We start from the raw sequence: 112958 nt of genomic DNA on the forward strand, positions 1-112958 counted from the left end.
CCGGTCGTGGTGCGAGGCAGCGAGGAGCTGCTGCGCATCGTGCCGAACGAGCTGCGCGAGGCGTCGTACGCGCTCGGCGTGCCGAAGTGGCTCACGATCATGAAGGTCGTGCTGCCCACCGCGATCGCCGGCATCACCACCAGCGTGATGCTCGCGATCTCGCGCGTCATCGGCGAGACCGCGCCGCTGCTGCTCACGGTGGGCATCGTGCCGAACCTGAACGTGAACATGTTCGACGGGCAGATGGCCACGCTCCCCGTGTTCGCCTACATGCAGGCGAAGTACCCCGGCATCCCGCCCGAGGCGTTCTTCGATCGCGCATGGGCGGCCGCGCTCACCCTGATCGTGATCGTCATGGTGCTCAACCTCGGCGCACGCGTGATCGCCAAGGTCTTCGCGCCGAAGATGACCGGCCGCTGACACCCCACCCGAACGTCCGGGCCCTCCCGAGCGCCCCGCACTTCCGAACTTCCCGACTTCCGACTTCCCGACTGAAAGAGACCCAGGTGTCCAAGAGCATCGAAGTCAACGACCTCAACGTCTATTACGGCGACTTCCTCGCCGTCGAGGGCGTGTCCATCGACATCCAGCCCCGCACCGTCACGGCCTTCATCGGCCCCTCCGGCTGCGGCAAGTCGACCTTCCTGCGCACCCTCAACCGCATGCACGAGGTCATCCCCGGCGCGCGGGTGGAGGGCGAGGTGCTGCTCGACGGGCAGAACCTGTACGGCTCGGGCGTCGACCCCGTGCTCGTGCGCCGCCAGGTGGGCATGGTGTTCCAGCGGCCGAACCCGTTCCCCACGATGTCGATCCGCGAGAACGTGCTGGCGGGCGTGACCCTCAACAACAAGCGCATCTCGAAGAGCGACGCCGACGATCTCGTCGAGAAGTCGCTGCGCGGCGCCAACCTGTGGAACGAGGTCAAGGACCGCCTCGACCGGCCCGGGTCCGGCCTGTCCGGCGGTCAGCAGCAGCGTCTGTGCATCGCGCGCACGATCGCGGTGTCGCCCGAGGTCATCCTGATGGACGAGCCGTGCTCGGCCCTCGACCCCATCTCGACCTTCGCGATCGAGGAGCTGATCGCCGAGCTGAAGAACGACTACACGGTCGTGATCGTGACGCACAACATGCAGCAGGCGTCGCGCGTGAGCGACAAGACCGCGTTCTTCAACATCGCGGGCACCGGCAAGCCGGGCAAGCTCATCGAGTACGACGAGACGACCAAGATCTTCACCACCCCCTCGGTGCAGGCCACCGAGGACTACGTCTCGGGCCGGTTCGGCTGATCGCGGCCGATCGGGAACGGCTCCGCCCTCGGGCGGGGCCGTTCCGCTTCTCCGGCCCATTCCCGGCGCCGGTCTGCGGCAGGATGTTCGCATGAGCGCCGTTCTCGTGTCCGCCGACCGCGCGATCGACGCGGACGGAGCGGATGGACCGGCCTGGGCCGTCGTCGACGGCGGCCGGATCGCGCAGCGAGGCGCGGGTGCACCGCCCCGCGAGCCGGATCGCCGCGTCGACGCACTGGTGCCCGGCTTCGTGGACGCCCACGTGCACGGAGCCCGCGGCGTCGACTTCGCGACGGTGGGCGCCGATCCGGCCGAGGCGATCGCGTGGCACGCCTCCCGCGGGTCGACCTCGCTGATCGCCTCCCTCGCCACCGGCTCGCTCGACGCCACGCGGACCCGGCTCGCCGAACTGGCGCCGCTCGTCCGCGACGGCGCATTGGCCGGCCTGCACCTGGAGGGGCCCTTCCTGAGCGCCGGACGGCGCGGCGCCCACAACCCCGAGCTGCTGCGCGCGCCCGAACCCGCGGCGATCGACGCGCTGCTGGAGGCGGGGCGCGGTGCCATCCGGATGATCACGCTGGCACCCGAGCTGCCGGGCGCCCTCGAGGCCGTGCCGCGGCTCGTGGCCGCCGGCGTGAGCGTCGCGATCGGTCACACGGAGGCCGATGCCGACACGGTGACGCGTGCCGTCGACCTCGGCGCGTCGATCGTGACCCACCTGTTCAACGGGATGCCGCCGCTGCACCATCGCTCCCCCGGGCCCGTGGGCGTCGGGCTGTCGGATGGACGGCTCACGGTGGAGCTGATCGGCGACGGCGACCATCTCGACGACCGGGTGCTCGACCTCGCTCTGCGCGACTGCGCGGGCCGCGCGATGCTCGTCTCCGACGCGATGTCCGCCGCCGGGCTCGGCGACGGCGACTACACGCTGGCGGGATCACGGGTCATCGTGCGCGAGGGCGTCGCGACGCTCGCGGGAACGCCCTCGCTCGCGGGCAGCACATCGTCGGTCTCCGACGCGGTCGAACGGCTGCTGGCGCGCGGTGCGGACCTCGCGACGATCGTCGAGCTGACCGCCGGCGTTCCCGCCCGCGCGCTCGGCCTGCCGCGCCCGCTTCTGGTGCCGGGCCGCCCGGTCGTCGCGATCGATGGCGGGCGGATCATCCGGCTCTGAGGCCGCGTGACCGCCATCCGGCACGGCTCGCTCGCCACCGCACGCCACGCCACGCCACGGCACTGCGCTCCGCGCTTCCTGCGTCCTGCCGGCGCCGGTCAGTCGCGCGGGCTGAGCAGATAGGCGTTCATCGCCGCCGTGAGCTCGCGGTCGACCGGCAGCGCGCGGCCGTCGAGATGCGTCACCGGGGCGGCGAGGCGCACGCTCGAGACCAGCCACATGCCATCCGCATCGGCGAGCGCCGCCGCCGGCACGTGCTCGTAGCCCGTGGAATGCCCGTTGTCCTCGAGCCAGTCGAACACGCTCAGCTGCGTCGTGCCGTGCAGGATGCCGCCGGTCGGCTCAGGCGTGACGAACGTGTCGCCGTGACGCAGGATGACCGACGCGGTGGGCGCCTCGAGCACGTAGCCGTCGCTCGTCAGGAAGATCGCGTCGTCGGCGTCACGCCGGTGCGCCTCGCGCAGGGCGGCCATGTTGACTGCATAGGACAGGGTCTTCGCACCCAGCAGCAGCCACGGCGCCCGCGCGCCCGCTGCGCTGTCGAGGCCGCGATCGAGCGTCACGACCCGGATGCCGTGGGTGCGGGCCGCCGTCATGTCGGCCGCGGGCGATGCGGTGACCCAGGCCGTGGGGCCCTCGAGGCCGGTCGCCATCCGCTCCACGCCTCTGCTCAGGATCAGCTTGATGGCGCTCTCGCCCTCGGGGCATTCCGCCGCCGCGCGCTCCACGGCGGCGCGCCACTGCCCCAGGTGCGGCGCCGGAAGGTCGCACAGCCGGGCGGAGTGCGCCAGGCGCTCCAAGTGCGCCTGCACCTCCTGCGGATGGCCGTCGACCACGCCGATGGTCTCGAAGATGCCGTCGCCGCGCTGTGTGCTGAGCTCGCCCACACTCAGGGCGGGCGCATCCGGGTCGATCACGGTCAGCGTGTCGGCGAAGTCCGTGCGGGGGTCGTCGGCGGCAAGGGGGGCGACGATGAGGGCGAAGCGCCAGGTCATGCCACGAGCCTATGGCCGCCGGGCACAGAAGTGCCGGACCGCAGAAACGCCTCTCGGCGCGAGGCCGCTCAAAGCGGCGAAAGTTGGAGCCCGGGGTTTGCTGCGGCCCGGCTACTCCAGTGTAACCAAGGGTCCGGCCCGGGCATTCCCGGGTGCCCGATCTCCACCGGATGCCCAGGTCGCCGGGCCGCCCGCCCCTCCCATCCGGCCGGTTCTCGCGCCGGCTCAGGTCAGGGCGTCGCGGCGCCAGAGCTTCGCCGCCGCGGTGAGGTCGCCGGCGTAGGTCGACAGGCGCAGCGCGCGAGTGGTGAGCTCGGTGGAGCGGCCCGGCTCGGTGCGCTCGTAGTCGTCGGCGAGGTGCGTCGCACCGGATGCCTGCACGCGGCAGAACGCGGCGGCCCGGTCGAGGGCGACCGCGAAATCGCCCTGGAACGCGCCCCGCAGGATGGTGTCGATCAGCGCGACCAGCTCATCCGGCCCGGCGGGCATCGGGGCGCCGGCGACGAGGGCGTCCGAGGAGCGCAGCTCGACCCGGCCGCGGTCGTAGAGCAGCGCCGCCGTGCGAGGGTCGTCGTGGATCGACAGCTGCATGAGGTACAGCCGCCACAGCGCGCCGGGCAGGGTCTTGGCGGGCGACCGCGACCACAGCTCGGCGATGTCGTCGATGCCGTGGTGCGACGTGAAGGCGATGAGGCGGTCGACGACGCCCGGGTCGTCGGCATGCCGCACGCGCGAGAGCAGGGCCGCCGCGGTCGAGTGCGCCGTGCGCGACACCTCCGCGGGATCCTCGGCGGCGAAGAGCCGGTCGAAGGTCTCCGACGGACGCCGCACGGGCTTGTGGAAGTCGTCGGTCATCGATCCAGGATCGCACGCGGCAACGAGGCCGGGGCCCGGTGCGACGCACGGCCCCGGCGGGGGCACGTAAAGTGGACGCGGGCCTATAGCTCAGTTGGCAGAGCATCGGACTTTTAATCCGCGGGTCGTGGGTTCGAGCCCCACTGGGCCCACTCCCTCTCCGCCTCGAGGCGGTCTCGGTCGCGACTCAGCCGGGACGGCCGGACGCCACCCGGGCCAGCGCTGCCTCGAGGTAGCGCGCGAACACGGCCGGATTCTCGGCGTGCGGGAAGTGGCCGAGCTCGCGCATCTCCTCGAATGACGCGTTCGGGATGGCCTCGGCGAGCTCGCGGGACGCCGCCGGCGGAACGGTCGTGTCGTAGCTGCCGCTCAGCACCGCGACATGCGGACTCGACGGGGTGAGTCCGCCGGCCACCTCGGCGAAGTCCCACTGCAGATAGGAGTCGATGTCAGCCCCGTAGAGCCCGAACCCGCCCGACGAGTAGCCCCACCACACCCGCTTGCGGAACTCCGCAGGCGACGCGGGGTTCATGAGCCCGTACGTCCATTCCGGCACGAACAGCGACGGGTTCACGTCGGTGGCGCGCAGCGCGGGGTCGGCGCGATTGCGCACCCCGCGCCCCGCCTGGCACGCGACGCCGCCCGCGAAGCGATCGGGATGCGACGCGATGGCGTGCACGACCGCGGCCCCCGCCATCGATGCGCCGACCAGGATCGGCTGGGTCAGCTCGAGCGCGTCGGCGATAGCCACGATGAAGTCGGTGTACGACGCGGGCGTGAGCGTCCATCCGCCGACAGGCACATCGAAGGCCGGGCTGGACCGGCCGTGCCACGGGAGGTCGACCGTGACGAGCCGCCACCGGTCGAGCAGGTCGGTCTCGGTCATCACGCCGTGCCACTGCGTCGTGTCACTGCCCGCGGTGGCGAGCGCGAGCAGCACGGGGCCTGACCCGGCGCTCTCGACGTAGACGTCCGCGGTTCCCAGCGCCGACGAGACGCGCCGGTACTCGCCGCGGGCGTCCAGCGGTCGCGACGGGGCGAACCGCTCGCATCGACCGCCGCGGGCGGCGTCCAGAACCGCCCGCACGACGTGCAGATGGCGGATGTATGCGTCCTGGTCGCCGTGCAGCACGACCCGAGCGGTGCGCACCAGGTGCACGATGCTCTGCTCGCCCGCGACGGGCTCGGAGGCGAGCAGGCCCTCCCAGACCGCATCCGCCGCACGGAGGACGAACCGGGGCTCTCCCCCGACGGCCATCGCGCCGTCCTCGACCCGCATCCGGAACGACCATGAGTCGCCTGCGAGCTCGAATGCGATCGTCGCCCCGCGGACCAGCGCGGCCACCTCCGGAGCCCCCAGCGCCGCACGGATCCGCTCGTTCATCGCCGCTCGCCGATCGTGGCGGCCAGGCCGCCCAGCGCGCCTTCGAGCGCCGTGTGCCGGCCCAGCTCGCCCGAGTCGTGACCGCTGACGATGTGCACGACCGGCGCCGCGCGCAGCCGCTCGAGCACCTCGAACGAGCGCGGCAGGTCGGCCATGGACTGGAAGAGCATGTCGCGTTCCATCTCCTCGTGGAAGTGCACGGCGTCGCTCGCGAGGAGCACCGTGCCCTCCGTCGTCTCGACGGTCACGATCGCCTGCCCGGGCGTGTGCCCTCCGACGGCGGCGACGAGCACGCCCGGCGCGACCTCCACCTCGGCGTCGAAGACGCGCAGGCGCCCCTCCCGCTGCGCTTCCTCGAGTGCGCGCATCGCTCCCCGATCGCCGAAGTGCGCGAACAGGACCCGGCGTGCCATCTCGCCCGTCCAGAACTCGAACTCTTCTCGGGCGATGAACACGGGCGACCGGCGGAACGCCTCGATGTTGCCGATGTGGTCGTAGTGCGCGTGCGTGACGACCACGGGATGGCCGGCCTCCGGGTCGATGCCGAGCTCTCGCAGCGCGTCGATCGGATCGATCAGCACCTCCCGCCCGCGCCTGACCCCTTCCTCTCGCGAGTAGCCGGTGTCGACGATCACGACCTCGTCGCCACGGCGCAGAACCCAGAGGTAGTAGTCGAGGCGATGGGGGCCGTCCGGCTCGCCGTAGAACGCGTAGTTCATGTAGGCGTCGGAGCGGGTCGTCGAGCGGGTGCCGTGCTTGACGATCACCACCTGCCAGGAGTCCAGAGACGGCGACAGCGGCATGCTTTCCTCTCGTGTCCTCAGCACTGCCCGGGCTTTACGCGCCCGAGCCGCCTTCGTGCACGGCGACCGACGGCTCGATGCCCTCGGCACCGACCACCTCGCGCCACGCCTCGAAGCCCGTTTGGAAGGCGACGATCCCGGCCTCGGGCAGCGCGATCTCGATCGCCTCGAGGATCTCCGTGGGGCTCAGTCCCAGGTCGAGGGCGACGCGGATGTGGGACTGGATGTGTCCCTTCGACGCCCGCATCACGGTGAGCGAGACGATGAAGATGAGCTCCTTCGTCTTGCGGTCGAGGGTCCGCTGGTCGAGGTAGGCGGCCGAGACCACGTGGTTGGCGGCCTGCAGCACCGGGAAGTCGTGCTTGGCCATCACCTTGTGGTAATCGAGCACGTACCCGCGCTTGGCAGCCATGTCGTCGATGTAGGCCTGGGGGTCCTGGGAATCGGTCATGCGCTGATCTCCTTCTCGTTGTCGCTGGTCGGTCGGTCGCTGGTCGGTCGGTCGCTGGTCGGTCGGTCGCCGAGCCCGTAGAGGCGCCCGATCTCGGTGTGGTCGGGCACGTCGCCGAGGCTCGTGCGCCCCGTGCGCAGCCGCTCGAACGCGGCACGGACGACCGGGGTCTCGAGGCCCTCGCTCAGCCCCATCGCGATGGTCATGTCCTTGAGCATCAGGTCATAGGCGAAGCCGCTGTCGAAGGTCCCGGTGAGGATGTACCGGGGGAACTTGAGCTCGGTCGCCTGGCTCCGGCCCGTGGCGGCGTTGAGCACATCGGTCATCACCGCCGGATCGATGCCGAAGCGCGCCGCCATGCTCAGCGCCTCGCTCGCCACAGCGATGTTGCTGGCGCTCACCAGGTTGTTGAGCGCCTTGGCCGCGTCGCCGGCGCCGGCCGGGCCGACGTGCTGGATCGACGATCCGAGCACCTCGAGATGCGGCATGGCGCGGGCGACCGCGTCCGCGCCGCCGCCGACCATGATGGCCAGTTCCCCGCTCACGGCCTTCGGCACGCCGCCGGAGACGGGAGCGTCGACGTAGTCGATGGCCCGCTCGGCGGCCTCCGCGGCGAGCGCACGCGTGCTCTCGGGCTCGCTCGAGCCCATGTCGATCACGAGCGCGCCCTCCGGCAGCCGCGCGAACAGCCCGCTCTCGCCACGCAGGATGCTCTCGACATGGCGGCTGGTCGGCAGCATCAGGATCACCGTGTCGACGTCGGGCGCGGCCGCCGCCGGGTCGTCGACGGCGGTCGCCGCCCCGTCGCCCACGACTCGGGCGACCGCCTCGTCGGACAGGTCGAAGACCACGGTCGGGAACGTCCTCGCGTGCAGGACGGCCATCGGGGCTCCCATGTGCCCCAGGCCGATGAACAGGGTCGACATGCGGTTCCTTTCTCTCGGTCGCGAGTCAGTCGAAGACGACGGGTCGCTGCGGGCGGGTGTGCACGCGCAGCTCGAAGACGTCCGGCCGTGCGTAATGACCCACGGTGTCGAAGTCGAGGTGCGATCGGGTCTTCGCACCGGGATCGATCTCGGCGAACAGGATCGTCTCCTCCCCGAAGACGGGGCCGGCCAGGGTCTCGCCGGTCGGGGCGACGATCATGCTGCCTCCCCGCATCACGACGTCGCCCCCGGGCGGCTCCTCGTCGAAGGGGTGGTCCTCGGGGAACGCGTCCTTGGTGATGTACTGGCACGCGGAGAGCACGTGGGTGCGGCCCTCGAGCGCGATGTGGGTCATCGTGGCGGCCCAGCTCGGACGGTCGTCCGCCGTGGGCGCGCAGTAGATCTCGACTCCCTGTGCGTACATGGCCTGCCGCAGCAGGGGCATGTAGTTCTCCCAGCAGATGACCGTCCCCACGCGGCCCACGCCGGTGTCCATGGTGTCGAGCGTCGACCCGTCGCCGAAGCCCCAGATGAGGCGCTCGGCTCCGGTCGGCATGAGCTTGCGGTGGAACCCCGCGACCCCCGCCTCCGGCTCGATCATGACGGCGGTGCAGTACAGCGTGCGCCCGAACCGCTCGATGATGCCCATGACGATCGCGAGCCCTAGGTCGCGCGCGGCTTCGCACAGTCGCGCCATCTGCGGACCGTCGATCGCGACGGCTCCTTCGGCGTACCGCTGGTACTGCTCGCGCCCGGCCTCCGTACGGATCCCCACCGGGGCGCCGAAGGTGCTGCCCTTCGGGTACCCGCCGATGAAGGCCTCGGGAAAGACGGCGAGCGCGGCGCCTCCTGCAGCGGCCTCCTGCATGAGCCGCACCGCCTTCTCGGTGGAGGCGTCCGGGTCGAACGGAATCGACGCCGCCTGGATCACAGCGACCTTGTGCATGTGCTCTCCTGTCCCAGCCGTCGCGCTCAGCCGCGCGAGATGTCGGTGCCCTTGGTCTCCGGCAGCGTCGGCAGCAGGATGACCAGAGCGAGCACGGCGACGGCCATCACGTAGAACGCCGGCGAGATCAGCACACCCGTGCCCGCCACGAGGGCCGCCGCGATGAGGGGCCCGGGGCCGGCCAGCAGCGCGTACGCGACGTTGTATCCGATCGCCGATCCCGTCGCCCGGATGGACGCCGGGAAGACCTCCACCAGCAGCACGTTGTTGACGACGGCCGTGCAGGCGACGAACAGGGCGAACGGAACGAGGGCGGCGCCGGCGATCCACGGGTTCCCGGTGCTCATCAGCCAGAAGGCGGGAACGCTCCACACGATGAGTCCGATCAGGCCCGTGTAGAGCACGGGACGACGGCCCAGGCGGTCGACGGCCATGCCCACGACGGGGTTCAGGGCGACGTAGATGACCAGCACGACGCCGCAGACCACGAGCGCCTCGAGTCGCGGCATGCCCACGGCCCCCGAGAGGAAGTTGTTCACGTACGTGATCAGGTAGTAGAGGCTCACCCCGAAGATGCCCGAGAACGCGAGGGTCATCACGAACGCCTTCACCTTCGCCGCCGTGGGGGTGACCTCGACGGTGTTGTTCGCGCGCTTGCGCTCGAGCTCCTCGAACACGGGGGTGTCGACGAGCTTGCGCCGGATGTAGATGGCGATCACGGCCATGAGCAGCGATGCGATGAAAGGCAGGCGCCAGCCCCACGAGTTCAGTGCGTCCTCCGACAGAACACCCGTGAGAAGGGCCGCGGTGAGCGTGCCCACCAGGAAGGCCAGGCCGGCCGTGCCGGTGACCACGCTGGCGTAGATCGCGCGGCGGTTCTTGGGCGCACTCTCGCCGATGTAGGCGGCGGCGCTGGTCCATTCGCTGCCGGCGAAGCCGCCCTGCAGCAGACGCAGGATGACGACGATGATGGGCGCGGCGATGCCGATGGTCTCGAAGGACGGCGTAAGGCCGATCAGCGCCGTGATGATGCCCATGCCGAGCACGGTGATGATGAGCACCGTGCGGCGGCCCAGACGGTCGCCGATCGGGCCGAGGATCAGCGCGCCGAAGGGGCGCGAGATGAAGCCCACGGCGAACACGGCGAGCGACGACAGCATCTCGGCCGTCTCGTTGCCGGACGGGAAGAACTGCGCGCCGATGATGGCGGCGAAGTAGCCGTAGATGGCGAAGTCGAACCACTCCATGAAGTTGCCGATGCCGACCGCCACCATGCGCTTGGTGCGGTCCTGCGGACTCAGCGAGAGCAGGAGTGAGGTGTCGGATGACGCTCGTGCGTCATGCCGCGAGGTGGTCGTGTCGTCCATGCGTGATCTCCCTTGGTCACAGGTGAGGAAAGCCTCCGGCCACTCTGGGACCTCGTTGATCAGCAGTCAAACCGATGTCTATTATGAGGAGTATCAACAGGATTGCTTTGCACCAGGTCGACCTCAATCTGCTGGTCGTGTTCCAAGCCCTCATGCAGGAGGGCAGCGTGACGCGTGCCGGCTACAAGCTCAACCTGTCCCAGAGTGCGGTGAGCGCCGCACTGGGTCGCCTGCGCAAGCTCTTCGGCGATCCGCTCTTCGAGCGCACCCGCGCGGGCATGACTCCCACCGCCAAGGCGCTTTCGCTGTCGTTGAGCATCGGTCCGAGCCTCAGCACGATCGCCTCCGTCATCCTCGACGACGTCGAGTTCGAGCCGTGGCAGAGCTCCCGGACCTTCCACCTCGCGATGTCTGACGACATCGAGATGCTGTTCGGCCCCTGGGTGGCGCGGCAGAAGGTCGATCACAACTGGGGCGTGAACTTCGCCATTCACCAGACGAATAGTCACCTGTGGCGCGAGACGCTCGACGACCCGATCATCGACCTGGTCCTGACGACGACTCCCGCGCACGCCGCCTCCGACTATCAGTCGGAGCCGATGTTCTCGGGCGACTACCGCTGCGTGTACAACCCGCGGCTGCTAAGCCTCTCCGACCCCCTCACCGAGCGGGAGTACATCGAGACCCGCCACGTCCGCGTCTCCTACGACCTCCAGCGGGGGTGGGTCGACGACGTCCTGGCCGCCATGGGCCACAAGCGCAACACGCTGTGCACCATCAGCCACTTCAGCGGGCTCGGCGCCATCCTGCTCGATCTCCCCGTGATCGCCACCGTGCCCGAGCACGTGGCCATCCGCACGGCGGAGATGCTCGACCTGCGGGCCTCCCCCGTGCCGATCCAGATGCCGCGCTTCCAGATCTCGGCGCTGTGGCGCACCGAGGTCGACGGGCTGATCGAGAACCACTGGATCCGGCGGCTGTGCAGCACCTTCGTGCAGGCGCACGGGCTCTGACCCCGGCGCAGGTCCGTCGCCATGCGCACGTCGCCATCGTGCTGCGGCGATCGTAGAGTCGGAGCATGACCGCTGCGATCGACACCGCCGTCGCCGATGTGCTGGCAGAGCTCGCGTCCCTCGAGGACCCGCGCATGCGCGGGGTCAACGAGCGGCACGGCGACGACCACGGCGTGAACCTCACGCAGCTGCGGCAGGTCGCCAAGCGCCTCAAGACGAACCACGAGCTCGCCCAGCAGCTCTGGGCGACCGACGTCACGCCCGCCAAGCTCGTGGCCGTCCTGATCTCCAAGCCCAAGGCGTACTCCGCCGACGATCTCGACAGGATGCTGCGCGAGGCACGCGTGCCGAAGGTGCGCGACTGGCTCGTGAACTACCTGGCGAAGAAGAGCCCGCACGCCGAGCGGCTGCGCCAGACGTGGATCGCCGACCCGGACGAGCACGTCGCCGCCGCGGGATGGGCGCTGACCGCCGAGGCCGTCGCCAAGCGGCCGGAGCTCGTCGATCTCGACGCCCTGCTCGACACGATCGAGGCGGAGATGAAGCAGGCTCCCGCGCCGACGCAGTGGGAGATGAACACGACGCTCGCCTACATCGGCATCCATCATCCGGATCGCCGCGAGCGGGCGCTCGAGGTCGGCGAGCGCCTCCAGGTGCTCAAGGACTACCCCACGCCGCCGAACTGCACGTCGCCGTACGCCCCCGCCTGGATCGGCGAGATGGTGCGGCGTCAGGGGGCCTGACGCGGATCGCCGCCGGCGACGTGCGCCTCGCCTAGCGCGATGCCGCCGAGCCCGGCCGCAGACTCCGCCATCTCGGCGAGCCACTGCTGGTCGAGCTCGGGCGGATCCGTCTCGTCGAACACGAAGCGCAGCGGCACGGCCTGATTCACCCAGATCGTCGATCGCCCGCCACCCTCGCTGGCCGGGTGCTTCCACGAGACCGCGAAGCTCTCGCCCCGGCGCAGCTTGGACAGCATGACCACCTTGAGATGAGACAGCGCGGCGTCGTCGACCAGGATCGGCGGGGCTGAGCTGTCATAGACCAGCATTCCCATGCCCGGACGGTACAACGGTGCCAGGCCGCGGCGAACCGCCTTGACGCGCACCCGTTCTTGTGCGGTCGCGCGCGCGTTCAGGACGGTGTGAAAGATCTTTCCCGTCCATGTCGATCCTGGCTTCCGCCGTTCGACGCAAGGGTGAAAGGGTCATCCCAGGCCCCCGGATCAAGGAGAGAAAGATGCCCAAGTTCATGCTCATCATGCGCGCCACCGACGACGCCGTCTCGTCGTACGAAGAGATGCCCTTCGAGGAGGTCATCGCGGCGATGGGGCGCTACAACGAGTCGATGATGAAGGCGGGGGTGATGGTCGGCGGCGACGGCCTCGCACCCGAGCCGGGGCTGGTCGTCGACTTCACGGCGACGCCGCCGGTCGTCACCGACGGCCCGTACGGCGAGACCAAGGAGCTGTTCAACGGCTTCTGGATGCTCGAGGTGCCGACGATCGAGGAAGCCGCCGAGTGGGCCAAGCGCGCGCCGCTCGGGCCGGGCAGCAAGCTCGAGGTCCGCCGTGTCACCGGGCCCGAGGACTTCCCCGAGGACAACGAGTGGATCGAGAAGGAAGAGCAGTGGCGCGAGGAGCTCGAGGCCAAGAAGGCCCAGTGAGCGACGGCGCGACCGCCTCGGCGATCCGCGCCGTCGAGGCGGTCTGGCGCATCGAGTCGGCGCGCATCGTCGCGACGCTCACCCGTGTCACGGGCGACTTCTCGCTCGCCGAGGATGTCGCCCAGGAGGCCCTCGCCGAGGCGCTCGCGTCCTGGCCGGCATCCGGCGTGCCCGCGAACCCGGGGGCCTGGCTGGTGGCCGTCGGCAGACGCCGCGCAGTCGATCACTGGCGTCGCGAGGCCCGGCGCGACGCGCGCTACGCCGAGCTCGCCCGGGAGCTCGACGAGACGGAGGGGTCGGCCGGCGCCGGATGGGACCCCGACGCGATCGAGGACGACGTGCTGCGCCTGATCTTCATGGCGTGCCATCCTGTGCTGTCACGCGAGGCGAGCGTCGCGCTCACGCTGCGCGTGGTCGGGGGCCTGACGAGCGACCAGATCGCGCGCGCCTTCCTGGTGCCGGTCGCCACCGTGCAGCAGCGCATCGTCCGGGCCAAGAAGACGCTCGCCGCAGCCTCGGTGCCGTTCGAGCCGCCCCCGTCAGATGAGTATCCCGCCCGTCTCTCGGCCGTGCTCAGCGTGCTGTACCTCGTCTTCAACGAGGGGTATGCGACGAGCGCGGGTCCCGGATGGATGCGTGTCGATCTCACCCGTGAGGCCCTGCGGCTCGCGCGCGTGCTGGCGGGGCTGCTGCCGCGTGAGCCCGAGGTGCACGGGCTGGTCGCCCTCATGGCGCTGACCGCCGCGCGCTTCCCGGCACGCCTGGACGACGACGGGGAGCCGATCCTGCTCGCCGATCAGGATCGCTCGCGGTGGGATCGCGAGCTCATCGCCCTCGGCCGAGACGCCCTCGCGCGCGGCGACGCACGCGGGCGCGGGCGCGGGCCGTACGCGCTGCAGGCCGCGATCGCCGAGTGCCACGACGTGGCGGCGTCAGTCGACCAGACCGATTGGGATCGCATCGTGGTGCTGTACGAGGCACTGGGGCGCATCGCGCCCTCCCCCGTGGTCGAGCTCAACCGCGCCGTCGCGGTGTCGATGGCGGAGGGCCCCGCCACCGCGCTGCGCATCGTGGACGGGCTGGCCGAATCCCTCGCGGGCTACGCGCAGCTGCCGGGCGTGCGCGGCGAGCTGCTCATCCGGCTGGGTCGGCTCGAGGAAGCGCGCGCGGCGCTGGCCGAGGCCGCCCGCCTCACCGCGAGCGACGCGGAGCGGGCGGTCTTCGAGCGCAAGCTGCGCGCGCTCGGGTGAGCGGGTCACCCAGCCGCACCGGCGCTATGCCCTCGCCGGCACCCAGGTCGCCGCGCGCGGTCGGGAGGATCCTCTGCACCTCGACGTGGAGGGCTGCCGTGATGTCGCGGGCATGAGGCGGCGCCCCATCATGCGGCCGGGACGCCGCTCTCGGCGAGCACCGCTCCGGCGTGCGCCAGCTCGGCCAGCGCGGTCTCGCTGGACTCGGGCCCGACGCCCGCCACGAGGTCGGTCAGCACCCGCACGTGCTGGCCGAGCGCGATCGCGTCGAGCGCCGACGCGCGCACGCAGTGATCGGTCGCGATGCCGACGACGTCGACCGTCTCGATGCCTCGTTGCGCCAGCACCGCGGCGACCGTGGAACCGTCATCCGTCACGCCTTGGAACATCGAGTACGCGGGCGTGCCCTGTCCCTTCTTCACGTGGTGCGTCACGGCGCCCGTGTCGAGGGCGGGGTCGTACTCGGCGCCCTCGGTGCCCGCGATGCAGTGCGGCGGCCACGAGTCGACGTAGTCGGGGGTTTCGCCGCGCTCCGCGAGCGCGATGTGCCCGCCGTTGTCGCTCCCGGGGTCGTGCCAGTCGCGAGACGCCACGATCACGGCGTAGTCGCCCGCCCGCTCGGCGAGCAGTCGCGTGATGCCCGCCGCGATCGCGTCGCCTCCCGCCACGCCGAGAGCGCCGCCCTCTGTGAAGTCGTTCTGCACATCCACGATCAGCAGAGCCCTGGTCATGTCTCGAGGGTACGCCGCCGCTCGCGACGCGGGCAGGCGAGCGTCAGAATGAGGCGGGAGGTGCCCGTGACCGACAAGCCCGACGTCAAGACGCAGGATGCGTACCGCGCGAAGCGGGGCGAGCTGCGCATCCTGGAGGTGCCCGACGCCCGCTACCTGATGATCGACGGACAGGGCGACCCCAACACGTCCCCGATGTTCGCCGAGGCCGTCGGCGCGCTGTACCCGCTGGCCTACCGGCTCAAGTTCGCGAGCCGGCGGGTGCTGGGCCGCGACTACGTCGTGCCGCCGCTCGAGGGTCTGTGGTGGGCGGACGATCCCACCGCCTTCACGTCGGCGCGCGACAAGGAGCGCTGGAACTGGACGCTGATGATCCTGGTGCCCGAATGGATCGGCCCGGATCTGTTCGCCGAGACCGCGGCCGCCCTGCCGGATGCACCCGCGCGCGTCGGCGACGTGCGTCTCGAATCGCTCGCCGAGGGCCGCTGCGTGCAGACGCTGCACGTCGGCTCCTTCGACGACGAAGGGCCGACCCTCGCGCGCATGCACGACGAGTTCATCCCCGCGCACGGGCTGCGGATGACCGGGCGCCACCACGAGATCTACCTCAGTGACTTCCGCCGCGTGCCACCCGAGCGCAGGCGCACCATCCTGCGCCAGCCGGTCGCTCCCGGCGAGCCGCCCACCAGCCGCTGATCTCGGCGTCTCAGCCGCCGGCGACCATCGTCACGATCTGGACCGCAAGGGCGAGCACGCCCACCCCGGCGCACGCCAGCGCGACTCCCCCGAGCAGCCGCGGCCACGGCGAACGCTCGTGCAGCCTCACATCGTCGCGGGTGCCGACTCGGTGGAACAGCTCGAGCTCGTCGCCCTGCACCGCGGCGCGCAGCTCGGCCGTGAGGGGCGCCTCGTGCACGCCGTCGTCGCCGAACCACCGCACGACCTGCCCGCCGGCGCCCTCGGAGGCCGGATCGCCGATCACGACCGCACGGATGGGCAGCCACGTGCCGTCCGCGAGCCGCGCGACCAGCGCCGCCCCGCCGAACACGATGGCCGCCCCCAGGCCCACCCAGGTGAGGATCTCCGTGATGGCGCCGACCGCATCGCTCAGGGACACGGGGGACGGCGCGGCGCTCACCCGCTCAGTCTCGCAGGTGCCGGCGCCCCACCAAGAGAGCCTCAGCCCACCGGCGCGGTGAGCGGGTCCACCGAGCGCCGAGTGCGCCCCTCGGCCGACTGCACGGCGAGGCCCTCGCGGGCCCAGTACTCGAAGCCGCCGATCATCTCGCGCACGGGGTAGCCGCGGCGGCTGAGCTCGAGCGCAGCCTTGGTGGCGCCGTTGCACGCCGGCCCCCAGCAGTACACGACGAGGTTCGGCAGCCCATCGAGCTCGGCGTGGCGTTCGGCGATCTCGCCGCCCGGCAGGTGCACCGCCCCGGGCACGTGGCCCTGATCCCACGCCGCCCGGCTGCGCACGTCGACCAGCGTGATCGGGTGGCCGGCGGCACGGGCGGCCGCCACATCCGACGGGTCGGTCTCGTGGCGCAGCTTGCGCGCGAACCACTCGACGGCGGCGGTGTGGGGGTTTGGAGCCTCGGGGGCGGGGGCTTCGGGGGCGGATGCTGCAGGGGCGGAATCGGTCATGAAGCCATTCCGTCACAGGCGGAGGAGATATCCACGGATCAGGATGAATGCGGCCGGATTCCTCCGAATCCGTGCAGATCTCCTTCGCTTCCGCGGGAGCGCGGCGGGGTCCGGCGGGGTGCGGCGGCGCATCCGGCACGCGAAAAGGCCCCCGGAGTGGAGTCCGGGGGCCTTGTCGAGCCACCTGTCAGATTTGAACTGACGACCTGCTCATTACGAGTGAGCTGCTCTACCCCTGAGCTAAGGTGGCGTTCCGCGCCGCTCACGCGGCACGATGAACCATCATACCCGATGCGGGCGCGTGCTCCGAACCGCGACGACCGCCGGGTGGGTCGGCGATCAGGGCGTGCAGGTCAGTCCGTCCTCCGGCACCTCGCCATCGAGGAAGTAGGCATCCACGGCCCCGTCGATGCAGTCGCTCGAGCCGTTGTACGCCGTGTGCCCTTCCCCCTCGAAGGTGATCAGCACGCCGCTCGAGAGCTGATCGGCGAGCGAGACCGCCCACTCATAGGGGGTGGCCGGATCGCCCGTGGTGCCGACCACGACGATCGGCGCGGCGCCCGAGGCGGCGATCTTCTCGCGCACGCCCGTCGGCTCGAACGGCCAGACCTCGCACACGCTCGGACCGTCCCAGTACGGGGCGATGGTGGGCGCCTCACGGCGCAGCAGCTGCTCGGAGGCGTCGAGCTCCTCCTGCGACTCGTCTGTCGGGTAGTCCATGCAGTTGTACGCCTGGAACGCCTCGGTCGAGTTGTCGGTGTACTCGCCGTCCTCGCGGCCGTTGTAGAAGTCCGCGAGCAGGAAGGCCGTGGACGGGTCTCCCTGCAGCGCCTGGGCCAGCGCCTGTGTCAGATACGGCCAGTTCTCCTGCGCGTACAGAGCGGCGATGATGCCCGTCATCAGCGAGTCGGCGCCCAACTGGCGTCCGTCGGGGGCGGGCAGCGGGTCTCGGTCGACCGACGCCAGCAGCGCCGCGAGGTCGCCCATCGCCTGATCCACCGAGCCGCCGAACGGGCAGCCCTCCGTCTCGAGGCACGACTGCATGTAGGTGCGCAGCGCCTTCTCGAAGCCCAGGCCCTGCGTCACGCCGACGTCGGTGCCCGATACCGAGGGGTCGATCGCGCCATCGAGCACGAGCCGGCCCACCCGCTGCGGGAAGAGCTTCGCGTAGGTCGCGCCGAGGAACGTGCCGTACGAGTAGCCGAGGTACGTCAGCTTGTCGTCGCCCAGTACCCCGCGCAGCAGATCCATGTCGCGCGCCGCCTGCTCCGTCGTGATGAAGGGCAGGATGCCGGCACTGTTCGCCTCACAGGCCTCCGCGAACGCGCGGTTCTCGGCGGTGAGCTCCTCTTCCCATTCCGGCGTGCCGCGCTCGTGCTCGGGGAGCCCGTAGAGGTACTCGTCCATCGCGGCCGTGTCGAGGCAGTGCACCGAGCTCGAGCGGCCCACGCCCCGCGGGTCGAAGCCGACGATGTCGTACCGTTCCTGCAGCCGCTCGCTCACCGCGAAGTCCACCGACTGGGCCACGAAATCGAAGCCGCTGCCTCCGGGCCCGCCCGGGTTCAGCAGCAGCGACCCCATCGGCTCGCCGCCCGTCGCCTGCTGGCGCACCACGGCGAGTTCGATCTCGCCCGCATCGGGCTCGTTCCAGTCGAGGGGGGCCGTGACGGTGGCGGTCTCGAGGGCGCCATCCTGCGACCACTGCACATCCTGCTCGTAGAACCGGCTCAGCTCGGCGCCGATGGTGGGGTCGGGCGTGCGCGAGGCGCTCGGACGCTCGGTGGGAGCGGCGGGGATCTGCGAGTACAGGCAGCCCGACAGGGCCGTCGCGGCCACGACCATGAGGGCGACGGGTGCGAGCAGACGACGGATGCGGGTCACGCGTTCTTCTCTCCGGGGGGCTGAGGGGCGACGGCTGAGGAAACCAGGACGCGGCGGATGCGGTCAGGGCTTCCGGCCGCTGACGACGGTCACGAGAAGCGACTCGAGCGCGAGCGTGGGCTGCACGTTCTGCTCGAGCGCCTCGCGCGTCTCGGCGATGTGATCCAGGACGGTGAGGGTGCGGTCGGCCGGCCACTTCGCCGCGAGCTCGCGCAGGTCGTCGATCAGCTCGAGGTTGATCGTGTCGCCCTCGCGGCGGAACTGCAGCATCACCACGTCGCGGAACAGAGACTGCAGATCGGTCAGCACGCGATCGAGACCGTCGCGCAGGCTGCGGGTCGCGCGGCGCTTCTGATCGTCCTCGAGCGCGGTCAGCTGCGAGCGCACCGCGGGCGGGATGCGCGCACCGTCGGCGATGCCGACGGTGCGCAGCAGCGAGGCACGCTCGGCTTCGTCCCGCTCCGCCGTGAGCGCCTTGGCGTCGTCGGTCGCGGCCGCCACGATCTGAGCCGCGACCTCGACCACATCCGAGATGCCGCGCACGCGCAGCACGGCGCGCAGCGTCTCGTCGCGGCGCTCCCGCGACGCCTGGTCGGTGGCGAGGCGCTGGGCCATGCCGATGTGGCGCTGCGCGTGCCGAGCCGCCTGCTCGGCGACCGCCGCGTCGACGCCCGTGCGCGCCACGATGAGCTGCGCCACCTGGTCGACCTCCGGTTCGCGCAGCCGCAGCACGCGCACGCGCGACCGGATGGTCGGCAGCAGGTCGGCATCGCTGGGCGCGCAGAGGATCCACACGGTGCGCTCGGGGGGCTCCTCGAGGGCCTTGAGCAGCACGTTGGACGTGCGCTCGGTCATCCTGTCGGCGTCCTCCATCACCATGACGCGGTAGCGCCCCGCCGACGGCGCGAGGTACGAGCGCGTCGCCATGGCGCGCGCGTCGTCGATCTTGATGATGCTGCCCTCGGTGCGCAGCGCCGTGAGGTCCGGGTGCGTGCGCGCCAGCACCTGGCGCATGGTGTGCTCGTCACCGGCATCCTGCGCGATCAGCGCCGCGGCGAAGGCGAGTGCCAGCGGCGCCCGCCCCGAGCCGGGCGGCCCCGTGATCAACCACGCGTGCGCCAGGGCTGCGGGGTCGGCGGCCGCCGCCCGCAGGGTCTCGACGGCGGCGTCCTGCCCCCACACCTCGCCCCACGGCAACGCAGCGGCGGGGGCGATGGTCATGCGATCCACCCTAGCCCGGCGCGCCGACACGGCTGCGGGGTGCGGTCACAGGCGCGGGGCGACGTGGGCCCGGATGTCCGCCGCCAGATCGTCGACGGGACGCGTGGCGTCGAGCACCAGGAAGCGGTCGGCCTCGGCGGCCGCAAGCGCGAGGAATGCCTCCCGCACCCGCGCGTGGAACTCGTCCTTCTGGGCCTCGAGCCGGTCGAACGGCTTGTCGTCGGCCTCGAGACGCGCGCGGGCCGCCGAGGGATCCAGATCCAGCAGCACCGTGACATCCGGCAGCGCGCCGTCGGTGGCCCACAGCGACAGCTCGCGCACCTCCCGGGCATCCAGCACGCGACCGGCGCCCTGATACGCGACGGACGAGTCGAGATAGCGATCCTGGATGACCACCTCGCCGCGGTCGAGCGCGGGACGCACCAGCGACGCCACGTGATGTGCGCGGTCGGCCGCGAACAGCAGCGCCTCGGCACGCGGGCCGATGTCGCTCGTTCCGTCGGCCGCGCGATGATGCAGCACGAGCTCGCGCAGCGTGCGCCCGACCTCGGTGCCGCCGGGCTCACGCGTGCGCACGACCGTTCGGCCGGTGCTCTCGATCCACTCCTGCAGCAGTCGCGCCTGCGTGGTCTTCCCCGACCCGTCGCCGCCCTCGAACGTGACCCAGAGGCCCGATCCGGTCACTGCTCTCCCGCGGCCTTCGCGGCCCTGTTGGCCGCGCGGGTCGCCGCCGCCTTCTTGGCAGCCTCGGAGCGCGACGCCGAGACGGTCGTGGTCGCCGCCTTGGTCGCCGTCTTCTTCGCAGGCGCCTTCTTGGCGGAGGCGGTCTTGCTGGCGGTCGTCTTGGCCGCGGTCGTCTTGGCCGCGGTCGTCTTGGCCGCGGCGCGGCCGCGCTTCGGGGCGGGACCCTTGGCGCGCTTCTCGGCGAGCATCTCGGCAGCGCGTTCGAACGTGATGTCGTCGATGCTCGTGCCGCGCGGGATCGTGACGTTGGTCTCGCCGTCGGTGACGTACGGTCCGAAGCGGCCGTCGCGGACGCGGATCGGCTTGCCGCTGACGGGGTCGGCGTCGAACTCCTTGAGCGCGCTCGACGCACGACGCGCGCCGTACTTGGGCTGCGCGTAGAGCTCCAGCGCCTGCTCGAGCGTCACGTCGAAGATCTGGCTCTCGCTCTCGAGCGAGCGCGAGTCGGTGCCTTTCTTCAGGTACGGCCCGAAGCGGCCGTTCTGCGCCGTGATCGGCTCGCCCGACTCCGGGTCGGTTCCCACCACCCGGGGCAGGGACAGCAGCTTGAGCGCCGTGTCGAGGTCGATCGTCTCCGGCGACATCGACTTGAACACCGACGCCGTGCGCGGCTTGGGGGCTGCGGCCTTCTTGGCACCCCGCTTCTTCGGCGCCTCCTCCGCCACCTCGCCCGTGGTCGCGTCGACCGCATCCGGATCCACCGGATCCTGCTCCTGCACGTAGGGCCCGAAGCGGCCGTCCTTGACGACGATCAGCTTGCCGTTCTCGGGATTCTCGCCCAGCACGCGGTCGCCGGCGACGGGGGCGTCGATCAGCTCCTGCACCTTCGCGGCGGTGAGCTCGTCCGGCGCGAGATCCTCGGGCACGTTGACGATGCGCGGCTTGGCCTCGGGGGCCTCAGGATCGGCCACCTCGATGTAGGGGCCGTACTTGCCGAAGCGCAGCGTGGCGGTGTCGGTGAGCGGCGTCGCGTTGAGGGCGCGGGCATCGATCTCGCCGAGGTTGTCGACGATGTTGCGCAGGCCCGGATGCTCGCCGGATCCGAAGTAGAACGAGCGCAGCCACTCCACGCGCTTCTGCTCGCCTCGCGCGATCGCGTCGAGGTCGTCCTCGAGCGCCGCGGTGAAGTCGTAGTCGACGAGGGAGCCGAAGTGCTGCTCGAGCAGCCGCACCACGCTGAAGGCCAGCCACGAGGGCACCAGCGCCTGACCGCGCTTGGTCGCGTAGCCGCGGTCGAGGATCACGCCGATGATGCTCGCGAAGGTCGACGGGCGGCCGATGCCCTTCTCCTCGAGCGCCTTGACCAAGCTCGCCTCGGTGTAGCGCGGCGGCGGTGTGGTCGAGTGGCCCTTGGCCTCCGCATCGCGCAGGGCCAGCCGGTCGCCGCTGGCGACCTGCGGCAGCGACTGGTTCTCGACCTCGTCGGCGTCGCGACGGCGCTCGTCGCGCCCCTCCTCGTACGCGTCGAGGAAGCCCTTGAACGTGTAGACCGTGCCGGATGCCGTGAACTCCGCCGTCCTGCCGTCGGCGTGCGCCTCGAGCGTGACGGTCGTGGTCTCGAACTCCGCGTCGGCCATCTGGCTGGCGACCGTGCGCTTCCAGATCAGCTCGTACATCCGCAGCTCGTCGCGGCCCAGCTCGCCCGCGACCTGCTTGGGCGTGCGGAACTGCTCACCCGAGGGGCGGATGGCCTCGTGCGCCTCCTGCGCGTTCTTGCTCTTCGACGCGTAGACCCGCGGCTTGAGCGGCACCGCCTTCTCGCCGTACAGCGCGACGGCCTGCTCGCGCGCCGCCGTGACGGCCTGCGCGCTCAGGTTGGTCGAGTCGGTGCGCATATAGGTGATGTAGCCACGCTCGTAGAGGCTCTGGGCGACCGACATCGTGGTCTTCGCCGACATCGAGAGCTTGCGGCCGGCCTCCTGCTGCAGCGTCGAGGTCGTGAACGGCGCGTAGGGACGGCGCTTGCCGGGCTTGGCCTCGACCTTGGTGACGCGGGCCTCGCCGGAGGCGTCGATCGCGGTGGCCAGCGCCGCAGCGCCCTTCTCGTCGAGCACGACGACGGCGCGCTTGAGCTGACCGCGGTCGTCGAAGTCGCGACCCGTGGCGAGGGGGGCTCCGTCGAGACGCACCAGACGCACCGAGAACCCCTCGGCCTCGCGCGCGGCGGTCGCCTGGATGCTCCAGTAATCGGCCGAGACGAACGCCATGCGCTCGCGCTCCCGGTCGACGATGAGCCGGGTCGCGGCGGACTGCACGCGACCGGCGCTCAGCGCCTGGCCGCTCGCGCCCGTGCCGACCTTGCGCCACAGCACCGGGGAGACATCCCACCCGTACAGGCGGTCCAGGATGCGACGGGTCTCCTGCGCGTCGACGAGCGCGAGGTCGAGCTCGCGCGTGCGGTCGACCGCGGCACGGATCGCGTCCTTGGTGATCTCGTGGAACACCATGCGCTTGACGGGCACCTTCGGCTTGAGCGTCTCGAGCAGGTGCCACGCGATGGCCTCGCCCTCGCGGTCCTCATCGGTCGCGAGCAGGACCTCGGAGGCGTTCTTGAGGGCGCGCTTGAGCTCAGAGACCGTCTTGGTCTTGCGGTCGCTGACGACGTAATAGGGGTCGAAGCCGTTGTCGATGTCGATCGAGTACTTGCCGTACGCGGCGCGATCCTTCTCGGGGATGTCACGCTTGTCGGCGAGGTCGCGGATGTGACCCACCGAGCTCAGCACCTCGTATTCGTCGCCGAGGTACCCCTGGATCGACCTCATCTTCGTCGGGGACTCGACGATGACGAGCTTCTTGCCTGATGACAACGGATGTCCTTTCGTCGTTGCACACATTACATACCGTGCGCTGTGCGCCGTCCCAGGGCACCGGCCGCCGCGCCGCCGGCGCCCCCCCTGCCTCGCTGGGCGGATCACCACGAGACGGGCGGCGGACCCGCTCGGGCGGTCGCCGAGACGGGAAGCCCCGCGTACCTCGCGCCGACCGTGACCGTCGCGACAAGACCGTCGAGCGCGCACAACGTGACGGACGCCCGCTGCGCGCCGGCGACCTCCGTCGCGCGAGCGCACGGTTCGCCCGCCACCGCGCCGCTGGCCGCGTCTGCGGCGGCGAGTGCGGCCGCGTCGGCCACCGCGGCGATGCGCTGGCTCTCGACCGCGGCGCCGCCCGCGGCCGTCAGCCCGAGCGCGAGCACCGCTGCGGCGCCCGCGACTCCCGCGGCGATGATCGAACCCGCCATGCCGTCACCGCCCTCCGCCCAGCGCGCAGGCTTCCGCGCGCAGCGGCACAGCGACCCCCGCGACGCGTGCCTCAGCGCTCGCCACGACGCAGACGAGCTCGCCGCGCCAGGAGACGTCGGACGCGGCGCCCGGCACCTGGGCGACGACGCCGGCCGCCCGCTCCTCCGCCTCGCCCCGCGCGACGATGCGCGCGGCGTCGGCGGCGACATCCTGCAGCCGCACCTGCGTGGACGCCGCGAGCAGGCCGCCCATACCGAGGGCGACGACGATCACGACGGCGGGCAGCGCGACCGCGAGCTCGGCTGCCGCCGAACCCCGCTCATCGTGCTGCCCGCCCTGTGTCAGAGCGCCGCGCAGCTGGGCGACGCGCCGATTCACGCGACCGTCAACGCCCTGCGCACGAGATCGGTGAGGATCTCGCGCACCTCGCCGGAACGCAGGATCGCGACGAGGATGCCGGCGAGCGCCACCGCTCCCATCGTGACGATCGCGTACTCGGCGGTGGAGGCGCCCGCCTCGTCGGCGAGCAGGTCGTCGATCCGGCGAGGTGCCGGGCCGAGAGGCTGTGGATGGGACATGATTCCTTCTTTCTCTGGAGGGTGTTCTGGGATTACCCGGCGAATGCCGGGAGCGGTGTGGCGCTGAGCACGCCGAGCAGCATGGGGGCGACGCCGAGGCACAGGAAGGCCGGCAGCGTGCAGGCGCCGAGCGGCAGCAGGAGCCGGGAGCCGAGGCGGGCGGCCCGCAACCGCCCTTCGGTACGGGCGGCCTGACGCTCCTGGGCGGCGGCCGCCCGCAGCAGCTCCACCCCGGGCACCCCGGCGTCGCGCGAGAGCCTCAGCACCGCGGCGGTGCCGTCGGCGCCGGATCGCGGCCCGCCAGGGGCCTGCGCGACGAGCCGGTCGGCGCGTTCGATCGACGCGCCGCCGCTCAGCGCGATGGCCGTGAGCTCGGCATGCATGCCCGGTGTGCCGGGCGGCGGCTGCGCGGCACGCACGAGACGGCGGGTCCAGACCCGCGCGACGACCAGGAGCGCGAGTCCCGCGACGAGGCAGACGGCGCCGGCGGGAGTGGTGAACAGCATCCCGAGCACGTCGAATCCGAGCGCGGCGCCGATCAGCAGTCCGCCGAGCGGCATCCAGGTCATGAGGCGCGCGGTGCCCGTCGGCTCCGCCAGGGCGATGCGCACGTCATCCTGCGCCTCGCACGCATCGCGCAAGGCCGCCGCCGTCGCCCGCAGGCAGTCGGCCAGCGGCGCGCCGACCGTCGCCGAGATCTCCCACGCAGCCGCGATGTCTCGCCACACCTCGCCACCGGCATCCCGGCCCTCGGCCTCGATCGCCTCGGTCAGTCCCTGGCCGTCCACCACGCGGGCCACGATGCGCTCAGCGGCCGCATCCCCCGCCGCCGCCAGGTGCCGCCACGCCGCTGAAGGCGTGGCGCCGGCCTGCAGCAGCACGGCGAGCTTCAGCACCGTCGCCCCCGCGGCGAGCGCGGCATCCTGCGGGGTCGTCCTCAATCGAGCCACGGTGCGACCTCCTCGATCCGGAGCCGTCCGCCGGCCTCGGTGAACCGACCGACGCTCGCGAGGCGGCGTGTGCCGTCCGGCCGCCGCTCGAGGTGCAGGACGAAGGCGAGCGCACTGCAGACCTGCCGGGCCACGGCGTGGTCGTCCATTCCGGCGAGCGCGCCGAGGGCCTCGAGTCGGGCAGGAACCTCCGCCAGGCCGCTCGCATGGAGCGTTCCCGCGCCGCCGTCGTGCCCCGTGTTGAGGGCCGTGAGCAGCTCGCGCACCTCTTCCCCGCGGCATTCCCCCACGACGATGCGGTCGGGCCGCATCCGCAGCGCCTCGCGCACGAGCTGGGCCAGGCCGACGCCGCCCGCTCCCTCGAGGTTCGGCTGCCGCGCCTCGAGGGAGACGTGGTGCGGGTGCGGGATGCGCAGCTCGGCGACGTCCTCGACGTGACGATGCGCTCGTGCTCGGGGGCGTGCGCCAGCAGCGCGCCCAGCAGCGTCGTCTTCCCGGTGCCGGCCGCTCCGGTGATGAGCAGGTTCTCACGATCGCGCACGATCTGCGCCAGCCATCGACGCACGTCCTCGCCGAACGAGCCGCCGCGGTGCAGCGCGTCGAGGTCGGCACCACGGATGCGAGGGATGCGGATCGACAGCGCCGTGCCGCCCGTCGCGATCGGGGGCAGCACGGCGTGCACGCGGATGCCTCCCGGCAACCGCACGTCGACGCACGGGGTGGCGTCGTCGATGTGCCGCCCGCCACGCGCGATGAGCGCCGTCGCGAGGTCGCGCACCTCACGTTCGGAGGCCCGCCAACCCGGGTCCTGGCGCGGGCCGTCGCCGCGATCCACGAACAGGCCGGCCGCGCCGTTGACGAAGACATCGGTCACCCGCGGGTCGCCCACATAGGGGGCCAGCGCCCCGAGGTCGCCGCCCGCGGGTGCCGGAGCGGGAGCGCGCTCGCGCCCGCCGCCGACCGCGCCACCGACCGCGGCGCGGCCGGTACGGGGCTTCACGACGAAGGGTTCGGCCATGCCATCGACGGTAGGAAGGGCGACCCGCCCTGCGAACGCCGAACGCCGCGGGCGCGAACAACGCCGTCTCATCGAAGGCTGTGGACGATGGGGCGCCGGCGGTGACCGGCCGGCGATGCCGCGCTCGTCAGAGGTCAGCGCAGAGCGGTCGCGATCAGCAGCACCGTCACGGCCGCCCCGCAGCCGTAGTTGATCCACAGGAAGTGCCGCCACCCGCGGTTGGCCCGCGCCGAATCGGCATCCGACACCCGCACGTACGGCGCCGCCATCGCCAGATACGGCACGGCGAGCACGGCCGCCCACGCGGCCGGCGGCCCCGCCGCGGTCATCAGCAGACCCGCCGCGAACCACGCGCCGAGAGCGACGCGCACCGTGGCCGCAGCACCGAGGGCGGTCGCGATGGAGCCGATGCCGGCCGCGCGGTCGGGCACCACATCCTGCACGGCTCCGAAGGCGTGACTCGCCACGCCCCACAGGAAGAACGCGCCGAGCACGACCGCCGCGGGCGCGTCGAGCGCACCCCCCGCCAGCGCGATGCCGTACAGGGCGGGACTCACGAAGTGGGTGCTGGACGTGACCGAATCAAGGAAGGGGATCTCCTTGAAGCGGAACGGGGGCGCCGAGTACGCGACCACGGCGAAGATGCTGACGGCCAGCACCAGCCACGACGCCGGACCGCCGAGCGCCAGCAGCACCGCCACGAACGGCGCGCTGACGGCGGCGGCCGCCACGAGCACCGCACGGTGCCGCGCGGGCGAGATCAGCGCCCCTTCGACCCCGCCCTTGCGTGGGTTCGCGAGATCCGAGGCGTAGTCGAACACGTCGTTCACGCCGTACATCGCGAGGTTGTACGGCACCAGGAAGAACAGCGTCCCGACCACCAGGGCGACGTCGATGTCACGGGCCGTGAGCAGATAGGCCACCGCGAACGGATAAGCGGTGTTTACCCAGCTCAGCGGACGGGACACCGCGAGCAGATCACGGATCATGCCGCCGCTCCAGCAGCATCCACAATGCGGGCAGCAGGATGACGGCCGCAAGCGGGTAGGCGAAGTCCTCGATCGGGGCGCGCCCGATGGCGAGCCCGCTCACGCGGTCATCGGCGTAGGCGAAGAGCCCGGCGGCGATCATCACGTTGTCGAACACTGCCGTCAGCACCAGCAGAACGGCGCCGGCGAGGATCAGCGCCGCCGGCCGCACGCGGCGACGCGACGCCGCGCCCCCGGCGCGCCATCGCGACGCCGCCGCGACCCCGATGGAGATCGCGAGGAACACCGCGCACAGGAGGACGTAGGTCATCGTGCGCCCTCTCTCCGTTCCAGCATCCGCTGCGCACCCGTCACGAGCACCATGGTGAGCTCGGAGAGGAACAGGAGGAAGACCGGCTCCTCGAGGGGCAGCTCCGGAGCGAGCAGGATGCCGGTCATCCACTCCGTCTCGCCGCGGAAGAAGATGCCCAGGCCGACGCCAGCCAGGTCCCAAGCGAGGAAGAAGGCCAGCCCGATCGCCAGCACCGCCGCAGCGCGACGCGGAGCTCGACCGAGGAAGAGCCGAAACCGCATGTCGATCAGCACGACGCATCCCAGCGACGCCACCAGGACCAGGAGGTAGGCCGCACTCACAGCGGTTCCGCCAGCGGCCCGGCGCTGCGATCCCCTCGCAGGCGCTTCACGACGAGTTCGGCACTGATCAGGCACATCGGAAGGCCGATGCCCGGGATGGTGGTCGCACCCGCATGCAGGAGGCCTCGAACGCGCGAGGAGGCATTTGAGGCGCGCAGGAACGCGCTTTGACGGAGGGTGTGCGCGGGTCCCAGGGCGCCACCCTGCCACGCGCCGTATTCCCTCTCGAAGTCGGCCGGCCCGATGCTGCGCCGCACCACGACGCGCTCGTTCAGATCGGGAATGCCCGCCCACTCCCCGATCTGCGCGATCGCCGCGTCGACCGTGCGCTCGACCGCCGGCGCACCGCGGCCGTCCGTGCCGCCGGCGCCGATCGTGGGATCGGCGGGCACCGGTACGAGCACGAAGAGGTTCTCGTGCCCCGGCGGCGCGACGTCGTCGGTCGCGCTGGGACGGCAGACATAGAGCGAAGCGGGGTCGGGGATCCGCTTGTCGGCGCCGTAGATGGCCTCAAACCCCTCCTCCCACCTCTCGGCGAAGAACAGCGTGTGGTGAGCCAGCTCGGGCAGCTCGCCTCGCACCCCCAGCAGCGCGAGCACCGCCCCCGGGCCAGGGTTGCGCCGCGCCCACCAGGAGGCCGGATGACTGCGGTGCTCCGGAGCCAGCAGCGCGTGCTCGGTGGTGTGGAGGTCGGCGGCCGACACCACGACATCGGCCGGGATGTGCTGTACTCCCCCCTCTGCCAGCGCCGCCTCGACGCCGGTCACCCGCCCGCGCTCGACCACGATGCGTCGCACACGGCTGCCGGTGCGAAGCCGCGTGCCCTGCGCCTCGGCGAGGCCGGCGATGGCGTCGATCACCGCGCCGAAGCCTCCGCGCGGGTAGAGCACGCCCTGGCCGAAGTCGAGGTGGCTCATCAGGTGGTACATGCTCGGCGCCGCCGCAGGCGACGTGCCGAGGAACACGGCCGGATAGCCGAGCACCTGCTGCACCCGCGGATCCGAGCTGTGACGCCGGATGAACCGGTCGAGCGGCTCCGCGAGCAGCCGGCCGAGGCGCGGCAGGCGCGGGACCATGTCGCCGCTCATGAGCGGGGCGAGCGAGGCGAAGGTGCTGTAGAGGAAACGCTCCGTGGCAAGCTCGTACGTCTGCCTCGCGGACGCGAGGTAGTCGTCGAGACGCGCCGAGGCCGCGACATCGAGCGCTCGCAGCGCTCCCGCGGCGTCGTCCGCGGGGAGCGTGAACGGCTGCGGGTCCCCTTCGAAGTACACGCGGTATGCGGGATCGAGCCGCACGAGGTCCAGTTGCTCCTGCGAGGACGTTCCGAGCAGGCGGAAGAAGTGGTCGAACACCTCGGGCATCAGGTACCACGACGGTCCCGTGTCGAATGTGAAGCCGTCCGCGTGCCACCGCCCGGCGCGCCCGCCGAGCTCCTCGCGCGCCTCGAGGAGAGTGACCTCCAGCCCCTCTCGCGCCATCAGAGCCGCTGTGGCAAGGCCCGAGATCCCCCCGCCGATCACGATCGCGCGGTCACGGTGGGCGGTCACGGCCGTGCCCGCCCTCGTCCGGCGATCAGGGCGCGCGCCACGATGCGTGCCTTCACCGCCGTGGGCACCGAGACTCGTCGCACCGTCAGGTCGTGTGCCGGCGTCTCCCGCAGCCGCGCGGCGAGCGCCGCGAACAGGTCGGCCGCGGCTGTCGTCGCCCTGCGCGCGTCCGCGGGCAGCCGCGGGATCACGGCGCGCGCCACTCGCAGATCCTCTTCGATGTCCTCGATGATGGCCAGCTTGTCCCCTTCCCCGAGCGCCTGGGGCTCGACACCCGGGAAGTAGGAGCGACCGAGTCGGCCGTGATCGTCGCCCACATCGCGCAGGAAGTTGACCTTCTGGAACGCTGCGCCCAGGCGACGGGCGCCCTCTTCGAGGTCGGCGTCGGCGTCGGTCCCCGGCGCGGCGGTGAGGAAGGCCCGCAGGCACATCGAGCCGACGACCTCCGCCGACCCGTGGATGTAGGCGCGATAGGCCGCCGCATCGAAGGAACCCACGCCGACCGCATCCATGCGCATGGAGGCGAAGAAGGGCCTCACCAGCGCCTCCCCGATGCCGGCCTCGCGTGCCGTGATCGCGAAGGCGTGCACGACGAGATCGGCGCTGAAGCCACGACGCATCGCCGCGAGCGTCTCCGCTTCCAGCTCGTCGAGGATGCGTGCGCGCTGGACGGTGTCGATGCCGGCCTCGGCTGCAGGCCCGTCCACGATCTCGTCCGCGACGCGCACGAGCGCGTAGATGGCGGCGACGTGCGCTCTGACCGGCGGCGAGAGCATCCGGCTCGCGGCCGCGAACGACGTGGAGTACGCGCGGATGACACGCGCCGCGGCCTCGCGTGCCGTGCGCGTGTAGAGCTCGAGCCCGGAGGGAGCGCTCATGCCACCCGCTCCACGCAGGTGTCTGCGAGCACCGCGAGGTGCTCACGCAGCGCGAGCGGCAGCGGCGCGACCTCGATCCGCCGGGAGAGCTGTTCGCGCTGCCGCCGGATCAGCGTCTCCGCCCGGTCGCGCGCCCCCGAGGAGACGAGCGCGTCCCGCAGTCGCGCGGCGCCCTCTCGGTCGAGCGTCTCACTGCCGAACAGATGCCGGACGGCGAGCCACTGCGGGTGGCCCTCCGCCAGAGCGACGAGGAGAGTCCGCTTCCCCTCACGCAGGTCTCCCTCGATCGACTTCCCGGTGTGACGTTCGTCGCCGAAGACGCCGAGCATGTCGTCCCGCAGCTGGTACAGCAGGCCGAGCTGCTCCCCGATGCGCGAGAGCGCGTCCTGTGAGCCCTCGCTCGCTCCCGCGAGCACTGCCCCCGCACGCAGGGGAGCCGCGAACGAGTAGATCGCCGTCTTGTGCCGCATCATCCGGACGATGTCGGCCTCCCGCGCCGGACGCACTCCAAGGCCGAAGCTGATGTCGGCGTGCTCGCCGGCCGCCGTGACGAACAGGCACTCGTCGATGATCGCGTGCAGCGCCGGCCGCGCCGGCGACGCGACGCGCCCCACGAAGGCATAGACCGCGCTGAGCAGCAGGTCGCCCGCGAGCACGCCGGAGGCCCGTCCCCACGCCCTTGCCGACCTCTCGGACAGTCCCCGCTCCCGTCCATGGTCCGTGAACCGACCCGGGAGGTTGGGGCGGCCCCGCCGCATCACATCGCCATCCAGGACGTCGTCATGCACCAGCAGTGCCGTGTGCAGCAGCTCGAATGCCGCCGCCGCGTGCACCTCGGCCGTTCCCTCCACTCCGCCGAGGGCTCCGTGCGCGGCCAGGAGCAGGCGCGGGCGCAGGCGCTTTCCGCCACGCATCGACTCGGCCAGGGCGCTCCACAGGGCCTCGTACGACGGATCGAGACGCGCCGCGCTCGCGATCCGCTCCGCGAAGAACTCCTCGAGCAGAGCATCGCAGTCTGCGACGGCGGCCCGTCCCTCTCCCGTCCTCATCGCGGTCCCGTCGTCATCGCGCTCGCCGCTTCCAGGCCGATGGGCGCACGACGCCGCCGTCCGACATCCGCCGCGCCTGCAGCACGAGCCACGGGCTGAAGGCCCAGGGCGCGCTGTTGAGCGCCTCGGCCAGGCGCTCGGGCTCAACCCAGCGGTGTTCCATCGTCTCGGTCGGATCAGGCTCGGGCTCGTGCCCCGCCTCGGCCATGTAGACGGGGCAGACCTCGTTCTCCACGATCCCCGCCGCGTCCACCGCGCGATATCGAAAGTCCGGCAGCACCGGCTCGATCCGGTCGAGCGACAACCGCAGCTCCTGCCCGGCGCGACGCCGCACCGCTTCCGCGACCGGCTCGGCCGGGGCCGGATGACCGCAGAAGGCGTTCGTCCACGTTCCCGGCCACGCGCGCTTCGTCAGCGACCTCCGGGTGAGCAGGACCCTCCCCGACGTGTCGAGCACATGGCAGGAGAAGGCGAGATGGAGGGGCGTGTCCGCACCGTGGACGGTGGCCTTCTCAGCCGTGCCGCACGCCCTGCCCTGCTGGTCGAGCAGCACGACCTGCTCAGCCTCGTGGATCATTCAGCCCTCCGGCTTACCTCGCTTAGCTAGATACACCGTAACCTAACTACTTGACTGTCGCGGAATTATTGCAGCCGGCTACTCCCTTTCGGCGGTATCGACCCGTCGGGGGCGGCGCGTACATTCACTGAAGGCGCACGCTCGCTATCCCGGTGCGCCAGCACGAGACGATGTCGCAAAGGAGCGCACAACGGTGATGAGCGGAAGCAGCACGAGCAGCCAGATCGACCACCTTCTGAACGAGAACCGGCGCTTCGCCCCCTCTCCCGAGTTCGCGGCGAACGCCGTCGCCGGCGCCGACCTCTACGAGAAGGCGGAGGCCGACCGCGAAGGCTTCTGGGCCGACCAGTCGCGACAGCTGCTGCACTGGCACAAGCCCTTCACGGAGGTGCTCGACTGGTCGAACCCGCCGTTCGCCAAGTGGTTCGCCGACGGCGAGCTCAACGTGGCCTACAACTGCCTCGACCGCCACGTCGAGGCGGGCAACGGCGACCGCGTCGCACTGCTGTGGGAGGGCGAGCCGGGCGACGAGCGCCGCATCACGTACGCCGAGCTGACCGACGAGGTCAAGCGCCTCGCGAACGTGCTCACCGACCTCGGTGTGGCCCAGGGCGACCGGGTCGCCATCTACCTGCCGATGATCCCCGAGGCCGTCGCCTCGATGCTCGCCGTGGCGCGCGTGGGCGCGATCCACTCGGTCATCTTCGGCGGCTTCAGCGCCGACAGCCTGCGCTCGCGCATCGACGACGCCGGCGCGAAGCTCGTGATCACGGCCGACGGCGGCTGGCGCAAGGGGAAGGTCTCGCCCCTCAAGCCGGCCGTCGACCAGGCCCTCGCCGACCGCAACGGCCAGGGCGAGCAGGAGACCGTCGAGCACGTCCTGGTCGTCAAGCGCGGCGACAACGAGGTCGACTGGACCTCCGGGCGCGACCTCTGGTACCACGACGTCGTGCCGCAGGCCTCGGCCGATCACGAGGCGCAGGCATTCGAGGCCGAGAACCCGCTGTTCATCCTGTACACGTCCGGCACGACCGGAAAGCCCAAGGGCATCCTGCACACGTCGGGCGGCTACCTGACGCAGGCCGCGTTCACGCACCGCAACGTGTTCGACCTGCACCCCGAGACCGACGTGTACTGGTGCACGGCCGACATCGGATGGATCACCGGCCACTCGTACGTCGTCTACGGCCCGCTCGCCAACGGCGCGACGCAGGTGCTGTACGATGGCACGCCCGAGCACCCGCAGCCGGGGCGCTGGTGGGACGTGATCGAGAAGTACGGCGTGACGATCTTCTACACCGCTCCCACGGCCATCCGGGGGTTCATGAAGCAGGGACGACAGATCCCGCAGGCGCGCGATCTGTCGTCGCTGCGCGTGCTGGGATCGGTGGGCGAGCCCATCAACCCCGAGGCGTGGATGTGGTACCGCGACGTGATCGGGGCCGACAAGGCGCCCATCGTCGACACGTGGTGGCAGACGGAGACCGGCGCGATCATGGTGTCGGCCCTGCCGGGCGTGACCGAGACCAAGCCCGGGTCGGCGCAGGTCGCGCTGCCGGGCATCTCCATCGGCGTGGTGACCGAGGCCGGCGAGTCCGTCGGCAACGACGCCGGCGGGCTGCTCGTGATCACCGAGCCGTGGCCCAGCATGCTGCGCGGCATCTGGGGCGACCCCGAGCGGTTCAAGGAGACCTACTGGGAGAAGTTCGAGAAGCAGGGCTACTACTTCGCGGGCGACGGCGCACGCCTCGACGAGGACGGCGACATCTGGCTGCTGGGCCGCGTCGACGACGTCATGAACGTGTCGGGCCACCGCCTGTCGACCGCCGAGATCGAGTCGTCGCTCGTCGCTCACGAGGCCACGGCCGAGGCCGCCGTGGTGGGGGCATCGGACGAGACCACCGGTCAGGCGGTCGTGGCGTTCGTCATCCTCAAGGAGAGCTACCTCGCCAAGCACAGCCCCGAAGGCCTCGCCAACCAGCTGCGGGCGTGGGTGAGCGAGCAGATCGGCCCGATCGCCCGCCCCCGCGACGTCTACATCGTGGGAGAGCTGCCCAAGACACGATCGGGCAAGATCATGCGCCGGCTTCTGCGCGACGTCGCCGAAGGCCGCGAGGTGGGCGACACCACGACCCTCGCCGACACCGCGGTGATGAGCGTGATCAGCGCCCAGGTGAAATAGCAGACGACAAGGCCGGAAGACGACCGAGGCGCCGTGCGGAACAGCCGCACGGCGCCTCGGTCATGTCGATCAGGCGACCCCGCCGATCGCGCCACGTGTCGCCCACGCGACGTCGTGTCGGTCAGGCGAAGGTGAACGCGACCTCGACCTCGACGGGCGCGTCGAGCGGCAGCACGGCCACGCCCACGGCCGAGCGCGAGTGCCGGCCATCCTCTCCGAAGATCTCACCCAGCACCTCGCTGGCGCCGTTGATCACGGCGGGCTGGCCGGTGAAGGACGGGTCGGATGCCACGAAGCCCGTCACCTTCAGAACACCCGTCAGCCGGTCCACGCCGCCCACCGCGGCGGCCGCCGCAGCGATCGCGTTCAGCGCGCACGTGCGCGCGAGGCCCGCGGCGTCCTCGGGCGACACCTCGGCGCCGACCTTGCCGGTCGCCGGCAGCGCACCCGCGACCATGGGCAGCTGGCCCGAGGTCTGCACGACCTCGCCATGGGCCTTCGCCGGGATGTAGGCCGCCACCGGCGGCACGACGCTCGGCAGCTCGATGCCGAGCGCGTCCAGCCGCTGCGAGACGCTCACTGCGCACCGCCCTCGAACTGCTTGGCGGCCTCGGCGGCGTGTCCGAGACCCGTGTTGGCGGCGCCGCCGCCCACCGGTCGCTTGAGGTAGGCCACGAGGCCGCCCTCGTTGTTCGGAACGACCTGCACGAGCTCCCACCCCTGCTTGCCCCAATTGTTCAGGATGGCCGCCGTGTTGTGGATCAGCAGCGGCGTGGTGAGGTACTCCCACGTGGTCATGGAGCGGTCCTTCCGGGTCTGGGAGGGGCGCCGGGGCGCCGCGAATCGGGATGGGGCGCCGCCGCGACGCGCCCGGGATCCGGAAAGCGCTCAGGCTGACGCCGTACGATCAGCCTATGCCTCTTGGAAAACGGACGACCAGCGGTGTGCTCGGCGGCCTGCTCGGCCTCGTCGGCCTGAGCGCGGTCGCGGGTGTCCTCGTCACCGCCACGGTCACCCCGGCGATCGCCGTCTCGGGGTACGCGGCGTCCAGCGCCATCACGCTGTTCGACAACCTGCCGAGCTACCTCAAGGTCGACGAGCCGATGCTGCCGACGACCATCTACGCCGACGATCCGCACAGCGACGGCCACATCGAGCTGGCCTCGTTCTACGACCAGAACCGCACCCCCGTCGAGTACGACGAGGTCGCGACCGTCATGTACGACTCGATCCTCTCGAGTGAGGACCCGCGGTACTACGAGCACGGCGGCGTCGACCTGATCGGCACCACCCGCGCCGTGCTGAACAACTTCAGCGGCGGCGACACCCAGGGCGGATCCTCCATCAGCCAGCAGTACGTGAAGAACGTGCTGATCCAGCAGTGCGAGCAGGAGGCTGCGCCGGAGGAGCTGCAGGCGTGCTGGATCGAGGCGACCCAGGCCGAGGGCATCGACGGCTACGAGCGCAAGCTGCAGGAGATGCGGTACGCGATCGCCATCGAGAAGGAGTACTCGAAGAACGACATCCTGCTCGGGTACCTCAACATCGCGAACTTCGGCGGTGTGACGTACGGCATCGAGGCCGCCTCGCAGTATTACTTCGGCGTCTCGGCGAAGGACCTCACCATCGTGCAGGCCGCCACCCTCGCCGGCATCGTGCAGAACCCGAACTACTACCGCATCGATCAGCCCGAGCGCGAGGACAACGGCGAGGCCAACGGCTACGCGGCCGCCAAGGATCGCCGCAACTACGTGCTCACGCGCCTGCACCAGGACGGCAAGATCACCGACGCCGAGTACGAGGAGGCGCACGCCGCTCCCGTCGAGCCGGAGATCCACCCCCGCAAGCAGGGCTGCCGCGAGGCAGGAGGGTCGGCGTACTTCTGCCAGTACGTCAAGACCATCATCGAGAACGACCCCAACTACGGTCCCGAGGCGCTGCGCCGCGGCGGTCTGCACGTCTACACGACGCTCGACCTGAACGTGCAGATGCCGGCCGAGCAGGCCATGCGCGAGATGGCGCCCGCCTATATCGAGGGCATGGACTTCGGCGCGACCGGCGTCTCTCTGCAGCCCGAGACGGGACGCATCCTGTCGATGGTGCAGAACACCGAGTTCAACGAGGCGGCCGAGACGAAGGCCGGCGAGAAGTCCCTGGTCTACGCGGCCGACTACGCGCACGGCCGCTCCTCCGGCTTCCCGCTCGGATCGACGTTCAAGGTATTCACGCTGCTCGACTGGCTCGAGAAGGGCCACTCGATCAACGAGGTGCTCAACGGCGTCAACCGCCAGGCGTTCACCGGCTTCCACTGTGACGGCGCTCCGATCACCCAGACCTCCAAGATCGACAACTTCAACAAGGTCGGCGGGTACACCGGCACCATCGCGCGCTTCACGAAGGACTCCCTCAACTCGGGCTTCCTCGCGATGGGCGCGAAGCTGAACCTGTGCGACATCATGCGCGTCGCCGACAAGCTCAATGTGACGACCGCTGACGGCAAGAAGCTGTCGGACCCCACGAACGGATTCGTGGGTCCCTTCGGCCTGCTGGGCTCGGCCAACATCGCGCCCCTGGCGATGGCGTCGGTCTACGCGACGATCGCCAACAACGGCATCCAGTGCCAGCCGAAGGCGATCGACAAGATCACCAGCACGGACGGCGAGGAGATGCCGGTGCCGGAGACGACGTGCGAGCAGAAGCTCGCACCGGAGGTCGCCGCGACGGCCGCGGCCGCTCTCTCCGGCGTGATGCAGGGTGGCGGCACCGGAGCGAACGCGAACACGTGGGACGGCACGCCGCTGATCGGCAAGACCGGAACCAACGAGCGTGACCAGACCGCGCTCGTCGAGAGCTCGACGAAGGCCACCACCTTCGTCTGGATCGGAAACGCGAACTCGATCGACACCGACAACGACGGCATCGGCGACTACAAGGCCGATCTGTTCACCACGTGGGCGAACGGGCGTCTGATCAAGGACATCCGCTTCCCCCTGGCCAAGGCCATCCAGGCGGCCGCGAATGCCCAGTACCCCGGCGGCCAGTTCCCGCCGCCCGACCCCAACCTGTCGCGCCAGATCCTCGTGGATCTGCCCAACGTGGTGGGCAAGAGCGTCGATGAGGCGAAGAACATCCTGTGGGGCGCGGGATTCGTCCCCGTGGTCGGAGACCCCGTGCCGGGCACTCAGCCCGAAGGCGTGATCGAGTCGCAGAACCCGCCCCCGGGTCGCCTCGCGAGCGGCACGACGGTGACGATCTCGCCGAGCAACGGCAAGGGCAACGAGATCCCCGACGTCAAGGGCGAGTCGGTGTCGGCCGCCATCGCCAAGATCACCGCGGCAGGCTTCAAGGCCCAGCGCGGTTCGTGCGACCAGAAGGAGGGCGGTGGCGCAGGACGCGCGACCGGCACGACCCCCCAGGCCGGCAGCGTGCTGCCCGAGGGCACCGAGGTGCTGGTGAACTACCAGGCACGCAAGTGCCAGGGCGACTGACAGTGGGCTCTCCCGCACGCGGCGTGGCCGCGCTGGGCGCCATCGCGGCGACCGGCGCGGCCGCGGCCGTCTGGGGCGTGGGCATCGAACGCCAGTTGTTCACGGTGCGACGCCACGTGCTGCGGCTGCTCGATCCCGGGTCGGCGCCGGTGCGCATCCTGCACGTCTCGGACATCCACATGGCGCCGTGGCAGCACCGCAAGCAGCGGTGGATCTCGCGGCTGGTCGCGCTGCGCCCCGACCTCGTGATCAGCACGGGCGACAGCCTGGGCCACAGCGACGGCATCGACGCCGTGCGAGACGCGCTGTCGCCGCTGCGGGGCGTGCCCGGCGTGTTCGTGCACGGCTCCAACGACTATTGGGGCCCGGGCCCCCGCAACCCCTTCCGCTACTTCAGCGGCCCGTCCGAGCGCGCACCGAAGGCGGTGCGGCTCGACACCGATTCGCTCGACGCGTTCATGACCGACGAGCTCGGGTGGCGCAGCGTCGACAACGCGGCGACCGCCCTCACCGTGCGCGGCAGTCGCATCCGCCTCTTCGGCGTGGGCGACGCGCACCACGACCTCGACGACATGGATGCCGCGGCCTCCGCGCTCGCGACGCTGCCGGACGGGCCACTCACCCTGGGCGTGGCGCACGCCCCGTACCGCCGCGTGCTCGACGGACTCAGCGAGCTGGGCGCCGACATGCTGTTCGCGGGCCACACGCACGGCGGCCAGGTGCGGGTGCCGTTCTACGGCGCCCTCGTGGCGAACTGCGACATCCCGCTGCGTCAGTCGCGCGGCCTGTCGATGTGGACGCACCGGGGTCGCATCGCCCCGCTGAACGTCAGCGCCGGTCTCGGCCACTCGATCTACGCGCCCGTGCGCTTCGCGTGCCGCCCCGAGGTGTCGCTCATCACGCTGGCGCCGCGCGCCTGATCTACAGCCCGCGCTTCGCTCGGAGATCCCCGCTTCTCCGGAGCCCCCGCCGGATGCGCTCCTGAGTTGGCGGGATCTCCGGCGGTGGCCGCGTCGATCCGGCCCGGTATCGAGGCGCGCATCCGCCCGCCGCGCAGCCCGGATGGCCGCACGCCCGGCAGCAGCAATGACGAAGGGCCCGCCTTCCGGCGGGCCCTTCGTCATGTGGTCGGGGTGACAGGATTTGAACCTGCGGCCTCGTCGTCCCGAACGACGCGCGCTACCAAGCTGCGCCACACCCCGTTTTGCAACCCTGCAAGTCTACCCGATCCTGAGGCGTCCCACGAACCACGCCGGACCCCGCCGGATCGCGGCGCATCGGGACCGGTTCCTCAGGCGGCTCCTCCTCCCACTCGCGGCCGGGAAGGGACATCCGCGCCGTCTAGGGTGGAGGCCATGAGTTCTGCCCCTCGGGTCGTCGCGTTCGACCTGGATGACACCCTCGCCCCCTCGAAGAGCCCCATCGACCCGCGCATCGGAGAGCTGCTGATCTCGCTGGCCGAGCGCGTGGAGGTCGCGATCATCTCGGGCGGACAGATCGCGCAGTTCCGGGCCCAGGTGGTCGAGCGCCTGCCGCACGCGCCCGCCGAGACGCTGGCGCACATCCACCTGCTGCCGACCTGCGGCACCCAGTACTACCGCTTCGACGGCACGCTTCCGTCGGGCTCGGATGGGCTGGTCATGCTCTACGCGCAGGACCTCACGGACGACGAGAAGCAGCGCGCCCTGGCGGCGGTCGAAGAGGAAGCCAAGCGCCTCGGCCTCTGGGAGACGCAGACGTGGGGCGACATCCTCGAGGATCGCGGCTCGCAGATCACCTTCTCGGCCCTCGGCCAGGCGGCGCCGGTCGATGCCAAGAAGGCCTGGGATCCGACGGGCGAGCGCAAGTCGCGACTGCGTGACGCCGTCGCGGCGCGGGTTCCCGACCTCGAGGTGCGCTCGGGCGGGTCCACCTCGGTCGACATCACCCGCAAGGGCATCGACAAGGCGTACGGGATGCGCCGCCTCTCTGAGGAGACGGGCGTCGCGCTGCCGCACATCCTGTTCTACGGCGACCGTCTCGACCCCGACGGCAACGACTACCCGGTGCTCGCGATGGGAGAGGTCGAGTGCGTGTCGGTCGAGGGCTGGGAGGACACCGCCGCGAAGCTCGAGCGGCTCATCCCGACGCTGCCACCGCGCGGCTGACGACCCGGATGCGAAACGGGGCCGCGGATGATCCGGGGCCCCGTTTCGCATGCGAGATCAGTCGGCGACGGCCTGCTCGGCGACCTCCACCGAGCCGGACGTCTTCTCCGCCGCCTCGAGCGGCGTCGTGCCCGGCGTCTCGGCCGTCTGGGCCGCCGCGCTCTTGGCCGCCGCCGCCTTCGCGCGCGGCTTGGCCGGGGCCTTGGGCGCCGTCGCGCGCGGGGTGCGCACCGGGGCGGCCTTGGGCGCCGCCGCCTCGGCCGCCTCGCCGTAGGCCACGTCGACCGGCGCGACGCGCGTGAGCTGCGTGACGTGGCGCGGCTCGAGCTCCTCCAGCGAGCTGACGCCCAGCAGCTTCATGGTGCGCTCGATCTCGCTGCGGAGGATGGCGATGGTGCGGTCGACACCCGCTCGCCCGCCGGCCATCAGGCCGTACAGGTAGGCGCGGCCGATGAGGGTGAACTTGGCGCCGAGGGCGACCGAGGCGACGATGTCGGCGCCGTTCATGATGCCCGTGTCGATCATGACCGTGGCGTCCTTGCCCACCTCGCGCACGACCTTCGGCAGCAGGTGGAACGGGATCGGCGCCCGGTCGAGCTGGCGGCCGCCGTGGTTCGACAGCACGATGCCGTCGACGCCCATGTCGATGAGCTTCACCGCGTCGGGCACGTTCTGCACGCCCTTGATCACGATCTTTCCGGGCCACATCTCGCGGATCGTGGCGAGGTCCTCGTAGCTGATCGTCGGGTCCATGGCCTGGCCGATCAGGTCACCCACGGTGCCGCCGGTCGACTTCAGCGAGGCGAACTCGAGCTTGGGCGTGGTGAGGAAGTCGAACCACCACCACGGCCGCGGCAGCGTGTCCAGCACGGTCTTGACCGTCAGCTGCGGCGGGATGGAGAACCCGTTGCGGTAGTCGCGCATCCGGTTGCCCGCGACGGGGGTGTCGACCGTGAAGTGCAGCGTGTCGAAGCCGGCCGCGGCGGCGCGCTTGACGAGCCCGTACGACACCTCGCGGTCGCGCAGCACGTAGAGCTGGAACCAGTTGCGCCCGCCAGGGTTGGCCTTGACGACGTCCTCGATCGAGGTCGTGCCGAGCGTCGACAGCGTGAACGGGATGCCGGCAGCGCCCGCGGCGCCGGCGCCCGCTGTCTCGCCCTCGGTCTGCATGAGGCGCGTGAAGCCCGTGGGCGCGATGCCGAAGGGCATCGAGCTGGGACCGCCGAGGATCTCGGTCGACGTGTCGACGTCCTCGGCGGGGCGCAGGATGTCGGGGTGGAACTCGATGTCCTCGAACGCCTGACGCGCGCGCAGGATGGACAGCTCACCCTCGGCCGCACCGTCCGTGTAGTCGAACGCCGCGGTGGGCGTGCGCCGCTTGGCGATCGCACGCAGGTCGGCGATCGTGAGCGCGTCCTGCAGGCGACGCTGCTTGCCGTTGAAGGTCGGCTTCTTGAACTGGACGTACTCGAAGATGTCCTTCGGGTTGGGGAGCTGGCGCTTCACCGTGCCCTGCCTTTCGTGTGTTCCGTGTGCGAGTCGGTCAGGCGTCGGCCGCGCTGCGCTCGACGCCCGTGAGGTGCGTGCGGGCGTAGAAGCCCGTGATGTGGGATCGGATCTGCTCGCGCGCGAGCTCGGGCTCCCCCGCCCGCACGGCCGCGATCACGGCGGCGTGCTGGGCGCGCAGGTCGGAGACGAGAGCAGGCCAGTCGGCGGCCACGGCCGCGCCCTGGCGCCCATACGACTCGATCGCGGTGCGGAGACCGGCCATCACGGCCGCCACCACGACGTTTCCCGATGCCTCGGCCAGGGAGAGATGGAACCTGGCGTCGAGGGCCAGGAAGTCGTCGGGCTCCAGGTCGTCGGCGTCCATCGCGGCGAGCAGCCGCTCGGTCTCGGCCAGCTCCGGGCCGACGCCGTCTCGGAACGCCTGCGCGAGCGACTCGACCACCGAGCTCTCGAGGACCGCCCGGGTCGCGACCACGTCGGCGAACGGGAAGCCCTGGCCGGCCAGCTGCAGGCGCAGCAGCGTCGCCATGCCGCCCTGCGGCGCCGCGACGATCATCGCGCCGGCATTCGGGCCCGATCCGGATGCCGTGCGCACGAGCCCCATCGACTCCAGCACCCGCAGCGCCTCGCGGACGCTCGACCGGCCGACCCCGAGCTTGGCGGCGAGGTCGCGTTCGCCGGGCAGGCGGTCGCCCGGCCCCAGAAGCCCCTCGAGCAGGTCGGCCTCGATGCGCTCGAGCACCGAGCGCCACGCGCGCGGCGATTCGCTCTGCGACATCGGGCACCCCTTCGACCTATGGTCTGACCACACTACCTCGTGTGGTCAGACCATAGCAATCCTGCGTCGCCGGAGCCGATGTGCGAGCGCAGCGAGTGTGGAGCGAATCGCCCCGCCGCGCGGAGCTACCCCTCGTAGCCGCCCGGGTTGCCCTGCTGCCAGTGCCAGACGTCGCGCGTCATGTCATCGATCGTCAGGCGCGCCTTCCAGCCCAGCGCGCGCTCGGCCTTCGCGGGGTCGCAGTAGGTGGCCGCGAGGTCGCCGGGACGCCGCGGTGCGATCCGCTTGGGCAGCTCTCGGCCGATCGCCCTCTCGAACGACGCGATCAGCTCCAGCACGCTCACGGGCCGCCCCGTGCCCAGGTTGTACGCCGCGAAGCCGGGCTTCGCCTTCTCGAGCGCCGCCACGTGCCCCTCGGCCAGATCGACCACATGGATGTAGTCGCGCTGACCCGTGCCGTCCGGGGTGTCGTAGTCGTCGCCGAACACGTTGATGGCCTCCAGGCGACCGACCGCCACCCGTGCGACGAACGGCATCAGGTTGTTGGGGATGCCCTGCGGGTCCTCGCCGATCAGGCCCGACGCGTGGGCCCCCACCGGGTTGAAGTACCGCAGCGACGTGATGCTCACGTCCGGGTTCACGGCCTGCACATCCTGCAGCACGACCTCGTTCATCAGCTTCGACTTCGAGTAGGGGTTGGACAAGTCCACGAGGTTGCGCGTGGCCTCCTCGGTGAACGGCAGGTCGGCCGGGTCGGAGTACACCGTGCCCGTGCTCGAGAAGACGAACGACCGGATGCCGTGCGCCAGCCCGACGCGCAGCAGCGCGAACGTCGAGTCGAGGTTGTTGGCGTAGTACTCGAGCGGCTTCTGCATCGACTCGCCCACGGCCTTGTGCGCCGCGAAATGGATGACAGCATCGAACGGCCCGTGCTCGGAGAACGCGCGCTCGACGACCTCGTCGTCGGCGGCATCTCCCACCACGAGCGGCGCGGTGGTTCCCGTGATCTGGGCGATGCGCTGCGCGACCACCGCGCTGGTGTTGTCGAGATTGTCGAGCAGCACCGCCTCGTGCCCCGCCTCGAGAAGGGCGACGGCCGTGTGCGCGCCGATGTAACCGGCACCGCCGGCAAGAAGAACTCGCATGCCTCTCAGCCTATGGCGCCCTCATCCGGCCCAGTGCACACGCACATTGGTGTGCACACGAGGAGGGAGGTCAGCGCGGGGCGAGCACGCCGCCCGACTCCTGGAGGTAGCAGGCGCCGCACAGCGACTCATAGGTGACGAAGTGCTCGTCGCGCACCGCGGCCGTCGCGGCGTCGATCGCCACCTGGTCTCCGTCGAACACGAAGCGCCCTCCGATGACGCGGCCGTTGAACAGCGCCTTGCGCCCGCAGCGGCAGATCGTCTTCAGCTCCTCGAGCGAGTGGGCGATCTCGAGCAGGCGGCGCGAGCCGGGGAAAGCCTCGGTGCGGAAGTCGGTGCGGATGCCGTATGCCATCACCGGAATGCCGTCCTCGACCGCGATGCGGAACAGGTCATCGACCTGCGCGGGCGTCAGGAACTGCGCTTCGTCGATCAGCAGGCACGCGACATCCGCGGCGCGCTCTCCCGGGATGAGCGCATCCGGTTCGGCCCGCACGCGCTCGCGCTCGGCGAGGAAGAGATCGCGGGCGGAGTCATCCGGTCCGATGAGGAAGTCGACCGGGCGGGTGACCCCCAGACGCGACTCGATCTGATCGGCGCCCTTGGTGTCGATCGCGGGCTTCGCGAGCAGCACGCGCTGGCCCCGCTCCTCGTAGTTGTAGGCCGCCTGCAGCAGAGACGTCGACTTGCCCGAGTTCATCGCCCCGTAGCGGAAGTACAGTTTGGCCACGCATCAAGCCTACGGCGCGCGCCGTCGCCCCGCGGCGGCCGTCAGCCCAGGCCCAGCAGCGGGGCGATGAGGCTCCAGGCGCCATAGAGCGCCAGACCGCCTCCGCCGACCGCGGCGGTGGCGACGCCGGTGCGGCGCCAGGCACGCGTCACGGCGCGCGGACGCACCTGGCCCCGCTCGGCGATCCGCAGGGCCGTCGTGCTCGCCGTCTCAGCCGCCGCCGTGCTGGGCAGCTGAGCGGCGACCAGCGGCGATCCGGTCCACTTCTCGACGCTCCACGCCGTGACCTTCGCGGCGCCGTCACGCAGCGGACCCACGATCACGCCCTTCACCGAGCGCCCCCTCAGCAGCGCAGCGCGGTCGACGACCTGGCTGGCCAGGCGGTGCGCGACGCCCATGACCCGCTCGGCATCCGCCAGCCCCGCACGGGCGAGGTCGACCGCGGTGGCGTGCATCCGCCGCTGCGCGCTCGGGCGGAGCATCGGATCGGAGGCGCCCGCGTCGATCCGGTGCATCACGGCCCGCACGTCGTCGAGCATCCGATGCGCCTCCGCGAGGTACCGCGCCGCCTGCGCGTGCGGACCGAGGGCCAGGAACGCGGCCTCCTCGCCGATTCGATCGACGGCCTGGTCGAACTCGAACACGGCACGACGCGCATCGTGGTGGGCACTGTGCCGCTGCGGTGCGCTCATCGATCCGTCCATCCGTGCCCCATGCTGTGCGCGGGAGATGCCCCCACTGCCAGCATACGAGCGCATCCGCGGAGCGTGTCAGGCCCGCTGCACGAGAAGCGGGAAGACGATGTCCCTGTTCAACGGCGCCTCCGCCTCGTCCGGATGCGCCGGATCGACCCAGCGAACATCGTCGATCTCGGCCTGGGCCACCGGATCGACGAACGCGCGCGTCACGAAGACCGTCGCCCGCAGGGCGTGCCCCGCCTCGTTGGCGGCCCGGGAGTCGAATGCGCCGACGAGCTCGAGGTCATCGGGCGTCAGCTCGGCGCCGAGCTCCTCACGCACCTCGCGCACGGCGGTGTCGATCGCGCGCTCGCCCGCCTCGGGCTTGCCACCCGGCAGCATGTAGCGCTGCGTGCCGCGTTTGCGCACGGTCAGCACCCGCCCGTCGCCGCGGACGAACGCGACGGCGGACACCGTGATGACCGGCTCGGACATCGCCGGATCAGGCGTTGATCGCGAGGGCCTCGGCGGTCGTCGTGGTCGACGCCAGCGCCTTGGCCGGTTCGTCGTTGAGGAAATCGCCGAACGTCGGGATGAGCTCGCGCAGCTTCGGCTCCCACTCGCCCATGCGATCGGCGAAGCAGTTCTTGATCACGTTGAGCATGATCGTCGCCGCCGTCGAGGCGCCCGGCGAGGCGCCGAGCAGACCCGCGATCGAGCCGTCGGCCGACGAGACCACCTCGGTGCCGAACTGCAGCTTGCCGCCCTTCATCACCTGGGCGCGCTGACCGGCCTGGATGAGCTCCCAGTCCTCGCCCTGGGCGGTGGGCATGAACTCGCGCAGGCTCTCGATCTTCTTGGCGCGGCTCTTCAGCAGCTCGCCCACGAGGTACTTCACCAGGTCGAGGTTGGTGGCGCCGACCTTGAGCATCGAGAGGAGGTTGTGCGGACGCACCTGCGTGACGATGTCGAGCAGCGATCCGTCCTTCAGGAACTTGGGGCTGAACGTCGCGAACGGGCCGAACATGAGCGATCCCTCGCCGTCGACCATGCGCGCGTCGAGGTGCGGCACCGACATCGGCGGGGCACCCACGGCGGCCTGCGAGTAGACCTTGGCGCGGTGCTGCTCCACGATCTTCGGGTTGGTCGTCTTGAGGAACTGCCCGCCGATCGGGAACACGCCGTAGCCGCGGATCTCGGGGATGCCCGAGCCCTGCAGCAGCTTGATGGCCCAGCCGCCCGCGCCGACGAACACGAAGCGCGCGCGCAGCTCGCCCGGGGTCTTGCCCACGTTGCTGCGGTACTTGACGAGCCAGGTGCCGTCTTTCTGGCGCTTCAGCTTCTTGACCTCGGTGTTGAGGCGGAGGTCGGCGCCGTTCTGGGTGAGGTGGTCGAACAGCTGGTGCGTGAGCGCGCCGAAGTCGACGTCGGTGCCCGACGGCGTGCGTGTGGCGGCGAAGGGCTCGTCGCTCTTGCGACGCTTCTGCATCAGCAGCGGGGCCCACTGGTTGATGACGCGCGAGTCCTCGGAGTACTCGATGCCCGCGAACAGGGGCTGCTGCTTGAGCGTCTCGTAGCGACGGCGCAGGTATGCGACATCCTTCTCGCCACGGACGAACGTCATGTGGGGGGTCGCGTTGATGAACGTCTTCGGCTCGTCGAGCACGCCCTTCGCGACCAGCGACGCCCAGAGCTGGCGGCTCTGCTGGAACTGCTCGTTGATCTGGATGGCCTTGGACGGGTCATCCGCATCGGGCATGTAGTTGAGCTCGCAGAGCGCCGCGTGCCCGGTGCCGGCGTTGTTCCAGGCGTTGGAGCTCTCCTGTGCCACCTCGCCCTGCCGCTCGAAGGCGACGATCTTCCAGTCGGGCTGCAGTTCTTTGAGGAGGGTGCCCAGGGTGGCGCTCATGATTCCGCCACCGATGAGCACGACGTCGACGGTTTCGCTCACCGTCCAAGTCTACGGGCCTCTGCAGGGGCCTTATGACCACTCAGGGCCGCAAGAACCGGGGTTCTTGCGGCCCTGAGAACGAGACGTGCGCGTCAGACCACGGCGCGGGCACCCAGGTCGGCGGCCACCAGCTCGGCGATCTGCACGGCGTTGAGCGCCGCGCCCTTGCGGAGGTTGTCGTTCGAGACGAACAGCGCCAGGCCCTTGCCCTCGGGGGCGGCCAGGTCGGGCCGGATGCGGCCCACGAAGCTCGGGTCCTTGCCGGCGGCCTTGAGCGGGGTGGGGACCTCGTCGAGCGCCACGCCGGGGGCGTCTGCCAGCAGCTCGCGGGCGCGGTCAGGTGTGATGTCGCGCGCGAACTCGACGTTGATCGACAGCGAGTGGCCCGTGAACACGGGCACGCGCACGCACGTGCCCGAGACGCGCAGGTCGGGCAGCTCGAGGATCTTGCGGCTCTCGTTGCGGAGCTTCTTCTCCTCGTCGGTCTCGTTGAGGCCGTCGTCGACGAGGTTGCCCGCGAACGGCAGCACGTCGAACGCGATCGGAGCGACATACTTCTCCGGCGCCGGGAACTCGACAGCGGCTCCGTCGTGCACGAGACCCAGCACGTCATCCTGCTGCAGCACGGCCTCGACCTGGCCGAGCAGCTCGTTGGCGCCCGCCAGGCCAGAGCCCGAGACGGCCTGGTACGTGCTGACGGTGAGGCGCTGCAGGCCGGCCTCGGCGTCGAGCACCTTGAGCACGGGCATAGCCGCCATGGTCGTGCAGTTGGGGTTGGCGATGATGCCCTTCACGGCCTGGGCGATCGCGTGCGGGTTGACCTCGCTGACGACCAGCGGCACCTCGGGATCCATGCGCCACGCGCTCGAGTTGTCGATCACGACCGCGCCGGCCTCGGCGAAGCGGGGCGCGTGCGCGCGGCTGCCGGTGGCGCCGGCCGAGAACAGGGCGATGTCGATGCCCGCGGGGTCGGCGGTCGCGACATCCTCGACGACCACGTCGACGCCCTGGAACTCGATCGTCGTGCCGGCCGAGCGCGCGGTCGCGAACAGACGCAGCTCGCCGATCGGGAACGCGCGCTCCGCGAGGATCTCGCGCATCACGGTGCCGACCTGGCCGGTGGCGCCGACGACGGCGAGGGAGAGTCCTGATTCGGAGATGCGGGTCATGGCGGGTCCTTGCGAAGCTGCGGGTGGGGTTGCCCGATTCTACCGACGGCGAGGATGCCGCCGGGCCGGTGTGACGGCCGATGGCAGGATGCGCGCGGCGTGCGGCCGTTTGAGGCCGCGCGCCGGCCGCATCCCCGGTCAGGAGGCGGGAGCGACGTAGGTCAGGAACGGCGCGCGCTGCGCGATCCTGTCGTAGAGGCGCTGCGCGTCGACATTGGTCTCGGCCGTGATCCAGCGCACCTCGAGCAGCCCCTCGCGGGCGGCGATCTCCTGCAGGTGCGCGATCAGGGTGCGCCCGACGCCCCTGCCCCGCGCGTCATCCGCTGTGAACAGGTCATCGAGGAAGATGGCGCTGCCGCCGCGCGAAGGCCGCGAGAACCGACGCCAGTGCGCGAGCGCGACGAGTCGCTCATCCTGCTCCGCGACGAGCCCCTGCAGCTCGTGCGCGTCATCCAGGAGCCACCCCCAGACGGTGTCGAGCACGGCCTGGTCGGGCTCCAGCTCGTAGAAGTCGCGGTAGCCGCGGAACAGGATGCTCCACCGCTCGCGATCCCGCGCCGTGACCGGCCGGATGACGACAGGCACGCGGTCAGCGACCGGTGCCGGCGTAGACCGTGGCCTCGATCTCGCTGTCGAGGCCGTAGGCGGTGTGCACCGCGCGGGCGGCCTCGTTGACGTCGTCGCCGCGCACGACCACAGAGATGCGGATCTCGCTGGTCGAGATCATCTCGATGTTCACGCCGCTCTTGCTGAGGGCCTCGAACAGGGTCAGCGAGACGCCCGAATGCGTGCGCATGCCGGCGCCGACCACCGACAGCTTGCCGATCTGGTCGTCGTGCACGATGTTCTCGTAGCCGATCGCGTCCTTCTCGGCCGTGAGCACCTTGAGCACCTCGGTGGCCGACTGCTTGGGCAGCGTGAACGAGATGTCGGTGCGGCCCGGCGACGCCGACTGCACGTTCTGCACGATCATGTCGATGTTCGCGCCCGTCTTGGCCACGAGCGTGAAGATCGCGGCGGCGGAACCGGGGACGTCCGGCACGCCGATGACCGTGATCTTCGCCTGGCTCTGGTCGATCGCGACGCCCGTGACGACGGGCTCCTCCATACCGATGACGTCGGCCATCCCTGTCTCCTTGCTCAGTCGGGGGTCGGTCATGCCCTCCCCCAGGACGTAGGTTCCCTCGTTCGCGGTGAACGTGGAGCGCGCGTGGATCAGCACGCCGTGGCGGCGCGCGTACTCGACCGCGCGGATGTACAGCACCTTGGCGCCGTTCGCGGCGAGCTCGAGCATCTCCTCGGCCGAGACGCGGTCGAGCTTGCGAGCCAGCGGCACGACGCGCGGGTCGGCCGTGAAGATGCCGTCGACGTCGCTGTAGATCTCGCACACGTCGGCACCCAGCGCCGCCGCCAGCGCGACCGCCGTCGTGTCGGATCCGCCGCGCCCGAGCGTGGTGATGTCCTTGGTGTCGCGGTTGAAGCCCTGGAAGCCCGCGACGATCACGATCGCGCCGTCGTCGAGCGCCTCGCGCAGGCGCACGGGCGTGACGTCGACGATGCGCGCCGCGCCGTGGTCGGCGGTCGTGATCATTCCCGCCTGGCTGCCGGTGAACGAGCGCGCCTCGTGTCCCATCGAGTGGATCGCCATGGCGAGCAGCGCCATCGAGATGCGCTCGCCGCTCGACAGCAGCATGTCGAGCTCGCGCGGCGCCGGGATCGGCGCGACCTGGCCTGCGAGGTCGAGCAGCTCGTCGGTCGTGTCGCCCATCGCGCTCACGGCCACCACGACGTCGTTCCCGGCGCGGTGCGTGTCGACGATGCGCTTGGCGACGCGCTTGATGCTCTCGGCGTCGGCGACCGACGAGCCGCCGAACTTCTGCACGATCAATGCCACTTGGTGCTCCTGTGGGGGTCAGGACGCCTCGGGTGGGCGGCGTCCTGAGGCCATCTTAGGAGCGGCACGGAGGCCCACCCGACGATGTGACATCCCGCCCAGGACGGCGGGCACGGCCAGGGCGGGATGCCAGGATGCGGCAACCGAGTCTGAGCACAACGGCGGTTCACCGGCTCCGGTGGCGTGACGGACGGATGCCGCGATGACAGTGTCCGCGGCACCGGCTACTGTGTCGGCAACCACCTCACCCGAAGGGACTCGCCATGGGCGCCGCCGAACTCGACTGGGCACTCCCGCTGATGGCCCTCGTGGTCGCGCTCATGGTGGGCGGCGGGCTCATCAGCATGCTGGCGAAGCGAAGGGTCGGCCGCGGGCGTTCGGTCGGTGGCGGATCGACCGTGCGGAGGCCGGACCCCCGGGTGGGCGTGCTCAGCTCGGCGCAGGCACGCGGGGCAGCCGTGGGCTACGGAGTCGGGCTGGGCATGGGCTGCGCTGACGGCGGCGCGGGCTACGACGAGGGCGGCGCCTGGGGCGACGTGAGCGGCGGGGGCTTCTGACCAGCTAACGCACCGCGGAGGCGGGGATCTCGACCGCCGGCGCCGTGGCGCTGGGCTTCTGCCCGCGCGTGAAGACTCCCGCAGCCAGCAGACACCCGACGAGGACGACAGGGAATCCGATCATCAGCCCCGCGGTGAGCGGCTCACCGCGCACGAGCATCCCGAGTGCGATCGCGACCACGGGGTGCAGGTACGTCATGAGGGGCGCCTTCACGGGGCCCACCTCGGCGATCAGCGCGAAGAAGGCGATGAAGGCCACCGCGGTGCACAGCACCGTGAGCAGGATGATGCCGGTCAGGCTGCGCGCGGTGGGCGGCTCGGTCGTGGTCGCGAACCCGATCGGCGTGTAGACGAGTCCGACGGCGCCGAGCGAGAGCGTGATGACGCCGAGCGAGGGCACATCGGGCAGGTGGCGCGCCACGATGAACGGAGCGATCGCGTAGCAGACCGCCACGAGCAGCACCTCGCCGATCGCCACCACGCTGATGTGCCCGTCGAGGGCCCCGCTGCCGAGCGCCACGATCGCGACGCCCCCGAACCCGAGCGCCAGCCCGATCGCGCGCGTGGGCTTGAGGGCCCCGCGATCGCCGCGGGCGACGGCGATCGCCGTGGCGAACAGCGGCACGGTCGCGACGAACAGGCCCGTGAGCCCGGAGGCGAGCGTCTGCTCGGCGTGCGCGAGCAGCACGAAGGGGCCTGCCATCTCGACCGCACCGAACGCGAGGACCCATGGCCACCGTCGCAGCGCGGGACGCAGCGCCCGCTGCTTCAGCGCGAAGGGCAGAAGGAGGATGGCCGCTCCGAGTGTCCGGATGCCGACCACCGCCGCCGGAGAGAACGTCTCGACCGCCTCGGCGATGAACAGATACGGCATGCCCCACACGAGCGCGAGCAGGGCGAACAGGGCCCACCCCTTCGGGGTGAAATGTGGGGACGCGTGCACGATGTCGATCCTGGCACGGGGGTCGGACACGGCGCGGACCGCTGGCAGTCAGAGGACGGAGGATGTCCCGTTCGAGCCGACCGGGCGCGCTCCGGGCGACGCGGAGGCCTGTGCCGGCACCTGCGCGAAGACCACCGGCATCCGGAGATCAGATCTGGCGACGGCCCTCGAAGGCGCGGCCGAGGGTCACCTCGTCCGCATACTCGAGGTCTCCTCCGACGGGGAGGCCGGAGGCGAGGCGCGAGACGGTGATCTGCAGCGAGGTGAGCAGGCGGCTGAGATAGGTGGCGGTGGCCTCGCCCTCCAGATTGGGGTTCGTGGCGAGGATCACCTCCTGCACCGTGCCGTCGGCCAGGCGCGACATGAGCTGCTGGATGCGCAGGTCGTCGGGCCCCACTCCCGCGATCGGGCTGATCGCACCGCCGAGCACGTGGTACAGGCCGCGGAACTCGCGCGTTCGCTCGATCGCGGCGACATCCTTCGCGTCTTCGACCACGCAGATCAGCGCCGGGTTGCGGCGCGGGTCGCGGCAGATGGCGCAGGTGTCCTGCTCCGACACGTTGCCGCAGATCTCACAGAACCGCACACGCTCGCGCACCTCGCGCAGCAGCTCCGACAGGCGCGACACGTCGAACGTGGGGGTCTGCAGGATGTGGAACGCGATGCGCTGGGCCGACTTGGGGCCGATGCCGGGAAGGCGGCCGAGCTCGTCGATCAGCTCCTGGACGATGCCGTCGTACATGGTGTGCTCTCTGCTGGAGATCCGCGGTCAGCGGACGGGGTCACTGGAAGCGCGTCGGAGGCTCGTAGGGCTCCTCATGGAGGAACCTCGCCTCGAGGATCTGCCGCACCACGGCCTCGCCGTAGCGCTGCACGCCGTCGGTCTGGATGACGCGGCGCTGCACGGTCACGTTCGGAGTCTGGATGACCGGGGCGGGGGTCGACGCGGGCGCATCCGACTCTTCGGGCTCGTCGTCGGAGTCGACGGGCACCTCGGTCGGCATGACCTCGCCTTCTCGCTCCAGGGTCGCGACGCGCGCGGCCGCCGGCACGCCGGCCTCCTCCGGGTCGTCATCGACCGCCAGGGCAGGGGCGGGCTCGGAGCTCGGGATGGCCGCGACCGCCCACTCGGTGACCGGGGAGGCGGCGTACGACGACGCGGCGGGCTGAGGTCGCTGAGCAGGCGCGGGGGCCGGTTCGGGGCGCGAGGCGCGCGGCGTCACCGGCTGCGGGCGCGCGGGCGCCGCATACGGGTCCTCGCCGGGATACGGCTCGTACCGCTCCTCCGGCTCGGGAGGCAGATCGTCGTACCGCGGGGAAGGCGCCGGGTCGGGGTCGGCCGACGGCGCCTCGGCCGCGCCACGCTGTGCGCCATCGCCGCCCTGTCGCGCGCCGCCGTCGAGATGCGCGAGGTACTTCACGCGCACCCCCAGCACGGCGAGGATCGCGCTGCGCAGGTCTTCGCTGATGCCGCCCTGCGGTGTGCGGTGCTTGAACTTGCGCAGATCGCCCTCGTTCGGGAAGCCGAGCACGAGCACGTCGTCGGGCTTCACATCGGTGACGCGCGCACCGCTGACCACGAGCCAGCTGGTGCGGCTGATGTCCTGCAGGCGGGCAAGCACCTGCTCCCAGGCCGCCGTGATGCCTTCAAGGGTGAGCGGGCCGGACGGAACGGCGGGCTGCGGCGCCGGTTCAGGCTGCGGCGCGGGTTCGGGTTGCGGCGCGGGTTCGGGTTGCGGCGCCGGCTGCGGCGGCGCGGGGTGCTGTTCGGGCTGCGGCGGCGCGACCGGTGCGGGCTGCGGCGGCGCGGCCGGTGCGGGCGGCGAAGCCGGGGCGCTGCCCGGCGTCACGGTCGCCCATCCGGCCGCCGGCACGTCATCGTGCCCCGCGGGCGCCGAGGGCCGCTCGGAAGCGGCAGGCGCCGGAGCGGGCGCGGCCCCCGAGGGTCGCTCGGAAGCGGCGGCGGGGGGTGCGGCGGGCGCGGGAGCAGCAGTGGCAGGCGCCGCAGCGGGCGCGGGTCGTTGCGCCGAGGGAGCCGCCGGCTGGGCCGGGGCGGCGGCGGGCGGAGCCGAGGGCCCCTGCGCGGCGGGAACCGGAGCGGCGCCGGGGGTGGCCGCCGCCTGCGGCGCGAGCGCACCGGCGAGCACGCGCGCGATCATGAGCTCGAGCTGCAGGCGGGGCGACGTGGCGCCCGTCATGGCGTCGAGCGCGGCGCTGACGATGTCGGCGGTGCGCGACAGACGCTCCGCGCCGAGGCGCTGGGCCTGGCCCGACATCCGCTCGAGCTCGTCGGCGGGGATGCCGCGCAGCACGGCGGACGCACCCGCGCCGGTCGCGGCGATCACGATCAGATCGCGCAGTCGCTCGAGCAGGTCGTCGACGAAGCGGCGTGGATCCTGCCCTGTCTGCACCACACGGTCGACCGAGGCGAAGGCGGCAGCGGCGTCGCCCGAGGCGAACGCGTCGACCACGCCGTCGAGCAGCTCGCCGTGCGTGTAGCCGAGCAGCGCCACGGCGCGCTCATAGCCGACGGACCCGCCCTCCGAACCCGCGATCAGCTGATCGAGGATCGACAGCGTGTCGCGGGGCGATCCACCGCCGGCGCGCACGACCAGCGGCAGCACGCCCTGCTCGACCCGCACGCCCTCCTGGTCGCACAGCGACTGCACATAGTCGAGCATCGCGGCGGGCGGCACCAGCCGGAACGGGTAATGGTGCGTGCGCGACCGGATGGTGCCGATGACCTTGTCGGGCTCGGTCGTGGCGAAGATGAACTTGACGTGCGCCGGCGGCTCCTCGACGAGCTTCAGCAGCGCGTTGAAGCCCTGCGGCGTCACCATGTGCGCCTCGTCGAGGATGAAGATCTTGAACCTGTCGCGTGCGGGCGCGAACACCGCGCGCTCGCGCAGGTCTCGGGCGTCGTCGACGCCGTTGTGGCTGGCCGCGTCGATCTCGACCACGTCGAGCGAGCCGCCGCCCGCGCGCGAGAGCTCGACGCAGCTGTCGCACTTTCCGCACGGGGTGTCGGTGGGGCCCTCGGCGCAGTTGAGGCAGCGCGCCAGGATGCGGGCCGAGGTGGTCTTGCCGCAGCCGCGCGGACCCGAGAACAGGTAGGCGTGTCCGATCCTGTCACCGCGGAGCGCCGTCATCAGCGGCTCGGTGACCTGCGACTGCCCGATCATCTCCCCGAAGGTCTCGGGCCGGTAGCGGCGATACAGGGCGGTGGTCACCCGAACAGCCTACGGTGTGCCACCGACATCGACGCTGGCGGAGCCGGCCCACGGCCGAGTGCACACGCACATTGGTGTGCAGCCGGGGCTACGGGCGGTCGCCCGTGGCGACGGGGCGGTCGGGCAGGTTCGACCACTGGCTCCACGAGCCGGGGTAGAGCGCGCCGTCGACGCCGGCCGCGGCGAGCGCGAGCAGCGTGTGCGCCGCGGTCACGCCCGATCCGCAGTAGACGCCGATGGGAGCCGAGAGGTCGACGCCGAGCTCCTGGAAGCGGGCACGGATGGAGCCGGGCTCGAGGAAGCCGCCGGACGAGTCGATGTTGTCGGTCGTCGGCGCCGAGATCGCGCCGGGGATGTGCCCGGCCTTCGGGTCGATCGGCTCGGTCTCGCCGCGATACCGCTCCCCCGCCCGGGCGTCCAGCAGCGCGCCGATGCGCGGGAACGCCGCGGCCGCGTCGGCCGTGAGCACCGGCAGCGCGCCGTACCGCAGCTCGACGTCGCCCGGCTCGGGGCGCACCTCCCCCGTCTCGAGCGCATGCCCCGCGCGCGTCCATGCCGTCAGGGCGCCGTCGAGCACGCGCACGTCGCGCAGCCCCGCGTAGCGCAGCAGCCACCACGCCCGCGCGGCCGACATGCCGGCGCTGTCGTCGTACACCACCACCGGCTTTCCCGTCGTCACGCCCCACGCCCGCGCGGCGCGCTGCAGCGCCTCGACCGGCGGCAGCGGGTGGCGCCCCTCGGTCGCGGGCTGCGACGGGTCGGCCAGCTCGTGATGCAGGTCGACGAAGACCGCGCCCGGGATGTGCCCCTCCAGGTAGGCGGGGCGTCCGGCATCGGGGTCGGCCAGCGTCCATCGCACGTCGAGCAGGGTGACCTCGTCGAGCCTGCCGGCCAGCTCGCCGACCCGGATGAGCACGTCAGTCATGACCGGCCGCGACGGGGTCGCCGATCACGGGGATCGCCGTGGTCACCGGGATCGACGCCGTGATGGGAGCGGGCACGGTGGGCTCGAGCGACGTGCCGTCGTCGCGTCGCATCTGCGAGAACGCCTGCAGGCTCGGGCGTCCGGGAAGCACGGGCCCCTGGTCGGCCAGCGGCACGACCACCGGGTCATCCGCCGTCGCGATGAACGCCTCGCCCCGCACCTCGAACGGCACCGGATCGCCCGAGCGCACCGTCACGCGCATCTCCTCGCGGCGCAGCACGATGTCGAGCACCGAGCCTCGCCACTGCAGGGTGTAGGCCAGCTCGGGCCAGTCGACCGGCAGGCGCGGGTCGAACGTCAGCTCGCCCAGGTGGTCGCGCATGCCGCCGAAGCCCGACACCAGCGCGGTCCACACACCGCCCGCCGACGCCACGTGCACGCCGTCGGCCGAGTTGCGATGCAGGTCGCCGAGATCGACGAACAGCGCCTCCTCGAAGTACTCGTGCGCCAGATCCTGGTACCCCACCTCTGCGGCCAGGATGGACTGCACCACGGCCGACAGGGTCGAGTCGCCGGTGGTCAGCGGGTCGTAGTAGTCGAAGTCGGCGCGCTTCTCCTCCGGCGTGAAGTGGTTGCCCTGCAGGAACAGCGCGAGCACGACATCCGCCTGCTTCAGCACCTGGAAGCGGTAGATCACCAGCGGGTGGAAGTGCAGCAGCAGCGGACGCTGCTCCTCCGGCGTGTTCTCGAGATCCCACACCTCGCGCTCGAGGAACAGCGAGTCCTGCGGGTGGATGCCGAAGTTCTCGCTGTAGGGGATGTGCATCGCGTCGGCCGCGCGCTCCCACGTCTCGGGCTCGGCCGGGTCGAGGCCGACGCGGTCGGCCATCTGGCGGAAGCCGCTCGGGGTGCGCTCGACCATCTCGCGCACCACGCGCGCCGCGGCGCGCAGGTTGAAGCGCGCCATCACGTTCGTGAACAGGTTGTCGTTGACGACCGTCGTGTACTCGTCAGGCCCCGTGACGCCGTGGATATGGAACGACTCGATGCCCTGGTACGAGCGCCAGAAGCCCAGGGTCGTCCACAGGCGTGCGGTCTCGACCAGCACGTCGGCGCCCTCGCGCGCCATGAAGTCCAGGTCGCCCGTCGCGCGCACGTACTTGACGATGGCGTACGAGACGTCGGCGTTGATGTGGTACTGCGCGGTGCCCGCCGCGTAGTAGGCGGAGGCCTCCTCGCCGTTGATCGTGCGCCACGGGAACAGGGCCCCCGCCTCGTTGAGCTGAGCGGCGCGGCGGCGCGCCGCGGGCAGCATCATGGTGCGCATGCGCATCGCGTTGCGCGCCCACAGCGGGCTCGTGTACGCGAGGAACGGCAGCACGTAGATCTCCGTGTCCCAGAAGTAGTGCCCCGAGTAGCCCGACCCCGTCACGCCCTTCGCGGGCACGCCGAAGCCGTCGGCGCGAGCCGCCGCCTGGGCCAGCTGGAACAGGCACCACCGCGTGGCCTGCTGCAGGCTCTCCTGCCCCGCGATGCGCACGTCGGAGCGCGACCAGAAGTCGTCCATCCAGGCCCGCTGGCGGCGGTGGATCTCGTCGACGCCCGTGATCGCGATGCGGTCGAGCGTACGGCGGCAGCGGTCGACCAGCTCGCGCGGGGGCACCCCGCGGGAGGTGTGGTAGCTGACGACCTTGGTGATCGTCACGGGGACGCCAGCCTTCGCCCGCACGCGGAACACGTGCTTGGCGATGTCGGGCTCGACCAGGTGGCGCACGTCGTAGTCGTTCTCGGTGTCGATCGTGTGGTCGCTGGCGACCGCGATCGTCATGCCCGATTCGGTGACGCGGTACGACAGCGCCGAGCGCAGGTCGTCCTGCCAGTACTCCTGCGGCTGCAGCACGCGCTCGGCGATCTTGTCGGTCTTGCGCGGGTCGAAGGTCTGGCCTCGACCCGCGGCCTTCGCCTGGGCGATCGACGGAGTGCCGCCGTACACGTTCTCGCCGTCCTGCCGGTTGACGATCTGCGAGCTGATCGTCACAGGCGCATCCTGGTCGAGCACCGTGACGGTCATCCGCATCACCGCGAGGTGCCGCTCCTCGAACGACACCATGCGGTCGTCCTCGATCAGCACGTCCTTGCCGGCCGGAGTGCGCCACAGCAGGCGGCGACGGTACACGCCCTCGCGCATGTCGAGCACGCGCTCGTACTCGCGCATCTCGGCGATGTCGAGCGACAGCGGCTCATCGTCGACGTACACCCGCATCACCTTGGCGTCGGGCGCGTTGATGATCGTCTGGCCCACCTCGGCGAAGCCGTACGCCTGCTCGGCGTGACGGATGGGCCACGTCTCGTGGAAGCCGTTGATGAAGGTGCCGTGCTCATGCGCGTGACGGCCCTCCGGGTGGTTGCCCCGCAGCCCCAGGTAGCCGTTGCCCACCGAGAAGATCGTCTCGGTGACACCCGCGTCGTCCCCGGAATAGCGCGTCTCGATCAGACGCCAGGGGTCGACGGGGAAACGTTCGCGGTCGATCATCGAGGAAGCTCTTTCGGGTGCGGTCTCGCTGAGAAGGGGGAGGAAGCCGGCAGGGACGCGCCGGTCGGGTCGTGACAGTCTCCCTGGCTCAACCTGAGGACGGGCTGTCGGGGCCGGATCCGCGCTCGTCGCGTCGACCGGCATCGTGCGCGTCGGCGAACTCGGCGAGGTCGGACACGACGACGTGGGCACCGGCGTCCTGCAGCGCGCGCGACCCTGCGCCGCGGTCGACGCCCACCACCAGCGCGAACCGCCCGGCGGCGGCCGACTGCACGCCCGAGATCGCGTCCTCCACGGCTGCGGCGCGGGAGGGGTCGACGCCCGCCATCCGCGCGGCCTCGAGGAACACGTCCGGCGCGGGCTTCGAGGGCAGGTGCTCCCGCTCGGCCACCATGCCGTCCATGACCACCGGGAAGCGGTCGCGGATGCCCGCCGCGGCCAGGACGTCCTCGGCGTTCTTCGAGCTCGACACCACCGCGGCCGGAACGCCTGCAGCGTCGAGGATGTCGAGCACACGCAGCGTGCCGGGGTACGCCTGGATGCCCTCGTCCGCGAGCACGCGCGAGAACACGACGTTCTTGCGGTTGCCGATGCCGCAGATCGTGTCGTCGTCGGGAGAATCCGAGGGGTCGCCCCAGGGCACCTCGACATCGCGGCTGCGCAGCAGCGCGGCCACGCCGTCGTAGCGCTTCTTGCCGTCGAGGTGATCGAAGTAGTCGCTGTCGGTGTACGGCGGCGTGATGCCCCAGTCGTCGAACAGCTGCTCGAACATCGACCGCCACGCGTGCATGTGCACCTCGGCGGTGGGCGTGATCACCCCGTCGAGATCGAACAGCACGGCGTCGTACTGAGTCAGGTCGGGCAGGCTGCTCATGCTTCCTCCGGCTCCGGCGTGCTCGGGTGAGACGCGACCAGCGTAGCCCGCCATGCCGACGCCGCGCGCGGGGTCGGCATGGCGGTCGGACGCCGGGTCGCGACGCGCCGCGGTCACCGGACGCGTGGTGAAGCCGCCGCTCAGCCCGCGGAGCCGGATGACGCCGCGAGCGTCTGCCGAGCGATCTCGAGCTCCTCGTTCGTGGGCACCACCAGCACCGTGACGGCCGAGTCGTCGGCCGAGATCACCCGCGCACCGCGCTCGCGCGCCCGATTGCGCTCGGGGTCGATCCTGACACCCGCGAAGCCCAGGGTCTCGAGGGCGTCGGCGCGCACCTCCGCGGCGTTCTCGCCGACGCCTGCCGTGAACGAGATCACGTCGACGCCGCCGAGCTGGGCGAGGTACGCGCCCGCGTACGTGCGCAGCCGGTGGATGTACACGTCGTAGGCCAGCTGCGCCGCTTCGTCGCCCTGGGCCCGTCGTGCCGTGACGTCGCGCATGTCGCCGACGCCCGCGAGCCCGAGCAGGCCGCTGCGCTTGTTGAGCAGGCGGTCGAGGTCGTCGATCGACATCGACGCCCGGCGCGCGAGGTGCAGCAGCACGGCCGGATCGAGGTCGCCCGAGCGGGTGCCCATGACGAGCCCCTCGAGCGGCGTCAGCCCCATCGACGTCTCGACCGAGCGGCCGCCGTCGATCGCCGTGACCGACGCGCCGTTGCCGAGGTGGAACACGATCTGCTTGAGCTGCGCGACATCCCGGCCCAGGAACTCGGCGGCCTTCGCGCTGACGTAGCGATGGCTCGTGCCGTGGAACCCGTAGCGCCGGATGCGGTGCCGCTCGGCGAGATCGCGGTCGATCGCGTACGTGTACGCGGCGGGTGGCAGCGTCTGGTGGAAGGCCGTGTCGAACACCGCCACGTGCGGAATGCCGCCGAACGCCCGTCGCGCCGCCCGGATGCCCTGCACGGCGCCGGGGTTGTGCAGGGGCGCGAGCACGGAGAGGTCATCGATGTTGATCTCGACCAGGTCGGTGATCACCGTGGCCTCGAAGAAGCGCGCGCCGCCGTGCACCACGCGGTGGCCGACCGCGACCGGCGGCTGCTCGTCGAGCGATGGGCCGTGCTGCGCGAACGCCTCCAGCATCGCCGCGAAGCCCGCGGTGTGATCCGGGATCGGGCGCTCGACCTGATGGGTCGAGTCGAGCACGGTCGGCGCCGGCCGGCCCGGTTCGGCATGGAAACGCACGGTGTGGGTGGCGATGCCGGTGTCCTCGCCGATGCGCTCGACGAGCCCCGACGCCAGCAGCCGCTCGTGCCGCATGTCCAGCAGCTGGTACTTGAACGACGACGACCCGCTGTTGACGACGAGCACGACGCTCACGACGAGGCTCCCTGCGCCTGGATCGCCGTGATCGCGACCGTGTTGACGATGTCCTGCACCAGGGCGCCGCGCGAGAGGTCGTTGATCGGCTTGTTGAGGCCCTGCAGCACGGGCCCGATGGCCACGGCACCGGCGGAGCGCTGCACGGCCTTGTACGTGTTGTTCCCCGTGTTGAGGTCGGGGAACACGAACACGGTCGCGCGCCCCGCCACGGCCGACTGGGGCAGCTTGGCCTTCGCGACCGCTGCGTCGGCGGCCGCGTCGTACTGGATGGGCCCCTCGATCGGCAGCTCGGGCGCCCGCTCGCGCGCGAGCTGGGTCGCGAGGCGCACCTTGTCGACGTCGGCGCCCGATCCGCTCTCGCCCGTCGAGTACGACAGCATGGCGACCCGGGGCTCGACGCCGAACTGCGCGGCGGTCGCGGCGGACGAGATCGCGATGTCGGCGAGCTGCTCGGACGTGGGATCGGGGATGACGGCGCAGTCGCCGTAGACCAGCACGCGGTCGGCGAGCGCCATCAGGAAGACGCTGGAGACGACCGACACCCCGGGCTTGGTCTTGATGATCTCGAACGCCGGCCGGATCGTGTGCGCGGTGGTGTGGGCGGCACCCGACACCATGCCGTCGGCCAGCCCGAGGTGCACCATCATCGTGCCGAAGTACGACACGTCGGTGACGGTGTCGGCGGCCTTCTCGTACGTCACGCCCTTGTGCGAGCGCAGCCGCGCGTACTCGGTCGCGAAGCGCTCGACCAGCTCGGGATCGAAGGGACTCAGCAGGTGGGCCTGCGACAGGTCGAGGCCCAGCTCGGTGGCGCGCGAGCGCAGCTGGTCCGGATCGCCCAGGATGGTCAGCTCGGCCACGCCGCGCGTGAGCAGCGACGCGGCGGCTTTCAGCACCCGGTCGTCGTCGCCCTCGGGCAGCACGATGTGGCGGCGGTCGGCGCGGGCGCGCTCGAGCAGCCCGTACTCGAACATCAGCGGCGTCACGACCGTCGCGCGGGCGACGCCGAGCACGCGCGTGAGCTCCGCGGTGTCGACGTGCTGCTCGAACAGCGACAGCGCGGTGTCGTAGCGCCGCCCCGATCCGGATGCCCTCCCGCGCGCGCTCATGACGCGCACCGCGGTCTCGTAGGTGCCCAGATCCGTGGTGATGATCGGCAGGGTCGAGCCGAGCCCGTCGATCAGCCGCAGCACGTCATCCGGCACCGGGAACGGGCCGTTCAGCACGACCCCGGCGAGCGACGGGAAGGTGCCCGACTGGTTGGCCAGCAGGGCCGCGACCAGCACCTCGGTGCGGTCGGCGGGGATGACCACCACCGCCCCCTCGGTCAGGCGCGGCAGCACGTTGACCATCGACATGCCGGCGACCACCACGCCGAGCGCCTCGCGCGTCAGCAGCTGCTCGTCTCCCTTCAGCAGCGCGCCGCCGAGCGTGCGCAGGATGTCCTGCATGGACGGCGCCACGAGCATCCGGTCCTCGGGCAGCGCCCATACGGGCGCGTCGGCGCCGACGGCCTGCGCGACCGCCTCGCGGATGTCGCCGAGCCGGTCGGGGTCGGCGCGGTTGACGACGGTGGCCGCGAGCTCGGCGCGGCCGCGCTGCAGCTCGGGAAGGGCGAGATGGGCGAGCTGCGCCATCTCGCCGGGGGTGCGCGCGGTGGTCGTGCCGAGCTGCTCAGCCTGTCCCTGCTGCGCCCGTCCGCCCAGCACCAGCAGCACGGGCGTGCCGAGGTTGGCGGCGATGCGCGCGTTGTAGGCGAGTTCGGCGGGGCTGCCGACGTCCGTGTAGTCGCTGCCCAGCACCACCACGGCGTCGCACTGCGCCTCGACGGCCTTGAAGCGGCCGACGATGGTGGCGAGCGCCGCCTCGGGGTCGGCGCGCACGTCGTCGTACGTGACGCCCACGCACTGGTCGTAGTCGAGGTCCACGCCGTCGTGGCCCAACAGCATCTCGACCACGTAGTCGCGTTCGACGGTCGAGCGGGCGATGGGCCGGAACACCCCCACCTTCGGCGTGACGCGGCTCAGGGCATCGAGCACCCCGAGCGCGATCGTGGACTTGCCGGAGTGCCCCTCCGCCGAGGTGATGTAGATGCTCCTCGCCACAGGCCCACCCTACGTCGGGCGTCCGACGCCGGGCAGGGTTCGATCGCACCGACCCGCGTTACATGCCGAAGGTATATGCTTTAGGTATGCAATCGACGGAGGCTCTCACTGAGATCATCACCGCCGCGTACCGACTCGCCAGAGTCGTGGCGCAGGAAGCCGGCTCGACCACACCGACCGCACAGTGGCGCGCTCTGACGGTTCTCGAGGAGAGCGGGCCGATGCGCGTGGGGGCACTCGCCGCGGCATGCCGCGTGACGCAGCCCGGCATGACCCGCCTGGTCGAGCTGATGGCGGCCGCGGGTCTCGTCGAGAAGCGCCCCGACCCCGCCGACGCCCGCGCGGCGGTCATCCAGATCACCGACTCGGGATCAGCCGCCCGGCGTGCCTGGATCGACACGGTGGGCGAGGTGCTCGCCCCGAAGTTCGCCGGCCTCTCCGATGAGGACTGGGCCGCCATCCGCACCACCGCCGCGCTGCTGAACGCACGCACCGACCTCATGAACGGAGCCGAATGAACGCCCACTCCGGCGGCAGCATCCTGAAGCAGCCCCTTGCCGTCTGGGCGATCGCCTTCGCCTGCGTGGTGTCCTTCATGGGCATCGGCCTGGTGGATCCGATCCTCCCCGCCATCGCCTCGGAGCTGCACGCCACGAGCACCGAGACCTCACTGCTGTTCACGACCTACCTGCTGATCACCGGCGCCGCGATGTTCTTCACGTCGTGGCTGTCGAGCCGGATCGGCGCGAAGAAGACCCTCCTCATCGGCCTCGCGGTGATCGTCGTGTTCGCCACGCTCGCCGGGCTGTCGAGCTCGGTCAGCGGCGTCATCGGATTCCGCGCGGGCTGGGGCCTCGGCAACGCCCTGTTCATCTCGACGGCGCTGGCGACCATCATCGGCGCTTCGAGCGGCGGCGCCGCCGGCGCCATCATCCTGTACGAGGCGGCACTGGGCGTGGGCCTCGCGATCGGCCCCCTCGCCGGCGGCCTGCTCGGCTCGGTCTCCTGGCGTGCGCCCTTCTTCGGCACCGCCGTGCTCATGGCCGTGGGCTTCATCGCGATCGTCACCCTGCTGCGCATCCCCGACGCCGCCCCGCAGCCCACGAAGCTGTCCGCGCCGTTCCGCGCCCTGGGCAACCGGTCGCTGCTCGTGATGGCCTTCACCGCGCTGTTCTACAACATGGGATTCTTCGTGCTGCTGGCATGGACCCCCTTCGCGCTCGTGCCGCTCGGCGTGCACGACGCCATGACCCTCGGATGGATCTTCTTCGGATGGGGCCTCGCGGTCGCCGTCACCTCGGTGTTCGTGGCGCCCATGCTGACGGCCCGGATGCGCCGCACGACCGTGCTGATCGCGGTGCTGCCTGCGCTGGCCGTGGTCGAACTGCTCATGGCGCTGCTGTCGTCCAGCGTGACGGCCCTCATCGTGCTCGTGATCGTCGGCGGCCTGCTGCTCGGGGTCATGAACACCGTGCTGACCGAGGTGTCGATGGACGCGACGGATCTGCCGCGCTCGGTCGCGTCGAGCACGTACTCGGGCGTGCGCTTCCTCGGCGGCGCCGTGGCCCCGCCGCTCGCCTCCTGGCTCGGCGAGACGGTCTTCGATTCGACGGCCGTGCCGTTCCTCGTGGGCGTCGTGGTGCTCGTGATCTCGATGGTCATCGTGGTCGCGGGGCGTCGTCACCTCACGCGCGCCGACGGTGCCGAGGAGACCGATCTGGAGACGGCGGAGGCGATCTCGGTCGGCGACGCCGACTGACAGACACCGCCCGGCGTGCGCCGGGCGCGTGAGGACCGGCCCGACCCGACGGACCGGAGGAGGCCGGATCCGCGACGTTGCGGATCCGGCCTCTCGTGGTCCCGGCCCTTCCCCGCGCCGCATGCACGGTGGGAGGGAAAAAGAAAGACTCTCCGCGTACCCGACAGAGCCCGGTTACCCTTGCTACGTTTCCGTCCTGGGGGAGTTGGCCTGGATGTCGCCACGCGGAGAGCTGCCCCCAGTCTACCCGAAGCGAGGAAGCGCCGTGTCCCAGTCCCTCAGCCCCGAGCGCTTCCAGCAGGCCACGGATGCCATCATCCGGTCGGTGACCTCGGTGATCGACGGCAAGCCGCACGCCGTGCGCAGCGCGCTCGTCGCACTGCTGGCCGAGGGGCACCTGCTGATCGAGGACGTGCCGGGCGTCGGCAAGACGGTCCTCGCCCGGGCGGTCGCGGCGTCGATCCAGGCGCGCGTGCGCCGCATCCAGTTCACGCCCGATCTGCTGCCCAGCGACGTGACGGGCGTGTCGGTGTTCCATCCGGCCACGCGCGAGTTCGAGTTCACGCCCGGCGCGGTGTTCGCCAACATCGTGATCGCTGACGAGATCAACCGGTCCTCGCCCAAGACCCAGTCGGCACTGCTCGAGGCCATGGAGGAGCGGCAGGTGACGGTCGACGGCCGCTCGCACGCGCTGCCGGACCCCTTCCTCGTCGTGGCCACGCAGAATCCCCTGGAGATGGAGGGCACCTACCCCCTGCCCGAGGCGCAGCGCGACCGCTTCATGCTGCGCATCTCGATGGGGTACCCGGATGCCCAGGCCGAGACGCTGATGCTGCGTCAGCGCGACACCGACAACCCGCTCGCGGCACTGCGCCCCGTCGTCACGGTCGACGAGATCGCGGGGCTCATCCAGTTCGCACGGTCGGTGCACGTCGCGCCCGCGATCGAGGAGTACGCCGTGGCTCTCGCGCAGGCCACCCGCACGCACCCGGATCTGCGCCTGGGCGCAAGCCCCCGCGCGACGCTGCAGCTCGTGCGCGCCGCGAAGGTGTGGGCCGCACTCGACGGACGCGGCTTCGTCATCCCCGACGACGTCACCGACCTGCTCGAGCCCGTGTTCGCGCATCGGCTCATCCCGTCCCACTCCGCAACCAGCGCGCACCGCGCGGGCGATCCCGTGCCGCAGATCCTGCAGCGGATCGCGGCCACCGTGCGCGTGCCCCTCGCCGTTCACTGACCCGGGATCCGGCCATGTCGCACGCGTCGCCCTCCGGCCCCCTCGGGGGCGCTCCGCTCACGCTGCGCGGACTGGCGGCGGTCGTACTCGGGGCGGTGCTCGTGTTCGCGGCGGGCGGGCTGGGGCGCATCGAGCTCGCGGTCTTCGGGCTCGCGCTGCTGCTGCTCGCGGCAGGCGGATGGCTCACCCTGCGTCTCGCGGGGCGGGTCACGGATGTCGACCGCTCGCTCTCGACGGATGTCGCGAGCGTCGGCGGCATCTCGCACGTGAGGGCCCGGCTCGTGCTGTCGACGCGGCCCGTGCCCGGCGGCACCTGGACGGACGCGCTGCCGGAGGCGCTGCGGCCGATGGGCACCGACGCCTCTCCCGAAGGCTCGACCGGGGAGCTGCCACCCGGGGGACGCGGCACGCTCGAGGTCTCGTATGCCGTGATGGGCATGGCGCGCGGGCGGCACGCACTGGGGCCGCTGCAGACCGTGGCCATCGACCCGTTCGGACTCGCTCGACGGCGCACCACGGTCGGCGTGCGCACCGCGGTGACCATCGTGCCGGCGGTCACTCCCCTGCCCTCGCTCCCCGGCGCGCCCGGTGCCACCGGGGGGTCGCAGGCGAGCACCGACCGGCACGGCCAGGGAGCCGACAACCTCATCCCACGCCCCTACGCTCCGGGCGACTCCATGCGGCGCATCCACTGGCGCGCATCGGCGCACCACGGCTCCTTCATGGTGCGCGAGGAGGAGCGCGAGACCACGCCGCGCGCGGTCGTGGTGTTCGACCGGAGCCTGCCCCGGTGGACCCCGGAGGCCGCGCGTGGCGAGGACGAGGGGTTCGAGGTCGCGGTCGCGCTGTGCGCGTCGGCGGTGTGGAGCCTGGCGCGGGACGGGTATTCCGTCGACGTCATGGACTCCGACGGCGCACCGATCGCGATCGTCGAGTCTCAGGAAGACATGGCCGAGCTGTTGGTCGCGTTCGCCTCGGTGGGGCCACGCTCCGGCGACACGTTCGATCGTCTGGCCATCGGCATCCGCAACTGGTCGGCGGCCCCGGTCATCCTGGTCGCCGGACGCGTGTCGGGCGAGGACATCGCGACCATCGCCCCGGTGGCGGCGCAGGCGGCCCGTGCCGTGCTGCTGAGCGTCGACCCGCGGGGCGACGCACTCGAGCGCGCCGCCGGCGCCGGGTGGCACGCGGCCCGCCTGGGCATGGACGTGGAGGCCGCATGGATCGCGGCCACACGGCCGGCCGAGGCGCTCGGGGAGGTGGGTTCCCGTGTCGCTCACTGACGCCCGCCGACCAGCCCCGCCCGCCGTCGGCGACGCGCCGCCTCGAACGTCGCGCCCACTGCCTCCCCCGCCGCGGCGCGGGCGTGAGCGACGGCACACGCGAGGCGACCTCGCCCTCACCGCAGGGGCGGCCGTCGCGACGATCGCGGCGATGCTGCCGATCGGGCGGCTCATCCTGCCGTCGTGGCTGTTCGGAGCCGTCGTCACGGTGCTGCTCGTGCTGTTCGCGGGATACGCGCTGCGCCGCCTGGGCGTGCCCGGCGTGCTCGCCGCCATCGCCGAGCTGCTCGTGTGGGCGGTCTGCGCCACGGTCGCGCTCGGCCACGACGACGCGCTGCTGGGTGTCGTGCCGACACCCGCGGTGCTGCGGGATCTGCCCGCGGTGTTCGATGCCGTGCGCGTCGAAGTGGTCGAGGGCGTCGCCCCGATGGCACCCAGCGCGGAGTTCGCGTTCGTGCTGATCGCCGCGGGGGGCCTGCTCGCATTCTGTGTCGGGCATATCGTGCGCGCCACCCGATTGCCGCTGCTGGCCGCGGCGCTGCTCATCACGGTGTTCGTGATCCCGCAGCTCGCGGTGCCGGGCGATGCCGACCTCGTGCCGGCCGCCATCCTGCTGGGCGCCGTGCTGTGGATCGCGCGCACCGAGATCCGATCCCGCCGGCCCGGCATGGAGGCGGGACCGGTCGCGTCGACGTGGGCGGCGGTGCTCGGGGTGGGCTCCGTCGTCGGCGCGCTCGTGCTGGCGCCCCTCGTGCCGCTGTCGGCGCCGGCCGGCGGGGGCGTGGGACGCACCTCGACCATCACCGCCAGCCTCGACCTGGGCGACGACCTGAGGCGCCCGGCCGACGTCGAGGTGCTGCGCCTGCGCACCGACGCCCCGTCTGCGCCGTATCTTCGCGTGGCCACGCTGAGCCGGTTCGACGGTGAGGCGTGGAGTCCCGACAGCACGCCGCGCGGGCCGCTGGAGTTCCGCCCGTTCCCGTCGACCGTGGCCAGCGCCGTGCGCACCACCTCGATCGAGATCACGAGGCTGAGCAGCGAGTACCTCCCACTGCCGTACCCGGCGGTCGAGGTCGACGGCGTGGTCGGCGAATGGGCCGTGAACCCCCTCAACCGCACGGTGCGCAGCGCGACGGCCAGCGCCCTCGGCCAGCGGTACGAGGTGCTGTCGCACGAGCCGCAGCCGACGCTCGAGCGCGCGCGCGCCGCCATGCCGCGCACCCAGGGGGACGGGGACCAGGACTTCGCGCTGTCGAACCCGCCCGATTCCGTCGAGTTCTCGTTCGACGCGATGGCGCTGCCGGACGAGCGCGTGGGTGCGTCCTTCCGCGCGCTCACCCGCGAGGTGATGGGCGACGCCGGCAACGCGTACGACGGGCTCGTGGCGCTGCAGAGCTGGTTCCGCAGCGGCGGTGGCTTCGAGTACTCGCTCGAAGCGCCCGTCGAGGAGGGCTTCGACGGCTCGGGCATGGACGCGATCGAGCGCTTCCTCGTCGAGCGCAGCGGCTACTGCGTGCATTTCGCGTCGACGTTCGCGGTGATGGCGCGCTCGGTGGGCATCCCGGCGCGCGTCGTGGTCGGCTTCCTGCCCGGCGACAGCACCGGCGAGGAGATCGACGGCCAGGAGGTGTACTCGGTGCTCGGCTCGCAGCTGCACGCCTGGCCCGAGGCGTATCTCGAGGGCATCGGCTGGCTGCCTTTCGAGCCCACCGTGGGGCTCGGCACGCCGACCTCGCTGCGATCGCAGGCAACGCCCGGCACGGCGCCCTCACAGCGCCCGGACGACTCCCCCGCACCCGTGCCCAGCGCGAGCGCGTCGCGCCCGGACGACCGCGGCGACATCGACAGCCCTGGTTCGACCGGCTCCCGCTTCGACCTCGCGGGCCTGCTGCGAGGTGTCGGCGTCGCGTTGGGTGTCGTGGTGCTGCTGGCGCTACCCGCGGTGGTCCGCGCGGTGCGCTGGAACGTGCGGCTGGGGCGCGCGCGCCGCGGCGACGCCGCAGCGGCCTGGCGCGAGCTGCAGGATCTCGCGATCGACGCCGGGCTGAGCGTCGACCTCAGCGAGTCGCCGCGGACCTTCGCGGCGCGCCTGGCGAGCACACAGGATGTGCCGTCGTCGGCGCTGTCGCCGCTGGTGGCGGGCATCGAGCGCGCATCGTTCGCGCCGCCCGACCTCACCACGGGGCCCGATCTCTCCCGCGCGCTGACGCAGTCGCGCCTGGCGCTGCTGCCGGCGGGTCGTGAACGCCTGCGGGCGTCGATGCTGCCGCGCTCGCTGTTCGTGCGCCCGCGCGTCCAAGGCCACTGACCACGAGCTGCTGACCACGAGCGTCCCCGAGCCCGGAGACGACGGGGCCCGGAGACGACGAAGCCCCGCACCTCGAGGTGCGGGGCTTCGTGCCCTGATCAGGGCGAGAGCGGAAGCGACAGGATTTGAACCTGCGAGACGAGTTACCCCGCCTACATGGATTCCAGCCATGCTCCTTCGGCCGCTCGGACACGCTTCCAAAGGGCGACTTTATCACGCGCCGCCGGGGCGCTTCCCCGGCGGCGCGTGCTCAGGCGCGAGGCGCGTAGCGCTCGAGGAACTCGTACACCTCGGTCGTGTCGACGCCGGGGAACGAGCCCGTCGGCAGGGTGGCGAGCAGCGTGCGGGGCGTGCTCACGTGAGGCCAGGCGCCGTCGTGCCAGGCGTCCTCCAGTTCGGCCGGGGGCCGCCGGCAGCACGCTTCGACGGAGTGCCGTGACACGCCGCGGTTGGGGGTGTCACGGCCGACGAACCACTTCGTGTCCTCGAACCGCACGCCCACGCTGACCGAATGCGCGCCCTGCGGCGAGTGCTCGACGCGTGCCGTGCACCAGTACGTGCCGTTGCCCGTGTCGGTGTACTGGTAGTACGGGTTGAAGCGATCGTCGGCCGTGAAGACGGCGCGGCTGGTCCAGCGACGGCAGCACATCTGCCCCTCGATGGCCCCGAGCTGATCGGCCGGGAAGTTCACGTCGTCGTTCTCGTAGGCCTTGGTGATCGTGCCCGACTCGTGCACCTTGAGGAAGTGCACCCGGATGCCCAGGTGCCGCGTCGCGAGATTCGTGAACCGATGGGCCGCCGTCTCGTACGAGACGGAGTATGTGTCGCGCAGGTCCTCGATCGAGATGGCCTTGCGCTTCTTGGCGTCCTGCAGCACGTCTACCGCGTGCCGCTCGGGCATCAGCAGGGCGCCGGCGAGGTAGTTCTGCTCGACGCGCTGGCGCAGGAACTCGGCGTAGTCGGTGGGCTCGGCATGGCCCAGCACCCGCGCCGTCAGGGCCTGCAGCACCACGCTGCGCGGGTCGCCGCGGTGGCGATCCGACAGATAGAGCCGGCCGTTCTTGAGGTCGAGCACGCTGCGCGTGGTCTGAGGCAGGTCCGACACGTGATGGATCGTGAAGCCCAGGTGCGACGCGATCTCGCTCGTGGCGCGCTGGGTCAGGGCGCCACCCGGGTGCCCGACCGCGCGCAGTAGGTCGGCCGCCGCCTTCTCGAGCTCCGGGAAGTGGTTGTCCTGCCGCCGCATCAGCCGGCGCAGCTCGACGTTCGCACGCCGGGCCTGCTCGGGCGTCGCCGACCGCTCGTCGTGCAGTCGGTCGATCTCGCCGGCCAAACGCAGGATGGCCCGCAGCGCCTCGTCCGGGGTGGACTTGGGGATGCGGAACGGCGTGATCCCGAGCGCCTGCAGCCGCGCTCCGCGGAGAGCGCGCTCGACGCCGAGCTCGAGCTCGGTCCGCTCGTCCAGGGGTTCCCCCTGCAGCAGAGAGTCGAGCGACGTGCCGAGCGCCTTGGCGATCGTGCGCAGCATCGACAGCCGCGGCTCGCGCCGGCCGTTCTCGATCATCGACAGCTGGCTCGGCGCACGCCCCACCTGCGCCGCGAGCGCGTCGAGCGTCATGCCGCGCTGCACGCGCAGCTGCCGGATGCGCCGCCCGATCGCGAGCGCGTCGGCTTCGTCGACCTCTTCCACGAGTTCCATGCCGCAGATCCTCGCACAGACATCCGCTCTGCAGAAGATCGAGCGAACTTCTGCCCAGAAACCTCGTGGAAAGGCGCCATTGTTCGCTCATCGTGGATGTCACCAGCCGCAGTCCCGGCATCCGGGACCCGATCCGAGGAGCACGACGATGAGCCTTCCTTCGCAGCCCACCCGCCCCGGCGACCAGGTGCAGACCGCCGACGATCTGCGTCTGGAGTGGAGCGCCGACCCGCGCTGGACCGGCGTCACCCGCGACTACACGGCAGAGGACGTCATCCGGCTGCGCGGCACCGTCCGGGAGGAGGCGACGCTCGCGCGTCGCGGAGCGCAGACCCTCTGGGACCGCCTCACCGCCCAGCCCGAAGGACGCGACGGGTACATCCGGGCGCTCGGCGCCCTCACCGGCAACCAGGCCGTGCAGCAGGTGCGCGCCGGGCTGAAGGCGATCTACCTGTCGGGGTGGCAGGTCGCGGCCGACGCGAACCTGTCGGGCCAGACCTACCCCGACCAGTCGCTCTACCCGGCCAACTCGGTTCCCGCTGTCGTGCGACGCATCAACAACGCCCTGCTGCGCCAGGACCAGCTCGAGTCGGCCGAGGGATCGACCACGCGCGACTGGATGGCGCCGATCGTCGCCGACGCGGAGGCCGGCTTCGGCGGGCCTCTCAACGCCTACGAGCTGGCGCACGCGATGATCCAGGCCGGGGCAGCGGGCATCCACTGGGAGGACCAGCTGGCCAGCGAGAAGAAGTGCGGACATCTCGGCGGCAAGGTGCTCGTGCCGACGCAGCAGCACATCCGCACGCTGAACGCCGCGCGCCTGGCGGCCGACGTCGCGGGCGTGCCGACCATCCAGATCGCCCGCACGGATGCTCTCGCCGCCGACCTGCTGACGAGCGACGTCGACGAGCGCGATCGCCCCTTCCTCACAGGCGAGCGCACGAGCGAGGGCTTCTATCGCGTGCGCAATGGCATCGAGCCGGTCATCTCGCGCGGTCTCGCCTACGCGCCGTACGCCGACCTGCTGTGGGTCGAGACCGGCACGCCCGACATCGAGCTGGCCCGCGAGTTCGCCCAGGCGATCCACGCCGAGTTCCCGGGCAAGATGCTCGCATACAACTGCTCGCCCAGCTTCAACTGGCACCGCGCCCTCACGGACACCCAGATCGCCTCGTTCCAGGACGACCTCGCCGAGCTCGGCTACCGGTTCCAGTTCATCACCCTGGCGGGCTTCCACGCCCTGAACCACTCGATGTACCAGCTGGCGCGCGGCTACGCCGCGAGCGGCATGTCGGCCTACGTCGAGTTGCAGGACGCCGAGTTCGCCGCCGAGGCCGATGGCTACACGGCCACCAAGCACCAGCGCGAGGTCGGCACGGGCTACTTCGACCACGTCTCGACCGCGCTGAACCCCTCGAGCGCCACCCTCGCTCTCGTCGGCTCCACCGAGGCCGCGCAGTTCCACTGACCCGGCCCATCAGGCCGCCTTCGCATTCTCGATCCTCTGGAGGACATCATGACCATCACCGACATCGCTCCCCCGCCCCGCGCGATCCGGCAGGAGCCGGTGCACGACCGCATCGTGCCGACCCTCACCGTCGTCGGCCCGCTGCACGAACGCTACGAGGAGATCCTCACGGGCGAGGCGCTCGCCTTCGTCGCGCAGCTGCACGAGCTGTTCGCGGGGGCCCGTTACGACCGCCTCGCCGACCGGATGCGCCACGGCTACGAGATCGGCAACGGCCGCAATCCGCGGTTCCGCGACGACACGGCGCACATCCGCGATGACGACACGTGGCGGGTCGCAGGCGCCGGCCCGGGACTTGAGGACCGCCGCGTGGAGATCACGGGTCCGACCGACCCGCGCATGACGATCAACGCCCTGAATTCGGGCGCCAACGTGTGGCTCGCCGACCAGGAGGACGCCACGAGCCCCACCTGGCGCAATGTGATCGGCGGGCAGCTGTCGCTGTACGACGCCATCCGCGGGCAGCTCGGCTACACGAGCCCCGAGGGCAAGCGCTACGAGGTCACCGCCGAGCGCACGCCGACGATCGTGATGCGCCCGCGCGGCTGGCACATGGAAGAGCACCACATGCACTTCACCGACCGCTACAAGCGCACGATGGCGGCATCAGGCTCGCTCGTCGACTTCGGCCTGTACGCGTTCCACAACGCCACCGCGCTGATCGCGCAGGGTCGCGGGCCGTACTTCTACCTGCCCAAGCTGGAGTCGTCGGAGGAGGCCCGGCTCTGGGATCAGATCTTCTCGTTCACCGAGCACTATCTCGGCCTGCCGCACGGCACGATCCGCGCGACCGTGCTGATCGAGACGCTGCCGGCGGCATTCGAGATGGAGGAGATCCTGTACGAGCTGCGCGACCACTGCGCGGGTCTCAACGCGGGGCGCTGGGACTACATCTTCTCGATCATCAAGACGTACCGCGGCCGTGGTTCGCGGTTCGTGCTGCCCGACCGCAACCAGGTCACGATGACCGTCGACTTCATGCGCTCGTACACCGAGCTGCTGGTCAAGACGTGCCACAGGCGAGGAGCCCACGCGATCGGCGGCATGAGCGCGTTCATCCCGAACCGGCGCGACCCCGAGCAGAACGCCCGGGCGCTCGAGCAGGTCGCCGCCGACAAGCGTCGCGAGGCGGCCGACGGCTTCGACGGCACGTGGGTGGCGCACCCCGACCTCATCCCCGTCGCGCGCGCCGAGTTCGACGCCGCGCTGGGCGACCGCCCGAACCAGCTCGACCGCCAGCGCGACGACGTGCAGGTGTACGAGCGGCACCTGCTGAACCTCTGGATCGGCCGCCCCATCACCGACGCCGGCGTTCACGCCAACGTGTCGGTCGCGGTGCGGTACATCGAGGCGTGGCTGCGCGGCCAGGGCGCCGTGGCGATCGACGGGCTCATGGAGGACGTCGCGACCGCCGAGATCTCTCGCTCGCAGATCTGGCAGTGGATCCGGCAGGACAAGTCCACCGAGGAGGGCACCGAGATCACACGCGAGTACATCTCGGACCTGGTGGATCAGGTGCTCTCCGAGGTCGAGCGCCGCGATGGCGACCGCTTCGACGAGGCCGCCGAGGTGTTCCGCGACGTCGCCCTGAGCGAGGGGTTCCGCCCGTTCCTCACCACCCGCGCGTACGTGGACCACCTGGTCCAGACCGCCTGAACGCTGCGCCCCGCCGAGGGCGTCCCGTCTCACGACGGGACGCCCTCCACGCATGCGAGCGACGTTGACATCCCGGGCGTGTCGCCGCTACGGTGGCAGGTCTGTGCCGTCCGGCACAGAGCCCCGCGCCGCCGGCGCGAGGTGCCAGGCAGGCCGAGAGGACCACTCGTGAGCGTGAGCACGCTGCAGCGCACGGTTCTGGGGAATGAGCCCCAGCGCCGCTACGAGCCATGCCCTCCGGCGCCGGTCGTCTAAGTCAGCCTTCGACTGCTTTCACGCCCCGCACCGCACAGGTCCGGGGCGTCTCCTTTCCACCGACCCGCAGGGTCGACAGGGCAGGCGGCATCCCGGATCCCCGGCCCGCCCTCTCAAATCAAGGAAAGGAACCATGGAGAGGCTCTCGAACCGCCTGCTGTCGTGGGCGTCGATCCTGGACGAGCTCACGCTCGAGCAGGCGCGCGTCTCGTCGCAGATGCCGTTCATCCACCCGCACCTGGCCCTCATGCCCGACGCGCACCTCGGCAAGGGCGCGACGGTCGGATCGGTCATCCCGACGCTCGGGGCGATCATGCCCGCGGCCGTCGGCGTCGACATCGGATGCGGCATGATCGCCGTGCGCACGCAGTTCTCGCGCGATCGGCTCACCGCGCGCAGCCTCGCGCCGCTGCGCGAGCAGATCGAGCGGGCGATCCCGCTGTCCGCCGGTCACGCCAACCGCAAGGTGGTGGCGACCGCCGAGCCGCGTATCGCGGAGCTCGAGCGGATGGCCGAGGAGGCCGCGTTCGACCCGGCCTCGTACGCCCGCAACTGGCGTCTGCAGCTCGGATCGCTCGGATCGGGCAACCATTTCATCGAGGTGTCCGTCGATGAGACGGACGCCGTGTGGATGTTCCTGCACTCGGGATCGCGGGGCGTCGGCAACAGGATCGCCACGCACCACATCGCTGTCGCCCAGCAGATCGCGAAGCAGGAGCGCATCGAGCTTCCCCACCGTGATCTGGCGTACCTCAGCGAGGGCACCGACCAGTTCGACCGCTACATCCGCGAGCTGCGGTGGGCACAGCACTTCGCGCTGCTCAACCGTGAGGAGATGATGGACCGCGTCGCGCGCCAGCTCGGCGAATTCCTCGGCGAGCCGGTGGTCGAGCACGAGCGCATCAACTGCCACCACAACTTCACGGAGAAGGAGACGCACTTCGGCGAGGAGGTGTGGGTGTCGCGCAAGGGAGCGATCCGGGCCGATGCCGGTCGGCCGGGCCTGATCCCGGGCTCGATGGGCACCGCGTCGTACGTGGTCGAGGGCCTCGGCAACCCGCTGTCGCTCAACTCCTCGCCGCACGGCGCGGGACGCGAGTACTCGCGGTCGGCCGCGCGGCGCCTGTTCACGCGCGAGCAGCTGCGCGAGGCCATGGCGGGCATCGAGTACCGCGACACCGACGCGTTCCTCGACGAGATCCCGGCGGCCTACAAGCCGATCGACCGGGTGATGGCGGACGCCGCAGACCTGGTGAGCGTTCGGCACACGCTGCGCCAGCTGGTCAACGTGAAGGGCGACTGATCGGCCCCGCGCTCCGGATGTCCGATGACGGAATGTCCGATGACGGAATGTCCGATGACGGAATGTCCGACGACAGGATGTCCGGAGCGCGGGATCCGGCCCGGTCTACGCCAGCGGCACGACGCGGTCGCGGTCCCAGGGCTCGGCCCACCCGAGCCGGTCGAACAGCGCGTCGAGCAGCATCGCCGTGAACCCCCAGACCAGGTGGTCGCCGACGGTGAAGGCCGGGCCGCGCCACTCGCGCCCGTCGCGATGGATGACCGTCACGCCCCGATGCGCCGGATCGAGCAGGTCGGCGACCGGAGCGCGGAACACGGCGGCGGACTCCCGCTCGTCCACCACACGCACCGGCGACGGGTCGCGCCACCACCCGAGCACCGGCGTCACCAGATGGCTCGAGAACGCGAGCGGCACAGCGGGGAGCGTGCCCAGCACGTCGACGCCCGCCGGGTCGAGCCCCGTCTCCTCGTGGGCCTCGCGCAGCGCTGCGGCGATGGGTCCGTCGTCGCCCGGGTCGACGCGGCCGCCCGGAAACGCCACCTGGCCCGCGTGGTGGCGCAGCGTCGCCGCGCGTGACAGCAGCAGCACGTCGAGGTCGCGCGAGACCGCGGCGTCATGTGCCGCGCGCTCGCTGGGCGTGCCGTCCAGCACGCCGAACAGCATCAGCACGGCGGCCGCCCGGGGCGATGCCGCTCGCGGCATGCCGCTCAGCCACGGCGCGCGGGCCGCGGCGAGCGCCGCCAGCTGCGCGCGTGCGCCGAGCGGGCTCGGATCATCCGGTTCGGTCATCCTGCACCTCCCCCATGACGCTAGCGGCCGACACGCGATCCGGATCGGCGACGCCGCGGGGCGTGCCGGAGCCCCTCACTCGCGCAGGGGCTTCAGGGCGCCGGCCCAGCGCTCGAGCTGTCCGAACATGTCCTGCGCGATCGGCGGGTGGTGATCGCCCGGCGTGAACTCGTGGAAGTCCTTGAAATCGGTGGCGAGCATGAAGTTGACGCTCGTGCGCACGTCGGCGATCTGCAGCTCGGCGCACATCCCGCGCAGGTGCTCGATCGCGCGTGCCGCCCCGATGGAGCCGTAGCCGACGAACGCCGCGGCCTTGTCGTTCCACTCGGCGTAGGCGTAGTCGATCGCGTTCTTCAGGGCCCCGGAGGTGCCGCGGTTGTACTCGGGCGTGACGAACACGAACCCGTCGTAGCGGGCGACCACGGCCGCCCAGTCCTTGGTGTGCTGGTTCTGGTACTGACCCATGGACGGCGGCACGGGCTCGTCCAGCAGCGGCAGGTCGTGCTCGGCCAGGTCGACCAGCTCGTACGTGGCAGCCCGGTCGGCGGCCTGCTCCATCACCCATCGGGCGACGGCCTCGCCGTTGCGGCCGGGCCGAGTGCTGCCGAGGATCACGGCGATGCGCAGATCGGTCATCCTTGCTCCTTCCGTCGGGAGCTTCGAGCCTCGCATCGCACCGCGGGGCGCCGCACCAGGGTTGACAGCGGGCTCTTCGCCCGGCGGGATGACGCCCGTCAGCCGCAGTTGGGGCAGATGCCCGTGAGGGGCATCACCTGGAAGCACGACATGCACACCTGGCCCTCGCGCGGCTCGGACGCACCGCTGCGCGCCGCCGTCGCCCGCGGCGCCGACGTGCGCGAGCCGGACGCGCGGCTGCCGGCAGGGCGCTTGGCGCGGTCGGCGAGCGGGCGCTCACGGGTCTCGTAGTGCGTGATTCCCCACGCACCGCGGAAGCGGCGGCTGGGCCAGCGGGGACGGTCGCCCGCGAGACGCGCGGCGTCGGACTCCGAGCGGAAGCCCGTGGTGTAGCCGTCGTGCACCTCGAGCGCCGGGCCGCCGGCGCTGCGCTCGATCTTGAAGTACGTGCGGAAGCCGATGATGCCCGCGGGGCCCACGTCGGCTGCGATGCGCCGCAGCAGCTCGAGGTTGCCGACGGGCGTGCCGTAGCGCACGAACGCCTCCTCGATCGAGGCGAACGTGACGGCCCGACCCTCCTTGGCGTGGTCGATGGAGCGCTCGGGCGTGGAGGTCATGAATCGATCCTCCCACCTCCGGCCTGAGCGGACGCCCGTGCTGCCGTGCACCGACGACACGTCTTGGGATCGAACGCGGCCTGTGCCTGCCTCAGTCAGCCCCGGTCGGCGCGCCCCCGACCGGCGGAGGCTGGATCGGACCGCGGCTCGCCGCAATGCGAGCCCGCATCAACTCCACGGTCTGCTCGGCTTCCCGCATCAACTCCAGGATCGCCCGATGGTTCTGCCAGTGCTTCTCCCACAGCTCGTCGCCGACGACCTCGGCGAAGTCCACCTTCGTCGGCTCGCCCCAGTTCTCGAATCGGATGAGCCGCTCGATCCGCCCCTCGATATCCGCGACACCCCGGGTGGCGGGTGACAGAGGGGCGGGACCGCGCATCCACGCTTGCCAGGGCTTGTTGCCCTTGCTCTGGTTGCACTTGCCGCAGGCGGGCACGAGGTTGTGGATCTCGGAGATGTAACCCGTCGGCTTCTGCGCGACGACGAGAGGCCGCAGATGGTCCCACTCGGTCGCGCGATCCCCGCAGTACGCGCAGACAACCGCATCGTCCATACCGAGGATCGCGAGCGCCTCATCAATCTCATCCGTCGTGGGTGGGATGACGGGGATGATCCCGTTCACGAAGGAATTGGTGATGCTCGAGGACCTGCCGGTGATCCTGACCGCCTTGGGCATCGAGAATCGCGGAGCTGCGTGCGGGGCCACGAGCGCGACCATAGCGCGCTCCCCCGGCTGGGGCCTCCCCCTCACGCCGAGGCCGCGGCGGTGCTAGCGTTTCGGGCGGCCATCCTGCCCGCGACCCACTGGAGGATCCGTGGCCTCGTACACCGTGAGCCGGTCCGTCGTGATCGACGCTCTGCCCGATCAGGTGTTCCCCTACATCGCGCGGTTCCCGGAGTGGATGAAGTGGTCGCCGTTCGAGGGGGCCGATCCCGCGCTGCGGCGCGTCTACACCGGCGCCGCGGAGGGCACGGGCGCGGTGTACGAGTGGTCGGGCAATGCCAAGGCCGGTGAGGGGTCGATGACCATCACCGACGTGACGTCGTGCCAGGTGCACATCGACACGGAGTTCGTCCGGCCCTTCAAGAACGAGACCCGGCACGTGTTCGCCATCACGCCGCACGGCGGCGCCGCGAGCACCGTCACGTGGACCATGCACGGCGAGCACAAGGGGTTCATGGGGCTCGTGACCCGGCTCATGATGCCCATGGAGAAGTTCATGGGGCCGGAGTTCGAGAAGGGGCTCGAGGCGCTCAAGCGCGTGGTCGAGACCGAGAACGAGGCCGAGACCGGGTCCGCATCCAGCGAGGCCTGAGCACTCTCGAGTCGCTTCGCTCCTTCAGCGCACGAGGGGCGCTCTGCCCGCGCGCCTCACTCAGCCGGCTTGAGGTCCCGCACGGCGGGCCCCTCGAGCACCTCCCCGTCGGGCGCGAAGCGCGAGCCGTGCAGCGGGCAGTCCCACGACTGCTCCGCGCGGTTCCACTCGAGGATGCCGTGCATGTGGGTGCAGATCGCCGACACCCGGCACACCCGGCCGTCGACCTGCGCCTCCGCGACCGGATGCAGGCCGTCGCGCACCACATGCCCGTCGCCCTCGTCGATCGTGCCCGAGCCCACCACCGCGCGAACGATGCCCTGCACCGCCGACGCGGCCACCCCCGCGTTCGTGGTCACGAAGTCGGCGCCGTCGCGCACGTTGAGGTGCGGCGCACGCAGGGCGTCCGCCCAGGGCACCGGCTGGCCGAGCAGATCGCCGCAGATGGTCAGCGCGGCCGCGGCGGCGTTGGTCATGCCCCACTTGTTGAAGCCCGTGGCGACATGGATGCGCTCGTGCGAGCCGGGCATCGCGCCGGCGAACGGCACGCGCGACAGGGTGCGGTAGTCCTGCGCGGCCCACCAGGTCACGCGCTCGGCGCCGGGGAACTTCGCGCGCGTCCACTGGTCGATCTCGCCCAGCAGCCGGTCGGTGTCGCGCTCGCGGCCCACCTCGAAGCCCGAGCCGCCCACCACGAGCAGCTCGCGCCCGTGGGCGTCGCGCGCCGTGCGCAGCGATCGCGCCTCGGGGTCGAGCGACACGTACATCCCGTGCGGGATCTCGCCCGGCACGCGATACGCCCCGACGAGCGACCGGGACGGCTTCAACCGGGCGAAGAACGCCGCCCGGTCGATCACGGGCGATCCGCTCGTCACCACCACCCGGTCGCCCAGGATCGACCCACGCGAGGTCTTCACGACCACGCCGTCGTCCTCCACGTCAGCGCCCAGCACGCGACATCCGGTCACGACCACACCGCCGCGGTCCCGGATGTCGGCCGCGAGCTTCGCGAGCAGCCGCAGCGGATGGATCTGCCACTGGTCGCGCATGCGCAGCGCGCGCGCCACGGGGTAGGGAAGGCCGACGTCCTGCCCCTGCTCGAGCACGTCGACGTCGAGGCCCACCGCCGCGAGCGCCTCGGCCTCCTGCTCCAGGCCCCGCACACCCTGCGGCGTCGTGGCGTACGTGACCGCGGGCCGCTGCTCGAGCGCGTCCGGATCGCCCACGAGCTCCGCGCGCACCCAGTCCTGCCCGGCGTGGTTCGCCGCGACGTACGCTTCGAGCGCCTGTTCGCCCGCGTGCGAGCGGATGCCCGAGAACACCGACCCCTGCAGCAGACTGAGCTTCGCGGTGGTGTTGCCCGTCGCGACGGCTCCGACCTCGCGCGCCTCGAGCACGGCGACCGAGCGGCCGGCGCGCGCCAGCATGGCCGCCGTGGCGAGGCCTGCGAGCCCCGCCCCGACGACCACGATGTCGGCACGCGCGGGAACCGCCTCGTCCACGGGGATCGAGGGGGATGTCGCCTGCCAGACAGAGCGCGGACGCGCGGGAACCTGAGGCGTTGTCGACTCGGTCACGTGTCTCCCTCGCTCGACGACCGGGGTCCCGCGGGCGCTCCCATCCGGCTCATCCGGCGAGAGGCGTGAGCGGGCGCTTGCCGCCCGGCGGGAAGTGCGCGATGGGCTTGGGCTTCGCCGCCCCGCTCGAGGCGGCCGCCGCCCGCAGGCTGGCGGCCATGCTCAACACGCTCTCGATCGTCGTGTGGTGCGTGATGCCGCGGGTCCCGAAGACCCACACGGCCTCGTAGCTCGGCTCTTCGCTCTCGTCCGTCGGCAACTGCTCGACATAGGCGATCACGCTGGCCGCGTCGCACGTCGCCACGCTGCGATCGCACACGCGCCAGGCCCCCTCGGTGAGGGGGACGAGCTCGAGCTGGTGAATGGTATTCATGGTGACTCACCACCTCCGTGGGTCCAGTGTGGCCGCGAGGCGGGCAACACCCCAGGGGGTTGACACCCCGAGAACCCCCAGGTACCGCGTGACGAGCACCCGCTCACTAGGCGTGGGCGTGCGCCGCGTCAACCCCGTTCAGGTGCCGCCTCCATCCGGCGCACGATGGGTGCGAAGTTGATCCCGACACAGGAGGCGGACATGAGCGGCATGTACGAAGACCCCGAGACCCAGGGCACCGATCCCCTCGACGCCGAGCTCGGCGAGGACGGCCAGGGCGACCTCGCACCGGAGGACATGCCGCAGCAGCAGGGTGTCGACGAGGGCGGTTCGGTGCGCCTCGAGGACGAGATGCTCGACGAGGGTCTGGACGATGTCGGCACCACGTCGAGCGATCGCGAGGCCGGGCTCGCGCCCGGACCGGGCGACGTGATCTACGACGGCGACAACGTCGACACCATGCCGCGCCCCGCCGATGACTTCCGTCCCGCGGTCGACCCGGATGACCTCGGCTCTCCCGGCGCGACCGGCGAGAGCTCGCTGGACACCGAGACCACGCCCTCGGGGACGGGACAGGATGGCGGCGGCCTGGAGTCGATGGTGCCGTCGGCCGACGCACGCGCCGAGCAGACGGCGGGCACCTTCGCGAGCACCTCGGACGGGCAGGACACGTCGGGCAGCGACCTCGACGCGGCCGAGCGGGGCAACGCGACGGCGGGTGCGGGAGCCGTGCCCCCGGGCGGCGAGGGGGCCGACTCGGGCCCGGTCGACAACGTGAAGATCGAGGGATCGGGCGAGCCCGGCGTCGAGCGCTCCAGCCAGAACGACATCGCGGGCGTGGGACCGGCATCCGGCTCCGACGCGCAGTCGGGCGGCCAGACGGTCGAGCCGGGCGGCTACGAGCCGTCGCGCAGCAACGCCGCGGCCGAGCCGGGATCCGACCCGCAGGCCGTGAACGACGCGCCCAGCCAGCACGGCAACGACGACCCCAACGTGCCCGGCGTTCCCGATGCGATCGGCCCGGGCGGCAACGGCCTGCAGACCGGCACGCGTCAGGACCTGAACGACACCACCGTCAGTCAGCAGGTGCAGGGCATCATCGTGCAGATGCAGGGCGATCTCGGCACCGACCGCCTCGCCGAGGCGGAGGTGCAGGACGTGCTCGAGCGTCGCCTCACCGACGCGGGCATCAGCGCCGACGTCGAGCAGATCGAGCAGCTGGCGACCCAGATCGTGTCGGGCGGCGGTGCGCCGAACGACGTCGACGAAGCGGAGCCCGGCGCCGACCGCGGCGCGTGAAGCCACCCCGTCCGGCCGGGAGCGCACCGTCCTCGGCCGGACGGGGTCATCTCGTCCGAGCCGCTGAGCGGGGCGGCGAGCGGACGAAAGGCGGCGAGCGGCCCGCCGTAGACTGGAAGGCATGCCCGAAGACGTTCCCGGCGTGCGTGCGCCCCGCCTCTCCGCGCTCGATGTGCTGCGGTTCCTGACCGAGCTGGTCGCGATCGGCAGTCTCGCGCTGTGGGGCTTCCTCGCCTGGCCGCTGCCGTGGAACGTCGTGTTCGGCCTCGGCGCGCCGGCCCTGGCCATCCTGCTCTGGGCGCTGTTCGTCTCGCCCAAGGCGGTCTTCGCGGTGCACCCGTTCGTGCGGGTGATCGTCGAGCTGCTGATCTTCCTGTCGGCCACCCTGGCCTGGTGGGCGCTCGGGCAGCCGTGGATCGGTCTGGCGATCGGCGTGGTCAGCGTCGCCGTGGGCGTCGCGGTCGGCCGCCGCAACCTGGCAGCCTGAGCCGTGTCCGACGTCCTCGACCTGCTGCGCGCCGAGCTCGGCGACCTCGTCGACACGAGTGCCGCGACGCTCGACGCGGCGCGTGCCGACAAGTCGGGCCATCGGGCTTCCGCCCCGCCGCTCGCGGTCGTGCACGCCGAGACGGTCGAGCACGTGCAGGCGACCCTGCGCATCGCGAGCGCCACGGGCACGCCCGTCGTCACGCGCGGCGCCGGTACTGGCCTCGCCGGTGCGGCCAACGCCGGCGGCGGTGAGATCGCGCTGTCGGTGCGCCGGATGACGCGCATCCGCGAGGTCTCGCCCGACGACCTGCTGGCGGTTGTCGAGCCGGGCATCATCAACGCCGAGCTGAACGACCACCTGGCCCGGTACGGCCTGTGGTGGGCACCCGATCCGGCCTCCCGCGCCATCTCGACCGTCGGCGGAAACATCGCCACGGGCGCGGGCGGGCTGCTGTGCGCCAAGTACGGTGTCGTGCGAGACGCGGTGCTGGGCCTGGACGTCGTGCTGGCCGACGGCCGCCTGATCCGCATGGGTCACCGCAGCGTCAAGGGCGTCACGGGCCTCGACCTGACGTCGCTCATGATCGGCTCCGAGGGCACTCTCGGTGTGATCGTCGGCGCGACGCTGAAGCTGCGACGCCTCACCCCGGGCGACGTCTGCACGATCGCGGCCACGTTCCCGACGGTGCGCGACGCGGCGGCGGCTTCCTCGGCCGTCACGGCCGCGGGCATCCAGCCGTCGATCATGGAGCTGATGGATGCGCCGAGCCTGGCCGCCGTCCACGCCCTGCTGACCTTTCCCGCGCCGACGCCGGGCGCCTCGCAGCTCACGATCCAGACCGACGGCCCCGCGGCCATGGCCGAGGCCGACGCGATCGCCGAGGTGCTGCGCTCTGCGGGCGGCACGGTCACGCTCACCTACGACCGCGAGGAGGGCGAGCGGCTGCTGGCCATCAGGCGCGCGATGCACCCCGCCATGGAGTCGCTCGGCAACGCGCTGATCGAGGATGTCGCGGTGCCGCGCTCGCAGATGGCCGCGATGTTCGACGAGATCGCGCGGGTCGAGCGCGAGCACGGCGTCTCGATCCCGACGATCGCGCACGCCGGCGACGGCAACCTGCATCCCAACTTCGTGTTCCAGGGCGACGAGGTGCCGCAGGTGATCTGGGACGCCGCGGACGACATGTTCCGCGCGGCCGTGCGGCTGGGCGGCACCCTCACGGGCGAGCACGGCATCGGCCTGCTCAAGCGCCGGTGGCTGGCCGATGAGCTCGGCGACGACCAGTGGCGGCTGCAGCGCGACATCGCCCGTGTCTTCGATCCGCAGGGTCTCCTCAACCCGGGCAAGGTCTTCGACGACTAGGCGGCCCATCGAAGCCGTCAACCCGACCGGCCTCGCCCCCGAAGCGCTTCCCTACAGCCCCTGCCACTCGGGCTTGTTCGCCCAGGCGTAGCGGTAGTACTCGGCGTATCGCAGGCGCGAGGCGGCGGCTTCGTCGACCACCACGGTCACGCGCGGGTGCAGCTGGATAGCCGAACCCGGCAGCGAGGCCGTGACGGGCCCCTCGACGGCGCCGGCGACCGCCTCGGCCTTGCCCTCGCCGAACGCGAGCAGCACCAGGTGCCGCGCCTCGAGGATCGTCGCCAGCCCCTGCGTGATGCAGTGCCGCGGCACGTCGTCGATCGAGTCGAAGAACCGCGCGTTGTCTCGCCGGGTCTGCTCCGTGAGCGTCTTCACGCGCGTGCGCGACGCGAACGACGACCCCGGCTCGTTGAACCCGATGTGCCCGTCCGTGCCGATGCCGAGGAGCTGCAGGTCCACTCCCCCCGCGTCGGCGATCGCCCGCTCATAGTCGGACCCATGGTGCTGGATGCCGTCGAGCGTGCCGTCGGGAACCCGGATGCGCTGCGGGTCGAGCCCCAGCGGCCCGACCACCTCGCGCGCGATGACCGAGCGGTAGCTCTCGGGATGAGCCGGGTCGAGCCCCACGTACTCGTCGAGGGCGAAGCCCCTCACCTGCGAGACGTCGGAGTCGGCGAGGCGCGCTCGCAGTGCCGCGTACACAGGCAGCGGGGTCGAGCCGGTCGCGAGTCCGAGCACCGCGTCGGGGCGCCGGGCGACGAGAGCCGCGATCTCGTCGGCGACGAGCGCACCGGCCGCCGCCCGGTCGGGAACGATCACCACCTCAGCCATGCAGCTCCACCGCCTCGGTCCGATGCAGCACCGGGGCGCCCAACGCGGCCCCGAGGGCCCCGGCGGGAACGTCGGCCGGCAGCAGCTCGATGCGCTCGTCCAACCGCAGCGACCGCAGGAACGCCGATCGCCGCGACGACGTGCGCAGCTCGTCGCGCGTGACGGCGAGCAGCCGCTCGCCGAGGCGCGCGACGCCGCCGCCGATGACCACGACGGCCGGATCCGCCGCCAGCACGAGAACGCGCACGGCGGCCGCGACGCCGCGCCCCACGTCGGCGCGCAGCGCGAGCGCCTCCTCCTCGCCGGCGTCCGCCGCGTCGAACACCTCGCGCACGGGAAGCGCGCCGCCGCGCGCCCACCGCCGTGCCACCGCGCCGCCGCCCGCGAGCGTCTCGATGCAGCCGCGCTGACCGCACGGGCAGACGGGGCCGCCCGGGTCGATCGAGACGTGCCCGACCTCTCCCGCCGTGCCGCCCGCCCCCTGCCAGACCGCGCCGTCGAGCACGATGCCGGCGGCGATGCCCGTGCCGAGGTTGAGGTACGCCAGAGCCTCGGTCGCCGCTTCGGGGCGGGCGGCCGCTCGTGCCGCGTACGCGCCGAACGCGGCGGCATTGACATCGTTCTCCACATGCACGGGCAGCCCGAGCGCCCGTCCGACCGCTCCGGCCAGATCCAGCTCGGCGACATCGAGGTTGACCGCGTTGCGGACATGCCCTCCGACGATCTGCCCCGGGATGCCGATGCCGACCGCGACCGGGCCGACCCCGAGATCCTCGATCGCGCCGAGCACGGTGGCGACCACGCCATCCGGCCCCCGCACGGTCGAGCGCTGCGCGCGCGCGAGGACCTCGCCGGAGGGGCCGATCGCCACGGCTTCGGCCTTGGTGCCGCCCACGTCGATGCCGACGCGCACGGCGGAGCCCTTGTCGCTCATCCCTTGACGGCTCCCGACACGAGTCCGCCGGTCATCCGCCCCTGCACGATCAGGAAGAAGACCACCACCGGGATGCAGATCAGGGTCGATCCGGCCATGACCGCGCCGTAGTTCGTCGCCTCGGTCGCCGACTGGAACGAGTTCAGCCACGTGGGAAGCGTCAGGTTCTGGTCTTTCATCAGCAGCAGCGCCATCGTGAACTCGTTCCACGACTGCATGAACGCGAAGATGCCGGTCGAGACGAGCCCCGGAGCCAGGAGCGGGAAGGTGACCCGCCAGAACGCCCCCTGCTTCGAGCAGCCGTCGATCTGCGCCGCCTCTTCCAGCTCGGCCGGCACGCCCGCCACGAACCCGCGCAGGGTCCACACCGTGAACGGGATGACCGCGGCGATATGCACGAGGCTGAGCCCGATCAGGGTGTTCATGAGGTGCATGTCGTCGATCAGGTTGTAGACCGTGAACATCATCCCCTCACCCGGGATCATCTGCACGACCAGGATCCCGACGATGAAGGTGCGCCGCCCGACGAACCGGAACCGGGCCAGCGCGATCGACGCGAGGAACGCGAACAGCAGCGCGCACACCACGACGATCGCGACGATGATCAGGCTGGTGCGCAGCGCGTTGGGGAAGTCGGTCTGCCCGGGGGCGGCGGGCCTGGTCCACGCGGTGACGTAGTTGATGAGCGTGGGCTCACGCGGCAGCAGCGACTGGTCACGGCTGATGATCTGGTCGCCGGGGGTGAACGACAGGTTCACCATCCAATACACGGGGAAGACGGCGCACACGAACACGATCGCGGCGAGCACGTTGAACAGCGCCCTCATCCACGGCGTGCGCACACCGGTGGGCGCGGCGGCGCCGCGGGGCGCGCGCAGGGTGCGCGTCGACGTCGTGACCGCCTCGGTGATCACGGGCGGCGCCTTGGGCGCGAGCAGCGTCACGACTCGTCCTCCTTCAGCAGCTGGCGCAGGTTGACCCAGCTGATCGCGAGCATGATCAGCACGATGAGCATGCCGATCGCGCTGGTGGCCCCGAACTCGCCGATGCCCTGCCGGAACAGGTAGACCGGAAGCACGTTGGTGTCGGCGGCGATGCCGCCGCGGCTCTGCAGGGCGTACACCTGGGTGAACAGCTTCATGTTCCAGATGATCTGCAGGATGAGCAGCCCGCCCAGCACGGGACGCACGGCGGGGAACACGACGCTCCACCAGCGCGCCCACCCTCCGGCGCCGTCGATCTCGGCGGCTTCGATGGTCTCGCGCGGGATCTGCCCCAGGGCGGCGTAGGTCGTGAACGCGACGAACGGGATCGCGCCCCACACGACGATGATGGTGAGCACAAGGAAGAACGTCCACGGGTTCAGCAGCCACGAGTGGTTGTGCCACGCCTGTGTGCCCGTGATCGAGTTCAGCGCCCAGTTCACGACGCCGTACTGGGTGTCGAAGATGAAGCCCCACACGACGCTCGCGGTGAGCGGTGGGATGGCCCACGCCAGCAGCAGGCCCACCGACAGCGTGATGCGCATGACGCGGCCGATCTTGGTCATCAGCAGCGCGACCAGCACGCCCAGCACCATGATCAGCGCGGTCGTGACCAGCATGATCCCGATCGTCCGGGCGACGACCTCCGGGAAGTCGCTGCGCGTGATGATCCGGATGTAGTTGTCGAGCCCCACGAACTCGGGCGCGGTCTTCTGGATCTTATGGCGCACCTGATAGTCGGTGAACGACTGCCAGATCATCTGCACGGCGGGGTACCCGACCATCAGCAGGATCAGGATGATCGACGGCGCGAGCAGCGTCCACGACGCGATCGCGTCGCGCCGGCGACGTCTGCGTTCGCGCTGCTCCCAGGACAGGCGCGGGGCGAGGGTTGTCATGCGTTTCCCATCGTCAGGTGCCGCGGGCGGGGATCGCTCCCCGCCCGCGACATCCCTCAGCCGTTGAGGATCGACTCGATCTCGGCGTCGAGCTTCTCGGCGACCGCCTTCACGTCCTCGCCCTGCGCGATGCGCACGAGCGAGTCCTGGATGATCAGGCTCGACTCGACCTCAGCCCAGTCGGGCGAGGTGGGCACGCCCTTGGAGTTCGCCAGCGCCTCCGCCTGCGCCTGCGCGACGGGGGTGTCGGGCAGCGACTCGGCCGACTCGAGCAGCGCGGGCGTCAGCCCGCCCTCGGCCATGAGGTCCTGGTATCCCTTGGAGAGCATGATCTTCACGACCTCCTTCGCCATCTCCTGGTTCGGCGACAGCGCGGCGACGCCGATGTTCGACCCGCCCGCGAAGATGGGAGCCGTCTCGCCCTCGCTCAGGCCCGGCAGCGGGAAGGCGCCGAGGTCCTTGCCGTAGGTGTCGGGGCAGCCGGGGTTCTCCGCGTCGGGCTCCGCGAGGATCGACCACTGCATCCACGCGGGAGCCGACAGGAACGCCGTCTCCCCCGCGCAGAAGGGCACGTGCGCGTCGGTCTCGAGCCCGTCCGCGGGGGCGTTCGTCGCCTCGGTGTACACCTTCTGCAGCAGCTCGAGGCCCTGCAGCGACTCGGGGCTCGAGAACTGGGCGTCCCACGACTCGCCGTCCTGCACCGCGATCTCACCGCCGTAGGCCCACACGTACGGGAGCATGTTGTACCAGTCGCGGCCGGGTGCGTAGATGCCGCTCATCGCGTCGGTCCGGTACTCGACGCCCTGCGCGACGTACTCCTCGAGCGTCTTGGGCAGGGTCGCGGGGTCGACGATCTCCGGCGAGTAGAACACCACGCGACCACCCGCATAGTAGGGCGCGGCATAGAACGTGTCGTCGTAGGTGCCCGCCTCCTCGAGGCCCGGGTTGAGGTCGCCGAGATCGCCGCGGATGTCGCTGAGGTCCGAGAACAGGCCCTGGTCGATGAAGCCGATGGCCTGCGTGTTGCCGACCTCCACGACATCCGGCGTGTCGTTCGACTGCAGTGCCGCGACGTACGTCTCGGACACGTCGGCCCAGGTCTTCTCCTCGAGCTTGAGGGTCCAGCCCTCGTTCTCCGACTCGAACGTGTCGACGAGGTACTCGCGCGCCGTGTCGGGGGTGTCGGTGCCGACGACCCAGACCGTGAGCTCGCCGCTCTCGGCGGCGGGTGCCGCGCTCTCGCCGCTGGGAGTGCCGCCGCCGGCGCAGCCGGCGAGCACGATCGCGCCGGCGCCCAGCAGGCCGACGCCCGCGAGTGCCTTCTTGCCTGTTCCTGCCTTCGAAATCATGTGATGCGTCCTTCGGGTTCGGTGGGGCGTATTCGGTGGGTGGGGTGGGTGGTGCGTCTGGGCACCGGGGCGGCATCGCCCCGTGGGGTCTCGCCTATGAGACCCCGAGTTCTCCGTCGAGGATCAGCACGACCGCGCCTCGCAGCACGACGTCGTCTCCCTGGGCGGACATCCGCACCTGCACGTCGTCGTGAAGGAACGTGCGGGCGCGAAGCGTGTCGACGGCCGTGTCGCGCAGGATGCCGTCGAGGTGGTCTGCGGGGCCGGAGAGCACGATCTCCGACAGGTCGAGCGTGCCTACGACGGGCGCGATGGCGATCGCGAGGCGCTCGCCCGCGTCACGCAGCACGGCCTCGCGGTCGGCGCCCTGCGCGATGCGCTCTTCGAGCGACCGGATCGACAGCCACGACTCGAGGCACCCGCGCCGGCCGCAGGCGCACAGCGGTCCCGCGTCCGTGCCGACCGTGACATGGCCGATCTCGCCGGCCGCGTCGCGGCTGCCGCGCGTCAGCTCGCCGCGGGTGAGGACGCCGGCGCCCACACCCCGGCCGACCTTGACGACGAGCACGTCGCCGCTCGCGCCCCCGAGCGTGTGCTCGGCGAGGGCCGCGACGTTGGCGTCGTTCGCGACGTGCACGGGCACGCCGAGCAGTTCGCGCAGCTCGCGCTGCAGCGGAAGGTCGAACCAGCCCAGGTTGGGCGACGACACGACCACCCCGTCGCGAGAGATCACGCCGGGCGCGCCGACGCCCACGCCCAGCACGCGACGGGTGGCGGCGCCCAGCAGCTCGGTCGCGAGCGACCGCACGGCGGCGAGCGCGGCTTCGGCCTCCCCGTCGGCCGGGCGCGGCAGGGCACGCCGTGCGAGCACGGCGCCGGTGAGGTCGATCACCGCGCCGCGATACTCGCGGCTGTCCGAGAGGTCGAGCCCCACGACCTGCAGTCCCTCGCGGTCGAGGTCGACCAGGATGGCCGGTTTTCCGGGTCCCGCGCCCTGGCGGACACCCTGCTCGACCACCAGCCCGTCGCCGAGCAGCTCGCCGACGAGATCCGATGTGGTCACGCGGGTCAGCCCGGTCGCGCGGGCGAGGTCCGCTCGGCTCATGGCGCCGTCGTGGAACAGCGTCGCCAGCACGAGCGAGCGGTTGTGGGCGCGTGCGTGCTCGGGCAGCACCTTCAGCCGGGTGGCACGCCGAGCCCCGGGCGCGGTCATGACGCTCCCCTGCGTCGAGGGGGCTGCGGGGGAGGCGTCGGCATCCATGTTTGTAAGTCGTACTTACGAACTACGCCGGACGCAAGAGGGATGAACAGATTTGAAAGGGATGTTTACAAAACCGTGACAACCGCTGCTAGCGTGCCTGCCATGCCTCTCGCCCTGACCCCCTGGCCCTCTTCCGTGGCGCCGAGCGACGGGCCTCCGCTGCAGGTCACCGACGCCTCAGGCACACGTCAGCAGATCGCGGCGCACCTCGCGGAGGGTTCCTGGATCCGCGCCGACGGCCACGGCCCCGAGGGCTACACGCTCGACGTAACGGCAGAGGGCGTCCGCATCGAGGCCTCCGCCGCGGCGGGCGCCTTCTACGCACGGCAGACGCTCGCACAGCTCATCCGGGTCGAGGATCGCAGCGCGCACGTGCCCGCCGTGGCGATCCGCGACTCCCCCCGGTTCGCGCACCGCGGGCTCATGCTCGACGTCGCCCGCCATTTCCATCCGGTCGACACCGTCGAGGCCGTCATCGATCGCGCCGCGTCGCTCAAGCTCAACGCGCTGCACCTGCACCTCACGGACGACCACGGCTGGCGCCTGCAGCTGCGCTCCCACCCGGAGCTGGCCGCAGCGGCTTCGGCCACCTCGGTCGGCGGCGACCCGGGCGGCTTCTACACTCCCGACGACTACGCCCGCATCGTGTCTTACGCGGCCGCCCGTCACATCACGGTGATCCCCGAGATCGACCTGCCCGGCCACACGCACGCGCTCGCGCTCAGCCACCCCGAGCTCGCGTCCGAGCCGACGATCACCGATGCCGTCCGCGAGGTGGCCGAGCTGTACGGCGGCGGGCTGCCCCAGGCGGGTGCGCCGTACACGGGACTGGCCGTCGGCTTCTCGTCGCTGCGCGCGGACGCCCCGGGGCTCGAGCCGCTGCTGCGCGACGTGTTCGGCGAGCTCGCGCAGCTCACGCCGGGGCCGTTCGTGCACTTCGGCGGCGACGAGGCGCTCGGCACCCCCCACGAGGACTACCGCCGGATGGTGTCCCTCGCCGCGAAGCTCATCGCCGAGACCGGCAAGACACCTGTCGCATGGCACGAGGCGGGCGCCGCCGAGCTCCCCTCCGGAGCCGTGGGCCAGTACTGGGGATACCGGGTGCCGCGCGACGGCCACGACGACAGCGCGCGCGCGTTCGTCGCGGCGGGCGGGAGCATCATCCTGTCGCCCGCCGACGCCGTCTATCTCGACATGAAGTACGACGTCGACACTCCGCTCGGACTGACCTGGGCCGACGGCCCCACGAGCGTCGCGCGCTCGTACGACTGGGAGCCCGCGCACGTGCTCGCCGATGTCGCCGAGAGCGCCATCCTGGGGATCGAGGCGTGCCTCTGGACCGAGACCATCCGCGACCTCGCCGACATCGACGCGATGATGTTCCCCCGCGTGGCGTCGGCCGCCGAGCTGGCCTGGTCGTCCCCCGCCTCGCCCGAGCGCACGTGGCACTCCTTCCGCGAGCGGATCGCCGGCCTGGCGGACGGATGGACAGAGTCGGGCATCGCCTTCCACCGCAGTGCGGAGATCCCCTGGCGAGCGGGGCCGGCCGCCGAGAACGCCGCCGATTCCCGTGACGTGGGAGCCGCCGGGCCGATGCTCAGCGCATCGTAGTGACTTCGTAACCGCCCCACCCTCTGAATGGGGGGGTTGCGGCCGTACCCTATCTTGACCGGCCATCTGCGAAGCAACACCCGGAAACGCAGACAGCCGTCATCCAGGGGGTTAATCGTGACGGACGTGGCGACCAGGCCTGAGGGCGTCGACGACGGCAGCGGCACCGCCGCGACCAGTGTGATCGAGCCCGGTGCCGCAGCACCCGAGGCAGCGGTGCAGTGGGCGCAGGTCGACCCTCCCAAGAAGCGCCGTCTCGGCCTCTGGCTCGGCCTCGGCATCCCCACCGGACTGCTGGCGGCAGGCGCCGTCGCGGCGTCGCTCGTGCTGATCGCCCCGGGTATCACCGCCGCGGGCGCGTCCGTGGGCCTGCAGACTCCCGGAGTCGCCGCCGAGACCATTGCGGCCCGCGTCGCGGACACCGAGTTCACGATCGGCGATGCCACGCTCACGGGCGCCGACCTCGGACTCTCGGTCGACGCGACGACGATCGCGAACGACGCGTTCGACGCATTCCCCGCGTGGAACCTCACGGTATGGGGACAGGGCGAGGTTCCCGCCCCCGTGACGATCGACGCCGACAAGGCCGCCGAGTCGCTGCGCGAGGCGCTGCCCGCGCTGTACACCGACTCCGTGAACGCCCAGGTCGTGTTCGACGACAAGACCGACCGGTTCACGACCACTCCCGCCGAGCCGGGACAGGGGGTCGACATCGATGCGCTCGTCGCCGACATCACGGCGGGGCTCGCCTCGGGCACGACCTCGATCGAGCCGCAGCAGACCGAGGTCGAGGCGGCGGCGACGACCGACGAGGCCGAGGCGTTCGCGACCGAGCTCAACGACCAGGCCAAGACCGCGGGCTTCTATCTCGAGGACCAGCGGGCGCACGGCGTGGCGCTGACCGAGATCCAGACGTGGATGGACATCCAGGCCGACCCCACCACCGGGGAGTTCGTGGTGACCCCCGACATGGGGGCCATCGAGGAGTCCATCAAGGACCTGCCCAAGAAGGTCAACCAGGACGTCGTGGACGCCCAGATCGTCACGAACTCGGCGGGCGACCACCTGCGCACGATCCAGGAGGGGCAGGACGGCTTCGGCATCTCGAGCACCGACGGCGTCGCGGGCGCGATCGCGGAGTCGCTGAAGACCGGCGATCTTCGGTTCGAGCTGCAGGGCGAGGTCGTCAAGCACGAGACCCAGCTGCTGTTCCGCCGCGTCGAGGTCGACAAGAGCGCCGGCATGACCTACATGTACGAGGGCCCGGCCGCAGGCCAGGAGAAGCTCGTCGCCTCGTACCCCATCGCGCTCGGCACGGGCGGTCGGTACGAGACCCAGACCGGGCACTTCACCGTGTACGGCCAGCTCACGCACCAGCACATGGGCTCGTGCGACGCGCAGGGCAACTTCGTTCCTGGCGGCAAGTTCGACTACTGCACCGCGAACGTGAAGTGGGTGAGCTACTTCAACGGCGACCAGGGCTTCCACGGCACCTACTGGCACGGCAACTTCGGCGCCGGGGCCCGCATGAGCCACGGCTGCGTCAACATGACCGAGGCGGCCGCCGAGCACATGTACCGCTTCGCGCAGGTGGGCACCGAGGTCTGGGTGCACGACTGACCCTGCCCCCTCCGTCCTGCGGTCACACTTCGGAGACAGGGCGTTCCGGAAGACCGTCGGTGCGGCCGTCGTGACGAGCCGTTAGCCTGGCGGTATGACGCTGCAACTGGTCGAGCTCTCGGCCGCGACGATCGTCGCGGTGAACACGCTGTCGCTGAAGCCCGGCCAGGAGCAGTTCCTGGCCCCGGTCTCGTATGGCATCGCCGCGACCGTGATCGACCCGTCCACCTCGTGGCAGCGCGTCGCGGTCGACGGCGCCGACGGCACCGATGTCGTCGGCTTCGTGAGCGCCAGCTTCGACCAGGACGCGCCCGACGAGAACTTCCGCTCGATCCTGCTCCGCATCAACGTGGATGCCGACGACCAGGGTCGAGGCATCGGCCGCTTCATGGTGGAGGGGCTGGTCGATGAGGTGCGCCGTCGTGGCCTCGACCACCTCACGGTGATCTACGAGGCCGGTGAGGGCGGCCCTGAGGCGTTCTTCCTCCGTGTCGGCTTCACACCGGTCGGCGAGACGGAGTACGGTGAGGTAGTCGCCGAGATCCGTATCTAGGATCGCGAGCGACGGGGGAACACGCTTCGACTCGTCGGTGCGGCCACCGTCGTCTGCGCCGAGATCATACCGGCGGCGGGGTCTCGAATCCCCCTCCCCCATCGAGACCTCGTCGCCCACTCTTGACAAGAGCCCGGATCCATCGGATCCGGGCTCTTGTGCTGCACGGCGGGCATGCTCCCAGGCGTACCACCGCCGGGAAGGACTCCTCGGGTTCGCCATGACGAGCCGGACCACGGGTTCCGAACACCCACCGCAGCCAGTGAGGGTGAGAGGAGGGGCCACGCCGATGATTCGACGTGGCCCCTCCGGTGATCTTGCGGGATCGGGCTCCCCTTCCCGGCCGTGTCTCAGACGAGCGAGTCCTTCCACGCCGCGTGCAGCTGGGCGAACTTGCCCGAGCCGGCAATGAGCTCATCCGGGGCGCCGTCCTCGATGATGCGGCCGTGCTCCATCACCAGCACGCGGTCGGCGATCGCGACGGTCGACAGGCGGTGGGCGATGATGAGGGCCGTGCGGTCGGCGAGCAGCGTCTGCAGCGCTCCCTGGATCATCCGCTCCGACGGGATGTCGAGCGACGCGGTGGCCTCATCCAGGATCAGCACGGCCGGGTTCGCGAGGAACGCGCGCGCGAACGAGATCAGCTGCCGCTGGCCGGCCGAGACGCGACCACCGCGCTTGTTGACGTCGGTGTGGTAGCCGTCGGGAAGCGTCTGGATGAACGCGTCAGCGCCCACGGCACGCGCCGCGGCGACGATCTCGTCGAACGTGGCGTCGGGCCGGCCGAGCGCGATGTTGTCGGCCACGGTCCCGCTGAACAGGTAGGCCTCCTGCGTGACCATGACGATCGCGCGGCGCAGGTCCCTCGGGTGCAGGTGGCGCAGATCGACGCCGTCGAGCGTCACGCGGCCCTCGCTCGGGTCGTAGAAGCGCGAGACGAGCTTGGCGAGCGTCGACTTGCCGGCCCCCGTGGTGCCGACCAGCGCCACAGTCTGACCGGCGGGGATGTCGAGCGCGAACTCGGGCAGGACCACCCGCCCCGTGCCGTACGCGAACGTCACGTCGTCGAAGCGCACATGCCCGCGCGCTTCGGGCAGCTCGACCGGCTTGGCGGGGTCGGGCACGGTGGGCTCCTCCTCGAGCACGCCCGACACCTTCTCGAGCGCCGCGGAGGCCGCCTGGAACGAGTTCAGGAACATGGCCACTTCCTGAAGCGGCGTGAAGAAGTTGCGCACGTAGAGCACGGCGGCCAGCAGCGCGCCCACCGAGAACTCGCCCCACGTGATGCGCACACCGCCCCACAGCACCACGATGCCGATCGAGACCGCCGAGATGGACATCAGGCCCGGCTCGAACAGGCCGAACAGCCGGATCGAGCGCATGTTGACATCGCGGTACTGCAGCGCGAGCCCGCCGAACTCCTGCTCGTTGCGCGGCTCGGTGCGGAAGGCCTTGCCGGCCCGGATGCCCGTCATGGTCTCGACGAACTTCACGATGACCTTGGCACTGATCACCCGCGAATCGCGGTAGGTGCGCTGCGAGGCACGGTAGAACCAGCGCATCAGCAGCGCGAGCGGCACGCCCGCGACCACGAGCACGAGGCCCGACTGCCAGTCGACGATCATGAGCGCGACGAACGTGAACGCCCCGTACAGCACGCCGTTGACCAGCTGCGTCAGGCCGCCGTTCAGCAGCTCGCGGATCGTGTCGAGGTCGCTCGTCTGCCGCGAGATGATGCGTCCCGACGTGTACGTCTCGTGGAACTCGAGGCTCAGGAGCTGCGTGTGCCGGAAGACGCGCGTGCGCAGGTCGAGCAGCACGTTCTGCGTGACACGGGCGGCCAGGATGTCGTACCAGCCCAGCAACGCCGCACCGACCACGGCCGTCGCGACATACGCGCCGCCGACGAGCCACGTGGGCCCCCAGTCGGCTTCACGGGTGACCGCCGGAAGTGCGGTGTTGAGGCCGATGCCGAGCAGAGCCGGCCCGAGCACGCGCACGGCGGTCTGCGCGACGACCACGATCGCGACGAGGATGACCTGCGCCTTGAGCGGCGCGAGCAGCGACAGCAGCAGCGTGAGCGAGCGCCGGCGGATGGCGCGGCTCTCCTCGCGCGTGTAGTCGGACCGATCCTCGCCCGCGGTGCCGTGCACGGTCGCACTCATCGCGCGCCCTCCTCGCCCTTGGCGCTGATGATGTCGAGCTCGGACGTGGGGTTCAGGTCGGCACGCCAGGCCCGCTCCTCCGCTTCCTCGCGCTCGAAGCTGGAGATGACCGAGCGGTAGTGCGATGACGACGCCATCAGCTCCGCGTGCGTGCCGACCGCCGTGATCCGGCCGCCCTCCAGCAGCGCGACGCGATCCGCGAGCGCGACCGTCGACGGGCGGTGCGCCACGATCAGGGTCGTGGTGCCGGCGAGCACGCGGCGCAGCTCGGTCTGCACGCGTTCCTCCGTGTCGACGTCGAGGGCCGACAGGGGGTCGTCCATCACGATCACGGCCGGCCGCGCGGCGACCGCGCGAGCCAGCGCCAGGCGCTGGCGCTGACCGCCCGACAGCGACAGCCCCTCTTCGCCGATCATGGTGTCGACGCCGTCCGGGAGATCGTCGACGAAGCCCGCCTGCGCCACCGCGAGCGCCTCGCGCAGCACGGCGTGGGCCTCGGGCGAACCGGGGTCGAGGTCGTCGCGCCCGAGCAGCACGTTGTCGCGCACCGACGCGGAGAACAGCGTGGCGTCCTCGAACGCCGTCGTGATGATCCGGCGCAGGTCGACCAGGCGCAGCTCGCGCACGTCGACGCCGTCGATCGCGACGCGGCCCCCGGTGACGTCGTAGAGCCGCGTCGGCAACGTGGTGAGCGTGGTCTTGCCCGATCCGGTGAGGCCGACCAGCGCCATGGTCTCGCCCGGCTGCACGTCCAGGTCGATGCCGTCGAGCAGATCCGGCTCCGCGGCGCCCGCGTCCTGGTAGCGGAAATGGACCCCCTCGAACGTGAGCCGCCCCCGGGGGTCGGCCAGCTCGACGGGATGCTCGGGATCGGTGATGGCGTTGTGGGCGTCGAACACCTCGAACACCCGGTCGGTCGCGGTGCGCGCGTCCATCATGAACGCGAACAGGAACCCGATGGACTCGATCGGCCATCTCAGGATGGTCGCCATCGCGAAGTAGGCGAACAGCTGGTGCACGCCGATCTGTCCCAGCGAGGCGAGCCAGATGCCCATCACGAGGCTCGCCGCGAACGCCAGCTCCGGCATGAAGACGAGCCAGAAGTCGACGCGGGCGATGGAGCCCGCCTTGCGCATCTCGGTGTCGCGCAGGGTCTCGGCCTGGCGGGTGAAGCGACGCAGGGCGTGCGTACCGCGACCGAACGCCTTGAGCACGCGGATGCCGTGCACGCTCTCCTCGACGCTCGTCGCGAGATCGCCCTGCTGATCCTGGCTCAGGCGAGTGAGCGTGCCGTACTCGCGCTCGAACAGGAAGCCCTGGATCCACAGCGGGATGCCCGAGGCGACGAACACGAGCGCGAGCGCCCAGTGCCACTGGAACAGCAGCACCGCGCCGATCAGCACCGTCAGAGCGTTGACGACCAGCAGGATGAGGCCGAACGCCAGCCAGCGGCGGATGAGGCTGATGTCCTGCATCATGCGGCTGAGCAGCTGCCCCGACTGCCACCGGTCATGGAACGCCACGGGCAGATGCTGAAGCCGGTCGTAGAACGTGCGGCGGATGTCGTACTCGACGTAGGTGGCGGGGGCGAGCACCAGCCACCGGCGCAGGTAGACCATCACGGCCTCGAGCAGACCGAGGCCGAGCACTGCGACGGCACCCCACACGACGGCGGTCGTCTCGCCCGAGGCGATCGGGCCGCCGACCACCCACTCGAGCACGATCGGGATCATCAGGGCGATGACCGCAGCGACCAGCGCGCTGAGCGCGCCGAGCGCCAGCCGCGGCAGCACCGGGCGGGCGAAGTCGAGCAGGCGCAGCAGCGCCTTGGGCGTGGACAGGCGCGTGGCAGGACTGGTCATGATCCTCGAAGGGAGATCCTCGAAAGGGAAAGAAGGTGCCGCGATACGGCGGAGCCTTTCAGCCTATTGCCAGAGTCGGACCCGCTGCAACGAGCTGCGGCGCGGTGCCCGGGTGCCGCGCGGGGACCTCGTCAGTGGGAGTGGTTCGGGTCGACGCCCGCGAACTTGAACGCCAGGCGGCCGTGCGCGAACCCGCCGCCCGCGCGGATCGCCGTGGCGACCCAGGCCGTCTCGGCCAGCTCGCCCTCCGTCGCGCCCGCGTCGCCGGCCTTCTTGGCGTGCGCGTCGATGCACCACGCGCACTGGGTGGTGAGGCCCACGGCCAGCGCGATCAGCTCGCGGTACTTCAGCGGGATCTCGCGCCCCTCGGCGGCGAACACGGCGCTGTCGAACGCGCCCCACGCCCGCAGGATGTCGGGCGTCTCGTTCTTGTAGACGCGCGTGTACGTACGGTCGACCTCGGGCTCGAAGAACTCGCTCATGCCTCGACCGTAGCGCCGGGGACGGACACAGGGCTCGCCTGTCGGCGCTTCACCGCTCCCCCTGCTCGCGCTCGAGCAGCGCACGCTTGACGCCCACGCCCCACGCGAACCCGCCGAGCGTGCCGTCGCCCCGCAGCACGCGGTGGCACGGCACGAAAAGCGCGGGGGCGTTGCGCGCGCAGATCGACGCGGCGGCCCGCACTGCCCGCGGCGACCCGAGCGCGGCCGCGAAACCGGTGTACGTCAGCGGATCGCCGGCCGCGATCCGCCGCAGCGCCGCCCATCCCGCCAGCTGCAGCGCCGTGCCGCGCTGGCGCACGCGCACGGCGTCGATCGCCGCCACGTCACCGTCGTAATACGCGCGCACGGCGTCGGCCGCCCGAGTCGGCCGCTCCCGCACGTCGGCGGGCCGCAGGGTCGGATGGATGCGGCCGAGCGCGGCGTCGGCATCCGCGGTCCATCCGGACGCGAGCACGGCGCCGTCTTCGTCGGTGACGAGCGTGAACGCGCCGTCGGGGGTGTCGAGGGTCTGGATGGTCGCGGTCATGACGGCTCCTCCGCTGCGGGCACGTGGGGGCTGGGGGCAGGGGCGGCGACGGCCGGACCGGCCGCAAGGCGCCACAGGTGCATGGACAGATACGAACGCCACGGCGCGGTGCGCGCGGCCCAGGCCGCGAGCTCCCGAGGCTCGGCGGGGATGCCGGCCCGAGCCGCCCCGGCCCGCAGCGCGACGTCGCCGGTGAGCACGACATCCGGATCGCCGATCACGCGCATCCGCACGTAGTCCGCCGTCCAGGCACCGATGCCCGGCATCGCCAACAGGGCCGCGCGCTGCTCGGCGGCGTCGTCTCCTGTGGTCAGCGTCAGCTCGCCGGACGCGAGCGCGGCGGCGACCCCGGTGATGGCCCGGATGCGCGCCGCCGGTCCGCGCAGCACCCCCGCACCGCGCTCGGCGATCGCGGCCATGGTGGGAAACAGGATGCGCTCCTCCCCGGCCAGCTGCACGCGGTCGCCGAGCGCGTCGGCGAGCCGGGTCAGGTGCGTGCGCGCCGCGGCGACCGAGATCTGCTGCCCCACCATCGCGCGGATCAACAGCTCGTGCGGATCCGCCGTGCCCGGCAGGCGGATCCCCGGCTCGTCAGCGACGTGGGCCGCGAGTTCGGGATGCCGCGACAGCGCCGCGTCGATCGCGAGCGGGTCGGCGTCGAGGTCGAACAGGCGCCGCGCGCGGGCGACGAGGGTCGCCAGATCGGCGAGGCTGTCGAGGCGGGCCTGGAGCCGCAGCCGACCGCCGTCGCGCGACAGGCGGAACCACGCCGGCCCATGGGGCAGGCGCAGCGTACGGGAGAAGGAGGTCGCGTCACCGTCCTCCACCCCGGCCAGCGCGCGCACACCCATCCACGCGAACAGCCCGGCCGGATCGAACGGCTCGCGGTACGGCAGGGCGAGGTCGATGCCCGCCGGCAGCCGCTCCATTCCACGCCGACGCGCCCGCAGCTCGGTCGGCGTCATCCCGAACACCTCACGCACGGTGTCGTTGAACTGCCGCACGCTCGCGAATCCCGCCGAGAAGGCGACGTCGGCGGCGGGAAGGTCGGTGCCGACGAGCAGCAGCCGCGCGGTGTGGGCCCGGTGCGCGCGGGCCAGCGCGAGGGGCCCTGCTCCCAGCTCGGCCGCGAGCAGACGCGTCAGGTGGCGCGACGAGTAGCCGAGCCGCGCCGCCAGACCCGAGACGCCCTCGCGCTCGACCACCCCGTCGGCGATGAGCCGCATGGCGCGCCCTGCGACGTCGCCGCGCAGGTTCCAGTCGGGCGATCCGGGCGCGGCCTCCGGCAGGCACCGCTTGCACGCGCGATAACCGGCCTCGTGCGCCGCGGCGCTCGTCGGGTAGAACGTGACGTTCGACTCCTTGGGCGTGCGCGCGGGGCACGACGGCCTGCAGTAGATCCCGGTCGATCGCACCGCCGTCACGAACTGCCCGTCGAAGCGAACGTCGCGCGCGCTGATCGCACGGTACCGCTCGGCGAACGTCATGCTCGGGGACATGCCTCGATCCTGACACGGCCGACTGCCCCCGGCTGGCGGCTTTCGGACACGGCAGTACTCTTCACTCGCCCGCTCGGGGCGCAAGCGCCCGCTCGCGGGCGAGTCCGGCTTCGCCGGGCCGGCGCTTCGCGCCTGGTTGGCCGCATCCGCGGCACGCTCCGCGCTGGCGCGCGTCGCACAGGGGTCACGGCCGTGGGGCTTTCACCTCGCGTGCCTGCGGGCGCCGCTTCGCGGGCCCTCGGCACCCGAAGGGCGCGAAGCGCCCTGCCGGCGCTACGCGCCGGCGTCGGTCGCGAGCGGGGTCGCCCGCGACCCCCGAGCGATCGACGGGTGAGGAGCAGACGGGCCGGATGCCGTGCGAGCGAAGCGAGCGTGGAGCGAAGCGACCGCAGCGCGAAGCGCTGCCCTCACGCCCGACCGGAGCGAAGCGACGGTCGTCGCTCGCGAGGGCGCCCGCTTGCGGGCCCCGAGCGTGCGACAGGCGTGAGCAGAAAACTCAGTGGAAGAAGTGACGCTCTCCCGTGAAGAACATCGTCACACCGCGGTCGCGCGCCAGCGCGATGGTCTCCTCGTCGCGCACCGATCCGCCGGGCTGGATGATGACCTTCACTCCGGCGTTCATCAGCACCTCCGGACCGTCCGAGAACGGGAAGAACGCGTCGGATGCCGCGACCGACCCGGCCGCGCGGTCGCCCGCGCGCTCCACCGCGAGGCGGCACGAGTCGACGCGGTTGACCTGGCCCATGCCCACGCCCACCGTGGCGCCGTTCTTGGCGAGCACGATCGCGTTCGACTTCACGGCACGGCACGACTTCCAGGCGAACACGAGGTCCTGCACCGACACGTCCTCGGGCACCTCCCCCGCGACCAGCTGCCAGTCCTTGGCGACCGACTCGAAGTCGTCCTCCGGGAAGCGGTCGGCATCCTGCAGCAGCAGTCCGCCCGACACGAGGCGCACGTCCATCCGCTCCTGCCGCCAGTCCTCAGGCAGCTTCAGCAGGCGCAGGTTCTTCTTGTCCTTGAACACCTCGAGCGCGGCGGGCTCGAAGTCGGGTGCCACGATCACCTCGGTGAAGATGTCGCGCAGGTTCTCGGCCATCTTGAGCGTCACCGGGCGGTTGGCGGCGATCACGCCGCCGAACGCCGACACCGGGTCGCACTCGTGCGCGCGCAGGTGGGCGCTCGCGATCGGGTCGAGCGCGTTGGGCGCCGCCACGGCGATGCCGCACGGGTTGGCGTGCTTGATGATGGCGACGGCCGGCAGCACCATGTCGTACGCGGCCCGCAGGGCGGCATCCGCGTCGACGTAGTTGTTGTACGACATCTCCTTGCCCTGCAGCTGGGTCGCCTGGGCGATGCCGTGTCCACCGACGCGCGAGTAGATCGCGGCGCGCTGGTGCGAGTTCTCGCCGTAGCGCAGGTTCGACAGCTTCTCGGCCTGGATGGTCAGGTGGTCGGGCAGGTCGGCCTCGCCGGCGATGGTCTCCTCGGCGAACCACTGCGCCACCGCGGTGTCGTAGGCGGCGGTGTGCGCGAACGCGCGCGCCGCCAGCTCGCGGCGCTGCGACAGCGAGGTGCCGCCGCGTCCGACCGCCTCGATCACGGCGGAGTACGACTCGGGCGAGACGACGATCGCGACGTTGGCGAAGTTCTTCGCCGACGCGCGCACCATGGCGGGGCCGCCGATGTCGATCTGCTCGACCACGTCGTCGCCCTCGGCGCCCGAGCGCACGGTCTCGACGAACGGGTACAGGTTCACGACCACGAGCTCGAACGGCGCGATGCCGAACTCGCCGAGCTGGGCCTCGTGGTGCTCCAGGCGCAGATCGGCGAGCAGACCGCCGTGCACGTTCGGGTGCAGCGTCTTCACGCGCCCGTCGAGCATCTCGGGGAAGCCGGTGACGCTCGCGACATCCGTGACCTCGAAGCCGGCGTCGCGGATCGTGGCGGCCGTCGATCCGGTCGACACGATCTCGACACCCGCGCCCGCCAGCGCCTCGGCCAGCTTCAGCAGATCGGTCTTGTCGCTCACCGAGACGAGCGCGCGACGGATCGGCACCACATCGCGGTCGCGGTACAGCGAGGGGTCGTGACGGGGGCCGGCCATGTGGTGCTCCTTCGGGTCAAGCGGTGATCGATGCGGCGATCGGATCGGCGGGGTCAGGGACGGGCGGGAGGGGCGGAGAGGTCGATGTCGCCGGTCGCGATGCGGCGCACGACCTCGATCAGAAGGCGCCGCTCGACGGGCTTGATGCGCTCGTGCAGGATGTCCTCGGTGTCGCCGGGCAGCACCGGGATGCGCTCCTGCGCCAGGATTGGCCCCGTGTCGACGCCGTCGTCGACCACGATCACGCTCGCCCCCGTCTGAGCGACGCCCGCGGCGAGGGCGTCCCGCACCCCGTGCGCCCCGGGGAACTCCGGCAGGTAGGCGGGGTGCGTGTTGATGATGCGCGGCTGCCAGCGTGCGACGAGCGAGGCCGGAAGCAGGCGCATCAGGCCGCTCAGCACGATCAGGTCGGGCTGGATCTCATCCAGGCGGTGGCCGAGCTGCTCGGCCCACTCCTCACGGCTTGCGTAGTCGCGGAACGGCACGACGAAGCTCGGGATGTCGAACGCGGCGGCGTGCGCCAGACCCGACGCGTCGCGATCGGCGCCGACGGCGACGATGCGGGCGGGATATCCGGGGTCGTCCGCCGCCTCGAGGAGGGCACGGAGATTCGAGCCCGTGCCCGAGATGAGGACGGCGACCGACAGCACGGTACTAGTCTGTCACGCCCCCTCGCCCGCTTCGGGCACGGCTCCGCCGTACCCTCGCGGGCGAGACGCTGTCGCTTCGCTCCATCGAGGGCGTGAGCGGCGGATGCACTCGCATCCGCACGCTCGCTACGCTCGCACGGTGGTCGAGGTCTCGTCCTCATCGTTGGCGTCGCCCTCGGTCGCGACGTCATCCTGTTCGTCGTCGCCGCGGACGAAGCGGCCCAGGCGCTGCTCGTAGGCGCGCGGCGCAAGCAGCAGGATGGCCGCGCCCACCAGCACCTCGAGCCCCACGGCGAGCGCGACGGCACCCGGTTCGGGCCCCGTCTCGGCCAGACGTCCGGGCCCGAGCGCTCCGCGCGTCAGCAGGGCGGCGAGCGCCGCCGCGGCGCCCGCGATCGCCGCGATGCCCGCCGCGAGCACGGCGCGGGGAACGAACGGCTCGTGGTCGGATCCCTCCGCGCGAGCCTCGGCGCGGAAGGCGATGCGCACGCCCCACCCGGCGATCGCGCCGGCCACGACGGGCGCGAGCACCGAGAGCAGCAGCAGCGGCGATCCGTGCTCGGGCAGCAGACCGAGCATGGGCACGCTCGGCAGCACGCCCAGCTGCGTGCCTGCGGGCGTGACGCCCGTGCCGGCGCCGAGCGCGAAGCCGGGGCCGGCGATCCACGCCACCGCCCACCCGATCATGGTGGGCAGATACGCGAACTGCGCCAGAGTCAGCAGGATCGCTCCCGTCAGGTCGACCTGCGCGGCCTCGTACAGGGCGATCACACTGCCGCCGCGCAGCGGCACGGCCGTCGCGATGGCGAGCGCGGCGAAGGCGACGACGCCCGCGAACGCCATGCCGCCCCCGCGCACCATCAGGGCGGGGAACTCGCGCCATCCTGCCGGCAGGCGATCGGCCATGTCGTGCACGCGGTCGACGATGCCGTCGTCGCCCTCGCTCCAGGCGCCGGTCACCGCACCCAGCAGCATCGGCACCGCGTACACCAGCGTCGGGAACAGGATGGCCTGCCACGGCTCGGCGGCGGCCACGGGGTTGCCGGCCGTGAGGTTCGCGATGGCGGCGGCGATCGCCGTCGTGACGGTGCCGGCGGCGACGCCGGTCAGCCACCGTCCCGAGCGCAGCGCCCGGCGGCCGGAACGGGCCGCGAACACCGCGATCAGCACCGCGAACGCGAGGGGCGCGAGGGAGAGCGCGAACGATCCGGCCTCCTCCGGGAGCCCGGCCTCGACGATGAACTGCTCGTCCAGGTGCAGGGCCAGCGGCACGAGGTTGCCGAGCTGCCAGATGCGCACCGTCGCCGGCCACAGGGCCGCCCAATCGGCGAGGCCGCCGAACGCGAACACCCACATGAGCGTGAGCGGCGCGAGCACCGCCGCCCATCCGACGATCGCCGACACGGCGGCATCCAGGGCGGCGAGCAGGGCGACGAGGAACCGGTGCATGACGCATCGACTCTACGTGGGGTCGCCGACGTCACCCCGGCGGCGCTCCGTCGCCACCCGTGTCCCACTTGTGGCCCTTATGCGCCCCTGCATGTCCCACTTGTGGCCGATATCCGGGAGGGATTCGGGCCACAACTGGGACACGCCCCGGCGGGTTGCCGTCAGTCCTGCGGCTCGAGCACGAACACGGCGATGCGGCGGTCGGTCTTCTGCTGGTACTCGGCGTAGTCGGGCCACACCGCGACCGCGCGCTGCCACCACTCGTCGTATTCGGGCCCGTCCAGCTCGCGCGCCAGGTAGTCGCGCTTGACCGCGCCATCCTGCAGCTCGACGTGCGGGTTCTTCAGGACGTTGAAGTACCACTGCGGCGGCGTGGGCGCGCCACCCTTCGACGCGACCACGGCGTAGCGTCCCTCGTGCTCGACGCGCATGAGCGCGGTCTTGCGCAGGCCGCCCGACTTGGCGCCCACCGTCGTCAGCACGATCACCGGCACGCCGCGCAGCGTGTTCGCCTCGGCGCCGTCGGTCGCTTCGTACGTCTCGGCCTGCGTCCGTGCCCACTCGGAGGTGGACGGCAGATATTCCCCATTCAGCGGCATGGCACCAGGCTAGGGCCGCCCGGGGCGATGGGGCCGGATGGACGCGGGATGCGCCCTTCCGCTCGTCCGCTGCGCGCCCTAGCGTGGCGGCATGGCCGGCACCTACAAGACCACCCCGCTGCGTCGTCGGATCGACGCGATCATGGCCGCGCTCGGCCGGCGCGGCATGGCGCCGGGCGGCATCTCGTCGCTCACGGTGGCGGGCCGCCGCACCGGCGAGTCCCGCACGGTCCCGGTCACCCCGGTCGTGGTCGACGGACGCCGGTACCTCGTCGCGCCGTACGGCCCGGTCGGGGGGGTGCAGAACCTCCGCGCGGCGGGCGAGGCCACGCTTCAGCGCGGATCCCGCAACGAGCGCATCCGCGCGGAGGAACTCGCACCGGATGCCGCCGCCCCCGTTCTTAAGCACTACGTGCAGCAGATCCCGATCGTGCGCCCGCACGTCGCCGCGGCACCGGATGCCTCCGTGGCAGAGTTCGCCGCGATCGCCCGCGACCATCCGGTCTTCGCGATCACGCCGATCAGCTGAGGCACCACCAGGCAGAGCCGGAACGGGCGTCGGTCAGGCGCGCCCGGTAAGTTCTCTGCGGAGGTCCCTCGATGACAACTGCCCCCGGCACCACGACCACGAGCGCGCCGAAGAGCGCGCTCGACCGCTTCTTCTCCGTCACGGCTCGCGGCTCGACGTTCGGCGCCGAGATCCGGGGCGGCCTCGTGACCTTCGTCACGATGGCCTACATCGTGATCCTGAACCCGATCATCCTGTCGGGCTCGGCCGACGTCGAGGGCAACACGTTGCCCTTCCCCGCCGTGGGAGCCGCGACCGCGCTGGCCGCCGGCGTGATGACGATCGCGTTCGGCCTGGTGACGCGCCTGCCGTTCGGCTTCGCCGCGGGGCTCGGCATCAACGCGTTCCTCGCGTTCTCGGTCGTCGGGCAGGTCACCTGGCCCGAGGCGATGGCCCTCGTGGTCATCAACGGCCTCGTGATCGTGCTGCTCGCGGCCACCGGGCTGCGGAAGCTGATCTTCGACGCGGTTCCCCTGCAGCTCAAGCTCGCCATCACGGTCGGGATCGGCCTCTTCATCGCCTTCATCGGCTTCGTGAACTCGGGCTTCGTCACCGCGACGGGCGAGGCCTCGCCCCCCGTCGGCCTGGGCGTGGGCGGCTCCGTCGCCACCGTTCCCACCCTGCTGTTCGTGGTCACGCTCGTGCTCACGGGCATCCTGGTCGCGCTGCGCGTGAAGGGAGGCCTGCTGATCGGCCTCGCCGTCGGCACGGTGCTCGCCGTCATCGCCGAGGCGATCTGGCACCTCGGCGCGGCCGCCGACGGCAACGCCGGCGGATGGAGCCTCACCGTACCCGCGCTCACCGGGTCGCCGTTCTCGCTGCCCGACCTGAGCCTCGTCGGCGCCGTGGACTTCGGCTTCGACCTCGGCCGGGTCAGCGTCGTCGCGCTGGTGATGATCGTGTTCACCCTGGTGTTCTCGAACTTCTTCGACGCCATGGGAACCATGACGGGCCTTGCCAAGGAGGCTGAGCTGGCGGACGAGAAGGGCGACTTCCCCCGCATCAAGTCGGCCCTGATCGTCGAGGGTCTCGGCGCCGTGGTGGGAGGCGCGACCTCGTCGTCGTCGAACACGGTGTTCATCGAGTCGGGCGCCGGCATCGGGGAGGGCGCGCGCACGGGCCTGGCCAACGTCGTCACGGGGGGCATGTTCCTGCTCGCCATGTTCCTGACGCCGCTCACCTCGATCGTGCCGACCGAGATCGCCGCCGCCGCGCTGGTGATCGTGGGCGCCATGATGATGGCGCAGATCGCCCACATCGATCTGGGCGACTTCCGGGTGCTGCTGCCGGTGTTCCTCACGGTCACGGTGATGCCGCTCACCTACTCGATCGCCAACGGCATCGGGGCCGGGTTCGTCAGCTGGGTCGTCGTGCAGGCCTTCTCGGGCCGCGCGCGCCGCATCAGCCCGCTGCTGTGGATCGTCGCCGCCGGGTTCGTGGTGTTCTTCGCCCGCGGTCCGATCCAGGCCCTCCTGGGCGCCTGACCCCGCCGGGCCGCGCCCCTGCGCCCGGCCCGCGCCCCTGCGCCCCGCCCGCGCGGGCATGTCCCACTTGTGGCCCATATCGGCGCCGCGGTGTCCCAGTTGTGGCCCAAATTGGCATCTCATTCAGGCCACAACTGGGACACGCCCCCGCAAGCCCCGGCAACGACGAAGGCCCCGTCCGCACGGACGGGGCCTTCGCGTGAAGCGGCTGCGCTTACAGCGACGAGATGTGTTTCGACTCGCTTCGCTCGCTCGACAACCGTGGGCGTGATCGCTTCGCGATCACAGGCCCTGGATCAGTTCGCGCATCAGCGCGGCGGTCTCCGACGGGGTCTTGCCGACCTTGACGCCGGCGGCCTCGAGGGCCTCCTTCTTGGCCTGCGCGGTGCCGGCCGAGCCGGACACGATCGCGCCGGCGTGACCCATCGTCTTGCCCTCGGGAGCCGTGAAGCCCGCGACGTAGCCGACGACCGGCTTGGTGACGTTGGCCTTGATGAACTCGGCCGCACGCTCCTCGGCGTCGCCGCCGATCTCGCCGATCATCACGATGGCCTTGGTCTCGGGGTCGGCCTCGAAGGCCTCGAGCGCGTCGATGTGCGTCGTGCCGATGACCGGGTCGCCGCCGATGCCGATGGCGGTCGAGAAGCCCAGGTCGCGCAGCTCGTACATCATCTGGTACGTCAGCGTGCCCGACTTCGACACGAGGCCGATCGGGCCCTTGCCGGTGATGTTCGCGGGCGTGATGCCGACGAGCGCCTCGCCCGGCGTGATGATGCCGGGGCAGTTCGGGCCGATGATGCGGGTCTTGTTGCCCTTCGACTTCGCGTAGGCCCACGCCTCGGCGGTGTCGCCGACCGGAACGCCCTCGGTGATCACGACGAGCAGCGGGATCTCGGCGTCGATGGCCTCGATCATCGCGTCCTTCGTGAAGGCCGGGGGCACGAACGCGATCGACACATCCGCGCCGGTCTTCTCGATGGCCTCGGCGACCGAGCCGAACACCGGCAGCTCGACCTCGCCCGCGCCGGGCTTCTCGTGCGTCACGGTCGTGCCGGCCTTGCGGGCGTTCACGCCGCCGACGACGTTCGTGCCGGCCTTGAGCATGAGGGCGGTGTGCTTGGTGCCCTCGCCGCCGGTGATGCCCTGGACGATGACCTTGGAGTCCTTGTTGAGGTAGATCGACATCTCTCTAGTCCTTTATCCGATCCGCGGCTCAGGCGTTCGCCAGCTCGGCGGCCTTGTCGGCGCCCTCGTCCATACCGGCGGCGAGGGTCACGAGCGGGTGATTGGCGGCCGCGAGGATCGCGCGACCCTCCTCGACCTGGTTGCCGTCGAGACGCACGACGAGCGGCTTGGTGGCCGCGTCGCCGAGGATCTCGAGGGCCTTGACGATGCCCTCGGCCACGGCGACGCACGAGGTGATGCCGCCGAAGACGTTGACGAACACGCTCTTGACCTGCTCGTCGCCCAGGATGACGTCGAGGCCGCTGGCCATGACCTGCGCGTTCGCGCCGCCGCCGATGTCGAGGAAGTTGGCGGGCTTCACGCCGCCGTGGTTCTCGCCGGCGTAGGCCACGACGTCGAGCGTCGACATCACGAGGCCCGCGCCGTTGCCGATGATGCCCACCTGGCCGTCGAGCTTGACGTAGTTGAGGCCGTTCTCCTTGGCCTTCGCCTCGAGCGGGTCGGCGGCGCCCTTATCTTCGAGCTCCTCGTGCTCGGGGTGACGCACCTCGCTGGCGTTGTCGTCGAGCGTCACCTTGCCGTCGAGGGCGATGATGTCGCCGGCGCCCGACAGGATGAGCGGGTTCACCTCGACGAGGGTCGCGCCCTCGCCCTTGTAGACGTCGTAGAGCTTGACGAAGACGTCGGACACCTTCTCGACGAGGTCCTCGTCGAAGTTCGCGGCGCGCGCGATCTCGACGGCCTTCGCCTTGGTGATGCCGTCGAGCGGGTCGACCTCGACGCGCGCGAGCGCCTCGGGCTTCTCGACCGCGAGCTGCTCGATCTCCATGCCGCCCTCGACGCTGCACAGCGACAGGTACGAGCGGTTGGCGCGGTCGAGCAGCACCGAGAAGTAGAACTCGCGGGCGATGTCCGCGCCCTGCGCGACCATGACGCGCTTGACCACGTGGCCCTTGATGTCGAGGCCGAGGATGGCCTTCGCCGCCTCGTACGCCTCGTCGGGGGTCTTGGCGACCTTCACGCCGCCGGCCTTGCCGCGCCCGCCGGTCTTGACCTGGGCCTTGACGACCACGACGCCGCCGATCTTCTCGGCCGCTGCCTTCACCTCCTCGGGGGTGTCGGCGACGATGCCGGCGAGCACCGGCACCTCGTACTTCTCAAAAAGGTCTCGAGCCTGGTACTCGTACAGGTCCACGTTGCATTCCTTCGAATGGGGCCACGGGAGGAGACGCGGAACGTCTCGACGTCGAGAGATCTCGACCGAGATCTCAGCCTACTACCGCCCGCCGACAGCGCCGATCGGGGCTCCCGCACATCGCGAGCCGGGATCACCCGCCGCCGCATGCGAAACGCGGCCCCGGATCATCCGGAGCCGCGTTCGGGAAGTGCGTGCGCGTCGTCAGCGCGAGGTCTTGCTGAAGTGCATGGGCAGCGCCATCGCAAGGCAGATCGCCAGGATGCCCGCCGTGAAGACCACCGGCTGGAAGAAGTCGATCATGAAGGCCACGGCGAACAGCGCCATGCCGCCGAGGAACAGCAGCAGCGAGATGATGAACATGCGAGACCTCCGTAGGGCGCCGTCGGGAACCGTCGTTCAGTCTAGAGCAATCGGTCCGGGCATTTCGGCGGGCTCGGATGGCGGAGACCTCCAAACGTCTCCGGGGGCATGGATGTCCCTGTCTACGCTGACCGCATGGCATCGGAGCTCTTCCCCGGAGAGAAGGTCCTCTCCTACGACGTGACGTCCCCCCTCGACACCGACTACTACGCCGTGTTCGGCGATGTCGCCGGCGCGGATCGCGGCGCGTGGGCGCGGGCCCGCGAGGTGGGCGAGGCCCTGGCACCCCGCATGGCCGAGGCGTGGGACAAGGCCGAGTACCCGGCGGAGGCGCTGACGGCCCTCGGCGCGGCCGACCTGTACGTCGACGGCATCCAGCACCCCGACCTGACCCCGATGTCGCCGCTGGCGGCGGGGCTCGTGAACATGGAGGTCTCGCGCGCCGATGGCTCGCTCGGCACGGTGATCGCGGTGCAGGGCGGACTGGCGCTGCGCACGCTCGCGCTGTTCGGCAGCCGCGAGCAGCAGCAGCGCTGGCTGGGCCCGATCGCACGCGGCGAGGTGCCCGGCGCGTTCGCCCTCACCGAACCGGATCACGGGTCCGACTCCACGTCGCTCGAGACGACGGCGCGCTGGGACGGCGACGGATGGATCCTGCGCGGCGCGAAGAAGTGGATCGGCAACGGCGCATCCGGGGGCGTGACGTTCGTGTGGGCGCGCGTCGACCGCGAGGGCGACGCCGATCACGGGCGGGTGCGCTGCTTCCTCGTGGAGCAGGATGCCCCCGGCTACACCGGCACGGTGATCACCGGCAAGCTGTCGCTGCGCGGCATCCATCAGGCGCACATCACGCTCGACGACGTGCGCCTGCCCGCCGATGCCGTGCTGCCCGGCACGCACTCGTTCACGGACACCTCGACCGTGCTGTTCGCCACACGTTCGGGCGTGGCGTGGTCGGCGCTGGGGCATGCGACCGCCTGTTACGAGGCCGCCTTGGCGTACTCCACGCAGCGCGTGCAGTTCGGCAAGCCGCTCGCGAGGTTCCAGATGGTGCAGGAGCGGCTGACGCAGATGCTGTCGCAGCTGACCGCGATGCAGCTCTACTGCCGTCGGCTCGCCGACCTGGAGGCATCCGGATCGCTGCGCCCGACCCAGGCGTCGCTGGCGAAGTTCCACAACACCCGCACGGCCCGCGACATCGCCCGCACGGCCCGCGACCTGCTGGGCGGCAACGGCATCCTGCTCGAGAACCGGGTGATGCAGCACCTCGCCGACATCGAGGCCATCCACACGTACGAGGGCACCGAGAGCGTGCAGGCCCTCATCATCGGACGCGACATCACGGGCGTCGGCGCCTTCGTCTGAGACGCCGGGCGGCGCGCGAGGGGCGAGCCCGGCGGGGCCGCGGGGGAGGGGCGGGCGTGGGATGCCCTGGCGTGAAAGACTGGCCGCATGACGCGCGCGACCGTGGTGGGAAGCGGGCCGAACGGCCTGGCCGCCGCGGTCGCGCTCGCACGGGCGGGATATGACGTCACGGTGCTCGAGGCCGCCGACTCGGTCGGCGGCGGCACCCGCACGCTGGAGCTCACCCTGCCGGGGTTCCGGCACGACGTGTGCTCGGCCGTGCATCCGGCCGCGCTGACCTCGAGCTTCTTCGGCGCGTTCGGCCTGCGCGACAAGATCGGCTGGATCGTGCCGGATGCCTCGTTCGCTCAGCCCCTCGACGGAGGCCGCGCGGCGATCGCGTGGCGCGACATCCATCGCACGGCGTCGGAGCTCGGCCCCGACGGACGCGCCTGGCTCGCGATGATGCGCCCCCTTGCGCGCGACATCCCGGGCGTCATGGACTTCACGGGCAACCAGCTGCTGCGCGTGCCCATCCGCCCGCTCACCGCCGCGCGCTTCGGCCTGCGCGTGCTCGAGGCGGGCACCGCCCTCGGCCGCGGCACGTTCCGCACCGAGGAGGCGCACGCGCTGCTCGCCGGCGTGCTGGCGCACGCGAACACCCCGCAGCCATCGCTCGCCGGGGCGGCCGCCGGCGTGATGCTCGCCGCACTCGGCCACGCCGACACGGGCTGGGCCTACCCCATCGGCGGGGCCCAGGCGATCGCCGATGCGCTCGTCGCCGACCTGCGCGCGCACGGCGGGCGGATCGAGACCGGGCAGCACGTCACCGACCTCGCCTCGCTCGACTGGGGCGACCCTGCCGCGGGCGACGTGGTGCTGCTCGACACGTCGCCGCGGCTCGCGCTCACGCACCCCGACGTGCCCGCCTCCTACGCCCGGGCCATCCGGTCGTATCGCTACGGCCCCGCCGCCGCGAAGGTCGACTTCGCCCTCGACGGCCCTGTGCCGTGGACGAATCCGGATGTCGCCCGCTCGCCCACGGTGCACGTGGGCGGCACGCGCGCCGAGGTCGAGGCGAGCGAGAACGCGGTGGCCCGGGGCGAGGTTCCCGAGCGGCCGTACGTGCTGACCGTGCAGCCCTCGGTGCTCGATCCCTCGCGCGCCCCCGCCGGCAAGTCGGTGCTGTGGACGTACATGCACGTGCCGCACGGCTCGGCGCTCGATCCCACCGAGCACATCACGCGCCAGATCGAGCGCTTCGCGCCCGGGTTCCGCGACCGCATCCTGGCGTCGCACGCCGTGCCCGCATCCGAGCGCGAGGCCGAGAACCCAGCCGAGATCGGCGGCGACGTGCTGGGCGGCGCGTTCACGATGCTGCAGGCGCTGCGTCGCCCGGTGCTCTCGACCGCTCCCTGGCGCACGCCGATGAAGGGCGTCTACCTCGCCTCGTCGGCCACTCCCCCGGGCCCGGGCGTCAACGGCATGGCCGGATGGCACGCGGCCCGCACGGCGCTCCGCGACGCGGGCGAGCCCGCGAAGCTGCGCGACCTGTTCTGAGGGCGCCTGAGGCGCTGCGCGCCTGCGGAGATCTGCAGGTTCAGGATGATCGTCTCCGGTTCTCTCCTGATCGATGCGGATGTCCTGAACCGTGCAGGTCGGCTCCGCACGCCGCAAGCCCCTGGCCGCCGCCACGCCACGCCGGGCAGGATGTCCGCATGCCCCACGACATCCCCGCGCCGATGCTCGCCAAGGCCGTGCCGGCCATCCCCGATCCGGCCAAGCACCCCGGCGGCCTGGTGTTCGAGCCCAAGTGGGACGGCTTCCGCGTGCTGGCGTCGTGGGACGGCGAGACCGTCGAGCTCGGCTCGAGAGGCGCCAAGCCGCTGACGCCGTACTTCCCCGAGCTGGTCGAGGC

105 protein-coding genes, 4 tRNA genes, 1 other RNA gene and 1 pseudogene (2 of these 111 running past the window's edge) are annotated in these 112958 nt (G+C 71.4%); 34 read left to right on the plus strand and 77 right to left on the minus strand.

What is annotated here, in order from left to right; all coding sequences use genetic code 11:
- The 3 genes from pstA to ABTW64_RS03020 all read left to right on the plus strand — a co-directional run.
- On the plus strand, positions 1 to 420 hold the end of the coding sequence (gene pstA / locus ABTW64_RS03010) for a phosphate ABC transporter permease PstA (protein WP_350619052.1). 678 nt of this gene lie to the left of the window's left edge; the window shows 420 of its 1098 coding nt (coding positions 679-1098); its start codon lies off the left edge, out of view; its stop codon occupies positions 418 to 420.
- 86 nt (positions 421 to 506) lie between these two features.
- The gene (gene pstB, locus ABTW64_RS03015; RefSeq protein ID WP_350619054.1) at positions 507 to 1286 is read left to right on the plus strand and encodes a phosphate ABC transporter ATP-binding protein PstB; all 780 of its coding nucleotides are present in this window, start codon (positions 507 to 509) and stop codon (positions 1284 to 1286) included.
- A 91-nt stretch (positions 1287 to 1377) separates the two neighbouring features.
- Positions 1378 to 2460 (plus strand): N-acetylglucosamine-6-phosphate deacetylase, encoded by a 1083-nt coding sequence (locus ABTW64_RS03020; protein ID WP_350619056.1) that lies wholly within the window; start codon positions 1378 to 1380, stop codon positions 2458 to 2460.
- Positions 2461 to 2558: 98 nt separating this feature from the next.
- Here ABTW64_RS03020 and ABTW64_RS03025 read toward each other — a convergent pair whose 3' ends face one another.
- Both ABTW64_RS03025 and ABTW64_RS03030 read right to left on the minus strand, forming a co-directional pair.
- A complete protein-coding gene (locus ABTW64_RS03025; RefSeq protein WP_350619058.1) occupies positions 2559 to 3455 on the minus strand; it encodes an aminodeoxychorismate lyase in 897 nt (298 codons plus the stop codon).
- Positions 3456 to 3680: 225 nt separating this feature from the next.
- A complete protein-coding gene (locus tag ABTW64_RS03030) occupies positions 3681 to 4310 on the minus strand; it encodes a DNA-directed RNA polymerase subunit beta (RefSeq protein ID WP_350619060.1) in 630 nt (209 codons plus the stop codon).
- Positions 4311 to 4389: 79 nt separating this feature from the next.
- On the opposite strand from ABTW64_RS03030, the gene ABTW64_RS03035 reads away from it, so the two are divergent.
- Positions 4390 to 4462 (plus strand) — tRNA-Lys (locus tag ABTW64_RS03035).
- Between the two features lie 35 nt (positions 4463 to 4497).
- Here the strand turns inward: ABTW64_RS03035 and ABTW64_RS03040 are convergent.
- Genes ABTW64_RS03040 through ABTW64_RS03065 form a run of 6 tightly spaced genes read right to left on the minus strand, consistent with a single transcriptional unit; the run spans position 4498 to position 10187 of the window.
- The gene (locus tag ABTW64_RS03040) at positions 4498 to 5694 is read right to left on the minus strand and encodes an alpha/beta fold hydrolase (RefSeq protein WP_350619062.1); all 1197 of its coding nucleotides are present in this window, start codon (positions 5692 to 5694) and stop codon (positions 4498 to 4500) included.
- Positions 5691 to 6497, minus strand: a complete 807-nt coding sequence (locus ABTW64_RS03045; RefSeq protein ID WP_350619064.1) for an N-acyl homoserine lactonase family protein — start codon at positions 6495 to 6497, stop codon at positions 5691 to 5693. The genes ABTW64_RS03040 and ABTW64_RS03045 overlap by 4 nt, the downstream gene beginning before the upstream one ends.
- Before the next feature lie 34 nt (positions 6498 to 6531).
- Positions 6532 to 6948: a carboxymuconolactone decarboxylase family protein gene (locus tag ABTW64_RS03050; RefSeq protein WP_350619066.1), complete on the minus strand. Its 417-nt coding sequence runs from the start codon at positions 6946 to 6948 to the stop codon at positions 6532 to 6534.
- Positions 6945 to 7874, minus strand: coding sequence for an NAD(P)-dependent oxidoreductase (locus tag ABTW64_RS03055; protein ID WP_350619068.1), 930 nt, complete (start codon positions 7872 to 7874; stop codon positions 6945 to 6947). Before ABTW64_RS03055 ends, ABTW64_RS03050 begins: the two co-directional genes overlap by 4 nt.
- Positions 7875 to 7899: 25 nt before the next feature.
- The gene (locus tag ABTW64_RS03060) at positions 7900 to 8820 is read right to left on the minus strand and encodes a carbon-nitrogen hydrolase family protein (protein WP_350619070.1); all 921 of its coding nucleotides are present in this window, start codon (positions 8818 to 8820) and stop codon (positions 7900 to 7902) included.
- Between the two features lie 26 nt (positions 8821 to 8846).
- On the minus strand, positions 8847 to 10187 hold the full coding sequence (locus ABTW64_RS03065) for an MFS transporter (protein WP_350619072.1): 1341 nt from the start codon (positions 10185 to 10187) through the stop codon (positions 8847 to 8849).
- 107 nt (positions 10188 to 10294) lie between these two features.
- Between ABTW64_RS03065 and ABTW64_RS03070 the strand changes: the two genes are divergently transcribed.
- Both ABTW64_RS03070 and ABTW64_RS03075 read left to right on the plus strand, forming a co-directional pair.
- Positions 10295 to 11200 carry a LysR family transcriptional regulator gene (locus ABTW64_RS03070; protein WP_350619074.1) on the plus strand — a complete coding sequence of 302 codons (906 nt, stop codon included), beginning with the start codon at positions 10295 to 10297 and terminating at the stop codon, positions 11198 to 11200.
- Between the two features lie 65 nt (positions 11201 to 11265).
- Positions 11266 to 11943: a DNA alkylation repair protein gene (locus tag ABTW64_RS03075; protein ID WP_350619076.1), complete on the plus strand. Its 678-nt coding sequence runs from the start codon at positions 11266 to 11268 to the stop codon at positions 11941 to 11943.
- On the opposite strand, the gene ABTW64_RS03080 is transcribed toward ABTW64_RS03075, so the two are convergent.
- A complete protein-coding gene (locus ABTW64_RS03080; RefSeq protein ID WP_350619078.1) occupies positions 11931 to 12257 on the minus strand; it encodes a DUF7882 family protein in 327 nt (108 codons plus the stop codon). The genes ABTW64_RS03075 and ABTW64_RS03080 overlap by 13 nt on opposite strands.
- A 182-nt stretch (positions 12258 to 12439) precedes the next feature.
- On the opposite strand from ABTW64_RS03080, the gene ABTW64_RS03085 reads away from it, so the two are divergent.
- Both ABTW64_RS03085 and ABTW64_RS03090 read left to right on the plus strand, forming a co-directional pair.
- Positions 12440 to 12865, plus strand: coding sequence for a YciI family protein (locus ABTW64_RS03085; RefSeq protein WP_350619080.1), 426 nt, complete (start codon positions 12440 to 12442; stop codon positions 12863 to 12865).
- Positions 12862 to 14115 (plus strand): RNA polymerase sigma factor, encoded by a 1254-nt coding sequence (locus ABTW64_RS03090; protein ID WP_350619082.1) that lies wholly within the window; start codon positions 12862 to 12864, stop codon positions 14113 to 14115. Before ABTW64_RS03085 ends, ABTW64_RS03090 begins: the two co-directional genes overlap by 4 nt.
- A gap of 128 nt (positions 14116 to 14243) precedes the next feature.
- Here ABTW64_RS03090 and ABTW64_RS03095 read toward each other — a convergent pair whose 3' ends face one another.
- Complete coding sequence (locus tag ABTW64_RS03095; RefSeq protein WP_350619084.1) at positions 14244 to 14846, minus strand: isochorismatase family protein; 603 nt, start codon at positions 14844 to 14846, stop codon at positions 14244 to 14246.
- A 48-nt stretch (positions 14847 to 14894) separates the two neighbouring features.
- Between ABTW64_RS03095 and ABTW64_RS03100 the strand changes: the two genes are divergently transcribed.
- The gene (locus ABTW64_RS03100) at positions 14895 to 15542 is read left to right on the plus strand and encodes a GyrI-like domain-containing protein (protein ID WP_502892294.1); all 648 of its coding nucleotides are present in this window, start codon (positions 14895 to 14897) and stop codon (positions 15540 to 15542) included.
- 10 nt (positions 15543 to 15552) lie between these two features.
- Here the strand turns inward: ABTW64_RS03100 and ABTW64_RS03105 are convergent, their stop codons facing one another.
- From ABTW64_RS03105 to idi, 19 genes and pseudogenes are all read right to left on the minus strand, one after another.
- Positions 15553 to 15984, minus strand: a complete 432-nt coding sequence (locus ABTW64_RS03105) for a hypothetical protein (protein WP_350619088.1) — start codon at positions 15982 to 15984, stop codon at positions 15553 to 15555.
- Between the two features lie 41 nt (positions 15985 to 16025).
- Positions 16026 to 16490, minus strand: a complete 465-nt coding sequence (locus ABTW64_RS03110; protein ID WP_350619090.1) for a rhodanese-like domain-containing protein — start codon at positions 16488 to 16490, stop codon at positions 16026 to 16028.
- A gap of 178 nt (positions 16491 to 16668) precedes the next feature.
- A tRNA-Thr gene (locus ABTW64_RS03115) sits at positions 16669 to 16740 on the minus strand.
- Between the two features lie 89 nt (positions 16741 to 16829).
- Entirely contained in the window at positions 16830 to 18332 is a 1503-nt protein-coding gene (locus ABTW64_RS03120; protein WP_502892301.1) for an alpha/beta hydrolase, read from the minus strand.
- A 102-nt stretch (positions 18333 to 18434) separates the two neighbouring features.
- Positions 18435 to 19592 carry a DNA polymerase III subunit delta' gene (locus ABTW64_RS03125; RefSeq protein WP_350619094.1) on the minus strand — a complete coding sequence of 386 codons (1158 nt, stop codon included), beginning with the start codon at positions 19590 to 19592 and terminating at the stop codon, positions 18435 to 18437.
- Positions 19593 to 19637: 45 nt separating this feature from the next.
- Positions 19638 to 20276: a dTMP kinase gene (gene tmk, locus ABTW64_RS03130; RefSeq protein ID WP_350619096.1), complete on the minus strand. Its 639-nt coding sequence runs from the start codon at positions 20274 to 20276 to the stop codon at positions 19638 to 19640.
- On the minus strand, positions 20273 to 23143 hold the full coding sequence (gene topA / locus ABTW64_RS03135; protein ID WP_350619098.1) for a type I DNA topoisomerase: 2871 nt from the start codon (positions 23141 to 23143) through the stop codon (positions 20273 to 20275). Before topA ends, tmk begins: the two co-directional genes overlap by 4 nt.
- A 104-nt stretch (positions 23144 to 23247) precedes the next feature.
- A complete protein-coding gene (locus ABTW64_RS03140; protein WP_350619101.1) occupies positions 23248 to 23574 on the minus strand; it encodes a helicase in 327 nt (108 codons plus the stop codon).
- 4 nt (positions 23575 to 23578) lie between these two features.
- A complete protein-coding gene (locus ABTW64_RS03145) occupies positions 23579 to 23953 on the minus strand; it encodes a TadE family type IV pilus minor pilin (protein ID WP_350619104.1) in 375 nt (124 codons plus the stop codon).
- Positions 23950 to 24153 carry a DUF4244 domain-containing protein gene (locus ABTW64_RS03150; protein ID WP_350619106.1) on the minus strand — a complete coding sequence of 68 codons (204 nt, stop codon included), beginning with the start codon at positions 24151 to 24153 and terminating at the stop codon, positions 23950 to 23952. The genes ABTW64_RS03145 and ABTW64_RS03150 overlap by 4 nt, the downstream gene beginning before the upstream one ends.
- Positions 24154 to 24185: 32 nt before the next feature.
- The gene (locus ABTW64_RS03155) at positions 24186 to 25103 is read right to left on the minus strand and encodes a type II secretion system F family protein (RefSeq protein ID WP_350619109.1); all 918 of its coding nucleotides are present in this window, start codon (positions 25101 to 25103) and stop codon (positions 24186 to 24188) included.
- A pseudogene (locus tag ABTW64_RS03160) lies at positions 25091 to 26121 on the minus strand (TadA family conjugal transfer-associated ATPase). Before ABTW64_RS03160 ends, ABTW64_RS03155 begins: the two are co-directional and overlap by 13 nt.
- A gap of 134 nt (positions 26122 to 26255) precedes the next feature.
- Entirely contained in the window at positions 26256 to 27110 is an 855-nt protein-coding gene (locus ABTW64_RS03165; RefSeq protein ID WP_350619111.1) for a prenyltransferase, read from the minus strand.
- The gene (locus ABTW64_RS03170; RefSeq protein WP_350619113.1) at positions 27100 to 27420 is read right to left on the minus strand and encodes a lycopene cyclase domain-containing protein; all 321 of its coding nucleotides are present in this window, start codon (positions 27418 to 27420) and stop codon (positions 27100 to 27102) included. The genes ABTW64_RS03165 and ABTW64_RS03170 overlap by 11 nt, the downstream gene beginning before the upstream one ends.
- Complete coding sequence (locus tag ABTW64_RS03175; RefSeq protein ID WP_350619115.1) at positions 27417 to 27743, minus strand: lycopene cyclase domain-containing protein; 327 nt, start codon at positions 27741 to 27743, stop codon at positions 27417 to 27419. The genes ABTW64_RS03170 and ABTW64_RS03175 overlap by 4 nt, the downstream gene beginning before the upstream one ends.
- Positions 27740 to 29221: a phytoene desaturase family protein gene (gene crtI / locus ABTW64_RS03180; protein ID WP_350619708.1), complete on the minus strand. Its 1482-nt coding sequence runs from the start codon at positions 29219 to 29221 to the stop codon at positions 27740 to 27742. Before crtI ends, ABTW64_RS03175 begins: the two co-directional genes overlap by 4 nt.
- A 65-nt stretch (positions 29222 to 29286) precedes the next feature.
- Positions 29287 to 30168 carry a phytoene/squalene synthase family protein gene (locus tag ABTW64_RS03185; protein ID WP_350619117.1) on the minus strand — a complete coding sequence of 294 codons (882 nt, stop codon included), beginning with the start codon at positions 30166 to 30168 and terminating at the stop codon, positions 29287 to 29289.
- Complete coding sequence (locus tag ABTW64_RS03190; protein WP_350619119.1) at positions 30165 to 31217, minus strand: polyprenyl synthetase family protein; 1053 nt, start codon at positions 31215 to 31217, stop codon at positions 30165 to 30167. The genes ABTW64_RS03185 and ABTW64_RS03190 overlap by 4 nt, the downstream gene beginning before the upstream one ends.
- A 13-nt stretch (positions 31218 to 31230) precedes the next feature.
- Entirely contained in the window at positions 31231 to 31794 is a 564-nt protein-coding gene (gene idi / locus ABTW64_RS03195; protein WP_350619121.1) for an isopentenyl-diphosphate Delta-isomerase, read from the minus strand.
- Positions 31795 to 31990: 196 nt separating this feature from the next.
- On the opposite strand from idi, the gene acs reads away from it, so the two are divergent.
- Positions 31991 to 33976: an acetate--CoA ligase gene (gene acs, locus ABTW64_RS03200; RefSeq protein ID WP_350619122.1), complete on the plus strand. Its 1986-nt coding sequence runs from the start codon at positions 31991 to 31993 to the stop codon at positions 33974 to 33976.
- 121 nt (positions 33977 to 34097) lie between these two features.
- Here acs and ABTW64_RS03205 read toward each other — a convergent pair whose 3' ends face one another.
- Both ABTW64_RS03205 and sp36 read right to left on the minus strand, forming a co-directional pair.
- A complete protein-coding gene (locus ABTW64_RS03205) occupies positions 34098 to 34556 on the minus strand; it encodes a RidA family protein (protein ID WP_350619123.1) in 459 nt (152 codons plus the stop codon).
- Positions 34553 to 34774 (minus strand): Sp36 family protein, encoded by a 222-nt coding sequence (gene sp36, locus ABTW64_RS03210; protein WP_350619126.1) that lies wholly within the window; start codon positions 34772 to 34774, stop codon positions 34553 to 34555. Before sp36 ends, ABTW64_RS03205 begins: the two co-directional genes overlap by 4 nt.
- A 116-nt stretch (positions 34775 to 34890) precedes the next feature.
- Here sp36 and ABTW64_RS03215 point away from each other — a divergent pair, with 116 nt between their 5' ends.
- On the plus strand, positions 34891 to 37464 hold the full coding sequence (locus ABTW64_RS03215) for a transglycosylase domain-containing protein (protein WP_350619128.1): 2574 nt from the start codon (positions 34891 to 34893) through the stop codon (positions 37462 to 37464).
- 2 nt (positions 37465 to 37466) lie between these two features.
- Positions 37467 to 38384 carry a metallophosphoesterase gene (locus tag ABTW64_RS03220; RefSeq protein WP_350619130.1) on the plus strand — a complete coding sequence of 306 codons (918 nt, stop codon included), beginning with the start codon at positions 37467 to 37469 and terminating at the stop codon, positions 38382 to 38384.
- Between the two features lie 205 nt (positions 38385 to 38589).
- On the opposite strand, the gene ABTW64_RS03225 is transcribed toward ABTW64_RS03220, so the two are convergent.
- Positions 38590 to 38666: transfer RNA gene (locus ABTW64_RS03225), tRNA-Pro, on the minus strand.
- Between the two features lie 153 nt (positions 38667 to 38819).
- Here ABTW64_RS03225 and ABTW64_RS03230 point away from each other — a divergent pair.
- A complete protein-coding gene (locus ABTW64_RS03230; RefSeq protein ID WP_350619132.1) occupies positions 38820 to 39611 on the plus strand; it encodes an HAD-IIB family hydrolase in 792 nt (263 codons plus the stop codon).
- 57 nt (positions 39612 to 39668) lie between these two features.
- Here ABTW64_RS03230 and ABTW64_RS03235 read toward each other — a convergent pair whose 3' ends face one another.
- From ABTW64_RS03235 to ABTW64_RS03280, 10 genes are all read right to left on the minus strand, one after another.
- A complete protein-coding gene (locus ABTW64_RS03235) occupies positions 39669 to 41117 on the minus strand; it encodes an alpha-hydroxy acid oxidase (RefSeq protein ID WP_350619134.1) in 1449 nt (482 codons plus the stop codon).
- Positions 41118 to 41154: 37 nt separating this feature from the next.
- Positions 41155 to 41898 (minus strand): FadR/GntR family transcriptional regulator, encoded by a 744-nt coding sequence (locus ABTW64_RS03240; protein WP_350619136.1) that lies wholly within the window; start codon positions 41896 to 41898, stop codon positions 41155 to 41157.
- 125 nt (positions 41899 to 42023) lie between these two features.
- Positions 42024 to 43043: a UDP-glucose 4-epimerase GalE gene (galE, locus tag ABTW64_RS03245; protein WP_350619138.1), complete on the minus strand. Its 1020-nt coding sequence runs from the start codon at positions 43041 to 43043 to the stop codon at positions 42024 to 42026.
- Positions 43044 to 43113: 70 nt separating this feature from the next.
- Positions 43114 to 43773, minus strand: a complete 660-nt coding sequence (locus ABTW64_RS03250) for a thymidine kinase (protein ID WP_350619140.1) — start codon at positions 43771 to 43773, stop codon at positions 43114 to 43116.
- A gap of 41 nt (positions 43774 to 43814) precedes the next feature.
- On the minus strand, positions 43815 to 44465 hold the full coding sequence (locus tag ABTW64_RS03255) for a hypothetical protein (RefSeq protein WP_350619143.1): 651 nt from the start codon (positions 44463 to 44465) through the stop codon (positions 43815 to 43817).
- Between the two features lie 78 nt (positions 44466 to 44543).
- Entirely contained in the window at positions 44544 to 44945 is a 402-nt protein-coding gene (locus ABTW64_RS03260; RefSeq protein WP_350619145.1) for an NUDIX hydrolase, read from the minus strand.
- A 7-nt stretch (positions 44946 to 44952) separates the two neighbouring features.
- Entirely contained in the window at positions 44953 to 46401 is a 1449-nt protein-coding gene (mqo, locus tag ABTW64_RS03265) for a malate dehydrogenase (quinone) (protein WP_350619148.1), read from the minus strand.
- Between the two features lie 92 nt (positions 46402 to 46493).
- Positions 46494 to 47570 carry an aspartate-semialdehyde dehydrogenase gene (locus ABTW64_RS03270; RefSeq protein ID WP_350619150.1) on the minus strand — a complete coding sequence of 359 codons (1077 nt, stop codon included), beginning with the start codon at positions 47568 to 47570 and terminating at the stop codon, positions 46494 to 46496.
- Positions 47571 to 47708: 138 nt separating this feature from the next.
- Positions 47709 to 48155 (minus strand): GNAT family N-acetyltransferase, encoded by a 447-nt coding sequence (locus ABTW64_RS03275; RefSeq protein WP_350619153.1) that lies wholly within the window; start codon positions 48153 to 48155, stop codon positions 47709 to 47711.
- Positions 48156 to 48159: 4 nt separating this feature from the next.
- Positions 48160 to 49464, minus strand: coding sequence for an aspartate kinase (locus ABTW64_RS03280; RefSeq protein ID WP_350619155.1), 1305 nt, complete (start codon positions 49462 to 49464; stop codon positions 48160 to 48162).
- A 263-nt stretch (positions 49465 to 49727) separates the two neighbouring features.
- Here ABTW64_RS03280 and ABTW64_RS03285 point away from each other — a divergent pair, with 263 nt between their 5' ends.
- The gene (locus ABTW64_RS03285) at positions 49728 to 50021 is read left to right on the plus strand and encodes a hypothetical protein (RefSeq protein ID WP_350619157.1); all 294 of its coding nucleotides are present in this window, start codon (positions 49728 to 49730) and stop codon (positions 50019 to 50021) included.
- A gap of 4 nt (positions 50022 to 50025) precedes the next feature.
- On the opposite strand, the gene ABTW64_RS03290 is transcribed toward ABTW64_RS03285, so the two are convergent.
- The 8 genes from ABTW64_RS03290 to pta all read right to left on the minus strand — a co-directional run bounded on the left by ABTW64_RS03290 (position 50026) and on the right by pta (position 62013).
- Positions 50026 to 50964, minus strand: coding sequence for a DMT family transporter (locus ABTW64_RS03290; RefSeq protein WP_350619159.1), 939 nt, complete (start codon positions 50962 to 50964; stop codon positions 50026 to 50028).
- A 148-nt stretch (positions 50965 to 51112) separates the two neighbouring features.
- The gene (recR, locus tag ABTW64_RS03295) at positions 51113 to 51706 is read right to left on the minus strand and encodes a recombination mediator RecR (protein WP_350619162.1); all 594 of its coding nucleotides are present in this window, start codon (positions 51704 to 51706) and stop codon (positions 51113 to 51115) included.
- Positions 51707 to 51746: 40 nt separating this feature from the next.
- On the minus strand, positions 51747 to 54194 hold the full coding sequence (locus ABTW64_RS03300; RefSeq protein WP_350619164.1) for a DNA polymerase III subunit gamma and tau: 2448 nt from the start codon (positions 54192 to 54194) through the stop codon (positions 51747 to 51749).
- Between the two features lie 88 nt (positions 54195 to 54282).
- A complete protein-coding gene (locus tag ABTW64_RS03305) occupies positions 54283 to 55119 on the minus strand; it encodes a sulfurtransferase (protein ID WP_350619166.1) in 837 nt (278 codons plus the stop codon).
- Positions 55112 to 57652 carry a glycoside hydrolase family 65 protein gene (locus ABTW64_RS03310; protein ID WP_350619169.1) on the minus strand — a complete coding sequence of 847 codons (2541 nt, stop codon included), beginning with the start codon at positions 57650 to 57652 and terminating at the stop codon, positions 55112 to 55114. Before ABTW64_RS03310 ends, ABTW64_RS03305 begins: the two co-directional genes overlap by 8 nt.
- Positions 57653 to 57740: 88 nt before the next feature.
- Positions 57741 to 58526 (minus strand): HAD family hydrolase, encoded by a 786-nt coding sequence (locus ABTW64_RS03315; protein WP_350619171.1) that lies wholly within the window; start codon positions 58524 to 58526, stop codon positions 57741 to 57743.
- Positions 58527 to 58666: 140 nt separating this feature from the next.
- A complete protein-coding gene (locus tag ABTW64_RS03320; RefSeq protein ID WP_350619173.1) occupies positions 58667 to 59905 on the minus strand; it encodes an acetate/propionate family kinase in 1239 nt (412 codons plus the stop codon).
- Positions 59902 to 62013: a phosphate acetyltransferase gene (pta, locus tag ABTW64_RS03325; protein WP_350619175.1), complete on the minus strand. Its 2112-nt coding sequence runs from the start codon at positions 62011 to 62013 to the stop codon at positions 59902 to 59904. The genes ABTW64_RS03320 and pta overlap by 4 nt, the downstream gene beginning before the upstream one ends.
- 86 nt (positions 62014 to 62099) lie before the next feature.
- Here pta and ABTW64_RS03330 point away from each other — a divergent pair, with 86 nt between their 5' ends.
- Positions 62100 to 62531, plus strand: a complete 432-nt coding sequence (locus tag ABTW64_RS03330; protein ID WP_350619177.1) for a MarR family winged helix-turn-helix transcriptional regulator — start codon at positions 62100 to 62102, stop codon at positions 62529 to 62531.
- Positions 62528 to 63772: an MFS transporter gene (locus ABTW64_RS03335; protein WP_350619179.1), complete on the plus strand. Its 1245-nt coding sequence runs from the start codon at positions 62528 to 62530 to the stop codon at positions 63770 to 63772. The genes ABTW64_RS03330 and ABTW64_RS03335 overlap by 4 nt, the downstream gene beginning before the upstream one ends.
- A gap of 140 nt (positions 63773 to 63912) precedes the next feature.
- Here ABTW64_RS03335 and ffs read toward each other — a convergent pair.
- Positions 63913 to 64009: signal recognition particle sRNA small type (gene ffs / locus ABTW64_RS03340), an RNA gene on the minus strand.
- A gap of 28 nt (positions 64010 to 64037) precedes the next feature.
- Between ffs and ABTW64_RS03345 the strand changes: the two genes are divergently transcribed.
- The 3 genes from ABTW64_RS03345 to ABTW64_RS03355 are packed head-to-tail and all read left to right on the plus strand — an operon-like array spanning position 64038 to position 68600.
- Entirely contained in the window at positions 64038 to 65009 is a 972-nt protein-coding gene (locus tag ABTW64_RS03345) for an AAA family ATPase (RefSeq protein ID WP_350619181.1), read from the plus strand.
- Between the two features lie 14 nt (positions 65010 to 65023).
- Positions 65024 to 66292 (plus strand): DUF58 domain-containing protein, encoded by a 1269-nt coding sequence (locus ABTW64_RS03350; RefSeq protein ID WP_350619183.1) that lies wholly within the window; start codon positions 65024 to 65026, stop codon positions 66290 to 66292.
- The gene (locus ABTW64_RS03355; protein WP_350619185.1) at positions 66279 to 68600 is read left to right on the plus strand and encodes a transglutaminase TgpA family protein; all 2322 of its coding nucleotides are present in this window, start codon (positions 66279 to 66281) and stop codon (positions 68598 to 68600) included. Before ABTW64_RS03350 ends, ABTW64_RS03355 begins: the two co-directional genes overlap by 14 nt.
- Positions 68601 to 68710: 110 nt before the next feature.
- Here ABTW64_RS03355 and ABTW64_RS03360 read toward each other — a convergent pair.
- Together ABTW64_RS03360 and ABTW64_RS03365 are read right to left on the minus strand one after the other, a co-directional pair.
- Positions 68711 to 68799 (minus strand) — tRNA-Ser (locus tag ABTW64_RS03360).
- A gap of 51 nt (positions 68800 to 68850) precedes the next feature.
- Entirely contained in the window at positions 68851 to 70299 is a 1449-nt protein-coding gene (locus ABTW64_RS03365; protein ID WP_350619187.1) for a helix-turn-helix domain-containing protein, read from the minus strand.
- Between the two features lie 148 nt (positions 70300 to 70447).
- Here ABTW64_RS03365 and aceA point away from each other — a divergent pair, with 148 nt between their 5' ends.
- The 3 genes from aceA (at position 70448) to ABTW64_RS03380 (ending at position 75041) form a co-directional block, all read left to right on the plus strand.
- Positions 70448 to 71767 (plus strand): isocitrate lyase, encoded by a 1320-nt coding sequence (gene aceA, locus ABTW64_RS03370; protein WP_350619189.1) that lies wholly within the window; start codon positions 70448 to 70450, stop codon positions 71765 to 71767.
- Positions 71768 to 71815: 48 nt separating this feature from the next.
- Positions 71816 to 73483 carry a malate synthase A gene (gene aceB / locus ABTW64_RS03375; RefSeq protein ID WP_350619191.1) on the plus strand — a complete coding sequence of 556 codons (1668 nt, stop codon included), beginning with the start codon at positions 71816 to 71818 and terminating at the stop codon, positions 73481 to 73483.
- Between the two features lie 388 nt (positions 73484 to 73871).
- Entirely contained in the window at positions 73872 to 75041 is a 1170-nt protein-coding gene (locus ABTW64_RS03380) for an RtcB family protein (RefSeq protein ID WP_350619193.1), read from the plus strand.
- Between the two features lie 105 nt (positions 75042 to 75146).
- On the opposite strand, the gene ABTW64_RS03385 is transcribed toward ABTW64_RS03380, so the two are convergent.
- From ABTW64_RS03385 to ABTW64_RS03400, 4 genes are all read right to left on the minus strand, one after another.
- On the minus strand, positions 75147 to 75830 hold the full coding sequence (locus tag ABTW64_RS03385) for an NUDIX hydrolase (RefSeq protein ID WP_350619195.1): 684 nt from the start codon (positions 75828 to 75830) through the stop codon (positions 75147 to 75149).
- A gap of 75 nt (positions 75831 to 75905) precedes the next feature.
- Positions 75906 to 76466, minus strand: a complete 561-nt coding sequence (locus ABTW64_RS03390; RefSeq protein WP_350619197.1) for an NADPH-dependent FMN reductase — start codon at positions 76464 to 76466, stop codon at positions 75906 to 75908.
- Between the two features lie 98 nt (positions 76467 to 76564).
- Complete coding sequence (locus ABTW64_RS03395; RefSeq protein WP_350619200.1) at positions 76565 to 77083, minus strand: hypothetical protein; 519 nt, start codon at positions 77081 to 77083, stop codon at positions 76565 to 76567.
- Between the two features lie 91 nt (positions 77084 to 77174).
- Complete coding sequence (locus ABTW64_RS03400) at positions 77175 to 77801, minus strand: HNH endonuclease signature motif containing protein (RefSeq protein WP_350619202.1); 627 nt, start codon at positions 77799 to 77801, stop codon at positions 77175 to 77177.
- A gap of 97 nt (positions 77802 to 77898) precedes the next feature.
- Here ABTW64_RS03400 and ABTW64_RS03405 point away from each other — a divergent pair, with 97 nt between their 5' ends.
- A complete protein-coding gene (locus tag ABTW64_RS03405; RefSeq protein ID WP_350619204.1) occupies positions 77899 to 78399 on the plus strand; it encodes an SRPBCC family protein in 501 nt (166 codons plus the stop codon).
- A gap of 56 nt (positions 78400 to 78455) precedes the next feature.
- On the opposite strand, the gene ABTW64_RS03410 is transcribed toward ABTW64_RS03405, so the two are convergent.
- Positions 78456 to 79976, minus strand: a complete 1521-nt coding sequence (locus ABTW64_RS03410) for an FAD-dependent oxidoreductase (RefSeq protein ID WP_350619206.1) — start codon at positions 79974 to 79976, stop codon at positions 78456 to 78458.
- Between the two features lie 49 nt (positions 79977 to 80025).
- On the minus strand, positions 80026 to 80349 hold the full coding sequence (locus tag ABTW64_RS03415) for a hypothetical protein (RefSeq protein ID WP_350619208.1): 324 nt from the start codon (positions 80347 to 80349) through the stop codon (positions 80026 to 80028).
- 201 nt (positions 80350 to 80550) lie between these two features.
- Here ABTW64_RS03415 and ABTW64_RS03420 point away from each other — a divergent pair, with 201 nt between their 5' ends.
- The 3 genes from ABTW64_RS03420 to ABTW64_RS03430 all read left to right on the plus strand — a co-directional run bounded on the left by ABTW64_RS03420 (position 80551) and on the right by ABTW64_RS03430 (position 83500).
- The gene (locus ABTW64_RS03420; RefSeq protein WP_350619210.1) at positions 80551 to 81648 is read left to right on the plus strand and encodes a hypothetical protein; all 1098 of its coding nucleotides are present in this window, start codon (positions 80551 to 80553) and stop codon (positions 81646 to 81648) included.
- Positions 81649 to 81769: 121 nt separating this feature from the next.
- Positions 81770 to 82135 carry a YrdB family protein gene (locus ABTW64_RS03425; RefSeq protein ID WP_350619212.1) on the plus strand — a complete coding sequence of 122 codons (366 nt, stop codon included), beginning with the start codon at positions 81770 to 81772 and terminating at the stop codon, positions 82133 to 82135.
- 3 nt (positions 82136 to 82138) lie between these two features.
- Positions 82139 to 83500: an FAD-binding oxidoreductase gene (locus ABTW64_RS03430; protein ID WP_350619214.1), complete on the plus strand. Its 1362-nt coding sequence runs from the start codon at positions 82139 to 82141 to the stop codon at positions 83498 to 83500.
- A gap of 51 nt (positions 83501 to 83551) precedes the next feature.
- On the opposite strand, the gene ABTW64_RS03435 is transcribed toward ABTW64_RS03430, so the two are convergent.
- The 6 genes from ABTW64_RS03435 to ABTW64_RS03460 form a co-directional block, all read right to left on the minus strand.
- Positions 83552 to 84331 (minus strand): glucosamine-6-phosphate deaminase, encoded by a 780-nt coding sequence (locus ABTW64_RS03435; RefSeq protein WP_350619216.1) that lies wholly within the window; start codon positions 84329 to 84331, stop codon positions 83552 to 83554.
- Positions 84324 to 85265 carry an ROK family protein gene (locus ABTW64_RS03440; RefSeq protein ID WP_350619218.1) on the minus strand — a complete coding sequence of 314 codons (942 nt, stop codon included), beginning with the start codon at positions 85263 to 85265 and terminating at the stop codon, positions 84324 to 84326. The genes ABTW64_RS03435 and ABTW64_RS03440 overlap by 8 nt, the downstream gene beginning before the upstream one ends.
- A complete protein-coding gene (locus ABTW64_RS03445) occupies positions 85262 to 86092 on the minus strand; it encodes a carbohydrate ABC transporter permease (protein WP_502892302.1) in 831 nt (276 codons plus the stop codon). Before ABTW64_RS03445 ends, ABTW64_RS03440 begins: the two co-directional genes overlap by 4 nt.
- 113 nt (positions 86093 to 86205) lie before the next feature.
- A complete protein-coding gene (locus ABTW64_RS03450) occupies positions 86206 to 87147 on the minus strand; it encodes a carbohydrate ABC transporter permease (RefSeq protein WP_350619222.1) in 942 nt (313 codons plus the stop codon).
- A 56-nt stretch (positions 87148 to 87203) separates the two neighbouring features.
- Positions 87204 to 88496: a sugar ABC transporter substrate-binding protein gene (locus ABTW64_RS03455; protein WP_350619224.1), complete on the minus strand. Its 1293-nt coding sequence runs from the start codon at positions 88494 to 88496 to the stop codon at positions 87204 to 87206.
- Positions 88497 to 88590: 94 nt separating this feature from the next.
- A complete protein-coding gene (locus tag ABTW64_RS03460; protein ID WP_350619226.1) occupies positions 88591 to 89709 on the minus strand; it encodes an ROK family transcriptional regulator in 1119 nt (372 codons plus the stop codon).
- 150 nt (positions 89710 to 89859) lie between these two features.
- Here ABTW64_RS03460 and ABTW64_RS03465 point away from each other — a divergent pair, with 150 nt between their 5' ends.
- The 3 genes from ABTW64_RS03465 (at position 89860) to ABTW64_RS03475 (ending at position 93541) form a co-directional block, all read left to right on the plus strand.
- On the plus strand, positions 89860 to 91368 hold the full coding sequence (locus tag ABTW64_RS03465) for a beta-N-acetylhexosaminidase (protein ID WP_350619228.1): 1509 nt from the start codon (positions 89860 to 89862) through the stop codon (positions 91366 to 91368).
- A gap of 126 nt (positions 91369 to 91494) precedes the next feature.
- Complete coding sequence (locus ABTW64_RS03470) at positions 91495 to 92988, plus strand: L,D-transpeptidase family protein (protein WP_350619230.1); 1494 nt, start codon at positions 91495 to 91497, stop codon at positions 92986 to 92988.
- A 94-nt stretch (positions 92989 to 93082) separates the two neighbouring features.
- Complete coding sequence (locus ABTW64_RS03475; RefSeq protein WP_350619232.1) at positions 93083 to 93541, plus strand: GNAT family N-acetyltransferase; 459 nt, start codon at positions 93083 to 93085, stop codon at positions 93539 to 93541.
- A 350-nt stretch (positions 93542 to 93891) separates the two neighbouring features.
- On the opposite strand, the gene ABTW64_RS03480 is transcribed toward ABTW64_RS03475, so the two are convergent.
- The 9 genes from ABTW64_RS03480 to ABTW64_RS03520 all read right to left on the minus strand — a co-directional run bounded on the left by ABTW64_RS03480 (position 93892) and on the right by ABTW64_RS03520 (position 104901).
- Positions 93892 to 95706, minus strand: coding sequence for an ABC transporter ATP-binding protein (locus tag ABTW64_RS03480; protein ID WP_350619234.1), 1815 nt, complete (start codon positions 95704 to 95706; stop codon positions 93892 to 93894).
- A complete protein-coding gene (locus tag ABTW64_RS03485; protein WP_350619236.1) occupies positions 95703 to 97568 on the minus strand; it encodes an ABC transporter ATP-binding protein in 1866 nt (621 codons plus the stop codon). Before ABTW64_RS03485 ends, ABTW64_RS03480 begins: the two co-directional genes overlap by 4 nt.
- Positions 97569 to 97699: 131 nt before the next feature.
- Positions 97700 to 98050 carry a carboxymuconolactone decarboxylase family protein gene (locus ABTW64_RS03490; RefSeq protein WP_350619238.1) on the minus strand — a complete coding sequence of 117 codons (351 nt, stop codon included), beginning with the start codon at positions 98048 to 98050 and terminating at the stop codon, positions 97700 to 97702.
- 49 nt (positions 98051 to 98099) lie between these two features.
- Complete coding sequence (locus tag ABTW64_RS03495) at positions 98100 to 98597, minus strand: methylated-DNA--[protein]-cysteine S-methyltransferase (protein WP_350619240.1); 498 nt, start codon at positions 98595 to 98597, stop codon at positions 98100 to 98102.
- Positions 98594 to 100096 carry an AlkA N-terminal domain-containing protein gene (locus ABTW64_RS03500; protein ID WP_350619242.1) on the minus strand — a complete coding sequence of 501 codons (1503 nt, stop codon included), beginning with the start codon at positions 100094 to 100096 and terminating at the stop codon, positions 98594 to 98596. The genes ABTW64_RS03495 and ABTW64_RS03500 overlap by 4 nt, the downstream gene beginning before the upstream one ends.
- Positions 100097 to 100592: 496 nt before the next feature.
- Positions 100593 to 102203: a bifunctional phosphoribosylaminoimidazolecarboxamide formyltransferase/IMP cyclohydrolase gene (gene purH / locus ABTW64_RS03505; protein WP_350619244.1), complete on the minus strand. Its 1611-nt coding sequence runs from the start codon at positions 102201 to 102203 to the stop codon at positions 100593 to 100595.
- Positions 102204 to 102256: 53 nt separating this feature from the next.
- Complete coding sequence (purN, locus tag ABTW64_RS03510) at positions 102257 to 102853, minus strand: phosphoribosylglycinamide formyltransferase (RefSeq protein ID WP_350619246.1); 597 nt, start codon at positions 102851 to 102853, stop codon at positions 102257 to 102259.
- A 126-nt stretch (positions 102854 to 102979) separates the two neighbouring features.
- Complete coding sequence (locus ABTW64_RS03515) at positions 102980 to 104302, minus strand: cell division protein PerM (protein ID WP_350619248.1); 1323 nt, start codon at positions 104300 to 104302, stop codon at positions 102980 to 102982.
- 161 nt (positions 104303 to 104463) lie between these two features.
- Positions 104464 to 104901, minus strand: a complete 438-nt coding sequence (locus ABTW64_RS03520; protein ID WP_350619250.1) for a nitroreductase family deazaflavin-dependent oxidoreductase — start codon at positions 104899 to 104901, stop codon at positions 104464 to 104466.
- A gap of 91 nt (positions 104902 to 104992) precedes the next feature.
- Between ABTW64_RS03520 and ABTW64_RS03525 the strand changes: the two genes are divergently transcribed.
- Together ABTW64_RS03525 and ABTW64_RS03530 are read left to right on the plus strand one after the other, a co-directional pair.
- Positions 104993 to 105430, plus strand: a complete 438-nt coding sequence (locus tag ABTW64_RS03525) for a nitroreductase/quinone reductase family protein (protein ID WP_350619252.1) — start codon at positions 104993 to 104995, stop codon at positions 105428 to 105430.
- Between the two features lie 71 nt (positions 105431 to 105501).
- A complete protein-coding gene (locus ABTW64_RS03530; RefSeq protein WP_350619254.1) occupies positions 105502 to 106953 on the plus strand; it encodes an NCS2 family permease in 1452 nt (483 codons plus the stop codon).
- A gap of 282 nt (positions 106954 to 107235) precedes the next feature.
- Here the strand turns inward: ABTW64_RS03530 and sucD are convergent, their stop codons facing one another.
- The 3 genes from sucD to ABTW64_RS03545 all read right to left on the minus strand — a co-directional run bounded on the left by sucD (position 107236) and on the right by ABTW64_RS03545 (position 109696).
- Complete coding sequence (gene sucD, locus ABTW64_RS03535; RefSeq protein ID WP_350619256.1) at positions 107236 to 108138, minus strand: succinate--CoA ligase subunit alpha; 903 nt, start codon at positions 108136 to 108138, stop codon at positions 107236 to 107238.
- A gap of 28 nt (positions 108139 to 108166) precedes the next feature.
- A complete protein-coding gene (sucC, locus tag ABTW64_RS03540) occupies positions 108167 to 109333 on the minus strand; it encodes an ADP-forming succinate--CoA ligase subunit beta (protein ID WP_350619258.1) in 1167 nt (388 codons plus the stop codon).
- Between the two features lie 204 nt (positions 109334 to 109537).
- Positions 109538 to 109696 carry a hypothetical protein gene (locus ABTW64_RS03545; protein ID WP_350619260.1) on the minus strand — a complete coding sequence of 53 codons (159 nt, stop codon included), beginning with the start codon at positions 109694 to 109696 and terminating at the stop codon, positions 109538 to 109540.
- A gap of 135 nt (positions 109697 to 109831) precedes the next feature.
- Between ABTW64_RS03545 and ABTW64_RS03550 the strand changes: the two genes are divergently transcribed.
- The 3 genes from ABTW64_RS03550 to ABTW64_RS03560 form a co-directional block, all read left to right on the plus strand.
- Positions 109832 to 111061: an acyl-CoA dehydrogenase family protein gene (locus tag ABTW64_RS03550; protein WP_350619262.1), complete on the plus strand. Its 1230-nt coding sequence runs from the start codon at positions 109832 to 109834 to the stop codon at positions 111059 to 111061.
- An 87-nt stretch (positions 111062 to 111148) separates the two neighbouring features.
- Positions 111149 to 112600, plus strand: coding sequence for a phytoene desaturase family protein (locus tag ABTW64_RS03555; protein WP_350619264.1), 1452 nt, complete (start codon positions 111149 to 111151; stop codon positions 112598 to 112600).
- Positions 112601 to 112758: 158 nt separating this feature from the next.
- Positions 112759 to 112958 carry the beginning of an ATP-dependent DNA ligase gene (locus ABTW64_RS03560; RefSeq protein ID WP_350619266.1) on the plus strand. Its footprint extends 838 nt past the window's final position, so only the first 200 of its 1038 coding nucleotides appear in the window; the start codon lies at positions 112759 to 112761; the stop codon falls past the right edge of the window.

Source organism: Microbacterium sp. NPDC096154, assembly GCF_040302945.1.
GTDB lineage: Bacteria > Actinomycetota > Actinomycetes > Actinomycetales > Microbacteriaceae > Microbacterium.

What these genes read in the sequence shown, in the direction of transcription:
- ABTW64_RS03170 (WP_350619113.1), bottom strand. Translation starts at nt 27,420, where the DNA reads ATGACCTACGTCCTCCTGTGCGCGGTGTTCCTCGCGATCTCCATCGGG.
- sp36 (WP_350619126.1), bottom strand. Translation starts at nt 34,774, where the DNA reads ATGACCACGTGGGAGTACCTCACCACGCCGCTGCTGATCCACAACACG.
- ABTW64_RS03500 (WP_350619242.1), bottom strand. Translation starts at nt 100,096, where the DNA reads ATGTCCCCGAGCATGACGTTCGCCGAGCGGTACCGTGCGATCAGCGCG.
- ABTW64_RS03465 (WP_350619228.1), top strand. Translation starts at nt 89,860, where the DNA reads ATGCCTCTCGCCCTGACCCCCTGGCCCTCTTCCGTGGCGCCGAGCGAC.
- ABTW64_RS03255 (WP_350619143.1), bottom strand. Translation starts at nt 44,465, where the DNA reads ATGAGCGCACCGCAGCGGCACAGTGCCCACCACGATGCGCGTCGTGCC.
- ABTW64_RS03270 (WP_350619150.1), bottom strand. Translation starts at nt 47,570, where the DNA reads ATGACCCGCATCTCCGAATCAGGACTCTCCCTCGCCGTCGTCGGCGCC.
- ABTW64_RS03380 (WP_350619193.1), top strand. Translation starts at nt 73,872, where the DNA reads ATGGAGAGGCTCTCGAACCGCCTGCTGTCGTGGGCGTCGATCCTGGAC.
- sucD (WP_350619256.1), bottom strand. Translation starts at nt 108,138, where the DNA reads ATGTCGATCTACCTCAACAAGGACTCCAAGGTCATCGTCCAGGGCATC.
- ABTW64_RS03335 (WP_350619179.1), top strand. Translation starts at nt 62,528, where the DNA reads ATGAACGCCCACTCCGGCGGCAGCATCCTGAAGCAGCCCCTTGCCGTC.
- purH (WP_350619244.1), bottom strand. Translation starts at nt 102,203, where the DNA reads ATGGCCGGCCCCCGTCACGACCCCTCGCTGTACCGCGACCGCGATGTG.
- ABTW64_RS03230 (WP_350619132.1), top strand. Translation starts at nt 38,820, where the DNA reads ATGAGTTCTGCCCCTCGGGTCGTCGCGTTCGACCTGGATGACACCCTC.
- galE (WP_350619138.1), bottom strand. Translation starts at nt 43,043, where the DNA reads ATGCGAGTTCTTCTTGCCGGCGGTGCCGGTTACATCGGCGCGCACACG.
- ABTW64_RS03065 (WP_350619072.1), bottom strand. Translation starts at nt 10,187, where the DNA reads ATGGACGACACGACCACCTCGCGGCATGACGCACGAGCGTCATCCGAC.
- ABTW64_RS03425 (WP_350619212.1), top strand. Translation starts at nt 81,770, where the DNA reads ATGCCCGAAGACGTTCCCGGCGTGCGTGCGCCCCGCCTCTCCGCGCTC.
- ABTW64_RS03125 (WP_350619094.1), bottom strand. Translation starts at nt 19,592, where the DNA reads ATGACCATCGCCCCCGCCGCTGCGTTGCCGTGGGGCGAGGTGTGGGGG.
- ABTW64_RS03450 (WP_350619222.1), bottom strand. Translation starts at nt 87,147, where the DNA reads ATGACAACCCTCGCCCCGCGCCTGTCCTGGGAGCAGCGCGAACGCAGA.
- ABTW64_RS03075 (WP_350619076.1), top strand. Translation starts at nt 11,266, where the DNA reads ATGACCGCTGCGATCGACACCGCCGTCGCCGATGTGCTGGCAGAGCTC.
- ABTW64_RS03050 (WP_350619066.1), bottom strand. Translation starts at nt 6,948, where the DNA reads ATGACCGATTCCCAGGACCCCCAGGCCTACATCGACGACATGGCTGCC.
- ABTW64_RS03400 (WP_350619202.1), bottom strand. Translation starts at nt 77,801, where the DNA reads ATGGTCGCGCTCGTGGCCCCGCACGCAGCTCCGCGATTCTCGATGCCC.
- ABTW64_RS03025 (WP_350619058.1), bottom strand. Translation starts at nt 3,455, where the DNA reads ATGACCTGGCGCTTCGCCCTCATCGTCGCCCCCCTTGCCGCCGACGAC.
- ABTW64_RS03460 (WP_350619226.1), bottom strand. Translation starts at nt 89,709, where the DNA reads ATGACCGCGCCCGGGGCTCGGCGTGCCACCCGGCTGAAGGTGCTGCCC.
- ABTW64_RS03365 (WP_350619187.1), bottom strand. Translation starts at nt 70,299, where the DNA reads ATGGAACTCGTGGAAGAGGTCGACGAAGCCGACGCGCTCGCGATCGGG.
- ABTW64_RS03165 (WP_350619111.1), bottom strand. Translation starts at nt 27,110, where the DNA reads ATGATCCGTGATCTGCTCGCGGTGTCCCGTCCGCTGAGCTGGGTAAAC.
- ABTW64_RS03480 (WP_350619234.1), bottom strand. Translation starts at nt 95,706, where the DNA reads ATGAGTGCGACCGTGCACGGCACCGCGGGCGAGGATCGGTCCGACTAC.
- ABTW64_RS03490 (WP_350619238.1), bottom strand. Translation starts at nt 98,050, where the DNA reads ATGAGCGAGTTCTTCGAGCCCGAGGTCGACCGTACGTACACGCGCGTC.
- ABTW64_RS03020 (WP_350619056.1), top strand. Translation starts at nt 1,378, where the DNA reads ATGAGCGCCGTTCTCGTGTCCGCCGACCGCGCGATCGACGCGGACGGA.
- ABTW64_RS03085 (WP_350619080.1), top strand. Translation starts at nt 12,440, where the DNA reads ATGCCCAAGTTCATGCTCATCATGCGCGCCACCGACGACGCCGTCTCG.
- aceB (WP_350619191.1), top strand. Translation starts at nt 71,816, where the DNA reads ATGACCATCACCGACATCGCTCCCCCGCCCCGCGCGATCCGGCAGGAG.
- ABTW64_RS03080 (WP_350619078.1), bottom strand. Translation starts at nt 12,257, where the DNA reads ATGGGAATGCTGGTCTATGACAGCTCAGCCCCGCCGATCCTGGTCGAC.
- ABTW64_RS03350 (WP_350619183.1), top strand. Translation starts at nt 65,024, where the DNA reads ATGTCGCACGCGTCGCCCTCCGGCCCCCTCGGGGGCGCTCCGCTCACG.
- aceA (WP_350619189.1), top strand. Translation starts at nt 70,448, where the DNA reads ATGAGCCTTCCTTCGCAGCCCACCCGCCCCGGCGACCAGGTGCAGACC.
- ABTW64_RS03475 (WP_350619232.1), top strand. Translation starts at nt 93,083, where the DNA reads ATGACGCTGCAACTGGTCGAGCTCTCGGCCGCGACGATCGTCGCGGTG.
- ABTW64_RS03055 (WP_350619068.1), bottom strand. Translation starts at nt 7,874, where the DNA reads ATGTCGACCCTGTTCATCGGCCTGGGGCACATGGGAGCCCCGATGGCC.
- ABTW64_RS03390 (WP_350619197.1), bottom strand. Translation starts at nt 76,466, where the DNA reads ATGACCGATCTGCGCATCGCCGTGATCCTCGGCAGCACTCGGCCCGGC.
- ABTW64_RS03215 (WP_350619128.1), top strand. Translation starts at nt 34,891, where the DNA reads ATGCCTCTTGGAAAACGGACGACCAGCGGTGTGCTCGGCGGCCTGCTC.
- ABTW64_RS03095 (WP_350619084.1), bottom strand. Translation starts at nt 14,846, where the DNA reads ATGACCAGGGCTCTGCTGATCGTGGATGTGCAGAACGACTTCACAGAG.
- ABTW64_RS03525 (WP_350619252.1), top strand. Translation starts at nt 104,993, where the DNA reads ATGGCCGGCACCTACAAGACCACCCCGCTGCGTCGTCGGATCGACGCG.
- ABTW64_RS03495 (WP_350619240.1), bottom strand. Translation starts at nt 98,597, where the DNA reads ATGACCGCGACCATCCAGACCCTCGACACCCCCGACGGCGCGTTCACG.
- ABTW64_RS03420 (WP_350619210.1), top strand. Translation starts at nt 80,551, where the DNA reads ATGAGCGGCATGTACGAAGACCCCGAGACCCAGGGCACCGATCCCCTC.
- ABTW64_RS03315 (WP_350619171.1), bottom strand. Translation starts at nt 58,526, where the DNA reads ATGAGCAGCCTGCCCGACCTGACTCAGTACGACGCCGTGCTGTTCGAT.
- ABTW64_RS03185 (WP_350619117.1), bottom strand. Translation starts at nt 30,168, where the DNA reads ATGAGCGCTCCCTCCGGGCTCGAGCTCTACACGCGCACGGCACGCGAG.
- ABTW64_RS03515 (WP_350619248.1), bottom strand. Translation starts at nt 104,302, where the DNA reads ATGCACCGGTTCCTCGTCGCCCTGCTCGCCGCCCTGGATGCCGCCGTG.
- ABTW64_RS03140 (WP_350619101.1), bottom strand. Translation starts at nt 23,574, where the DNA reads ATGGCGGGTTCGATCATCGCCGCGGGAGTCGCGGGCGCCGCAGCGGTG.
- ABTW64_RS03545 (WP_350619260.1), bottom strand. Translation starts at nt 109,696, where the DNA reads ATGTTCATCATCTCGCTGCTGCTGTTCCTCGGCGGCATGGCGCTGTTC.
- ABTW64_RS03190 (WP_350619119.1), bottom strand. Translation starts at nt 31,217, where the DNA reads ATGAGGACGGGAGAGGGACGGGCCGCCGTCGCAGACTGCGATGCTCTG.
- ABTW64_RS03485 (WP_350619236.1), bottom strand. Translation starts at nt 97,568, where the DNA reads ATGACCAGTCCTGCCACGCGCCTGTCCACGCCCAAGGCGCTGCTGCGC.
- ABTW64_RS03550 (WP_350619262.1), top strand. Translation starts at nt 109,832, where the DNA reads ATGGCATCGGAGCTCTTCCCCGGAGAGAAGGTCCTCTCCTACGACGTG.
- ABTW64_RS03440 (WP_350619218.1), bottom strand. Translation starts at nt 85,265, where the DNA reads ATGAGCGACAAGGGCTCCGCCGTGCGCGTCGGCATCGACGTGGGCGGC.
- ABTW64_RS03530 (WP_350619254.1), top strand. Translation starts at nt 105,502, where the DNA reads ATGACAACTGCCCCCGGCACCACGACCACGAGCGCGCCGAAGAGCGCG.
- ABTW64_RS03395 (WP_350619200.1), bottom strand. Translation starts at nt 77,083, where the DNA reads ATGACCTCCACGCCCGAGCGCTCCATCGACCACGCCAAGGAGGGTCGG.
- ABTW64_RS03520 (WP_350619250.1), bottom strand. Translation starts at nt 104,901, where the DNA reads ATGCCGCTGAATGGGGAATATCTGCCGTCCACCTCCGAGTGGGCACGG.
- idi (WP_350619121.1), bottom strand. Translation starts at nt 31,794, where the DNA reads ATGATCCACGAGGCTGAGCAGGTCGTGCTGCTCGACCAGCAGGGCAGG.
- ABTW64_RS03120 (WP_502892301.1), bottom strand. Translation starts at nt 18,332, where the DNA reads ATGGTCGTGGCCGCGACGGCCCTGTCGGGCTGCCTGTACTCGCAGATC.
- ABTW64_RS03240 (WP_350619136.1), bottom strand. Translation starts at nt 41,898, where the DNA reads ATGTCGCAGAGCGAATCGCCGCGCGCGTGGCGCTCGGTGCTCGAGCGC.
- ABTW64_RS03260 (WP_350619145.1), bottom strand. Translation starts at nt 44,945, where the DNA reads ATGTCCGAGCCGGTCATCACGGTGTCCGCCGTCGCGTTCGTCCGCGGC.
- recR (WP_350619162.1), bottom strand. Translation starts at nt 51,706, where the DNA reads ATGTACGACGGCATCGTCCAGGAGCTGATCGACGAGCTCGGCCGCCTT.
- ABTW64_RS03150 (WP_350619106.1), bottom strand. Translation starts at nt 24,153, where the DNA reads ATGTCCCATCCACAGCCTCTCGGCCCGGCACCTCGCCGGATCGACGAC.
- ABTW64_RS03045 (WP_350619064.1), bottom strand. Translation starts at nt 6,497, where the DNA reads ATGCCGCTGTCGCCGTCTCTGGACTCCTGGCAGGTGGTGATCGTCAAG.
- ABTW64_RS03435 (WP_350619216.1), bottom strand. Translation starts at nt 84,331, where the DNA reads ATGGCTGAGGTGGTGATCGTTCCCGACCGGGCGGCGGCCGGTGCGCTC.
- ABTW64_RS03100 (WP_502892294.1), top strand. Translation starts at nt 14,895, where the DNA reads ATGAGGCGGGAGGTGCCCGTGACCGACAAGCCCGACGTCAAGACGCAG.
- ABTW64_RS03385 (WP_350619195.1), bottom strand. Translation starts at nt 75,830, where the DNA reads ATGACCGAACCGGATGATCCGAGCCCGCTCGGCGCACGCGCGCAGCTG.
- ABTW64_RS03110 (WP_350619090.1), bottom strand. Translation starts at nt 16,490, where the DNA reads ATGACCGATTCCGCCCCTGCAGCATCCGCCCCCGAAGCCCCCGCCCCC.
- ABTW64_RS03060 (WP_350619070.1), bottom strand. Translation starts at nt 8,820, where the DNA reads ATGCACAAGGTCGCTGTGATCCAGGCGGCGTCGATTCCGTTCGACCCG.
- ABTW64_RS03555 (WP_350619264.1), top strand. Translation starts at nt 111,149, where the DNA reads ATGACGCGCGCGACCGTGGTGGGAAGCGGGCCGAACGGCCTGGCCGCC.
- ABTW64_RS03285 (WP_350619157.1), top strand. Translation starts at nt 49,728, where the DNA reads ATGGGCGCCGCCGAACTCGACTGGGCACTCCCGCTGATGGCCCTCGTG.
- ABTW64_RS03455 (WP_350619224.1), bottom strand. Translation starts at nt 88,496, where the DNA reads ATGATTTCGAAGGCAGGAACAGGCAAGAAGGCACTCGCGGGCGTCGGC.
- ABTW64_RS03330 (WP_350619177.1), top strand. Translation starts at nt 62,100, where the DNA reads ATGCAATCGACGGAGGCTCTCACTGAGATCATCACCGCCGCGTACCGA.
- ABTW64_RS03030 (WP_350619060.1), bottom strand. Translation starts at nt 4,310, where the DNA reads ATGACCGACGACTTCCACAAGCCCGTGCGGCGTCCGTCGGAGACCTTC.
- acs (WP_350619122.1), top strand. Translation starts at nt 31,991, where the DNA reads ATGAGCGGAAGCAGCACGAGCAGCCAGATCGACCACCTTCTGAACGAG.
- ABTW64_RS03310 (WP_350619169.1), bottom strand. Translation starts at nt 57,652, where the DNA reads ATGATCGACCGCGAACGTTTCCCCGTCGACCCCTGGCGTCTGATCGAG.
- ABTW64_RS03305 (WP_350619166.1), bottom strand. Translation starts at nt 55,119, where the DNA reads ATGACTGACGTGCTCATCCGGGTCGGCGAGCTGGCCGGCAGGCTCGAC.
- ABTW64_RS03040 (WP_350619062.1), bottom strand. Translation starts at nt 5,694, where the DNA reads ATGAACGAGCGGATCCGTGCGGCGCTGGGGGCTCCGGAGGTGGCCGCG.
- ABTW64_RS03415 (WP_350619208.1), bottom strand. Translation starts at nt 80,349, where the DNA reads ATGAATACCATTCACCAGCTCGAGCTCGTCCCCCTCACCGAGGGGGCC.
- ABTW64_RS03445 (WP_502892302.1), bottom strand. Translation starts at nt 86,092, where the DNA reads ATGAGGGCGCTGTTCAACGTGCTCGCCGCGATCGTGTTCGTGTGCGCC.
- crtI (WP_350619708.1), bottom strand. Translation starts at nt 29,221, where the DNA reads ATGGCGCGAGAGGGGCTGGAGGTCACTCTCCTCGAGGCGCGCGAGGAG.